At 27.9% G+C, this 115,343-nt stretch carries 110 protein-coding genes, 2 tRNA genes, 1 pseudogene, 2 riboswitches and 3 other annotated features; of the genes and pseudogenes, 19 read left to right on the top strand and 94 right to left on the bottom strand.

What is annotated here, in order from left to right:
- Positions 1-408: 408 nt before the first annotated feature.
- From yhbY to B5D11_RS02335, 24 genes are all read right to left on the bottom strand, one after another.
- Positions 409-699: a ribosome assembly RNA-binding protein YhbY gene (gene yhbY / locus B5D11_RS02450; RefSeq protein ID WP_078681464.1), complete on the bottom strand. Its 291-nt coding sequence runs from the start codon at positions 697-699 to the stop codon at positions 409-411.
- A 20-nt stretch (positions 700-719) separates the two neighbouring features.
- The gene (gene obgE, locus B5D11_RS02445) at positions 720-1,994 is read right to left on the bottom strand and encodes a GTPase ObgE (protein WP_078681463.1); all 1,275 of its coding nucleotides are present in this window, start codon (positions 1,992-1,994) and stop codon (positions 720-722) included.
- A 257-nt stretch (positions 1,995-2,251) separates the two neighbouring features.
- Positions 2,252-2,554, bottom strand: coding sequence for a 50S ribosomal protein L27 (rpmA, locus tag B5D11_RS02440; RefSeq protein ID WP_078681462.1), 303 nt, complete (start codon positions 2,552-2,554; stop codon positions 2,252-2,254).
- Between the two features lie 4 nt (positions 2,555-2,558).
- A complete protein-coding gene (locus B5D11_RS02435) occupies positions 2,559-2,885 on the bottom strand; it encodes a ribosomal-processing cysteine protease Prp (protein ID WP_078681737.1) in 327 nt (108 codons plus the stop codon).
- Positions 2,886-2,889: 4 nt separating this feature from the next.
- Positions 2,890-3,201 carry a 50S ribosomal protein L21 gene (rplU, locus tag B5D11_RS02430; protein ID WP_078681461.1) on the bottom strand — a complete coding sequence of 104 codons (312 nt, stop codon included), beginning with the start codon at positions 3,199-3,201 and terminating at the stop codon, positions 2,890-2,892.
- A 128-nt stretch (positions 3,202-3,329) separates the two neighbouring features.
- Positions 3,330-4,772, bottom strand: coding sequence for an Rne/Rng family ribonuclease (locus tag B5D11_RS02425; protein ID WP_078681460.1), 1,443 nt, complete (start codon positions 4,770-4,772; stop codon positions 3,330-3,332).
- Between the two features lie 81 nt (positions 4,773-4,853).
- Entirely contained in the window at positions 4,854-5,564 is a 711-nt protein-coding gene (locus B5D11_RS02420; RefSeq protein ID WP_180376942.1) for a TIGR03936 family radical SAM-associated protein, read from the bottom strand.
- Positions 5,533-7,392 carry a TIGR03960 family B12-binding radical SAM protein gene (locus tag B5D11_RS02415; RefSeq protein ID WP_078681459.1) on the bottom strand — a complete coding sequence of 620 codons (1,860 nt, stop codon included), beginning with the start codon at positions 7,390-7,392 and terminating at the stop codon, positions 5,533-5,535. Before B5D11_RS02415 ends, B5D11_RS02420 begins: the two co-directional genes overlap by 32 nt.
- 91 nt (positions 7,393-7,483) lie before the next feature.
- Positions 7,484-8,341 carry a M50 family metallopeptidase gene (locus tag B5D11_RS02410; protein WP_078681458.1) on the bottom strand — a complete coding sequence of 286 codons (858 nt, stop codon included), beginning with the start codon at positions 8,339-8,341 and terminating at the stop codon, positions 7,484-7,486.
- Positions 8,342-8,377: 36 nt separating this feature from the next.
- Positions 8,378-9,160, bottom strand: a complete 783-nt coding sequence (locus B5D11_RS02405; RefSeq protein WP_078681457.1) for a M23 family metallopeptidase — start codon at positions 9,158-9,160, stop codon at positions 8,378-8,380.
- Positions 9,161-9,432: 272 nt separating this feature from the next.
- Complete coding sequence (gene mgsA / locus B5D11_RS02400) at positions 9,433-9,804, bottom strand: methylglyoxal synthase (protein ID WP_078681456.1); 372 nt, start codon at positions 9,802-9,804, stop codon at positions 9,433-9,435.
- A 36-nt stretch (positions 9,805-9,840) separates the two neighbouring features.
- A complete protein-coding gene (rodA, locus tag B5D11_RS02395; RefSeq protein ID WP_078681455.1) occupies positions 9,841-10,950 on the bottom strand; it encodes a rod shape-determining protein RodA in 1,110 nt (369 codons plus the stop codon).
- Between the two features lie 86 nt (positions 10,951-11,036).
- Positions 11,037-11,303 carry a cell division topological specificity factor MinE gene (minE, locus tag B5D11_RS02390; protein WP_078681454.1) on the bottom strand — a complete coding sequence of 89 codons (267 nt, stop codon included), beginning with the start codon at positions 11,301-11,303 and terminating at the stop codon, positions 11,037-11,039.
- A 13-nt stretch (positions 11,304-11,316) separates the two neighbouring features.
- Entirely contained in the window at positions 11,317-12,117 is an 801-nt protein-coding gene (gene minD, locus B5D11_RS02385) for a septum site-determining protein MinD (protein WP_078681453.1), read from the bottom strand.
- Between the two features lie 18 nt (positions 12,118-12,135).
- A complete protein-coding gene (gene minC / locus B5D11_RS02380) occupies positions 12,136-12,768 on the bottom strand; it encodes a septum site-determining protein MinC (RefSeq protein ID WP_078681452.1) in 633 nt (210 codons plus the stop codon).
- A gap of 116 nt (positions 12,769-12,884) precedes the next feature.
- The gene (locus B5D11_RS02375) at positions 12,885-15,788 is read right to left on the bottom strand and encodes a penicillin-binding transpeptidase domain-containing protein (RefSeq protein WP_228201961.1); all 2,904 of its coding nucleotides are present in this window, start codon (positions 15,786-15,788) and stop codon (positions 12,885-12,887) included.
- A 19-nt stretch (positions 15,789-15,807) separates the two neighbouring features.
- The gene (gene mreD, locus B5D11_RS02370; protein WP_078681451.1) at positions 15,808-16,305 is read right to left on the bottom strand and encodes a rod shape-determining protein MreD; all 498 of its coding nucleotides are present in this window, start codon (positions 16,303-16,305) and stop codon (positions 15,808-15,810) included.
- Between the two features lie 11 nt (positions 16,306-16,316).
- Positions 16,317-17,159, bottom strand: coding sequence for a rod shape-determining protein MreC (gene mreC, locus B5D11_RS02365; protein WP_078681450.1), 843 nt, complete (start codon positions 17,157-17,159; stop codon positions 16,317-16,319).
- A 3-nt stretch (positions 17,160-17,162) separates the two neighbouring features.
- Positions 17,163-18,170: a rod shape-determining protein gene (locus tag B5D11_RS02360; protein ID WP_078681449.1), complete on the bottom strand. Its 1,008-nt coding sequence runs from the start codon at positions 18,168-18,170 to the stop codon at positions 17,163-17,165.
- A 21-nt stretch (positions 18,171-18,191) separates the two neighbouring features.
- Positions 18,192-18,878: a RadC family protein gene (gene radC, locus B5D11_RS02355; RefSeq protein WP_078681448.1), complete on the bottom strand. Its 687-nt coding sequence runs from the start codon at positions 18,876-18,878 to the stop codon at positions 18,192-18,194.
- A 25-nt stretch (positions 18,879-18,903) separates the two neighbouring features.
- Positions 18,904-19,479 (bottom strand): Maf-like protein, encoded by a 576-nt coding sequence (locus B5D11_RS02350; protein ID WP_078681447.1) that lies wholly within the window; start codon positions 19,477-19,479, stop codon positions 18,904-18,906.
- Between the two features lie 19 nt (positions 19,480-19,498).
- Positions 19,499-19,759 (bottom strand): DUF4321 domain-containing protein, encoded by a 261-nt coding sequence (locus B5D11_RS02345; RefSeq protein ID WP_078681446.1) that lies wholly within the window; start codon positions 19,757-19,759, stop codon positions 19,499-19,501.
- A 274-nt stretch (positions 19,760-20,033) separates the two neighbouring features.
- On the bottom strand, positions 20,034-20,753 hold the full coding sequence (locus tag B5D11_RS02340; protein WP_078681445.1) for a hypothetical protein: 720 nt from the start codon (positions 20,751-20,753) through the stop codon (positions 20,034-20,036).
- 264 nt (positions 20,754-21,017) lie between these two features.
- Positions 21,018-21,524: a GNAT family N-acetyltransferase gene (locus B5D11_RS02335; RefSeq protein ID WP_078681444.1), complete on the bottom strand. Its 507-nt coding sequence runs from the start codon at positions 21,522-21,524 to the stop codon at positions 21,018-21,020.
- Between the two features lie 133 nt (positions 21,525-21,657).
- On the opposite strand from B5D11_RS02335, the gene B5D11_RS02330 reads away from it, so the two are divergent.
- A complete protein-coding gene (locus B5D11_RS02330; RefSeq protein ID WP_164850142.1) occupies positions 21,658-23,052 on the top strand; it encodes a M17 family metallopeptidase in 1,395 nt (464 codons plus the stop codon).
- A 180-nt stretch (positions 23,053-23,232) separates the two neighbouring features.
- Here the strand turns inward: B5D11_RS02330 and B5D11_RS02325 are convergent, their stop codons facing one another.
- From B5D11_RS02325 to polA, 6 genes are all read right to left on the bottom strand, one after another.
- On the bottom strand, positions 23,233-24,390 hold the full coding sequence (locus tag B5D11_RS02325; protein WP_078681442.1) for a DUF4317 family protein: 1,158 nt from the start codon (positions 24,388-24,390) through the stop codon (positions 23,233-23,235).
- A gap of 243 nt (positions 24,391-24,633) precedes the next feature.
- Positions 24,634-25,410, bottom strand: a complete 777-nt coding sequence (locus B5D11_RS02320; protein ID WP_078681441.1) for a L,D-transpeptidase — start codon at positions 25,408-25,410, stop codon at positions 24,634-24,636.
- A gap of 292 nt (positions 25,411-25,702) precedes the next feature.
- Positions 25,703-25,785 (bottom strand) — tRNA-Leu (locus tag B5D11_RS02315).
- Positions 25,786-26,033: 248 nt separating this feature from the next.
- A complete protein-coding gene (locus B5D11_RS02310) occupies positions 26,034-26,597 on the bottom strand; it encodes a lytic transglycosylase domain-containing protein (RefSeq protein WP_078681440.1) in 564 nt (187 codons plus the stop codon).
- Positions 26,598-26,609: 12 nt separating this feature from the next.
- A complete protein-coding gene (coaE, locus tag B5D11_RS02305; RefSeq protein ID WP_078681439.1) occupies positions 26,610-27,203 on the bottom strand; it encodes a dephospho-CoA kinase in 594 nt (197 codons plus the stop codon).
- An 81-nt stretch (positions 27,204-27,284) separates the two neighbouring features.
- A complete protein-coding gene (polA, locus tag B5D11_RS02300; RefSeq protein WP_078681438.1) occupies positions 27,285-29,915 on the bottom strand; it encodes a DNA polymerase I in 2,631 nt (876 codons plus the stop codon).
- A gap of 445 nt (positions 29,916-30,360) precedes the next feature.
- Here polA and B5D11_RS02295 point away from each other — a divergent pair.
- Positions 30,361-30,445 (top strand) — tRNA-Leu (locus tag B5D11_RS02295).
- A gap of 196 nt (positions 30,446-30,641) precedes the next feature.
- On the opposite strand, the gene B5D11_RS02290 is transcribed toward B5D11_RS02295, so the two are convergent.
- From B5D11_RS02290 to B5D11_RS02280, 3 genes are all read right to left on the bottom strand, one after another.
- Positions 30,642-32,684, bottom strand: a complete 2,043-nt coding sequence (locus tag B5D11_RS02290) for a toprim domain-containing protein (RefSeq protein WP_180376941.1) — start codon at positions 32,682-32,684, stop codon at positions 30,642-30,644.
- 182 nt (positions 32,685-32,866) lie between these two features.
- On the bottom strand, positions 32,867-33,112 hold the full coding sequence (locus B5D11_RS02285; protein ID WP_078681436.1) for a hypothetical protein: 246 nt from the start codon (positions 33,110-33,112) through the stop codon (positions 32,867-32,869).
- Between the two features lie 193 nt (positions 33,113-33,305).
- Complete coding sequence (locus B5D11_RS02280; protein WP_078681435.1) at positions 33,306-33,614, bottom strand: hypothetical protein; 309 nt, start codon at positions 33,612-33,614, stop codon at positions 33,306-33,308.
- Positions 33,615-33,870: 256 nt separating this feature from the next.
- Between B5D11_RS02280 and B5D11_RS02275 the strand changes: the two genes are divergently transcribed.
- A complete protein-coding gene (locus tag B5D11_RS02275) occupies positions 33,871-34,104 on the top strand; it encodes a hypothetical protein (protein WP_078681434.1) in 234 nt (77 codons plus the stop codon).
- A gap of 464 nt (positions 34,105-34,568) precedes the next feature.
- On the opposite strand, the gene B5D11_RS02270 is transcribed toward B5D11_RS02275, so the two are convergent.
- The 26 genes from B5D11_RS02270 to B5D11_RS12610 form a co-directional block, all read right to left on the bottom strand.
- The gene (locus B5D11_RS02270) at positions 34,569-34,874 is read right to left on the bottom strand and encodes a hypothetical protein (protein ID WP_078681433.1); all 306 of its coding nucleotides are present in this window, start codon (positions 34,872-34,874) and stop codon (positions 34,569-34,571) included.
- Between the two features lie 52 nt (positions 34,875-34,926).
- A complete protein-coding gene (locus tag B5D11_RS02265; protein WP_078681432.1) occupies positions 34,927-35,715 on the bottom strand; it encodes an N-acetylmuramoyl-L-alanine amidase in 789 nt (262 codons plus the stop codon).
- A 19-nt stretch (positions 35,716-35,734) separates the two neighbouring features.
- A complete protein-coding gene (locus B5D11_RS02260) occupies positions 35,735-36,031 on the bottom strand; it encodes a hypothetical protein (protein WP_078681431.1) in 297 nt (98 codons plus the stop codon).
- 337 nt (positions 36,032-36,368) lie between these two features.
- Positions 36,369-37,466: a phage tail spike protein gene (locus B5D11_RS02255; RefSeq protein ID WP_078681430.1), complete on the bottom strand. Its 1,098-nt coding sequence runs from the start codon at positions 37,464-37,466 to the stop codon at positions 36,369-36,371.
- A gap of 13 nt (positions 37,467-37,479) precedes the next feature.
- On the bottom strand, positions 37,480-41,385 hold the full coding sequence (locus tag B5D11_RS02250; RefSeq protein WP_078681429.1) for a distal tail protein Dit: 3,906 nt from the start codon (positions 41,383-41,385) through the stop codon (positions 37,480-37,482).
- Between the two features lie 177 nt (positions 41,386-41,562).
- Positions 41,563-43,596, bottom strand: a complete 2,034-nt coding sequence (locus B5D11_RS02245; protein WP_078681428.1) for a phage tail tape measure protein — start codon at positions 43,594-43,596, stop codon at positions 41,563-41,565.
- 205 nt (positions 43,597-43,801) lie between these two features.
- Positions 43,802-44,143 carry a hypothetical protein gene (locus tag B5D11_RS02240; protein WP_078681427.1) on the bottom strand — a complete coding sequence of 114 codons (342 nt, stop codon included), beginning with the start codon at positions 44,141-44,143 and terminating at the stop codon, positions 43,802-43,804.
- Positions 44,144-44,169: 26 nt separating this feature from the next.
- Entirely contained in the window at positions 44,170-44,688 is a 519-nt protein-coding gene (locus tag B5D11_RS02235; RefSeq protein ID WP_078681426.1) for a hypothetical protein, read from the bottom strand.
- An 81-nt stretch (positions 44,689-44,769) separates the two neighbouring features.
- Positions 44,770-45,153: a hypothetical protein gene (locus B5D11_RS02230; protein ID WP_078681425.1), complete on the bottom strand. Its 384-nt coding sequence runs from the start codon at positions 45,151-45,153 to the stop codon at positions 44,770-44,772.
- Between the two features lie 15 nt (positions 45,154-45,168).
- On the bottom strand, positions 45,169-45,519 hold the full coding sequence (locus B5D11_RS02225; RefSeq protein WP_078681424.1) for an HK97-gp10 family putative phage morphogenesis protein: 351 nt from the start codon (positions 45,517-45,519) through the stop codon (positions 45,169-45,171).
- A gap of 3 nt (positions 45,520-45,522) precedes the next feature.
- A complete protein-coding gene (locus B5D11_RS02220; RefSeq protein WP_078681423.1) occupies positions 45,523-45,870 on the bottom strand; it encodes a hypothetical protein in 348 nt (115 codons plus the stop codon).
- On the bottom strand, positions 45,871-46,170 hold the full coding sequence (locus B5D11_RS02215; RefSeq protein ID WP_078681422.1) for a hypothetical protein: 300 nt from the start codon (positions 46,168-46,170) through the stop codon (positions 45,871-45,873). It lies immediately after the preceding gene.
- A gap of 180 nt (positions 46,171-46,350) precedes the next feature.
- Positions 46,351-47,199: an SU10 major capsid protein gene (locus B5D11_RS02210; protein WP_078681421.1), complete on the bottom strand. Its 849-nt coding sequence runs from the start codon at positions 47,197-47,199 to the stop codon at positions 46,351-46,353.
- A 28-nt stretch (positions 47,200-47,227) separates the two neighbouring features.
- Positions 47,228-47,683 (bottom strand): hypothetical protein, encoded by a 456-nt coding sequence (locus B5D11_RS02205; protein ID WP_078681420.1) that lies wholly within the window; start codon positions 47,681-47,683, stop codon positions 47,228-47,230.
- Between the two features lie 264 nt (positions 47,684-47,947).
- Positions 47,948-48,766, bottom strand: a complete 819-nt coding sequence (locus tag B5D11_RS02200; protein WP_078681419.1) for a hypothetical protein — start codon at positions 48,764-48,766, stop codon at positions 47,948-47,950.
- 99 nt (positions 48,767-48,865) lie between these two features.
- Positions 48,866-50,227 carry a hypothetical protein gene (locus B5D11_RS02195; RefSeq protein ID WP_078681418.1) on the bottom strand — a complete coding sequence of 454 codons (1,362 nt, stop codon included), beginning with the start codon at positions 50,225-50,227 and terminating at the stop codon, positions 48,866-48,868.
- 1 nt (position 50,228) lies between these two features.
- A complete protein-coding gene (locus B5D11_RS02190) occupies positions 50,229-50,705 on the bottom strand; it encodes a crossover junction endodeoxyribonuclease RuvC (protein WP_078681417.1) in 477 nt (158 codons plus the stop codon).
- Positions 50,706-50,982: 277 nt separating this feature from the next.
- Positions 50,983-52,386: a phage terminase large subunit family protein gene (locus B5D11_RS02185; protein WP_180376940.1), complete on the bottom strand. Its 1,404-nt coding sequence runs from the start codon at positions 52,384-52,386 to the stop codon at positions 50,983-50,985.
- Between the two features lie 40 nt (positions 52,387-52,426).
- Positions 52,427-52,777 carry a hypothetical protein gene (locus B5D11_RS02180; protein ID WP_078681415.1) on the bottom strand — a complete coding sequence of 117 codons (351 nt, stop codon included), beginning with the start codon at positions 52,775-52,777 and terminating at the stop codon, positions 52,427-52,429.
- Positions 52,767-53,381 (bottom strand): Clr5 domain-containing protein, encoded by a 615-nt coding sequence (locus tag B5D11_RS02175; RefSeq protein ID WP_078681414.1) that lies wholly within the window; start codon positions 53,379-53,381, stop codon positions 52,767-52,769. Before B5D11_RS02175 ends, B5D11_RS02180 begins: the two co-directional genes overlap by 11 nt.
- 292 nt (positions 53,382-53,673) lie before the next feature.
- Positions 53,674-53,928, bottom strand: a complete 255-nt coding sequence (locus tag B5D11_RS02170; RefSeq protein ID WP_078681413.1) for a hypothetical protein — start codon at positions 53,926-53,928, stop codon at positions 53,674-53,676.
- A gap of 111 nt (positions 53,929-54,039) precedes the next feature.
- Positions 54,040-54,330 (bottom strand): sigma factor-like helix-turn-helix DNA-binding protein, encoded by a 291-nt coding sequence (locus tag B5D11_RS02165; protein WP_078681412.1) that lies wholly within the window; start codon positions 54,328-54,330, stop codon positions 54,040-54,042.
- Positions 54,327-54,614 carry an RNA polymerase sigma factor gene (locus tag B5D11_RS02160; RefSeq protein ID WP_078681411.1) on the bottom strand — a complete coding sequence of 96 codons (288 nt, stop codon included), beginning with the start codon at positions 54,612-54,614 and terminating at the stop codon, positions 54,327-54,329. Before B5D11_RS02160 ends, B5D11_RS02165 begins: the two co-directional genes overlap by 4 nt.
- A gap of 233 nt (positions 54,615-54,847) precedes the next feature.
- Positions 54,848-55,492, bottom strand: coding sequence for a hypothetical protein (locus B5D11_RS02155; protein ID WP_078681410.1), 645 nt, complete (start codon positions 55,490-55,492; stop codon positions 54,848-54,850).
- 119 nt (positions 55,493-55,611) lie between these two features.
- The gene (locus tag B5D11_RS02150; protein WP_078681409.1) at positions 55,612-56,445 is read right to left on the bottom strand and encodes a hypothetical protein; all 834 of its coding nucleotides are present in this window, start codon (positions 56,443-56,445) and stop codon (positions 55,612-55,614) included.
- A gap of 172 nt (positions 56,446-56,617) precedes the next feature.
- Complete coding sequence (locus B5D11_RS12610) at positions 56,618-56,794, bottom strand: hypothetical protein (protein WP_180376939.1); 177 nt, start codon at positions 56,792-56,794, stop codon at positions 56,618-56,620.
- Between the two features lie 657 nt (positions 56,795-57,451).
- On the opposite strand from B5D11_RS12610, the gene B5D11_RS02145 reads away from it, so the two are divergent.
- On the top strand, positions 57,452-58,012 hold the full coding sequence (locus B5D11_RS02145; protein WP_078681408.1) for a recombinase family protein: 561 nt from the start codon (positions 57,452-57,454) through the stop codon (positions 58,010-58,012).
- 23 nt (positions 58,013-58,035) lie between these two features.
- Here B5D11_RS02145 and B5D11_RS02140 read toward each other — a convergent pair whose 3' ends face one another.
- From B5D11_RS02140 to B5D11_RS02115, 8 genes are all read right to left on the bottom strand, one after another.
- Positions 58,036-59,043 (bottom strand): tyrosine-type recombinase/integrase, encoded by a 1,008-nt coding sequence (locus tag B5D11_RS02140; protein ID WP_180376938.1) that lies wholly within the window; start codon positions 59,041-59,043, stop codon positions 58,036-58,038.
- Between the two features lies 1 nt (position 59,044).
- On the bottom strand, positions 59,045-59,257 hold the full coding sequence (locus tag B5D11_RS02135) for a hypothetical protein (protein ID WP_078681406.1): 213 nt from the start codon (positions 59,255-59,257) through the stop codon (positions 59,045-59,047).
- Positions 59,258-59,746: 489 nt separating this feature from the next.
- Positions 59,747-59,881 (bottom strand): hypothetical protein, encoded by a 135-nt coding sequence (locus B5D11_RS12920; RefSeq protein WP_265936965.1) that lies wholly within the window; start codon positions 59,879-59,881, stop codon positions 59,747-59,749.
- Positions 59,882-59,896: 15 nt separating this feature from the next.
- The gene (locus B5D11_RS12915) at positions 59,897-60,022 is read right to left on the bottom strand and encodes a hypothetical protein (RefSeq protein ID WP_265936966.1); all 126 of its coding nucleotides are present in this window, start codon (positions 60,020-60,022) and stop codon (positions 59,897-59,899) included.
- A gap of 18 nt (positions 60,023-60,040) precedes the next feature.
- Positions 60,041-60,172 (bottom strand): CPC_1213 family protein, encoded by a 132-nt coding sequence (locus B5D11_RS12910; RefSeq protein WP_127836419.1) that lies wholly within the window; start codon positions 60,170-60,172, stop codon positions 60,041-60,043.
- An 87-nt stretch (positions 60,173-60,259) separates the two neighbouring features.
- A complete protein-coding gene (locus B5D11_RS02125) occupies positions 60,260-61,225 on the bottom strand; it encodes an acyl-CoA dehydratase activase (RefSeq protein ID WP_078681405.1) in 966 nt (321 codons plus the stop codon).
- Positions 61,206-62,303 carry a 2-hydroxyglutaryl-CoA dehydratase gene (locus B5D11_RS02120; protein ID WP_078681404.1) on the bottom strand — a complete coding sequence of 366 codons (1,098 nt, stop codon included), beginning with the start codon at positions 62,301-62,303 and terminating at the stop codon, positions 61,206-61,208. The genes B5D11_RS02125 and B5D11_RS02120 overlap by 20 nt, the downstream gene beginning before the upstream one ends.
- Positions 62,275-63,195: an acyl-CoA dehydratase activase-related protein gene (locus B5D11_RS02115; protein ID WP_078681403.1), complete on the bottom strand. Its 921-nt coding sequence runs from the start codon at positions 63,193-63,195 to the stop codon at positions 62,275-62,277. Before B5D11_RS02115 ends, B5D11_RS02120 begins: the two co-directional genes overlap by 29 nt.
- Positions 63,196-63,357: 162 nt before the next feature.
- Positions 63,358-63,563: a binding site (T-box leader), on the top strand.
- A gap of 48 nt (positions 63,564-63,611) precedes the next feature.
- Between B5D11_RS02115 and proS the strand changes: the two genes are divergently transcribed.
- Positions 63,612-65,054 carry a proline--tRNA ligase gene (proS, locus tag B5D11_RS02110; protein ID WP_078681402.1) on the top strand — a complete coding sequence of 481 codons (1,443 nt, stop codon included), beginning with the start codon at positions 63,612-63,614 and terminating at the stop codon, positions 65,052-65,054.
- Between the two features lie 241 nt (positions 65,055-65,295).
- Here the strand turns inward: proS and B5D11_RS02105 are convergent, their stop codons facing one another.
- The 7 genes from B5D11_RS02105 to pflB form a co-directional block, all read right to left on the bottom strand.
- Complete coding sequence (locus B5D11_RS02105) at positions 65,296-65,976, bottom strand: ribonuclease H-like domain-containing protein (RefSeq protein ID WP_078681401.1); 681 nt, start codon at positions 65,974-65,976, stop codon at positions 65,296-65,298.
- A gap of 16 nt (positions 65,977-65,992) precedes the next feature.
- Positions 65,993-66,721, bottom strand: a complete 729-nt coding sequence (locus B5D11_RS02100; protein ID WP_078681400.1) for an HAD-IB family hydrolase — start codon at positions 66,719-66,721, stop codon at positions 65,993-65,995.
- Positions 66,722-66,847: 126 nt separating this feature from the next.
- Positions 66,848-67,696, bottom strand: coding sequence for a MetQ/NlpA family ABC transporter substrate-binding protein (locus B5D11_RS02095; RefSeq protein WP_078681399.1), 849 nt, complete (start codon positions 67,694-67,696; stop codon positions 66,848-66,850).
- Between the two features lie 31 nt (positions 67,697-67,727).
- Entirely contained in the window at positions 67,728-68,384 is a 657-nt protein-coding gene (locus tag B5D11_RS02090; protein ID WP_078681398.1) for a methionine ABC transporter permease, read from the bottom strand.
- Positions 68,374-69,342, bottom strand: a complete 969-nt coding sequence (locus B5D11_RS02085; protein ID WP_078681397.1) for a methionine ABC transporter ATP-binding protein — start codon at positions 69,340-69,342, stop codon at positions 68,374-68,376. Before B5D11_RS02085 ends, B5D11_RS02090 begins: the two co-directional genes overlap by 11 nt.
- Positions 69,343-69,431: 89 nt before the next feature.
- A riboswitch (SAM riboswitch) is annotated at positions 69,432-69,542 on the bottom strand.
- Positions 69,543-69,809: 267 nt separating this feature from the next.
- Positions 69,810-70,535: a pyruvate formate-lyase-activating protein gene (gene pflA, locus B5D11_RS02080; protein ID WP_078681396.1), complete on the bottom strand. Its 726-nt coding sequence runs from the start codon at positions 70,533-70,535 to the stop codon at positions 69,810-69,812.
- A 121-nt stretch (positions 70,536-70,656) separates the two neighbouring features.
- Positions 70,657-72,879: a formate C-acetyltransferase gene (gene pflB / locus B5D11_RS02075; RefSeq protein ID WP_078681395.1), complete on the bottom strand. Its 2,223-nt coding sequence runs from the start codon at positions 72,877-72,879 to the stop codon at positions 70,657-70,659.
- A gap of 348 nt (positions 72,880-73,227) precedes the next feature.
- Here pflB and B5D11_RS02070 point away from each other — a divergent pair, with 348 nt between their 5' ends.
- The 3 genes from B5D11_RS02070 to B5D11_RS02060 are packed head-to-tail and all read left to right on the top strand — an operon-like array spanning position 73,228 to position 75,429.
- Positions 73,228-73,458 (top strand): FeoA family protein, encoded by a 231-nt coding sequence (locus B5D11_RS02070; RefSeq protein WP_078681394.1) that lies wholly within the window; start codon positions 73,228-73,230, stop codon positions 73,456-73,458.
- A gap of 36 nt (positions 73,459-73,494) precedes the next feature.
- Complete coding sequence (gene feoB, locus B5D11_RS02065; RefSeq protein ID WP_078681393.1) at positions 73,495-75,267, top strand: ferrous iron transport protein B; 1,773 nt, start codon at positions 73,495-73,497, stop codon at positions 75,265-75,267.
- A gap of 15 nt (positions 75,268-75,282) precedes the next feature.
- Positions 75,283-75,429: a FeoB-associated Cys-rich membrane protein gene (locus tag B5D11_RS02060; RefSeq protein ID WP_078681392.1), complete on the top strand. Its 147-nt coding sequence runs from the start codon at positions 75,283-75,285 to the stop codon at positions 75,427-75,429.
- Positions 75,430-75,470: 41 nt separating this feature from the next.
- Here B5D11_RS02060 and B5D11_RS02055 read toward each other — a convergent pair whose 3' ends face one another.
- The 5 genes from B5D11_RS02055 to B5D11_RS02035 all read right to left on the bottom strand — a co-directional run bounded on the left by B5D11_RS02055 (position 75,471) and on the right by B5D11_RS02035 (position 82,651).
- Complete coding sequence (locus B5D11_RS02055; RefSeq protein ID WP_078681391.1) at positions 75,471-76,259, bottom strand: ribonuclease H-like domain-containing protein; 789 nt, start codon at positions 76,257-76,259, stop codon at positions 75,471-75,473.
- Between the two features lie 148 nt (positions 76,260-76,407).
- Positions 76,408-78,111 (bottom strand): arginine--tRNA ligase, encoded by a 1,704-nt coding sequence (gene argS, locus B5D11_RS02050; RefSeq protein WP_078681390.1) that lies wholly within the window; start codon positions 78,109-78,111, stop codon positions 76,408-76,410.
- Between the two features lie 60 nt (positions 78,112-78,171).
- Positions 78,172-78,382: a binding site (T-box leader), on the bottom strand.
- Between the two features lie 219 nt (positions 78,383-78,601).
- Positions 78,602-79,369, bottom strand: coding sequence for a MurR/RpiR family transcriptional regulator (locus tag B5D11_RS02045; RefSeq protein WP_078681389.1), 768 nt, complete (start codon positions 79,367-79,369; stop codon positions 78,602-78,604).
- Between the two features lie 308 nt (positions 79,370-79,677).
- A complete protein-coding gene (locus B5D11_RS02040; RefSeq protein ID WP_078681388.1) occupies positions 79,678-81,003 on the bottom strand; it encodes a 6-phospho-alpha-glucosidase in 1,326 nt (441 codons plus the stop codon).
- A gap of 70 nt (positions 81,004-81,073) precedes the next feature.
- Positions 81,074-82,651, bottom strand: a complete 1,578-nt coding sequence (locus tag B5D11_RS02035) for an alpha-glucoside-specific PTS transporter subunit IIBC (protein ID WP_078681387.1) — start codon at positions 82,649-82,651, stop codon at positions 81,074-81,076.
- A 450-nt stretch (positions 82,652-83,101) separates the two neighbouring features.
- Here B5D11_RS02035 and B5D11_RS02030 point away from each other — a divergent pair, with 450 nt between their 5' ends.
- Both B5D11_RS02030 and feoB (B5D11_RS02025) read left to right on the top strand, forming a co-directional pair.
- On the top strand, positions 83,102-83,329 hold the full coding sequence (locus tag B5D11_RS02030; RefSeq protein WP_078681386.1) for a FeoA family protein: 228 nt from the start codon (positions 83,102-83,104) through the stop codon (positions 83,327-83,329).
- A 35-nt stretch (positions 83,330-83,364) separates the two neighbouring features.
- Complete coding sequence (feoB, locus tag B5D11_RS02025) at positions 83,365-85,482, top strand: ferrous iron transport protein B (protein WP_078681385.1); 2,118 nt, start codon at positions 83,365-83,367, stop codon at positions 85,480-85,482.
- Positions 85,483-85,628: 146 nt separating this feature from the next.
- Here feoB (B5D11_RS02025) and B5D11_RS02020 read toward each other — a convergent pair whose 3' ends face one another.
- The 4 genes from B5D11_RS02020 to B5D11_RS02005 form a co-directional block, all read right to left on the bottom strand.
- Positions 85,629-86,342: a polysaccharide deacetylase family protein gene (locus tag B5D11_RS02020; protein ID WP_078681384.1), complete on the bottom strand. Its 714-nt coding sequence runs from the start codon at positions 86,340-86,342 to the stop codon at positions 85,629-85,631.
- A 180-nt stretch (positions 86,343-86,522) separates the two neighbouring features.
- Positions 86,523-88,787, bottom strand: coding sequence for an ABC transporter ATP-binding protein (locus tag B5D11_RS02015; protein ID WP_143327673.1), 2,265 nt, complete (start codon positions 88,785-88,787; stop codon positions 86,523-86,525).
- Between the two features lie 1,073 nt (positions 88,788-89,860).
- Positions 89,861-91,588 (bottom strand): ABC transporter ATP-binding protein, encoded by a 1,728-nt coding sequence (locus B5D11_RS02010; RefSeq protein ID WP_078681383.1) that lies wholly within the window; start codon positions 91,586-91,588, stop codon positions 89,861-89,863.
- Between the two features lie 43 nt (positions 91,589-91,631).
- Complete coding sequence (locus tag B5D11_RS02005; RefSeq protein ID WP_078681382.1) at positions 91,632-92,075, bottom strand: MarR family winged helix-turn-helix transcriptional regulator; 444 nt, start codon at positions 92,073-92,075, stop codon at positions 91,632-91,634.
- Between the two features lie 662 nt (positions 92,076-92,737).
- Positions 92,738-93,002 (top strand) — a binding site (T-box leader).
- A 51-nt stretch (positions 93,003-93,053) separates the two neighbouring features.
- Here B5D11_RS02005 and ilvB point away from each other — a divergent pair.
- The 6 genes from ilvB (at position 93,054) to treR (ending at position 100,316) form a co-directional block, all read left to right on the top strand.
- Positions 93,054-94,730, top strand: coding sequence for a biosynthetic-type acetolactate synthase large subunit (ilvB, locus tag B5D11_RS02000; RefSeq protein ID WP_078681381.1), 1,677 nt, complete (start codon positions 93,054-93,056; stop codon positions 94,728-94,730).
- Positions 94,720-95,037, top strand: coding sequence for an acetolactate synthase small subunit (gene ilvN / locus B5D11_RS01995; RefSeq protein WP_078681380.1), 318 nt, complete (start codon positions 94,720-94,722; stop codon positions 95,035-95,037). The genes ilvB and ilvN overlap by 11 nt, the downstream gene beginning before the upstream one ends.
- A gap of 172 nt (positions 95,038-95,209) precedes the next feature.
- Positions 95,210-96,079, top strand: coding sequence for a fumarylacetoacetate hydrolase family protein (locus B5D11_RS01990; protein WP_078681379.1), 870 nt, complete (start codon positions 95,210-95,212; stop codon positions 96,077-96,079).
- 295 nt (positions 96,080-96,374) lie between these two features.
- Positions 96,375-97,802: a PTS system trehalose-specific EIIBC component gene (gene treP / locus B5D11_RS01985; protein WP_078681378.1), complete on the top strand. Its 1,428-nt coding sequence runs from the start codon at positions 96,375-96,377 to the stop codon at positions 97,800-97,802.
- Positions 97,803-97,901: 99 nt separating this feature from the next.
- Positions 97,902-99,566, top strand: coding sequence for an alpha,alpha-phosphotrehalase (gene treC / locus B5D11_RS01980; RefSeq protein WP_078681377.1), 1,665 nt, complete (start codon positions 97,902-97,904; stop codon positions 99,564-99,566).
- 36 nt (positions 99,567-99,602) lie between these two features.
- Complete coding sequence (gene treR / locus B5D11_RS01975; RefSeq protein ID WP_078681376.1) at positions 99,603-100,316, top strand: trehalose operon repressor; 714 nt, start codon at positions 99,603-99,605, stop codon at positions 100,314-100,316.
- A 93-nt stretch (positions 100,317-100,409) separates the two neighbouring features.
- Here treR and B5D11_RS01970 read toward each other — a convergent pair whose 3' ends face one another.
- From B5D11_RS01970 to B5D11_RS01960, 3 genes are read right to left on the bottom strand one after another with little or no spacing between them, the layout of a single operon-like run.
- Complete coding sequence (locus B5D11_RS01970; RefSeq protein ID WP_078681375.1) at positions 100,410-101,777, bottom strand: SpoVR family protein; 1,368 nt, start codon at positions 101,775-101,777, stop codon at positions 100,410-100,412.
- A gap of 1 nt (position 101,778) precedes the next feature.
- Complete coding sequence (yhbH, locus tag B5D11_RS01965) at positions 101,779-102,945, bottom strand: sporulation protein YhbH (protein ID WP_078681374.1); 1,167 nt, start codon at positions 102,943-102,945, stop codon at positions 101,779-101,781.
- A gap of 4 nt (positions 102,946-102,949) precedes the next feature.
- Positions 102,950-104,872 carry a PrkA family serine protein kinase gene (locus B5D11_RS01960; protein WP_078681373.1) on the bottom strand — a complete coding sequence of 641 codons (1,923 nt, stop codon included), beginning with the start codon at positions 104,870-104,872 and terminating at the stop codon, positions 102,950-102,952.
- A 164-nt stretch (positions 104,873-105,036) separates the two neighbouring features.
- Positions 105,037-105,154, top strand: a riboswitch (SAM riboswitch).
- Between the two features lie 127 nt (positions 105,155-105,281).
- Between B5D11_RS01960 and metA the strand changes: the two genes are divergently transcribed.
- Entirely contained in the window at positions 105,282-106,202 is a 921-nt protein-coding gene (metA, locus tag B5D11_RS01955; protein ID WP_078681733.1) for a homoserine O-acetyltransferase MetA, read from the top strand.
- Between the two features lie 79 nt (positions 106,203-106,281).
- On the opposite strand, the gene B5D11_RS01950 is transcribed toward metA, so the two are convergent.
- The 6 genes from B5D11_RS01950 to B5D11_RS01925 all read right to left on the bottom strand — a co-directional run bounded on the left by B5D11_RS01950 (position 106,282) and on the right by B5D11_RS01925 (position 111,206).
- Entirely contained in the window at positions 106,282-107,736 is a 1,455-nt protein-coding gene (locus tag B5D11_RS01950; protein WP_078681372.1) for an MFS transporter, read from the bottom strand.
- Positions 107,737-107,761: 25 nt separating this feature from the next.
- Positions 107,762-108,166 carry a MerR family transcriptional regulator gene (locus B5D11_RS01945; RefSeq protein ID WP_078681371.1) on the bottom strand — a complete coding sequence of 135 codons (405 nt, stop codon included), beginning with the start codon at positions 108,164-108,166 and terminating at the stop codon, positions 107,762-107,764.
- A gap of 219 nt (positions 108,167-108,385) precedes the next feature.
- On the bottom strand, positions 108,386-108,730 hold the full coding sequence (locus B5D11_RS01940) for a phenylpyruvate tautomerase MIF-related protein (RefSeq protein WP_078681370.1): 345 nt from the start codon (positions 108,728-108,730) through the stop codon (positions 108,386-108,388).
- Positions 108,731-108,825: 95 nt separating this feature from the next.
- Complete coding sequence (locus B5D11_RS01935) at positions 108,826-109,194, bottom strand: MerR family transcriptional regulator (protein WP_078681369.1); 369 nt, start codon at positions 109,192-109,194, stop codon at positions 108,826-108,828.
- 93 nt (positions 109,195-109,287) lie between these two features.
- Complete coding sequence (locus B5D11_RS01930) at positions 109,288-110,250, bottom strand: aldo/keto reductase (protein ID WP_078681368.1); 963 nt, start codon at positions 110,248-110,250, stop codon at positions 109,288-109,290.
- A gap of 443 nt (positions 110,251-110,693) precedes the next feature.
- On the bottom strand, positions 110,694-111,206 hold the full coding sequence (locus B5D11_RS01925) for a GNAT family N-acetyltransferase (protein WP_078681367.1): 513 nt from the start codon (positions 111,204-111,206) through the stop codon (positions 110,694-110,696).
- A 458-nt stretch (positions 111,207-111,664) separates the two neighbouring features.
- Between B5D11_RS01925 and B5D11_RS01920 the strand changes: the two genes are divergently transcribed.
- Positions 111,665-112,327, top strand: a complete 663-nt coding sequence (locus tag B5D11_RS01920; protein ID WP_078681366.1) for a response regulator transcription factor — start codon at positions 111,665-111,667, stop codon at positions 112,325-112,327.
- Between the two features lie 19 nt (positions 112,328-112,346).
- Complete coding sequence (locus tag B5D11_RS01915) at positions 112,347-113,666, top strand: sensor histidine kinase (protein ID WP_078681365.1); 1,320 nt, start codon at positions 112,347-112,349, stop codon at positions 113,664-113,666.
- Between the two features lie 395 nt (positions 113,667-114,061).
- Here the strand turns inward: B5D11_RS01915 and B5D11_RS01910 are convergent, their stop codons facing one another.
- A complete protein-coding gene (locus B5D11_RS01910) occupies positions 114,062-114,553 on the bottom strand; it encodes a hypothetical protein (RefSeq protein WP_078681364.1) in 492 nt (163 codons plus the stop codon).
- A 253-nt stretch (positions 114,554-114,806) separates the two neighbouring features.
- Positions 114,807-115,343 (bottom strand): annotated as a pseudogene (locus tag B5D11_RS01900) (IS3 family transposase); the annotation flags it as partial.

Here is a 115,343-nt window from a genome sequence, read left to right as displayed (position 1 = left end):
GTATATATAATTATAATTTAATCAAAGCACAGTAAGCTATAAAATAACTTTCAACATACAATTTATAAAATTTAAAAATTTGTATTTTAATTGTAAATAAAAGTAAATATTTTATTAAATAATTATAATATTACATAGATATAATATTTTTACTTATAAATAGATGAAACAAAAATATATATATTTTATTAAAATAATAATTCAAACTAAAATGAGTAGCAAATAAATTTTTAGATTTTATAGTAAATCTTTATTTTAATAGATAAAGTTATTATTTTAACAGGAAAATATATTAATATTTAAAACTTTAGTAATATAATTAAATTAATAAAATTAGCATGTATTATATTAATAAGTTTTAATTATTAAATACCCTTAAAACTTTATTTTATACATGCTAATTATTTATTATAAAAGCTCTATTTTAGGTTTTTTCTTAGATTTTCTATAAAGTACTATTTTATTCCCAATTGCTTGAATTCCTTCACAATTTAATTCCTTGCATATTATATCTAAAGCTTCTCTTGCTTCATATCCGCTATTATTTAATATGTTAATTTTAATAAGTTCTCTTGCTTCTAAAGCCTCATCAACTTGATTCAAAAAGCTTTCATCTAATCCTGATTTTCCTATTTGGAAAATAGGATCTAATTTATTTGCGAGAGATCTTAAATAGCTTCTTTGCTTACTTGTTATCATATTTTAAATCCTCCAATAAATTATAATAAAAATTCAAATTCAAAATCATTAAGTCTAACTGTATCTCCATCTTTTATTCCCATTTCTATAAGTTCTTTTAAAATTCCTTTGTTTCTAAGAACTTTATGAAAATATTTTAATGAATCTGGCTCATTTATATTTACACTATTGAGCAGTCTATCCACAAAACTTCCTTCAACAATGTAAACTCCATCTTCTTTTTTTATGTTATAAGTAAATTTTTTATCTTCTTTAACAAACCATTCATCTTCACTTATTTCCAAATTCGTTACTGGTATTGTATCCAAAATTCTTACAGTTTCTTTTAAGAGTTCATCAAGTCCTTTTTTAGTTGCAGCGGATATCTTGAACACATTATTATATCCAAGTTCATTTACCTTTTTCTTGAAATTTTCGAAAACTTCTTCATCGTAAAGCATATCACTCTTATTAGCAGCAATAATTTGAGGTCTATCCCAAAGTTTTATACTATATTTTTTTAATTCTTCATTTATTTTTATAAAATCTTCAAATGGATCTCTGCCCTCAATACCAGAAATATCTACTACATGTATAAGTAATCTTGTTCTTTCTATATGTCTTAAAAAATCAAGCCCTAGGCCTACGCCTTCTGAAGCTCCTTCAATAATACCTGGAATATCTGCTATGACAAAACTTTTAATTCCAGGAACATCAACAACACCTAAATTAGGCTTTAAAGTAGTAAAATGATAATTTGCAATTTTAGGCTTTGCCTTAGATACCACAGAAAGTAATGTTGATTTACCTACATTAGGAAATCCAATAAGCCCTACATCAGCCAAAAGCTTAAGCTCTAATTCTATATATCGTTCTTCTCCTGGCATTCCAGGTTCTGCAAAATTAGGAGCCTGCCTTGTAGAAGTTGCAAATCTAGCATTCCCTCTACCTCCTCTACCTCCCTTAGCTACAACTATACTATCGCCAGGATGAGCTAAATCAGCCATTATTTTATTGCTTTCTACATCTCTAATTATAGTACCAGTTGGAACCTTTATATATAGATTTTCACCATTTTTTCCAAAACAGTTAGAGCCAGAGCCATTGGCTCCTTTTTCAGCTATATACTTTCTTTTATATGTAAAATCTAAAAGAGTAGTCATATTTGACTCAGCTACTAAAATTACATCCCCGCCGTTTCCTCCATCACCACCATCAGGACCTCCAAGAGGAACATATTTTTCTCTTCTAAAAGAAACAGCACCATCTCCTCCATCACCTGATTTTACAAATATTTTAGCTCTATCTATAAACATTTTAATATCACCTCTTTAATTTGTAATAAAAATATATTTAAGCCTAAAGCATCAAGGGTTCAATCCCAAAAATTTTCTACTTTAGCTTATAATAAAAATATATGTAAACACCTATTAGGTTTATTTTTCAAATTCTTTACACTATATTATTAACTAAATTATATTTTTTATAGAAGTTATATTGAATATTTTTTATTAATTAATAATATTTAAGTCCACCATTATAAAAAGCACCCGTAAAGGGTGCTTTGGTATTATTAAGCTTCTTCAACTTCTACTAAATCAACTGGATAAACACTTGCTCTTTTTTTATCTCTACCGCATCTTTCATATTTTACGATGCCATCTATTTTAGCAAATAAAGTATCATCGCTTCCTTTTCCAACATTTAATCCTGGATGAAGCTTTGTTCCTCTTTGTCTAACCAATATATTACCTGCAAGAACGAATTGTCCATCAGCGCATTTAACACCAAGTCTTTTAGATTCACTATCTCTACCGTTTCTTGAGCTTCCTACTCCTTTTTTATGAGCAAATAGCTGAAGGTTCATAACCAACATCGCGCTACACCTCCTCTACTTCAATATTTATATAATCACCGTAACTCATTTCAATACTTTTTAAACCTATAAATAATGTTTCCAATAATATCTGACATTTTTCAATATCTTTATAATCAAGTCCCATAAAATCCATACTTAAAAATCCATCTTCAATGGATAAATAAGGATTTACTTTAACTACTTCCGTAATACCATTAGCTATGGTTAATGAAACTGCAGAAACTGCACTACAAACCATATCATAACCTTCATTTACAGAATTAGCATGACCACTTATTTTAACAGATATTATATTATTAGATCTCTTTTTAAATAACACCTTAATCATAATATTATGCATTAATCTTTTCAACTAAAAGCTTAGTGTAAGGTTGTCTATGACCTTGTTTTCTTCTATAATCTTTTTTTCTCTTATATTTGAAAACTATGATCTTTTTAGCCTTACCTTGACCTAATACTTTTGCAACAACAGAAGCACCTTCAACTACAGGTTTTCCAACTACTAACCCTTCTTCTTTAGAAACTGCAAGAACATTTTTTAATTCTATAGTTTCATCAACTTCACCTGCTAGTTTTTCAACGTAAATAACGTCTCCTTCTTTAACTTGATACTGTTTTCCTCCAGTAGCTATTATTGCGTACATTAAAATACACCTCCTCTATCCAGTCTCGCCATCCCAGGTACACTTAAAAATAAGTGTTTTAAAAAAACCTTACGTGTGCGGTCTACAAAAGCCATTTTAACACATGTATTATTTTTTGTAAAGAATATTTAGCCAAATATCTTGAATTTTTGCATTTTTTCTATCTGTTTTGAAAATATTAAAGGCTCTACTTTAAAATAATCTAAATTATTAACAAAATTTACATATATCGATTTATCTAAACATCCTATATCTTGAATAAATTTATATACGTCTGACATTATATTTTCTTTATATACATTTGAAACTTCAATATATATATCTTTAGTATTTAATTCATAACATTTTTCAAATATTTCATTTTTTATAAGATTAGTTAAAAATAAAAAACTTAATTGTTTTCCTGTTCCGCCACAACATTCGCATTGTTCTTCAATATATTCAAGAATAGATTTGCCCTTTTGCCTTCTGGCAATTTGAACCAAATTTAATTCTGTAAAAGGATAAATTACTGTTTTATTTTTATCTTCTTTAAAAGATTCTGTTAAAATTTCAACAATTTTTCTTTTATCATCTACATTATCCATATCTATAAAATCTATAATAATTATACCACTTAAATTTCTAAGCTTTATTTGTCTTCCTATTTCTAAAGCTGCTTCTATATTTGTACTTAAAGCAGTATCTTTTATTGAACTTTCTTTAATATTTTGAGCCGAATTAACATCTATTACATACATTCCTTCAGTTTTTTCTATAACTATGTTAGCGCCATTTTTTAAATATACTTTTTTATTTCTAAGCTCTAATATTTCTTTTTCAATACCATAATAATTAAATAATGTTTTTCTATTTTTATGAAGCTTTACTAAACAATTTACATCTTCACTAAATTTTAAAAAGTCATTTATAAATTCATAATCTTTTTCATTATCTACTATTATTGTTTCAGTATATTCATCTAATACATCTCTTAATACTTTACTTATTATATCTTGTCCTCTATAAATAAGTTTTAATTTAGAAGAATAGTTAAATTCTTTTGTTATACACTTATATGTTTCATATAAATTTTTAATTTCTTTGTTTATAATATCTATAGAAACTTTTTGAGCATTTGTTCTAATCATAACTCCTAATTCATCAGGCATTTGAATATATTTTTTTATATATTCTTTAAATTCATTATTATAAATTTTCTTAGAAAAACTAAGATTTTTATTTAATGTTTCTAAAACTACATATCTGCCTGGTATAGTAATAGCATTAGTAACTTTAGGACCTTTTTCCCCCGTACTTTCTTTTAGTACTTCCACTAAAATCTCTTGATTTTTTTTAAATTTTAAATTATTAAATTTTTTATCAAGATACATATAACAATTTTTTTCATATCCTATATCTATAAAAGCACATTTTATAGCTGGGACTATATTTTTTATTACACCTTTATATATATCTCCAAAATAAGGCTCTTTAGTTATTTTTTCTATAAAGCATTCTTGCAATCTTTCTTCATTTCTTACAGCTATTCTAATTAGTTTTTCTCGTCTTTCTATAAATATCTGTTTCATAAAAATGCACCTTCTTAAGTTATTTTTTTAATATAATTTAATATAAATTTTAATTATAAATGGAGGATAAAAATCCTCCATCTATTTTATAAAATCTATTAGAGGAATAATTTCGCTCCCTTTTTCTACATATAATTCCTCTCTTTTTATATCTATAAAAGCATTTTTATTTGCATAGCTAGTATTATTTATAATGAATTGAGCTAGCAAATCACTAGAAAGATTTTTTTTACTTCCGCAAGCTATAATGCATATTATTTCGATTCCATTTTCTTTTATTTCATATTTAAAGTTTTTTATAAATTCTTTTATATTTATATTTTTTTCTCCACTTTTACTTTTTTTTAATATTTCCCATTTTTCTTCTTTTAAAAGTTCTTCAATTTCATATTTTAAATTTACTGTATTATCATATTTCATTTTTATTATATATTTTGCAGCATCAATTAAAGCCATGGATTGAGGTATTTTTTTACCATTATTAGTTTCTGGAACTAATTTTACAGCTATAAATTTAATACTTGAAGGTGCATTTTCATTAAGAATTTTTAAAATATAATCTTCGTTTAAAAGATTCTTTAGTTCTATATCCATATATTCTCCAGATGAGTACATTCCTACTGAAAGAGGCTGTGCAATAGACATATTCATATGTGGATTAAATCCTTTAGAATATTCTACTGGAAGCTCTGCTCTCCTTATTATTCTTTGTAATGTTCTCATTAAATCAAGATGAGATATAAACTTAATATCCGCTTCTTTAGTGAATTTTATTAAATATCGCACCTTCAAAACACTTCCCTTCTCTAAAGTTTATATTTATACCACAATTTGCACATCCTAATCGGCAATCTGGTGTTAAACTTGCATTTTTAGCTTTTTCATTTTCATTTATTAAAAATTCTTTTTTAACGCCTATATCTATAAAATCCCAAGGAAGAATTTCTTCATAATTTCTTTCTCTATAAGTATAAAAATCTCCATCTACATTACATTCTTTAAAAGCTTCTTCCCAAATTTCATAATTAAAATATTCAGACCAACCGTCAAATTTTGCACCTTTTTTAAATGCAGTTATTAAAACATCGCAAAGTCTTCTATCCCCTCTTGCAAAAATTGCCTCTAAATTGCTTACTAAAGAATCATGCCAATTATAAGTTACAAATTTTTTATTTATATTGTCTTTTATAGCATTGATTTTTTCTTTAATTGACTCTCTTTTATCTTGAGCTGCCCATTGAAATGGAGTAAAAGGCTTTGGAACAAATATCGATGTACTTACAGTTACTTTAAGTCCTTTATTCCTAATATTTTTAGGAATTTTAAAATATTCATCACAAACTTTATTAGCTAAATCAGCAATCCCAATTACGTCATCTATAGTTTCATAAGGAAGACCTATCATAAAATAAAGTTTTATAGTTGACCATCCAGACTCGAAAGCACTTTTTACAGAGCGTATCAAATCTTCCTCACTTACACCTTTATTAATAACATTTCTCATCTTTTGAGATCCAGCTTCTGGTGCAAAAGTAAGGCCAGTTTTTCTAACCTTTTGTATTTCCTTAATTAAATCAACCGAAAAAGAATCAATTCTTAAAGAAGGCAAAGATATTCCAACATTTTTATCTTTATATTTCATAATCATTGAAGCTACTAAATTTTCTATATCAGAATAATCACAAATACTTAGAGAAGTTAATGAAACTTCTTCATATCCTGTTTTATTTATTAATTCTTCTGTTTGCTTTATTAATTTAGATGTAGTCTTTTCTCTTACTGGTCTATAAATCATTCCTGCTTGACAAAATCTGCAGCCTCTTGTACACCCTCTAAAAGTTTCAAGCATAATTCTATCGTGAACTATTTCTATATATGGCACAATTAACTTATCAGGATAAATACTATCATCTAAATTTGTTATAATTCTCTTTTTTATTTTTTTAGGGATATCCTTATATATTGGTTCAAATTTTTTTATAGTTCCATCTTCATTATAAGATACTTCATAAAAGCTTGGTACGTATATTCCTTCAATTTTAGACACAGCTTTTAAAAATTCTTTTTTGCTTTTACCTTTATAAAGTTTAAAAACATCTAAAATTTCATTAATAATTTCTTCTCCTTCACCTATTACAAAAAAATCAGCAATATCATAAAGAGGTTCAGGATTATACGCACAAGGGCCACCACACATTACAATAGGATATTCTTCACCTCTTTGTGATGCTCTTATAGGTATTTTACCTAAATCTAATATATTTAAAATATTTGTATAACTCATTTCATATTGAAGAGTAAACCCTAAAAAGTCAAAATTTCTTATTGAATCCTTACTTTCAAGCCCATAAATTTCAATATTATTTTCTCTCATAAGTTTTTCCATATCTGGCCATGGAGCAAAAACTCTTTCACAAAATGTATCTTCTCTTTCATTAAGCACATGGTATAATATTTTAGTCCCTAAATGAGACATGCCTACTTCATATACATCTGGAAAGCAAAATGCATATCGTATGTCTACTTTATTTATGTCTTTATTGTAAGAATTAAATTCTCCTCCAATATACCTTGCCGGTTTAGAAACTTTATATAATATATCATCAGTTATTTTATTCATCGAATTTCCTCCTATGTTATATACATAAATTCATTATAAATAAAAACATCTATGATATTTTAACATAAAGATAGATTATTTAATAGCTTATTTAATAAATGTTTTCTTCCCTTATGTTTATAAATTCTTCTATAGTTATATTCCCATGAATTTTTAAACCTTCTATTAATTCTTCTTCATAAATTATATCCATAAATTTCATATCATTATCAAGAACTGTAAATATAATATATTTATTTTTATCTACTATACTTAATGCAGTAATTAAATCGTTTTTATAATTTATAGATAAATTTTTATTTTCTATATATCCTTGTTTTAAAAATTTATACTTTTTTTTTATAATATCACCCATAATAATATAAACTATCCTTTCTTTTTCTTTTTTTGAAGAATATAAAATAAGTAAAGCTATAGCTATAATATTTATATTATTAATATTAAATATTATTAATATTATAGAAATACATAGAAGTATTAAACCTTGTATAATACTTGTTTTAATGGTAATTTCATTTGCCTTTTTATATATAGTTTTTAAACTTAAAATACTGCGAAGTATTCTCCCTCCATCTAAAGGAAATGCAGGTATTAAATTAAAAATACCTAATGTTAAATTTCCCTTATATAACAAAAAACTGTAATTAAATTTATAATTTTTATATAAATAATAAAAAAATATAGCCATAATCAAATTAAATAATGGTGCTGATAAAGATATTATTATGTCTTGTTTAGGAGAAACTTCATCAATTCCCTTTAAAGCTAATCTTGCTCCAATTGGAAGTATTTCTATAGCAAAACCTGAAAATCCTAAAATTAATGAAGTAAAATAATGAACAAATTCATGAAATATAACAATTAAAAAGGCCATTATAATTTGACCTTTAAAACCAATAAGAATAAGAAATATAAAATATGGGAAAAAAAATTTATTTACTTTTATCAAAGCTGCCTCCAATTGAAATTGCTGCTTAAGGGCTATTTATTTTTGAGAAAAATTTATATATTCTTCAGGATTTTTGTTTTCACCCATGTACATAAGTTCAAAATGTAAATGAGGCGATTTAGATTCATTATTACTGCCGCTTTTTCCTATTACAGTACCTTTACTTAATAATTCTTCATTTTTTACTAAAATATCACCTAAAGCTCCATATTTAGTTTCAATACCATTACCATGATCTATTATTATATATTTACCTAAACTTTTATCTTCTCCAATAGATTTAACTTTTCCTTCATAAGGGCATATAATTTCAGAATTATTATTTATGCTTATATCAATTCCCTCGTGAACTTTTTTTTCACCATTTAAATTAGTAATTTCTTCTCCAAATTTTGAAATTATAGATCCTTCTACAGGTAATATAAATTCATTATTTATTTTATTTTTAATAATCTTCTCTCCTGTAAGTTTTGTTTTTATGTTTTCTATCCAATTTATAGATTTTTCTTCTATGCTTTTTAAATTTATTGTTTTAGCAGAAGCTAATACAGAATTATAATTTAAATTTTCATTTACTATTTTTTTTGAATAACTATAAATTTCTTTTGTTTTTGGTGTAACTAAAGTTTTACAGCTAATTACAAAAATAAACAATATAAATACTCCAATGAGTTCTCTTACAAGTCTTTTAAATATATAATTTTTATCAAATTTGAATATGGAACTATCATTTGATTTATAATTATAATAATCCTTTTTTTTCTTTTTATTTATCAAACTACTATAATAACTTTCATATTGTGAATTATAGTTTCCCATTTTAAATTCCTCCGTACTAGTTTTTTTACTACTTATATATATTTTAATAAATAAATTAATATTCCAAAAAAATAATCTGTATAAAAACACATAAATACATTTAACATAAATAAAAAGCCATGTATAAATAGCAAGCTTACCCTATTTATATAAACAGTTTTATTATTTAAACTGTTTATATAAAGAGCATATCGCATTTTTATACATGGCTTTATTTATTAAATAAGTTAGATAAATATTTGTTTTACTGTAACTTACTTGTTATAATATTTTTATTTATGATTAATGAGGGCTTTTAAAAAAATTTCTGCAGATCCTATATTGGTAGCTAAAGGAACATGATGCACATCACAAAGTCTAAGTAAAGCACTTACATCTGGTTCATGAGGCTGAGCAGTCAATGGATCTCTTAAAAATATAACAAAATTAATTTCTCCCTCAGCAATTTTACTTCCAATCTGCTGATCTCCTCCTAATGGTCCTGATAAAAATCTATGAACTTTAAGTCCTGTATTTTCACTTATAATTCTTCCTGTTGTTCCTGTTGCAAAAAGTTCATGTTGATTAAATACATCTTTATATCTTTGGACAAATTCTACCATATCATCTTTTTTCTTATCATGAGCTATTAATGCTATCTTCATAGTTAATTCCCCCTATATTTAAACATATTTTTATATTTAAAAATTAATTTTTTTTCTTCTCATTCCTATATTTAAAACTAAAGCAATAGCTATGAAATTTGTAACCATCGAACTCCCTCCATAACTCATAAGAGGAAGAGTAATTCCCGTTATAGGCATAATTCCTATATTCATTCCAATGTTTTGTAGTATTGAAAATAAAAATGATGAAACAACACCTATACATATTATAGAACCAAATATATCTTTAGATGTACTTGCTATTTTAATAAATCTATATAGTAATATAGCATATAATACAATTAAAGTTATTGCACCAACTAGTCCCCATTCTTCGCCTACAACAGCAAATATAAAATCAGTAAAAGCTTCAGGAATAAATCCTCCAGATATTTGAGTTCCTTTTAAAAATCCTTTACCAAAAATTCCACCAGAACCTACAGCAATAAGAGAGGCTGTAAGTTGAAAAGTTGATCCAAGTTCATCTGCTTCAGGATTTAAAAATGATGTTAATCTAAGTTTCATATATGGAGGAATTATAGAATTCCATGCAATTGCTATAACAATTATAATTCCTAAAAATCCCCATCCTATTACTTTTGTATTTAAACCTGCAGTATAAAATATACCAAGTACTATAAAAAAGCAAACCATAGTCATTCCCATATCTGGTTGAATAACTATTAAAGACATAGGAAGGGCGGCATAAAAACACAGAGAAATAAAGTTTTTTATATTATTAATATTTCCTTCCATATCTTCAAGTTTTTTTGCAAGCATTATTATAATTGCTATTTTAGCAAATTCTGAAGGCTGTATACCTCTATTGCCTATTGCAATCCAAGATCTAGCTCCATTGGTTACCTTACCTAAAGTATCATTTATAATTAATAAAATTATAGAAGCCCAATAAATTATTCCAGCGTAATTCATTAAAAAAGAATAATCAAAAAGCAAAATAAAATATACTAAAATTAAAGCAATAAAAAGCCAGATAAGTTGTAATTTAAAATAATGAAAACCAAATTTTCTAGTAGCGCTATATATATTAATACTTCCAAAAAGTACTATAATAATTGAAATAATTATTATAGTGTAATCCAATTCTTTTAAGAGCTTATTATTTATCTTAAATTTCTCTAACATTAATCTCCCTCCACTAATAAATTATATTATATCAATATATACATAAAAAAGCTATGTATAATATTTAAATTATACATAGCCAATATTTAGATTTTTTTAGTTCTTTTAATAGGTATGCTTGCAACTAAAGCTGGTGAAGAATTATTATTTTCTTCTGTATGCGTCAATTTAATTTCTATATCTGAAGTATCAAATTCCGCATATTTTGCTAAAACATTAAATATTTCACTTTTTATATTTTCTAAAAGTTCTGGTGAAAAATCCGCCCTATCGTGAATTAATATAAGTTGCAATCTCTCCTTTGCAACTTCTTTTGGAGAAGATTTTGATGAAAAAATTTTAAAAATATCCATAACACTCCCCTCCCTATCTTGATTTTAGAAAAAATTTTTTAAGTGAATGTAAAAAGCCGCTTTCTTCGCTATTTAAAGACATAAAAGGAACTTCTTCTCCCATAATTCTTTTAGCTATGTTTTTAAATGCTTGTCCTGAAACAGCTGTATCATCTAATACTATAGGTTCTCCTTTATTAGTTGATACTGTTACATTTTTATCATCAGGTACGACTCCTATAAGTTTAACAGCTAAACACTCTAATATATCATTTATATCAAGCATATCCCCTTTTTTTACCATATCATAATTTATTCTATTTATAATAAGTTCATGTCTTTCTAATCCTTTTGCGTCTAATTTACCAATAACTCTATCTGCATCTCTAACAGAAGTTAATTCTGGATTTACAACTACTATAGCCCTATCTGCCCCTATTATTGCATTCTCAAAACCTTGCTCAATTCCTGCAGGAGAGTCTATCATTACATAATCAAATTCATCCTTAAGCTCTTCTATTAGCTTAAGCATTTTTTTAGGTTCAACATCTGTTTTGTCTCTAGTTTGAGCTGTTGGAAGTAAAAACAAATTACTAAACCTTTTATCTTTTATAAGTGCTGATTTTAATCTACATCTTTCTTCAATAACATCAATTAAAGTATTCACAATTCTATTTTCTAGTCCCATTAAAACATCTAAATTTCTAAGGCCTGTATCTCCATCAACAACAACAACTTTTTTCCCCATACTAGCTAATGCTGTTCCTATATTTGCTGTTGTTGTTGTTTTACCTACTCCACCTTTACCTGAAGTAACCACTATTGATTCTCCCATTAATAAATACCTCCTATTTTATATAAACTTATTAAATAAGTATGGCTCTACAATTATAGTATTATCTTTTATTTTAGCAATCTCTGGATATTGAGGCTTTATGGCATCATCTGGAGAACGAGTCATTATATCAGCAATTTGAAGAATTTCTGGCTGTAACCTAAATGCTGCTATAATTGCCTTATCATTACCTCCAAATCCTGCATGAACATGCCCCTTTAACGAACCAAGAACAACTATATTTCCACCAGCAAAAACTTCTGCTCCTGAATTTACGTCGCCAATAATTACAACATTACCACTATAATTTATACATTGACCACTCCTAACTGTTTTTCTTAAAAATTTAGTACGCCCTTCATATATCCCTGAAAAAAATTTACTGCTTTTTTCTTCTTTATCTTCAAAGATACAATCTTTTATCATAAATTCATCAAATAAAACATCTTTAAGTTTGCTTACTTCTCTTTCACTTATATATTTAAGTTCAGTAGTTATTTTAAGAGTACTGCCTTTATAAAATTTTTTCCCTTTCGATAATTTTTCTATAAGGTATTCAATCATTTCATCAAAATCTTTAAATTTATTCATATTTATAATTGCATGTAATCCATCTTTATTTCCTTTAATAATTATTTTGTCATCTAACATAACAAACCTCCAAGCAAAGGGCATAATTTTATAATTCAACAAATTTTGTTAAAATCCTTCTTTAAAATTAAAAATAAAAAATAAAATTAGACGGTAATGCCGTCTAATTTTATTTTTTATTCAATTTTTTTAGCTATAACGTCAAATTGTGGAGTATATCCCATAGCATCTAATTCTTCTTTAAAATAAGCTTCATACATTGCTCTAGCTACAGGAGCAATATACCCTCCATGACCTCCATCAAATATAAGTACAGCTACGGCAATTTTAGGATTTTCTACTGGAGCAAAACCTACATAAACACCATAAGATGTTCTTCCAACTTCGTCTTGAATATTTTCATTATACGTTGCTGAACCTGTTTTACCAGCAGTAGCTATTGGAAAATTTCTAAACGCTGCTTTTGCCGTACCATCTTCACCTGTAACTGCTTGCATACCTGCTATAACAGCATCAAGTGTAGATTTTTTTACATTGGTTTTTTCTACAATTTCTGGTTTATTTTCTTCTATAATGTTACCATCTGAATCCATTATTTTATCAACTAAATGAAGTTTATATCTATTACCTCCATTAGCTATAGTTGCAACATAATTGACAAGTTGAAGCGGAGTAAAATTACTATTACCTTGTCCAATAGCTGCAATATACATATTAAATGGGAATGTACTTTGTATATATCCATCATATATTGTTACCATTAACATTTCATTGGCAATATTATTTATTTCATCTTTGGATATATTTTTATCTTTATATCTGCTATCTGCTTCTATTAACTTAGTTAAATATTCAGTATAGATTTTTAAAACATAACTGTCTCTTTTATATGCATTATTACCTATTTCTTTATTTAAAAATCCACCTGTTCTTATAATTTCTTTTATTTTTTCTTCAAATTCTTTTTTTAAAAGCAATACCTTTTGAGTATCTCCAGGCTCTTCTTCTATATAAATCGGAGTAAAGTTTTTACCTCCTCTAGTGCTTTTACCAGATTTTAAAACATCTCTAACTACAAAATAATAATTTGTTGCGTAGTTATTACTATTACTCCAGCTATTAAATACCTGCCCAAAATTCTCTCCAATTTCTATACCTGTAGTAGGCTTTATTCCAGAATTTGGTTTGACTCCTAAGCCGAATTTCCAAGCATATTGTGCTAAAATATCATAATTTTTATAGTTAGATAATTTTAACAACCTATCACCAACAGTCATAAAATATGGATTGCTTGATACAGCTAGTGCTTGTGTTAAATTTATATTACCGTATCGTGGAAATTTGTTATATGTTTTTCCATCAACTCCTGTAAATGTTCCATTGTCAAAAATAGTAAAGTTTTTATCAATAGCTCCTGATTCAAGTCCTGCTATAGCAGTCATAGGTTTAAATGTTGAACCTGGAGGTACTAATGCATAAGTTGCATAATTATAAAGATATTTTGGGACAAAATCATATTTATCATATCTTTTATTTGTTTTACTATTTATCGGAAAAAGTTTTTCTATCATAGAATTACTTAATCTTCTGGACTTACCATACGTTACATAATCTGGATCAAAATATTTTTTAAATTTTTCAGTACTAAGCCCACTTGGGTTAGAGAAATCATTTGGATTAAATCCAGGCCTTGAAGCAAGTGCAAGTATTGCACCAGTGTTTACATCTACTGCTACAGCTGCACCTCTTGTAGCATTAGATGTATTAACATCTCCTACTCTCCCTTGTTTTTGTAAATTTAGCATAACTTTATCTAAGGCTGTTTCTGCTGCATATTGAACATTTTTGTCTATAGTAAGCTGTATTGTTTGACCAGGATAAGGCTCTCTTCTTCCAAGTTCTTCTATAACTCTTCCATATCTATTTAACTTTACAATTCTTCCTCCTTTTGAGCCTTTTAATCTATCTTCAAATGCAGCTTCAATACCCTGTATACCTATATAATCAGTATTTACATCATATCCTTTTTCCTCATATTTATCATTATTATTACCTATCTTTGAAATATATCCAATTACAGCTGATGCTAATTCTCCAAATGGATAGCTTCTCATAGGCTGCATTGATATATCAAGTCCAGGTAAGTCATTAAGTTTTTGAGAAAATATAAAAGCAGTTTCTTTCTTGATATTACTTGCAATAACTACAGGTTTATAGCTTGAAAAACTCTGCATTTTTATAGCATCTTTTACTAGTATATATCTTCTTTCAAGTTCAATTTGTTTATCTTTTGAAAGTTTTGTATCTTCTACTTTACATTTTAATAAGAGCTTGTTAAAAATATCTTCTTTTTCATTACTTTTAGTAGTTGTAGAATATTCTTTAAGCATTGTTTTAAGCTCTTCATCAATATTAATTTTATATCTTTCATGTATTTTATTTAATACATCATCTGGACTATCTTTATATCCTTCAATGATATATTTAAATATTCCTTCAGGAGAAACCATATATTGATTAACAAGATAATTAAAAGTTTCTTCAGGAGTAATTTTTAAAAGTTCTTCATTAATTTTATCTTCATCTTCTTCTGTAAGTTCATCTTGACTTTTATCTTTAAAAAGTTCCTTTTGAACCTTCTCATTTAATCCCCTGTCTCTTTTAAATCTAATTTCTGCATTTTTTCTTGCATCTTCATCTTGAGCCTTAAATTCAAATCTAAATGGATTAACTTTTAGTTCAAAATCATCTTTTTGTATTTCATTATTTTCATCTAATATTTTAAATACAATATCCATAGTATCAAAAAAATTTTTATTGCTCTCATCTGTTACTGTAAAAGTAACATTATAACTTTGAACATTAGTAGCAAGTTGAGTTACTCCATCATTTGCAAGTATCTTACCTCTGGGTGCATACTCTTGAAGCTCACTAATAGCCTTAGTATTTGCTTTGTCTTTATATTCATCCGCCTTTACAATTTGAAGAAATACAAGCCTTGACACAATAGATACGAAAATAATTATCATTATTAAGCAAAGCGAAACAAATCTATTAAATTGATTTTTCCTTTTTTTCATATATTCTCCTTTCTAAAATTTAATCATAAAAGCTCCAATTTTTTTTCATATACTCTTTTTGACATAATTTATATACCCATTTATACATAAATATAGAAACAACCATAGAATATAAACTATTATAAAAAATATTATCAATTGATATATTTACTTTTAGTACATATAAAATCAAAAATACAAGTATTCCTTTTGCTAATGTAAGAAAAAAAGAAGATATAATAGGTACAAGACTTTTTTCTTTAAATATAGTTACTCCAATATATCCAGCTACAAAACATATAATCATATTGGTAAAAGCATTTACTCCAAAACCATTGAAAAAATATAAATCTTGTAAAATACCTGAAAAAACGCCTATCCATATACCTTGATAGCTGCCATTTATTATTGAATAAAATATAACAAATAACAATAGAAGACTCGGATAACATCCTTTTATAGCAAAAAAAGGTACTATCGTATTATCCATGATAAAAAATAATAAACATAAAAAAGTTAACACAAAAATCTTTTTCATACTTTCACACCTTAGTATTTAATATCTCTTATTTCTTTAGGCATTACTATTAAAAGTTCTTCTAATTTATTAAAATCTACATATGGTTTTATTATAGCATTTTTCATTATTTTACCTTTATCTTCTTCTATATCAATAACTTCTCCAATCCTTATTCCTTTAGGATAAAAGTTCCCATATCCTGAAGTTAAGACAATATCTCCTTTTTTTATTTGAGAATCTTGTGGCAAATAATATAATTTAGCAAGAAGAGTATTTTCTGAATCAGTATACCCTTTTACAATCCCAGTCTCATTGGTGCTTTCAACTATACCGCTTACAGCTATATTTTCATTAGAAATAGAATTAACTAAAGACCAGTTTGAAGCAGTTTTTGTAACTTGACCTACTAAACCTCTTGATGTTATTACTACCATACCCTTTTTTATATTATCTTTAGTTCCTTTATCTATTATAAATCCATCTAAAAAATTACCTCCACTTTTACCAATTATATTGCATCCTATATAACTATATTCAGAGCGTTGATCTACAAAATTTAATGCCTCTCTTAATCTTTGATTTTCTTTTAAAAGAGAATTATATTCTAAAAGTTTTCTTTCAAGTTCATTATTTTTTTCTCTAAGCTCTTCATTTTCTTTTTTAATAGACGATAATTTAAAAATAGACCCTACTGTTTCTTTTATAGAATTTCCTACCTTATAGATACTTCCTTGTATTAAATTAATAGCACTACCTATACCATTTTCCACTGCAGTTACATTTTCTCTCTTGACGCTTAGCCCAATCAATATTAAAAAGCTAACTGACAGTATAATTATAATTACTGTCAGTTTATTCTTTAAAAGTTTCATATATTATCTTTTTCTACTTACCTTATCAATATGATCTAGGGCTTTTCCAGCACCTAAGCCAACACAGTCAAGAGGTGATTCTGCTATGTGTACAGGCATATGTGTTTCATTATTTATAAGCTTATCTAATCCTTTTAATAGTGCTCCTCCTCCAGCTAACATAATTCCTTTGTCCATAATATCTGCTGCAAGTTCTGGCGGAGTTTTCTCTAAAGTAGTTTTAATTGCATCTATAATAGCTGAAACTGGTTCTTTTAAAGCCTCTCTTACTTCTCCATCAGTAATATCTATAATTTTAGGAAGTCCTGATATTAAATCTCTACCTTTTATTTGCATAGTACTTTCACTTTCTTGAGGATATGCTGATCCTAATTCTATTTTAACAGCTTCAGCCGTTCTTTCTCCAATAGCTAAATTATATTCTTTTTTTATATAATTTATTATTGATTGATCTAATTCATCTCCAGCTACTCTTAATGATTTACTTGTTACTATTCCTCCAAGTGATATTACAGCTACTTCTGTTGTTCCTCCTCCAATGTCAACTATCATACTTCCAGTAGGTTCATTAACAGGTAAATTTGCACCAATAGCAGCTGCCATTGGCTCTTCCATTAATAATACTTCACGAGCCCCTGCTTGTTTTGTAGCTTCATCTATAGCTCTTTTTTCAACTTCTGTTACTCCTGAAGGAAAACATACAACTATTCTAGGACTAGTGAATGCACTTTTAGGACTGACCTTTTCAATAAATTTTTTTAACATTGTTTGAGTAACATCAAAATCTGCAATAACTCCATCTTTTAAAGGTCTTATAGCCTTTATATTTCCCGGAGTTCTTCCTATCATCTGTTTTGCTTCAAGTCCTACAGCTAAAACTTTTTTAGTGTCACAATTTATAGCTACAACAGAAGGTTCTCTAAGAACTATTCCCTTACCTTTAACATAAATAAGAGTATTAGCTGTTCCTAAGTCTATACCCATATCTTTAGATATTCCAAAAAATCCCATAAACGTGTATCTCCTTTCAAATTACAATATACCTTTTTCTTTTAAACTTACGTAAATTCCATCTCCAATTATTATATGATCTAAAAGCTCTATTCCAAGCAACTTTCCACAATCTTTAATTCTATTAGTGAGATTTATATCTTCCCTGCTTGGAGAAGGATCACCAGAAGGATGATTATGACATATAATAATTGAAGCACTACTTTTTTTTATTGCTTCACAAAATACTTCTCTAGGGTGAACAATAGAAGAATTAAGACTCCCTATAGATATATCTTTTACCTTTATGACTATATTTTTTGTATTTAACATTATAACTTTTAAATGTTCCTGCTTTAAATATCTCATTTCATTCATAATATATTCAGCTGCATCTTTAGGCTCAGATATTTTATACTGTTCACCTGAATAAAAGGATCTAAATCTTTTTAAAAGTTCTCCTAATGCCAAAAGTTGAGATGCTTTTGCCTTACCTATTCCTTTTAATGAGAGCAATTCTTCAGCTGAACAATTTAATATTCCATTTAGCCCACCTGTTTCTTTTAAAATTCTAGTACTTAAATTAATAATATTTTCACTAGAACTTCCAGTTCTAAGTATAATGGCTAAGAGCTCAGAATTTGATAGCACTTGTGCTCCATACATTAATAATTTTTCTCTAGGTCTTTCAGTTTCTGGTAAATCCATAATTTTAAGCCTATCTTCCATAATAAAAATATTCTCCTTTTATATATTATAGATTTACCCCCATCTCCAAAAGCATATTATAAAGACAATTTAAAGGAAGTCCTACAACATTATAATAGCAACCATGAATTTTTTCAACAAAAATACTTGCTTTCCCTTGAATACCATAACCACCAGCTTTATCTACCCATTCTAAGCTATCTAAATATTTATTAATTTCATAATCTGAAATATTAGAAAAAAATACATCTGTACAAACAGCTTCGCATTTAATAGTGGATAAAGCTTTATTTATAATAGTTATTCCAGAACAAACTTGATGCATATTACCACTTAAACTTTTTAACATACTGTAAGCTTCTTCCTTATCTTTGGGCTTCCCAAAAATTTTACTTTTATAATAAACAACAGTATCACATGCTATAATTATACTATCTTCTTTAAGATTTTCACTAACCTTTATGGCTTTACCTAAAGATATATCTTTTACATATTCTTTACAATCACCATTATATATAACAGTTTTTTCATCAAAATCACTATTTATAACTGAAAAATCTTTAATAATTTTTTCTAAAAGTTCTTTCCTTCTTGGGGAAGAAGAAGCTAGAACAATATTCACTATATCACTTCCTAAAATTCTAATTATTTCTATATAATATTATTGACAATATTATGCCAAGTATAGACATTAAATTTATATTAAAATTTATGCCTAATGAAATAGTTAATATTTTTAAATCTAATGATAAAGGTTTAGAAGTTCCTATTGAATATATATTTTTTAAAAAATATAATTTTTCAAATCTACTTCCTAGTAAATCCCCCAAAAGACTTCCGCTTATAGCACCTAAAAATATTATAAATGCTAAAAACCCCTTACTTTTATCTAGCCCCCTCATTTATATATCCCTTCCTTATGTTTATATACATTAAATAAACTTATATTTTAATAGTTTTTTAAATATGTACAAACATATTATTTTACATAAAATAAACTATAAACTATATGAAAATTATATAAAAAATATAATTTTCATATAGTTTATAGTTTAACATTTAATAAAAATATACACAAGTATTTAAAGTATTATTTAATAATTATTTAGAATTTTATAATATTTATACTGTTTTTTTAAAATTTTCTAAAACACTTAAATTATTAATAACTTGTTTTTATTTACCATTTAACTTTTTCAAAGTATTATAAATAAATACATAATATTCAGAAACTTTATCCTTGCCTAGTTCATTAGGCATTCCATTTATGTTTGTTTTTATTTCATTTAATATAGTAAAATTTTTACTTTTATTATCAACTTTTTTAGTATTTTCTTCACACCATGCTTTTAAATCATTTGTTTTTATAGATTTAGTATCTTTATTAGAAACTTCATTAAGTATATTTATTTCAGCATTTAAAAGTTCTGCAATAACTTCATCACAAGCATCATTTTTAATTAAGTTTATTTCAAAATTAATCTTAGAATTGTCAATGTTATTTTCATTTAAAATTTTTATAATATTTAAAGCTTTTTCTTCACTATATATACCTAATATAACTCTCGTACCTTTTTCTTCAGTAACAGTAAAAGGTATTCCATAATTACTTAATATATTTTTAGATTGTTGTATATTTTCACTTTGAGAAAATAATCCTCCTTGAATTCCTATAAATTTCAAAGAATTTTTTTCTTCTTTTTCTGTAATAGCATTAGATACATTTGTTGAATTATCTATTTTAAATATTTTTTCATTCAATGACGAATTTTTAAAAATGATTTTAGAAATTAATGTTCCTATTATTAATGCAAAAATCAATGTTGAAATTAATGTTATACCAAAAATAAAATTATTATTTTTTTTTCTTTTTATATCATATCTTGTGTATTTCATTATTATACCTCCGCTTTATTACTTATATAACTTTTATATATTAATAATACTTATAAAAATATTATTTTATGATAAAAATAAATAAAAAATTTATTTTACAGTTAAAGGTATAATAAATAAAATATACTTAATAATATACTTAATTATGATTTTATTTTTAGTAAAAAACTTAAAAATTAAAATAGCTACAAATAAAGTGTCTCATTAAAATTACTAATACTTAAATAAAAACACTATTATTCAAAGCTATTTTTTATGAAATTTTTATGTTTTTAAAATAAACATATCAAAATCATTACCATTTATATTAAAATATCCTTTTGAAATTCTTGAAATTTCAAATCCATTTTTATTCCAAAACTTAAGAGCTTTTATATCCTTTTCACAAGCAACTGTATAAAAACTATAAATTCCAAAACTATTTAAAAAATAATTTTTTATAGAATCAATTATTTTACTTCCAATTCCATTACCTCTGTATTTTTCATCTATAATAAAATTCCAAATCCAAACTTCATTTAAATTTTTAAATTCTATTCTTCCTTTAATAATTCCAATTAAATTGTCATCATTTGTTATTTTTAAAAAGAATTCATTTTCACTAACATAATATTCTAAAAATCTTTCATACAATTCATTAAAATCAATTGGTTTTGTGTTGTTTAAATAACTTAAGTTTTGATTATTAATCCAATCTTTTATATATAATATATCTTGACGTTCAATATTTGAAATAACCATATTATCCATGTTTATATTTATATCAAACATAAATTCACCTCTTAAATTTTATATTCTACATAAAATTTTAAATTCCTCTAACATTGATTTTTTTATGAAAAATAATATTATTTTTCATAAAAATTTTATGAAAATATGTTATTATTTAAATGGAGGTGCAATTATGATTGGCATAAATAACATTAAATTATATTCAAATCTTTTAGTTTTTAAATTTAAAAATTATAACTTAGAATACCCTGATGAAATAAAGGAAATATTGAATTTTTCTACTATTTGTGGAGAATTTAAGGAATTCGAAATGCTAAACACATTAGGGAAAACATCTTATAAAAAAATTTTCATTATAGGACTTGGTTCAACTGAAGAATTTAATTCAATAAGACTTTTAAAATCTCTAGGATATGCTATTAAAAATATCAAAAATTTAATTGAAGAATTAGATATTTTGGATAATTTAAATGAAGACTTTGGTTATATAATAGGACAAAGCATTGAATTAGCTTTATATAAATTTAAGGGCATAAAAAAAATTGAAGATAAAATTAAATTACAAAAGATAAATATTATATCTCAATATAAAGATTCTATTAATAAAGGTCTTATAGTAGGAAATTCAGTAAACTATGTACGTCAACTTGTAAATTTACCTTCAAATTATATAACACCAAAATATATAGCACAACAAGCTGAAAATATAGCTAAAGAAGAAAATTTAGATGTAAAGATAATTGATAAATACATGCTTGAACAAATGGGTATGAATTCAATACTTTATGTAGGTAAAGGTAGTGTACAAAGTCCAAGACTTATTATACTTCAATATTTTGGGGATATTAACAATAAAGAAATTACTGCTATTGTAGGTAAAGGCGTTACTTTTGATAGTGGAGGAATATCTTTAAAGCCTGGAAAAGGTATGGAAAATATGATATCTGATATGGCTGGGGCAGCATCTGTTTTAGGTATTATGAAAGCTATAGGAAAGTTAAAACCTAAAAAAAATATCATTGCATTAGCACCTGTTGTTGAAAATATGCCTTCAGGTAATGCATATAAACCTGGAGATGTAATAACTACATATAGTTCAAAAACAGTAGAAATAATATCTACAGACGCTGAAGGAAGATTAATACTTTGTGATGCTATTTCTTATGCTAAAGAATTAGGTGCATCAAATATTATAGACATTGCTACATTAACAGGTTCTTGTGCTAATTTTCTAGGAGAAATTAATATAGGACTTTTAAGTAATTCTGATGAACTTGCAGAAAAAATAATTTCCTGTGGAAAAGAAGTTGGAGAAAATTTTTGGCGACTTCCTAATAATCCAGAATATCTAGATCAGCTAAAAACTGATAGCGCAGATTTAAAAAATACTGGAACTTCTTGTGGTGCAATAGTTGCAGGTCTTTTCCTTCAAAGTTTTGCCGAAGATGTTAATTTTGCTCATTTGGATATTGCAGGATGTTCAAATTTATCTACTGGATCAGATTTTTTGGAAAATGGAGCAACAGGAATTCCTACAAGAACTTTAATAGAATATTTAACTAAATAAAATATTTTTATTTATAAAATGTTTTATAAAACTATAACATTATTGTGATTAAAGTGAACTTTATATAATTCTAAGTTAAAAGTCATGCCTAAAAAAGTGTTTACTAATTTATGCATGACTTTTGAATTTATTTAAAATAACTTATACATTTACTAAAACTACATTTATAGCAAAATATATTTATATATTATCTTCTGTTGCAAGTTTAAAACCTTCAACCAACACATCATCATTAAGTTCAATAAGAAGACATCTCTCTCCATTTGTTCCTTTTACTTGTTTTATACTACTTAAATTTTTAGGATTTACACTTATTGATATATCTTCGTTCCACACTTTTAATGATTTTGATTTAAAATTAGGAACTATATTCTTAGCAGAAAATTTATAATCTTTCCCACAACTTTCGTCAAAAACTTTATCTAAAACTTCAACATCTTTAGCTCCAATATCTTTCAAAATATTTTTAATATCATTTAACCCTATATTAATTTCTTCATCTTCATCAGAAAAATTTTCCATATCAGTTATCCTTGAATATATATCTTCAATAACTTCTGTTTTTATACTTTCACCAACTACAGTTTTTACTATATCTATAAAACAATTTTTTTCTTCCTCTGCAGTTAATTTCATGCTACAATTTAGAACATTTTCTATAAATTTATAATTTAATTCTTTTGGCTTAGAATTATAAAATAAAATTTTATTTATATCAGAATATCCATTGTCAAATGAAGGAAACATAAATCCCTCAATAGGATTATTAAAGTTTATAACAGTATCTAATATATTGCTTGCTTTAAACTCTTTTTCTTCAAAATTAAAAACTACAGTTTTTTTAAAAGGTTCAACTTTATTAATACTTTCCATAATAAAAGGAAGAGACTGAACTATATCATCTTCTCCATCTATTTCAGTTTTATTTTTATTATTGCTAGGTTTCCAATATTCTCCTTTTACAAAAGTAATAACTATATCTGAATCGTATATATAGTTTTTTAAAATTTTATCTATAATTTTATTTGCATATTCTATGTAAAAATTTTTATCTTGACTTTTTAACATATTATTTAAAATCAATTGTGTTTCATTAGGGTTATCTTTAAATTCTAGCTCAAATAATTTTGTATCTAAATTCCCTCCAAGTATCTTTTTAAAGTTATTAAAATAAAAATCTTGCATTTCACTATCTAGCATTTGAAAATGATTTAAATTATTATAAATTATTGCTCCATTATCTTTCTTTAAATATACCGAATAAATTTCGTTAATATTTAATATAGCACTATCTGCCTTAAGCTCTTTCTTCATTCTATTTAATTCTTTTTTATTCATTAGTATTCCCCCATATTAAAAGCTTGTCTAATTAATTATTATACAATGATTAACCTACAATAAGCTGTAAATTAATTCCCACTATACAATTTATAGAGTTCCTAAATTTCTATTATATCTATATATAATGGTCAACATTTAATAAAAAGACTTTTGGTAAGCTAATCATACAATAATTTTAAAATTAATTAATATATTTATTTACTTTTTATTTATAAATTTTTTAGAAATTTATAAATTACGTTAATAAGCATAAGGAATATAAACTTTAGTTCCCTTAGGAATATTGTAATAAATCCAACGTGCATCAGGTATTCCCAATCTAATACAACCATGAGATGAAGGCTGTCCTAAATTAGGATTTGTAACTTTATGATTTTTATCCATAGGAACTGTATGAAATAAATAATTACCATAAAATTGTGTATAAGTTTCAGCACCTTCTTTATATTTTTCATTAAAAAACCATTTGCCTTTTGATTTAACTGTATATTGTCCTGTTACTGTTGGATGTTTTGATAATCCTCCAGAACATATAAACGATTTAGTTAATTTCCATTTATTCTTGCTACCTTGAAATATATATGTAGTTTGAGGTCTTGATTTTAAATCCACATATATTAAATACTTAGTGCTAGAAGACAAATTCTTATTATTAACTATTTGTTCAGGTGTATTTTTCGAAACATCAGATTTTTTTATAGTTGTTGCATTATTTTTCTTTACTACTTTTTCAGTCTGTTTTTGCTCCTCTGTTTTTAAATTTTGCTTAAGTTTAGTTTCTGATTCTTGTTCATCCTCTAATTCTTTTTTTATGTTATCTTCTTCTATTTTGGGATTTTCTTTTTCTTCTTGCTGTTCTTTTGCTAGTGATTTATCATTTAATTTATTAGCATCTGAGCTTTGTTTAATCTCTGTATTTAAATTAGCTGTTGCTATATTGTTAATAGACTTAGTATCACAATTTGTCAATAAGATTGCAGCAGCAATTAAAAATAATATTTTTATTTTTTTGTACATATTGTTACTAATCTCTCCTTTAGTTATTAAATAAAAAAAGTTATATTATAGTGATATTAACAATAATTTTAATAAATATATTTACATTTATTTTATATATTTACACTTTTCTTACAGAATACCTATACTTTTCTTAATACCTACAAAATTTACATTAACATAAATTTATAATTTCATCAATATATGTAAATAAAAAAAGTTCATACGTTTAGTTAAAAATAACTAAAAATCGTATGAACTACTTTAACATTAGAAGCTAAAAAAGTCCCTAAAATATAAAATATTAATAAAATGGTGCGAGAGACGGGACTTGAACCCGTACGGTCTCCCACACGCCCCTCAAACGTGCGCGTCTGCCGATTCCGCCACTCTCGCATATTTTGCTAGATTTATGCACGTGTATTTTAATAACTCTCGAACATGTTGACTATATCTTTTACACGTATAATTATATACAGTTTCCAATGCTTTTGCAAGTATTTTTTAAAATTATAAGAGAGATTTTTTATATCTCTCTTATCTAAATAGACTTAAGTATTTGTTTATTATAATTAAAAAACTGTAATAATTTGTATTAAATACTTTTACTATATTAGAAAAAATATTAATATTATACTGAACTTTTATCCTTTTTCCAAAGATTTATATAAAAATTTATATATATTATAATTTACCTTAACCTTCTTTATGTATTCATCTGTTTCTTTAAATGGTATATAATAAAGATTTTTACCATCTTTAGAATGGTCACTGCTTGAAAGCCACTTTTGCACATTACCTCTTCCACCATTATAGGCTGCTAAAACTAAATTTATGTCTCCATTAAATTCTTTTTTTAGATTATCTATATACCAACATCCCATTTTTATATTAAATTCTGGATCTAAAAGCATATTTTCTTCATAATCCTGTATACCCATTTCTTTTGCAGCCCATTGTGCAGTTGAAGGTGTAATTTGCATTAATCCATACGCATCTTTATTAGATTTTGCATCTGGTTTAAAATTGCTTTCAGTTTTAATTACTGCAGCTACCAAATAAGGACTTAAAGAATATTCTTTAGAATATTTTATTATGTGGTTGGCAAACTTTAATGGGAAAAAAAGTTTAGCTAAATAATATAAATTTATAAAAATAAGAATAACTATTAACGCACTAAAAGAACGCATAATAACTTTGAACTTCATTTCTTATACCCTCTATGTCAAAATTTTTTTTAATACTTCTTCAACCTGTTCTTTTGTGTGTATTAAGGTTTTTGTATTATCTATAATAAAATCTACATAATTTTTCTTTTTATCTAAAGGCATTTGCATTTTTATTCTATCTTTTATGAGATCTTCACTTAATAAATCTCTATATTTCACTCGTTTTATCTGTGTATTTTCATCTACCCATACCAATATATTATAATCCATATATTTATGCAAACCCACTTCAATTAAAGTTGGAGCATCAACTATACATAGTTTAGCCCCTTTTTTATTATATTGTTCAATTTGATCAAATATTTCTTTTTTAATATAAGGTAATGTTATATCTTCTAACTTTTGCTTAAGAGATTGCTCTTTAAAAACATAATTCCCTAATTCTCTTCTTTTTAAATTCCCTTTTTCATCAAAAAATTTTTCTCCAAATTGAATTTTTATATTATAAAGTGTTTCTGGATACTTAAAAAGTATATCTCTGGCAATTATATCTGCATCTATTATAGGATACCCATATCCTTTTAAAATATTAGATACAGTACTTTTCCCACTTCCTATGCCTCCAGTCAATCCAATCTTAATCATATTATCACCACAACTTTAATTAAAATTAATATTTAAATGATTAAATTTGTTTAAATAACTAACAAAATATTAATATATTAATTATTTAGCTTCATACCAATTTTTACCTATATTTATATCTACCTCTAAAGGAACTTTTAGTTCTAAAACTTTTTCCATTTCATTTTTTACTATATTTTTAACTTTTTCTAATTCATCTTTATATACATTAATTATAAGTTCATCATGAACCTGAAGTATTAATGTACTCTTTAAGTGCTGCTTTTTTAGTTCATTATAAACATTAACCATCGCAAGCTTTATAATATCTGCAGCACTACCCTGTATAGGAGTATTCATTGCTAATCTTTCGCCTAAAGCTCTAACTACTTTATTAGAAGATTTTATTTCAGGTATATATCGTCTTCTATTTAAAATAGTAGTAACAAAAGATTTTTCTTTTGCTAAATTAATTATATCTTCCATATATTTTTTTACATTAGGATATCTTTCAAAATAGGTATCTATATAAGTTTTAGCTTCTTTTTTAGTTATTTTAAGATCTTTAGCCAAACTAAATTCACCTATTCCATACACAATACCAAAATTTACAGCTTTGGCTCTACTTCTCATAATTGGAGTAACTTCTTCTATCGGAACTTTAAATACTTCAGAAGCAGTTTTAGTATGTATATCATTATGATTAATAAACGCATCTATAAGATTTTCATCATTAGCTATATGAGCAAGTACTCTTAATTCTATTTGAGAATAATCTGCTGATAATATTAAACACTCATCATTATTTGGAACAAATACCTTTCTTATCTCTTTCCCAAGTTCATATTTTATAGGTATATTTTGTAAATTAGGTTCAGTACTAGATAATCTACCTGTTGTTGTTACTGTTTGATTAAAACTTGAATGTATTTTTCCATCTTCGTCTATAACATTTTTTAATCCTTCTACATATGTAGAATATAATTTTGTAAGCTGTCTATAATATACTATTTTATCTATTATAGGATGCTTATCAGATAATTCTTCCAATACTTCAGCATTTGTTGAATACCCAGTTTTTGTTTTTTTGATAACAGGAAGATCTAATTTTTCAAATAAAATTTTACCAAGCTGCTTTGGCGAATTTATATTAAATTCTTCTCCTGCTAAATCATATATCTCTTTTTGAACTAAATTTATTTCATTTTTAAACTTTTCTCCAAGTTCATCAAGTATTGCACTTTCAACTTTAAATCCTTCAGCTTCCATAGAAGCTAATATTTCAGTTAATGGTTGTTCAACTTCATAAAGAAGTTTTTCCATATTATACTCTGTTATCTTAGAAGAAAGTATTTCTTTTAATTCTTCAAGATACGATGTCATTTTTATTTTAAGCTCATCACCATTTTCTTTAATATCTGTTTTTAAATATTCTTGTATAAGAGTTAAAAGTTCATATTCCCCTTTTGATGAATCAATTAAGTAAGCTGCTATTTTCACATCAAAAATAAAGCCTTTTATATTTATTCCTAATTTATTAAATGATATATATGAAATTTTATTATCATAACTAATTTTGTGTATATCTTCATTTTCAAATATCATCTTTAAAAAATATATTGTATTTTTTTCATCTATTTGAAGAAGTTTATTTATCATTATTATATAATTTTTATTTTGAGATTTCATATATATTTTATCTATTTCCATTTTTGAATATATATTAGGATTTAAAATATCAATAGTAAAATATATATTTTCTTTTATATATTCAATTATACTTTTTAACTTTTCTATACTATCTATGTATTCAAACTCTATTTTGTTTTTATCATATAAATCTAAATCTTTCATTTCATAATTTCCCTTTGGAAGTTTATCAATTAAAGATTTAAATTGAAGCTTGAAAAACATTTTCTTAATTCCTTCAATATCAAAATTATCTTTTGATTTAATTGAATCTAAGTTTATCTCAATTGGGACATTTGTCATTATAGTTGCAAGTTTTTTACTAAAAATTGCTTGTTCACTATATTCCATTAAATTTTGTCTTATTTTATTCCCGCTAATATTATCTATATTTTCTAAAACATTTTCTATACTTTTATATTGCGAAATAAGCTTAAAAGCAGTTTTTTCACCAATACCAGGTACTCCTGGTATGTTATCAGAAGCATCTCCCATAAGGCCTTTAACATCTATGTACTCTTTTGGAGTTACTCCAAATTCTTGTATCATTCTATTTTTGTCATATATTTCTTTTTCACTCATGCCTTTTTTGGTAATTACTACTTTTATATTATCTGTTGCAAGTTGAAGAGCATCTCTATCTCCAGTTACTATATAAACTTCTATTCCTTTACTTTCAGCAAATACAGCTAAAGTACCTATTAAATCATCTGCCTCAAATCCGTCTATTTCAAAAATATCTATAGCTAAAAGATTAAGTAATTCTTTAAGAACAGGAAATTGTTCATTAAGTTCCTCTGGCATCTTCTTTCTTCCAGCCTTATAATCTTTAAAATTTTCATGCCTAAATGTAGGTGCTTTTCTATCAAAAGTACAAACTATATAATCTGGCTTTATTTCTTCTTTCATCTTAAATAACATATTCATAAATCCATAAAGAGCATTTGTATGCAGTCCCTCACTATTTGTAAGCATTGGAAGAGCGTAAAATGCTCTATTCATTAAACTATTTCCATCTAAAATTAGTAATTTTTCTTTTGTCACAATAATCCTCTCCCAAATTTTTATTATAAACATAAAGTCATTTGTTTATAATAATTTATATATTATAAAGTGAATAATACTTTATATTATAATAAAAATAATTTTCTAAATATAATATTATTTAATATAAAACATAAAAACTAAATATAAATATAGTAATATATTTACTCTTTATAAAAATTTTGTCTTACATCTTAAATAAATTTTATCTTACATCCAACATTTTACCATTAAATTAACTATAAACAAAGCTTTTAAATATTTTAATTTTTTAAATTCCTTTTCTATTGCATTTTTTTTTAAACTATGTTAGTATTATTTATGTAATTTTTGCCGATGTGGCGGAACGGCAGACGCACTCGACTCAAAATCCCACTTATTGGTAACTGCTGATAAATGTATAAATAATGTATAAAGATTGTTTAATTATTTTCTAATATTTTATGCCGCTGTGATGGAATGGCAGACTTGGCTGACTCAAAATCAGTTGCCCACCGGGCGTGTCGGTTCGAATCCGACCAGCGGCACCATCAAAAATCTTATCTTTATTTATTCATTTTTAATGAATAAATATGCTTCATATAAAGTCTCAAAAATCGTTAATCTGATGCGGTTTTTTGGGGCTATTTTGTTATATCTTTTAAAAAATCTGATGCATTATCTATTATATCATCAAAATTGTTTAGATAAAAGAGGAAACCTACCTAAAAAGGTAGGTTAAACTATTTAAAACGGGATATAATTATCATTCGCGGCATCATCTACAACTGCTTGTTTTCTGAATCTCGCTAACAACATCTCTCTTGCTTTTATTTTTGCCTCCACTTTTGCAACTATTAGTAAAATATTGTAAGGTAATTCTCCGTATCTTCTCATAAATTCTTTAAACCATTCTTCTTTACCATTTTCCTGCAAACTTGCTACTTCTGCATCTATATCTATTACAAAACTACCAGCTTCTTTTTCCGCAAGTTTAATTAATGTGGCGAACCAATCTGCTGTTCTTTCCGCATTGATGTCGAAGGTGATTTCTTCTGGTTGCTCTACTAATTGTTCTGCGTTAGAGATAGTATCATTCTCTTTTTTCCATTCTTCTGCTTGTGCAGTCCAAAAATCTTTAGCTTCATTATTTTTTATTTCTATTCTCGCTTCTTTTAACTCATCTAATCCTTTTATTTCTTCATCTATATCAAATCCTCTTTCCTTACATCTCTTTACATAGTCTTTTATCGTTAAATTAGTATAAACAAGAGGTATAATAAGCTGCATTTTAGCCGTATGCATATCTCTCCAGTACATATCCCCTGCATCTTTATATTTATCATTCACATAGTTTCCAAATACGATATTTGTAAATCCTGCTTTTTTTAGTTTTTTGTAAGCTCTTATATTTCCCTTTGCTCCCTCAACATCGTTGTCGTATACAAGGACTATTTCTATATCCTTTTTTAGTAATGTGCTATTAAAATACTTCTTTATAAGTTCTACTTGCTTATCCTTTAATGCACATCCAAAACTTGCTACTACTGCAACACCTTTAATATTTTGGCTTGCTATTCTTAAAGCATCTTTTTCTCCCTCAACAATTACCAACTTATCAATTTCCCAAGGATTTTCTACATATTTATATAATAAATATAAGGTATCATCTGTTTTTGTGTCTTTTAGATTTATTTTTAATTTCTTTACTAACTCATTCTTTTGCTTACTGAACCATTCATCTTCCTTTACAATTTCTAATATATCTTCTTCTTTATCTCTTATCTTTCCTTTTGCTATAAATTTACCTGTCCTTCTTCCTTTTAAACCAATTATATTACCTCTATCATCCTTAATTGCATATATACAGCAACCTCGAAACACATTACTCCAATATTTAGCATCTTTATCCTGTAGTTCTGACATATTAAAATCTCTATAATATACATCAAATCCTAAATCTTCTTTTTTAAATTTTTTGCGGAATAGATACCAGTTATCTTTTGTGCATTCTTCCAAAATTTGTTCCGCTAACCATCCAGCCTTTTCTCTTTTTAATTCTTCTTCCTTCTGTCTTTCTTCTCTTGCTTTTTTTACTTCTACATCATTCCTCACATTTTTTGTTAGGTCTACTTTACCGTGTGAGTACAGAACAGAATAAATAAAGCTTACTGCATCTATCCCATTTAGTAATTTTACATAATGTAATTCGTTTAATAATTTTATTATAGTACCTTTCTCTTCGCATTTTATACAATTATAGTATGGAATACTGCCATTATCTATTATCCAGTCCACGTGTCTTGTATTTCGACAATCTTCTTTATCACACAATGGACATTTTGTTTGATATATTTTACCTACAGATTTATCATGATAGTCATTTAGATTTTGTACTGCTCCGATAGCTTTTAACACACGCATTAATTTATCTATAGTCCAACCGTTATTGTCTATTATCGCCTTTTTCCAGTCTATTATATCCTTATCATCTTCTTTATCCCAAGCATCTATGACTTCTTTTCTTAATCTCCACTTCAGGTCAGTTGCTTTGGATAGAGCAGTGTTAACAACGTTATCTATTTTATCTTCCTGAATATTTTTAGGAAGGTTTTTAAAATCCAATTTTTCTGCGATTTGTTTCCATAAATCGTAATTTAGTTTTACATATTTATATGCCCAACTATTGCTACCTTTTGTATAGTAGTTATAGTTTTTTAGGTTTTTAAAATCAAAATCGCTTTGAAGTAGTTCTGCTACCGCACTATTTACAATAGAGTTAAAATCCAATTTATCTCCGTTAAAGATAGTATTATATTTGTTTATTATCTTATTGTAAGTTTCAATTTGATCTTTAAATATTCTCATACGTACCACGCTCCCTTTTATGTTATATTTTAATCTGACTGGTCAGGTCAGATATGTACTGCATTACTGCTATGAGCTGTGGTTTATGTATAAGAGGCTTTAAATTAAGCCTCTTGTAAAAAATCTGCAAAATACTGTAATAATATGTCTGTTGCTACTGGATTATAAGCTTGCACATTAGTCAATATATCTATCATCATACAATCATCCATATCTCGCATTGACATATCATCATACACCGCAAACCATGCCCCTCGTGCTGTCACATAGTATTTTGTACCATTATCATCAGTAATAATTAACGTTGCTTTATCAGTATCATAGATTTTATCATTTATAATTCGTTTCATATCGCACCACTCCTTTTTGTTTTTAAAATTGAGTTATTTCTAACTCTATGTATTGGCGGTAGAGTAACCGCCTTTCTTTATCCTGTATACATAGTAGTAAATGATTTTCTGTAAAATCAAGTATTTCTACAAAATTTTTTGAAATATTTTTCTTGAGATTATAATAGCACTATCGTACAGACAAAGTCTAATTTTACTCTATATATCCACCTTGTTTTAAGTAGGTGTAAATAACCATTCTTAAAAATTTACTTGGTTTTACATTTTCTTTTTGCACAAGCTCTGTTATACGCTCATATTCCTTATCATTTAAAGTTATAACTATCTTTTTAGCTCCATCTGTGCTGAATGTATAATCATCTTCCAATTGCTCCGGCATTTTATTATATATAATATTTAGAACTATTTTTGTTGCAGGTGTCTTCCTCCCCTTGGCAATATCAAATAGTGCAGCATGACAAGTTGGAGTAACAAGTGTCCAGATTCCATTTTCTTTTTTCATATCGCATCACCTCTGTTTTCTTTATCTTTATATATATACTAAAAAAAGATGAAATATAAAGTCAAGTTTTTCTTGCAATATTTTTTGCATAAAAATTGACTCGAAATTACTCGAATGGTATAATATAGATATAAAATATAGTAGAAAAAAAGAATAAAAAACTATCAACAACGGAGTAAAATGTGCTGTTAAACCTATGTGTAAGACAGCTAGTAAAAATAGATAATCCTATGGATAAGAAATGGAGATGATGTATATGATAAAAACTATGGATAAGACAACGTGCAGAGGTAGAATAGTAGATACTAAATTGGTACAATGTAGAGATGGCTTCATGTACCATATAAATAGAGTAAGAGAGGGAGTTATAGATACCGTAAATTTAAGCTATGCAACAAAGGGCGGAGTAAAAACAGTAAGCAAAAAGATACCATCAGTTTTAGGTTGGATAGGACAGGCAGTATTGGAATTTGCTATCCCGTTAGTATAGTCGGAGGTCGAAAGACCTCTTTTTATTTTTTAAGAAGGTCAACGTGATGTTGATGAAGATAAAAAGATGGATTTAAGAATGTTTAGATTTAAGAATAGATAAAAATAATGCGAATTATACAAATAGCCAAAAACATGATTTATTGACTAAAATACGTTATCAAAGATGATTATATTAAAATAACTTTACATTAATCTGTTTTCCTCTAAATAGGTAATATATCTATTATTATCTTCTAAAGACTGTATGGTTTTAAAAACGCATTTGGTTTTTAGAGGATGTTTTTAAGATTAGTTCGTATTAATAGAAACTAATAGGAATTAATAACAATTAATTAGTATTAGTGGAAATTAATACTAAATTATTTATCTCCTTTAGCAACAGTGATAATCACCTACATATCTTTATTTAAGTATAGTATATTTTTATGCAAAAAAATAAATCCGCCCATTAAGGGCGGAGTATTATTCATCTCTTTTATTTATATTTACTTTTACTGCTTTTACAGTAAAGTCATAAGTCCCAGTGCTTGTAAAAGCAACAAGAATAGCATTAATAATCATTAAATACAAGTTTGATATTAAAAATGTTTTTGTAACCACATTTGTTGCGACAATATTTATAAGTGCAATTATAAAAACAAAATATTTTGTAGGTATTGATTTTATAAAAGGAAGTTCTTTAAAGAATTGAACCATTAACATTGTAACAATAACGGTCCCCATATAACTTGCGATAAATTCCCAAGTTATAAAATTATCTAATACCATATATACCACCTTCTCTTTTTTTTTATATTGAGAGAGATAAAGAGAAGATTTACTATTGAGTTATGAAACAAGAGTATCCTAGACTTTTTAATCTGTTAGCCATTGCATCAGCATTAGCTCTTACACTATAAGCACCGCATTGCACTTTATAAAGATTACCTATCTGTTTAACAAAACAATCTATTCCTTTTGCTTTAAGCTCTGCTTGTAATTTATCTGCGTTAGATTTTATAGAATAAGCACCAACCTGAACTCTGTAAAGTGTTCCATTGTTTGCTGGAGCATCAATATCCCTAAATGTTACACCAAAATATCTGCATATAGCTTTTGCTATAGCTTTTGCCTCATTTTTTTGCTTTGCGTCTGTATTAAATTTATTTACATCTCCACTGTCTATATATCCAAATTCCGAAATTACTGCTGGCATAGATGTCTCTCTAATAACACAGTAATAATCTCCATTACTACCTTTTCGAGACATAACGCCAGCCCCGTGTGGAATTTGTCCAATATTTTTATATTCTTCCGCTAAAATTTTTGCAAATACAGTACCATTTCCATAATAAATTGAATGGTATACTTCAAAGCCTTTACCTCCGCCAGCATTGTGATGGATACTAATAAATAAGTCTGCTCCCCATCTATTTGCATCTATACATCTCTGCATTAAATCTACAGTATTATCTGCTGTTCTGCAAGCCTTATAAGTAATACCAGACGCTTGTAAATACTTCATTACATATAATCCAACATTTAGATTAATATTTTTTTCTTGCAGACCATTCCCGCAAGCTCCGCTGTCGCTACCGCCATGCCCAAGGTCTAAATAAACTTTTGCCATAAAGCATCACCTCCATTTGTTATTTACCAAAAAATTTAAGACCAACTGTTATTAATGCCACAATTATCCCTCCAAGAACACTCCATAATAATTGTGTTGGTCGTTGGTCTCTTTGTTCAATTTTTTCAGCTATTTTTTCAATAGATTTTTCTATCCTTACAATAGATGCACAGATAGAGTCTATTTTTTCTCTGCTAACTGCATTCTCTGTCTCTATTTTATTTACTTTACTTTCTAATTCTGATACATCTTGCTCGAGTTTTTCAAGTTTATTTGTTAGATTATTTATATATATACATTCTTTGCAGTTTTCCATATGCACCACCTCGCTGTCGTTTTTTTGAGAGATAAAGCAACAATAAGGTTTAATTAGTATAATGTAAAAGAGACTATGCAACTACTTTTAAATAATAAGTAAAAAGAGTTTTAAGACTACTTCTAACGGAGCAGATTGTGTTGTTAAGCCATGCAATAGATTGCAAGGTAATGCAACAAATACTTTGCCGTCATAAGTAGTAATAATAAGACTCTTTTTTTATTACAGTCAAGAGCAGTAATATTATTGTTCTTATCTCTTAATAACTCTATCTACTTATCATAGTAGATGATTTTTTCAAAACCGGACATTTTAAATATTAACAGTTTGTAAACAATTAAGAAGTTATACTTCTTTTGATTTTACTTATATCTTTAACTGCACTTTGTAAAAACTCTACGAGCTGTATTTGTTTTTCTCCTAACACAATCTGTGGATTTTTCCATGGATAAAACGGATTATATGTTAATTCAACAACTTTTTGCTGTATTTTATTTGTAGAAAAATAAGGATTGTATATATTAATTGTATCAGCTACATTAAATATCTCATTAATCTGCATATTAGTGTTAACCTGTATAAAATTAGTTTCTATTTCATAACTTAAAACAGGTTGTTTATACTTATTTAACTCTTCTTTTGTTTTTCTTAATAGCTCATGTTTATTTTCTAATTCTGTTTCCTCAAAAACTCCAAAATTCCCATTCAATATAAATCCATCTTCTACATAATCTTTACTATTATTTATAGTAGTAAAGCTTGTATTATCTTTTCCTTTCCCAATAACTCTTTTTACTACCTTGTTCTTATCTATTTTCTGCTTTATATTTTTAAAATTAAGTCCGTAGACATAATTTACATCTACTGTCTTACCAATAGATTTATAAAAATTTATTTGCCCATCATCACTTATGATAAGGTATCTGTTAAATATTTTTTGTAAATCATCCAAAACTTCTAGTAATGGCTGTTCTGTGTATTCCTTTTCTTCCGCAATCCCAATACTTGCATCCTGTTCTACAATTCCAATATTATTTCTGAAATCAAAAAATCCGTCTCTGAATAAGACGGATAATAAAGCACTCTTAAGAGTAGTTCCTGCTGTCAATTTTAGCCTTACATACTTATTATTATACATAGCATAATTAGTGCTTTCTGCTTCTATTGTTTCTACAAATTTCGTGGCTTTCATTTCTCTTTCTATTGTATTAATTTTATATTTTCTCTGCTTTTGTAATCTCTCATCAAATAATTCTACATATTCTGCATCTATGATTGTATCTTGTTGAAAGAAGGGGGGAAGGTCTTTAACAACTGTTATATTTAAAAAAGAGTGGTTTCCCACTCTTTCTTGTATCTGCGCATCTTTTATAGCTCCTGCTATAAAGAGTATTTTATTGTTACTATCTTTAAATACAGCACTTTTAATATCCATAAAGACCACCTCCCTAAAATGTCCTTGCTGTCCAGTCTAATTTCACCGAAACCGCAACTGGCTCTTGAGTATTTTCATTTAATCCACTATCATCCACATATCTCAAATACATCTTGTCTGTGCTTAATATCTGCTTATCTAATCTATTGTAAATATAGATAAATACATCATCGAGAATATTTATCTTTGTTCCGTTTTCTTTAGTTACATAGGCTTGATATTTTTCAGTATCAATTACTATTTTTTCAGTATTTAGAATAGTAGCATCTAATTTGAAGAATAAAGTACCGTCTGCCTTGTAAATACGTGGATTACGGATATAAACAGGTTTTATTACACTATGTTCTTCGGGCGGCTTAACAGTAAAGGTATAGTTATCTTCCCATGCTGTCATATTGCTATCCCAGTTACTTACTTCTTCTACCTGAATACAGGCAAATTCAGCATATGCTCCATCTCCTACATAATCAAGTTTAGTAACTCCAATACTTACAACACAACTTACAGCACCTACAGGGGCTTGATTATTTCCAGAACCTTTTATATGGTATCTTCCCCATGTATCTGTTGATTGTATCAAGTTAGGTTCTTCTATGAATTCTGAAATAACTACGCCATTAGTATCTATATAAGATGTTTTAATCTTGATTGTATGAGCTATTATATCTAAATCATTAACTACATTCTTGGCTCTACAATATAATGATAGAGCATAGTATCTATTCTCATTAACAGCAAACGGTTTATTCTTTAACCATATTGCAACGTTATCGTCAATTTCATCATTAAAATTAAAGCGTACTGCTGGTCTCTCTATACCTCCAACCACAGTAGCTTTTGTTAAGCTTATTGTTGTATTTGCTATGCCTGTAGGACTATCTATTACTTTATCCCATCCATTAGGTAGGTTTTCCCCAGCTGTAGCTCCAAAGGTTGGATTATACAATAAGTTTTTACTTGCAACTAAATATTCAGTTTCCCAATTATCATCCTCCCAATATGTTGCCATGCTATTTTCCTCATATTGTATAGCTCCAATTTTTATAACTGCAGGGGAGGTTAGTGCAAATCCTTTTTTCTCTACTTCTATCCTTATTTCAATGCTTGTCGCATCAGCTTTTGTAGTAAGAGTGTGGCTATACAATGACCATGCCGTAGTAAGTGTAAGTTCTTTAGTTTTGGCATCTATGATAGCACTATTAGCGTTTTTCTGGATTATAGTTAATTTAGCTTTTAGAGTAGTTGTGTCTCCATTTTCTTTTAAATAAGCAGATAGAGTATATGTTGTATTAGGTTTTACTTTTTGGATGCTTTGTGAAAGGTATGCAGAGTAGGTGTTTGTTGAATTATCCCCACAAGTAACCTCCACAACACCATAGCCTAAACTTTTACCACTCAAGTCCTTTGGTAAATCTGCTACGGTGTATTGTTTAGTAATCATTCCTGCCGAATTATCTGTCCAGCCCCATCTGTCCATTCTTCCGTCATTACTAAATTTGAATCCAGCGTTATCTATTAAATTTTTTCTAGCTCGTGTTTCCAAACTATATAATGTGCCGTTCTCTGTAAAATCGGATAATGGGAATATCTCAAGCTGTGGTAGAGCAAATTCCATAACTAAAGTATCTGTTTCGCGAGTAGTATTTACAGCCTCAAAAAATACAATGACTTTTTTATCTTCTGCTTTTAAGTTTTCTGTAAAGTATTCTCTTGACCAATCTGTGTAATCCTGTGGAGTTCTTAACACAACTCTCTTAAAGACTTCGTTATTATCTAATATTATTAATCCAAATTTTCCTCTATTATCTCTCAAATAAGCAGATAATACATAATCCTTATCTAGCGTATCTAATCCAATTACATCGCTATAAACATATCTGTATCGGCTCTCAAACTCTGCATAGTAAGGAGCAAGGTTAAATGTTATAGCATTGTGTGGTATTTGCATTAGTTTTTGCTCTGTAAAAGATACAGTAATTGTATTTTGGTTTTGTGCAGGTACAGGTAGCTTATGTTCCGGCTCAAAATAGTCATTAGATTTAGTTGGCATATCTGTTACTACTTTAGTGTCCTCAATTTGTATTGGATTACCTTGTATCGCCTTGTTAATAACTGTATATTCCCAAGCAACTGGATCCGCAAAATCTGTGTGTCCTCCATTTGTATCAATTGCTGGATAATCAGTAGAAGTTAATGCTGTTTTATCTATTCCGTACATTGTGCAAACATCTGCAATACAAGGCTCTACAGAGTTGATATTATTTTTTTGATAAACTGCTGTGATTTTACCATCGCTAGTTTTAACAAATACTACATAAACATATCTATAAATTCCTAAAAAAATCATATATGGCATATAACGTACAATAACACTAGTAATATCTTCGGCAGGGATATTAGTTACCTCTTTGCTCTGAATTACATTATTTACAACGCTCCAGTACTGTTCATATAATGGAATATTAACAATCAATGGATTATAAGTGTTACTTGCTTCTTTGTAAGAGTAGACATTCCCTGTAAAAATCATCATGTTTTTGTTTAGTAAGTCAGTTCCATTGGCAAAAGTCAATCCAAAATGATTAAGCACTCCCTTATAGTAGGTACTCCATTTATTTATAAAGAACTCAAAATCCTCAAAAGGAGCATTAGCAATGCTTATAGCTACTATTTTGAAAAAACGTCTATAAACCAGCACATTATTTACAACAATATCTGTAGTAATAGTTGTATCTGTTGTATATTTTCTAATACCAAATTCTTTTATTGTTATATTCCCGGATTTTAAATCATTAACTTTTAGATTGTTATTTATAATCTTCCATTTCTTTTCTATTATTTCATTCTGGAAGAAATTCGTATCAGCTTTCCCTTTTAGATATTCAGTACCTTTTGTTAAATTCTGGTGTACCAAATAATCTGTCCAGCTTGGTGCTTGGATTTTGTTAGCCAGTAGAGTTTTGAATACATAATTTACATCTGTTGCTATTTTACTATCTGTATATTCTGCCTGTGCTGTCCAATCTGTGTTATAAACTGTTTCCGTTGTGGTGTATACCTCATAGTTATTGATAAAATAATGATAAGACCTTACTAAATATCCGTTTGTATCAGCAGCATAAGTTATCTTTATCTTAAATTCTTCTGCCAAATAAATCCCGTTTTTAATTTTATTTATGAAGTCCACCTGTGTATCTGAATAAACAGGATATTCTTTTACATATCCAAACTCTCTATAAAACTCTTCTTCGCTATTATATTCTTGTGATACATTCCATTTTACAGCATCTCCATTACTATTTAGTTGGAAGCGTGGATTAGGAATTACGTTTTTAGAATCGTCTTTTAAATCCCAAAAATCTGGAGCTTTTACTTCTAAATTACCTCCAATTTCAAGATGAAATGGAGCATCTGCATCTGTTTTTGTTTCTATTAACATTTCTATACCATCTGTTCCATTGCCTGTAAAAGTTACAGAAGTGCCTAATTTATATGCGTAAGGATGTGCATTAAGGCTAATGGTAAAATAAGATAAGTCTTTGTGTTTTGTTAAATCTTGTTGCATAGTGTTATTTACTTTAACCATGTAGTAAACATCTGGTCTATCTCCAAAAATCATTTTCTGAAATCCGTTTTTTGGATTTAATAATCTTGCTATTTCAGCTACTTTTGCTATTCTATTATCTATACTATCTGCTCTAACAACTACATCTAGTTCTATAACTGCATTTTCGTATTCTGTTCCAAAATCATATAATCCATCTTGCCCTAACATTTTTTCTTGATTTTCTTCTATATTTGCAAAAACAGGTATTCTTTTAGCTTCTATGATGACATCGTTTTGCCAACTATTCCATTGTGTTCCATTACTTAATTCTATTATAAAGGCACTGTTTTGCCATGCTGGTCTTATTTCCATTATGCATCACCTCACGTTTTTTAAAATTTCAAATAAAAAATAAAAGAGATATGTAACTATTCTCAACGGAAGAAAATTATGAGCTATGTTTTTCTGCATAAAAAAAGAGATGATTAAATCTCCCTGATTGTGTTCCGTTATGTATAGTCCCGCTCTGCGGGACTTTTTTTGCTACAACTACCAAGCAAACAATCCACGGCGTATATCTCTTTGTGTTTGTGTATTAAATTTGTTGTAGTCGTAGTTATTACTGATATTATTTTTGTTATTTACAGTAACATTAGTGGTTTTACTGCTTTCTTTACTATTTCCGCCAACTACATTGCCAACAAAAGGTATATTTATTTGTGGTAAACTAAAACTATTTTTAAAGTTATTCCACTTTTCCAAAATTCTTTGTATCCATTCTGCGATTGCTCTGAAAGGAGCTATTACTTTTTCCTTTAAATTTTCTACTGTTCCTACAAAACTCTCCCATGCTTCTTTTGTAGCTTTTATATTTTTCTTAATTACCTTTTCTACAAGATAAGCGAATGGATTAAGTGTCCATACCAACTTTTCTCCCCAGGATGCATTTTTGAAATCTGTTGCAACTGTATTTACAAGATTTTTAGCACCTGTTTTTATATGTCCAAATATATTGCTAAAACTACCTTTAATCTTATCCCAGTTTTTGATGATTAGTAATGGTAAACCGACAAAAGGCATAATAACCGTAAGAATTTCTGGTATATGTGTTTTTGTTACTGATTTTACACCGCCCCATAACTTTTTAAAGAAACCACTTATAGGTTTCCAAAACTTAATTACAAGGAATGCCGCAAGCCCAATTCCAGCAATTGCTAAACCAACAGGATTCGTGAGAAGAGGGATTATTTTCAAAGCTCCACCTACTCCAGATATTGCTGTACTTAATGTCTTAAATGTTGTAACTAAAGTCATCACTTTACCTGATATAGATAAAGCTCCTCCTAAAGTTGTTAAACCTATTGCAAGTCCTGTAATTGTTTTAACTATTCCTTCCTTTTTACTATCTGATAGTTTATCCCACCATCCATTTACTTTCTTAACAACTTGTGTTATTTTCTCTAAAACCTTATTTATTGTTGGTAGTAAAAACTTCCCAAATTCTTCAGCAAAATTACTTATATTATTTCTTAATATTTGCATTTGCATAGCAACATTTTTTTGATTCAATTCTGATTGTTTATTACTTTCTCCATTACTTTGTTGTAACGCTGTAATATTTTGTTTTATCGTTTCTACATTAGTTTGCATCATCTTATCAAAACTCTTTAGATGTTCTTTTCCAGCAAGATATAACGCAACTTGGTTCTTTTGCTCATCATTCAATTTCGTATATTTTTTCTGCATTTCTTCTAAAATTTTTATAAAATCTTTCTGTTTGCCATTCTCATATGCGTCTATACCTAACATATCAAGTGCCTTTTGTTGCTTTTTACCACCTGCATACACATTTGTCATTACGGAACTTATACCTGTTCCAGCACTACTTCCTTTTAAACCTTTATCAGCAAGTGTTCCTAATAGAGCTGTTGTTTGTTCTATGGACATTCCGTACTTTGCAGATGTAGAGGCAACATATTTCATAGCTTCTTGATAATCTGAAAATCCTAAAGCTGTCTCATTCATAGCTTTTGTAATTACATCCCCGTAGTGTTTTGCTTCTTCGGTATTTTTGCCCCAAACTCGTGTGTAAGATACTATGGCCTCTGCAACTTCTGCCGGGGCTTTTTCTCCAATTGCTATTGTTGTATCTATCATAGACTTTCCTATTTTATTAATGTCTGCTCCACTTAAACCGAGTCTTAATAAATCTTGCGACATTTTTATATTATCTATTTTGCTAAAAGGGGAGTTTAGAGCTGCTTCTTTAGCAAATTTTTCTACACCTTTAATATCTGCCTCCATCTTATTTTTATCTTCGCTGTAAGCGAGGGATTTAACTATAGCCATTTCTTTCTCTACATCTATTGCTTTTTTCACACTGTATCCAACAGCAGTAGTTATTATTGCTCCAGCCCCCATTAATCCTTTACCAATTCCGGAAGCTATCTGTGTGCCTAAATCAATACCAATTTTTCCTGCTTGTATTTCTCCAGTTATTTTTTTAAGACTGTTAGTGAGAGAATCAGTTTTTGCAACTATGTTTATTACACCAGTTCCAATTATAAATTTTTCTATATTCATTTTTCCCTCACCTCCTTTTACAATGGTCTGAATAATTTCATCGCATCATCTTCATCATTGTTATTATTTTCTGTATTAAGCCAATCGCTTAAGATTTTTACATTTAGTTGTAGAGCCGAAAGTGGCATATTATAAGCTGTTTTGTAGTCCACATTTCCAACCTTAACCAAAAACAGAACGGAAGAAAGGTATGCCTCTCTTCCGCTTATTTCTCTATTACTGTTTCTGTTTTTTTTAAATCTTCTTTGCTTTCCTCTGCATTATCCTGTATAGCTTCAAATATTTCCATTTTAACTGTAAAAGATAATTTATTGTAAACATCTTCAGGAACATTATTAGCTTTGCATAATACTAAATTCATCATTTCGTTTATTAACTGCATCTGCTCTTTTGTTCCTTCTTTAGTTTCTTGTATTTTATCAGCTATATCAAACATTTCGTCTGCATACTTTCCATAAACCTCTTTAATTATATATTCCTTACCACCTAAATTTAAGGAAAGAAGAGGTTTTCTATATTGATCTTCAGTTATAACTAATCTTTTCATGTGGCATCACTCCTTCGTTTCACATATTAAGCGTGTATGTCTTCATAGTACATACCTGGTTTACCTTCTGCGTCATTCTCATCTGCATAAACAGTATATTCAATTGGTAATTCTAACTGTTTATCGTTATAATCTAACTCCAATTTTCCACTAAAAATGCATGGATAAAATACATATCTTAACTTTTCATCATTTCCGTTTTTCATCTTTTCCTCCACAATAATTAAATATTGTTCGTTAGTATTTGTTAAAACGTATTTTTCTGCTCCTGCTTCTCCGGTTTTTGTAAATAATCCTGTACTTGCTATACTATCTTTATTTAGCTCTGCCATTTTACTTGTTACTTTTACTGTTTCTATCTCGGCTCTTCCAAAAATCTTCCCGGAAAATCCGTACGGTTTGAAATCTGTAACTTTTACATCGCCTTCTATTTTTAATCCACCTTCTAGTATTCCAATGCTTTTAGCGTTTGTAATATCTGTAGTAATATTTCCAGTGTATTTTGTAATTTTAATATCTGCATAAACAAATTTTACTTTTGCCATCTTACATCACCTCGTTTTTTTTAAATTCTTTGGATAAAAAAAATACCGCTTTGAAGCGGTACTATAACTAACGGAACACGATTAATTGTTGTCCGTTGCAAATAGTATCCTAATTTCTATTTGTCCATTTACTCTATATAGCTTCGTATCAACTTCTTTACCAAAGTCACTAAAGCTAATGTTATCTACTATAATAATGTTTGTTGTATTTGTATATTGCCATCGTCTTAAAGCAAGATAAATTTCGTTTTCGGCATCTGCTACATCTTGCATATTTTTAGCCCAAATGTCTATATAAACACTACCTTTAATAGTGTCTGTATTATATCCTTCATATATTTTTAATTTTGTATAGTAAGTTATAGTCTTGTCTACTATTTTAGTATCTGTATCCCAGTATTTTAGTTTAAAACTAGGACAAATATTTTGCACTGTGTCTAGGAGAGGTTTTATATACTGCAACATCCTAACCACCTCCTATTATTTAACGCTCTTTATAAAAGCCTTTTGTAATCTATCTTGTAATTCTTCCATACCTTTTTCTATGGCAGGTCTTAAATATGGTTGTGGTCTTTGTTTGCTTGTACCAAATTCTACGCAATCCCAATAATCCTCTAATTTATCTGTATTAAGATTTATTCCAATTTCATCTGCATCTCTTGTAACTTTAAAATCTATACTGTTTTTTAAATTTCCGGTATCTACAGGCACTCTATCTTCTGCCTCCTCCTGCATATCATCTCTCATTTCCTCAAATTCTTCTGCTAAATTATCTATAAAATTTTCTGCTAATTTCTCTAAATTTCTTATTAATTCATCATTCACATCCATCTCTTAAACCACCTCCTTTAGATAGAGTAAAAGGTAGTCTTTTTTATCAAAAATGTTAATTACTTCGTAGATTACATCTACATTTTTAAGCACATCTCCAATCTTCACACTCGCAGTAGGAGAGGCGTATCCAAGTGTGTATTTAATTACATAAATTCCAGCTTCGGAATTTTGCTTTCCTTCTGTATTTACTGTTTTTGTTTTTTCTTGTATGTCCACATCTATTGTCCCGATTTTAACTTCATTTTCTGCATCGAAATACAAATCATTATTTGTAGATACATTTTTTCTATATATATCAAATTGCTTAAATTCATCTTCAAAGAAGAGGTTATACATATCCTTAAACATCTAAATCACCTCTATCTCCTGGGGAACTACAAAAAATGCAACTTTAGGCTGTTCTTCAGCTTGTCTTTTACGGTAATACTGTGCAAGTTCGAGTAGAGTAGTCTTACTCATAGATATTTCGCCTCTTGCATAGCTTTTTACTAATCCTTCCGGCTGTAATGCCATTATCTCCAAAGCTTTTGCTGTAGCTCCATTTATGCTATTATCCTCATCGGTTAAAAAGCTCTGTATTTCATCGTCTGTGAATATCTCTGCATTTTTATCACTTATATTCAATCTAACTTTTTGTATATCTGTCATTTTTGCATCACCGCCTTTAAATAAAAATAAACAATAGACAGCTAGAGTAGGGGAGTGGGGAGTGATGCCTTTGGTGCTGTCTATTGCTTATGTATTGATTATGTATTGATTATGAATTGATTATAAAACGACTACGATTTATGTATATAAAAGAAGCGGGAGTTTTCTCCCGCTTTAAAATTAGGCTGTGGTTAAGTTTATGCTTACAAAATTCTTTGGATTTCTTAAAAGAACTGTTGCTTCCATATCTACCATGTAATCCACAACTCTACCAGTTCTCGCTAATTCTAATTGTCTTAATTGATTAAGTAGGTAGAACTCTAAATATTTTGGATTTCCAAGAACTAATGTGTTATCTGGGATAGCCTCATCTGTAACTATTTCCAACTTTTGTCCATTTACGATTATGATATTAGTATCTAAATTAACCATATCGGAGTTTTGTTGACTTGTTTGAGTTGCTTTTACAACATCTGCTAAATAGGATACTGTATCATATCCACCAAAAACAGTTGTTACAATACCTGCTTTACTTGCTTTAAGAACTGCATCAACAAAATCTTGCTTTGCGAAATTAGCTTTTGCTTTACTTATCTTATTTGCAGTTGGTATTTGTCTTAAAATACTATCCATAGCTCTTGGATCTATATCTTTTCTAGTCCCATTCCATAAATGATAATTAAAATCCTGCTTTAATTCTAGCACTGCATCCTCAATTTCTTTAGCAAGTCTTACTTTTTCGAGAGCTGTTTCGGTATCGGTTAAGCTTACATACTTTGTAATTATTTCGCAAGTATTACTTACTGTACCTCTAACACTCTTCCTAGCTTTACCATCTGCAATTCTGTCTGCTTCTGTAGCAGTAGCCGCACTTGGAGCATTAATTTCTCTCGTTCCTTGTACAACAATTACATCTTTTGCTTGGAATACGCCATTCTTAATAACAATATCTAATGTCCTTGTTAAATTTCCGCCTATAACAGGCAAAAATTCTGTTATAATTCGTTCGTTTCTTATTACATCTGCCATTGTTTACCACCTCATTTGCTATATATTTTTATGATAATTTTAAAGCTAATGCTTCGGTTATTTTGCCTTCCTTTATTAATTGCTGGATTTTATCTTCTGTAGTTGATTTTGTAGTATCAGTTTTGAAAAATACTGCATTATCCTTTTGCTGTCCACCAGCAAGTTCTGTAAATTTAGTAACCTTTTTTACAATATCTTCTTCCTTTGTATCTGCTGTAATATTCAATAGCTCACATAAATCATTATCTAATTTATGTTTCTGCTTTAAATTTTCAAATTTTAGTTGTTTCTTTTCTTCCTGTTCATTTTTAAGCATCTTTTCTATTTCGCCAATTTTGGATACCTTCTCAATTAAAGCATCTAAATCAGCTTTCTTAATAGATACAACCTCTTCATTTTTATCTTCTATTTTAGTCTCTTCTGTAGAGGTTTTATTTTCCTTTGTATCTTTTTCTATATTTGTATCTTTGTTTTCTAAATCCATTTTGGCATCACCTCGTTTTATACAATCTTAATAATAATCTGTTCTTTATCTCTCTCAACTACATATACAATTTTAGATGCGGTTTTGTTCATTTTTTATAGTGTTTTTTTGCAAAAAAAGAAAAACGACCTAGCTGCTCGGCAAAGCGACTAGACCGCAAGAACGAAGTCGAATAATCTTCCTCAAAAAACTCTGCTACTTTTATTGTATTATATTAAGTATAAAAAATACCACCTATCGGTACTATTATTAACGGAGTAGTATTTAAAGGTTTTTACGCCTTTGTTGTCGCCATTTCTCCGCTCTTTTCCATTGTTTTGTTTTTTCTTTATCTGCAAAAATTGGCTCTAAACCTCTTATTGTCTCGCCAAGACTATTATTTAGTTTTTTAGCCACATATAATAAATTTTTAGTTGTAATCTTATCTATATTTAATTCATTAGTAATTCTCTGTATCTCTACACATGTTGTTAATAATAGTTCCTCTGCTTCTTTTTCTGTTATATCTTTTATCCTTTTCTTTTTATTCATATTAAAAATATTAACAGCAATTTGTGTTAATGTATCTGCTTCTTCAATCTTTTCTTTTATTTCCCCATTTTCTTGTTTAGATAATTTTGGCTCCGGTAATAAACCAGCCAGTTGTAACATTCGATAATGTATATAATTTCCAAAATCTATTTTCCCAGTTATTGAACTATAATGCAACTGTGCATCTCTAACTACAACGCCGCCATAATTAATAACAGTATAAAATTTTTCAAGCTCTTCGTAACAACTCTGTCTTATATCAGATATTTTAGAAAGAATGCTGCTAGCGGTTCTCCAGGGGAAAAATCTTTTTATTTCATCTGCCATGGCTGTACAACTATAACACTCTACAGTATATTTAAATACTAACCTCTTAAATTGCTCATTTTCCTCTTCTGTCCACTTATCTCCTTTTTTGCTATAAAATACTTTGTTTGGCTTATTTAAATATTCAATATATGGCTGTATTTTAGCCTTTATACCTTCCGGTATCCAATCTGGTTTTGTAGACTGTTTCTTTTGTTGTTTATTAAAATTAATTACTTTTGCCATCAAAAATCTCCTTCTTCCTCTTATATAATCTTATAATACATAAATTATTTTAACAAAATCAATCAATTAGTTTCAATAAACTATGTAAAAAAGGAGCGGTTATTTATCCGCTCCAAAAACACTCTTCACTTTATCTACTATTTTCTTCACAAAGCCTTTTTTCTCTGCTGTCTTATCCATAGTTTTAGAAGAGGCGGTATTAGATGTTTCTCCGTTAGGAGTAGTTTCTTTTGTTTCTGTTTTATTTTCCATTCCACTCCATTCTATTCCAAGCATCTGTCTTGCCATATCTTCTGTTATCAAGCCCATTTCTAGCTCTTGTCTTACTTCTTCGATAACATCTGCCCTTGAAAAATCAATCACTTCTGCGAATTTAATCTCTGTAAAATTTTCCGTTGTTGCAGGTATCTTTCCCCAGCTTACTAATACCTTATATATATCACTATTAACCATATTTAATCCGCGCTGTATGTTTTCCCTTGCACAAGTTATTTTATTTATTAAATCTGTTAAGATTGTTGCAAGGGCTTTACCAGACAGATTTTTGTCTGCAATTTTCCCTAAAAGTAGCTCTGGTAAAGTCTGTTCTATTTGTGATTGTATCCTGTCTAAAAAAGCTAGCCCATCTTCTACGTTTTCTAAACCACCACCAACAACATCTACCTTACCATTACTTGTTGTTACGACTATTTTTAGTCCATCCATAATATTCTTTGCATACTGTCCTGCCATTTGTGCTACTTGTTTATCCGTAAAACTGTCTCCAGTACCAATATGCAAATATGGATTCATTAACATTAGTCCAACATGATTAATAACATTTGTAAAAGAGTTCATGGAGTCCTGTTGGTCAATTATTTCATCAAATGTGTTCGCGCCAAACTTCTCCCCCATGTCCTGAAACATAAAGTGGTAAATCGGTATAAATCCGTATTTATTTTCTTTTTCTTCTATTAGTTCATCATCTACATATTTTTGTATCACTGTAGAGGTATATACTTCTTTAATGCTTGTGGTATTGCCTTTTATATCTTTCTGTAAATAACTATAAGTTACTTGTAGCATATTACCATCTGCGTCTTTCGTAAAGTCTGTGTTTTGGCTTTGTAACACTTTAAGATTAATTAATTGTTTTTCTTCATCTATCTCCATTTTAATGTAGCTATTCCCATATACGGCTAAAAACCTTGCAAATAAATCTTTTCTAAAACTTTTATATATTGCATTAAGTATTTCTGTATACCTAACATCATCTCCAACTATTTTCATACCTTTCATTAGTAAAGCTACATCTGTATTTACAGTTTTGGTTACAAAATTATAGAAATTTCTTAATTTATATCTCTTATTATCCATTTGCAGGTATAAAGTATTGCTATTCCTGTAATAATTCCACTGTTTATTATAATCTATTTTTTTATCTGTGCTTACACTTATTAATTCATTAATTTGTTCCATCATGTTACACCACCTCGCTTTGTTTTAAGACATAAGAAAAACCGATTGCTATTGCATCGGTTATGTGGTCTGCTAAATTATCTGTTATATTAAATTTTTCTTTTATTTTATCTGCTACCTCTTCCTTTTTAGCTCTCCCATTTCCCGTTATAATTTTCTTAACGGAAGAGGGCTGTAATTTTACAGGTTCTATGTGTAAGACTTCCCAGGCAGTCATTGTTATAATTCCTATAGCCATACTTACATAACTGTAGCCTCTTGCTTCTCGTGGATTCCAGAACGTTCCTTCAACACAGATTGCATCAGGTTTTTCTTTCTCAAATATTTCCTTCAAAAATTTTTCAATATTTAATAGTTTTTCTCCAGCAGAGAGTTTCTTTTTATTTTCCAATATCTTATAGTATTTTAAATCTGTATTATAAAAGACACTAACCGCTAAATTGTTAGTGCCTACATCTATACCAATTGTTGTCTTATCCATAGTTGCACCACCACCTTAAAATATTTTTATTAACAAATTGTTTACAATTAAAATGTCCGGTTTTTGAAAAAGTAGGCGCTATAATAAGTAGAGAGAGTAATTAAGAGATGAAAAAACAATAATATTACTGCTTTATGCTGTAATATTAAAAAAGAGTCTTATTACTACTTCTAACGGCAAAGTATTTAGTTGATTACCTTACAATAGATTGCATGGCTTAACAACACAATCTGCTCCGTTGTAAGTAGTCTTAAAACTCTTTTACTCTTTTTTAACACTAATATCTTGCAAATCCAACACAGAAGCTACTACCTTCTTGTGCTTTTTTATAGGCTCTAACCGCAAGAGACATAGCCATAACAGCATCCCCATGTCCATCTCCGCTTCTTTCTATTACAATCTGTGCTTTTCCATTTTTTGCTTGTTTTAAACGGACACTTGACATTTGTAATATAATATCTTGGTCTTCTACCAATTTAAACTGTTCTTTTTGCAGCATTGTTTTAATAGTTGCAAAGTCTTCTGCCTTACTTTTTTGCGTTGTCGTATGTCTTTCTACCACACCTGCAAATTCTTCTTCTAAATCTTCTGCTAAATTATTTCCAACTCCGTTTTCTTCAATAATCAATTTTTCTGGATTTACAGTTCTTAAAAACTCTTCTAAAAATCTTTTCTGCTCTTTAAATCTAGCCTTCAACTCTTTTTTGTAGACCGGGATTAAAACTCCATTATAATCCACTAATACAAATAGAGCGGAGCGGTCTGTCCCCTCTGCAGAAGCAACGTCATATCCTGCATAGACAGGATAATCACCATATTTTTCTGCTATTTCTTCAAATGTCTCGCAGTATTCATAATCATTTTCAAAGTATTTTTCAATATCATTACCAAAGTAACATCCAATAGAAGAGGAAAACATAGCTTCAAACTCTTGCTGAAAGCTCTGTAAAGACATTCCTTTAAATATATCCAATAATTTTTCATTTCCATATTTCTTAACTCTTTGTTCTGTCGAAAGGATAGGAGCAATCCTTCTTGCCTCTTCCATTAATCCTTCTTTTACTAATCCACTAAAATTCCACCAGCAAATTTTATATCTTCTAAAATTTCTATATTGCTTTCTGTCCCTCCAAACTTGCCAAAACCTTCCTTTTTCTGTAAAAGGAGTAGAGATAAGAAACATTCCGCTTCCAGCTTTAGCTCTTGTCCAAAGCCCATTTAAACTTGTGTATATTGGTTCATCATAACTGCCATAAAATGCAAATTCATCAAGTAGCATAATAAGGAAGCGGTTTGAATCTGAACCTCTTACATGGTTTTTTCCTTGCGAAATAATCTCACTGCCATTCTCAAATTGCAGGCTTGTACGATTATCTACTACAATTTTCTGCCTAAACGCTTCCGGAATTAATTTATATAAATCCTTTATTCTCTTAATTTTATCTGCAGAGTCGGATTGTTTATAAGATACAAAAATAGCGGTTACATCTCCACGTATGTGACACATAATAAGTGCATATAAACAAACAAGCCAGCTTAAGCCGACTTGTCTACTTTTGTTTACTATTAATCTGTTTGAATAATATCTGCTAAAATTTAAAAATAACTCAAGCTGGTAATCTTCAAGCTCAATCCCCATCAATGATAACCAAAAGAGCGGATCTGCTATTATATAATTCATGGAGAGGGCTTGTTGCTGTGCAATAATGTATTTTGCTGTCTTACTCATCAGCCTCACCTTCTTTTATCTGTTGTTCCCATTCTTCTTTAACTTTTTGTAATACCTCTAAATTCTTTTTTCTGTATTCCTCATACTGTGCAATTATCTGTTCTTCGCTTATTACCACCTCACGCTTTTCGTGCAAAAGTATTAATCTGCCGTCTAAATTTAGATATACAACTGTACCAATCAACGCTCTTACTAATAGCCCAAAAATATTTAATTTAGTTTCATAATCCCAATTATCTGTTATTAATATTAATTTTTTATCGGATGGTAAACCGTAAAAGTCGTTGTATGCAATTAATGTATCATCATTTTCAAAACAAAATTTCTTAATATTATTTTTCATAGTTATCACCACCTTCTTTTACTTCTACATCATTCTGCTCTTCTTCCGTTACTTCATATGTTTCAATCTTATTTATAATTTCTGCATTCTTTTTCCTATATTCTTCATATGCAGCGATTATTTGTGTCTCATTAACTTTTGTACTTTTTCCATTATCCGCTATTAAATCTTTATAAAGTTTTAAGTATTCTCTTAATTCCCCAGTGTAGTTACGGATAATATCACTTTCTGTTCTACCGCTAACCTTCATCTTTTCCATTACCTTTTTATGGAAATTTATATTTATTACATATAAATAGCTTATAATCTCATACACCATATCCGCTATCTGTATCTTTTTCTGTAATACCTCTTGTCTTAATTTTTCACTCTGCTTATCTTTCTGCTCTTTTTTTTCTGCTTTCCTTAAACAAATTCTGAAATGTCTCAATAATGATTGTGCTGTTATCACATATCCATATTGCTCCTTCAAGTATTTAGCTATAAACGGAGCGGATTTACCTTGTTTTAGATACATTTCCTCTATTTCTGCCCTATATTCGCAAGAGCAAGTCTTACATCTTTCTCTTTTCTTTTCTGCTTTTTTATCTGCTGTCTTATCCATAGACATCGCCCCCTTTTCTTGGCTGAATTAGTTGTTTATCTAAAGTTGTTTTCTGCTTTACTATCTGTTGTAAAAAAAAGAAGAGGCTTTCGAGCCTCTTTAACTATTTTTGACGGATAAATATTTGTTGTTGTCCGTTATGTATATTAGCACCGTCAGCGGTGCTTTATATTTGTAGTCTTTTTTGCACTTGTAGATATTTACCAAAAGTCTACTTTTACCACTTGTCTACATTTAGTACAAATATAATTACTATCTTTGCAATAAAAAACACCGCAGGAGCGGTGTAGTATTACATACGATTATGATAATAAGCCCATTCTAGTGCTGTTACTAATTTATCGTAAATTTCGCAAACTAAATATTTATCATTGTTTTGTGGTAAAAAAATGTCTATATTATTGTCTTTTTTGCGAATACGACAAAAAATATCGGTTATCTCACTTACATTTCTGTGCATTTTGATTTTAAATTCTTCCCCAAAATCTGTTATTATATCTAATTCATCGTCTTTTTTATCTAAAATTTCAAAACCAGGTCTGTACATTCTGCATCACTCCTTTTTGTTTTGATATGTATGCCACCAAGTTTTCAAGGTGGCGAGGAAAGAGAGGCTTTTTGAATAAAAGCGCCTAATAAAATATATCTTATCCATAGTTTACATACAATAATTAACTATCTTATCTAACGCACTATTACTTAATTTACTTACTGTTCCAATGCTCTTATCCATGATTTTTGCTGTTTCTCTCACCGTATATCCTCTTACATATAAGTTATACAGTACACTTTTTTCTGCAGATGTTAATGTTTTTATCGCATTTTCAACATCTATCTTATCTAAAATAATTTCTGTATTTTTTTCTATTATCGCAGCATCATAAAAATCGTCTAATAAGCTTAAAACATATATTATAAGCCGTTTTTGATAGTATTGTTGCTCATTCATACCGCAACACCGCCAAACGTTAAGTAATCTATTATTTCCTCATCTACATATACAATTTTGTCTCTATTTTTGTTCATTTTTCTTAATGCATTAATCACAGCATATCTTATTTGCAGATAAGTATTATTACTATTTTGCAATCTATTAAATAACTCTATTGCGACATCTTGCCATATATCATCAACGTCATTTTTTGTATATCTATATATCTCTCTATAGATTAATGCTTTATGTTTTAAGATTAATTCCCATTTTTCTTTATCAGTTAAATTATTATTATACATAGCCCCACCTCCCACAAAAAAACAAAAAAATAAAAAGAGCATAAGCTCTAACTATGTAAAAATATATGTATTGGGCATAAAGCCCGTCTAAAAAGGGGATGGTATGTAACACGGAGGTGACCAAGCCTCCGCAAAAAAAAAGGAGTGGGATGAAGAATATTTAATATTTAATAATATTTACAATTATATAGTAATAAATCTTAATCATAGATGTCAAGTTTTTCTGCGAAGAATTATGCGATATTTTTTAAAATTTGTGGTGTTTTGACATGACTTTTTAGTAGTCCCCATTGTTGTATATCCATACTATACAAATCCCATACATTATGCAACCACAGTATCCATTTTTTACCGCCGTTTTGTTGTGTCTGCTCTATTATCTTATAATTTTTCTTTTCTACCGCCCAAATTTTATTATTACATATAAGCTCGTACCAATTACTACCATACTCGTGTTTAAGTATGTTTATTATATTTTGTCTATACAACTGCCAGTCAAACCAATAAAAATATTCCACGTGTTTTTCATCATATTTAGATACAAGTCCTATTACATAATATTTAACTTTTTCCGGTATGTGGAAAAAATGTCCTAATTTATCCCCAGTAAGACCTGTTAGCTCCGCAGCCATTAACTCATTTTGGTAAAATTTGTCTTTAATCCATACGCCCTCTACGTTTTTTAATTTTTGACATTTAAGCTCTGCGAAAGCTTGTCCATCTAATTCCAGGTCCCAATTAACCTTACCTTGTGTTATATCAGTATTAATGCCATATTTATTAAATAATTCTTGTGCCAGTTGTGGCTCCCAATACGTTTTTGCCATGTATAAATCCTTATCAAAATCATCATTACATATTTTATTTTGTTGTTTCATTACGCACCACCTCCAATTTTACCTTCCCATGCTATTGTTGCCGGGAGGTTATGTAGGGAGGAGGTATGGGATAGTGTTATCCCGTTATATGTAGTCCGCCAAGAATGGCGGTTATTATATTAAAGATAAGGCTCTATTTTTTCTTTCCAAATTGCTCTAAACTCTTTTAATAATTTTTCTTCTCTTCGCCTAACAGTCCTTGCGTTTACATTATTTATTCTTGCAATTCTTTCTTGTGTCAATTTTTCTAATTCATATTTGTCATATTTCGCATCTGCCATGATGTGATTTAAAAATATAGTTGTATCTAACTTATCTTTGTCTATTAAAAAACTATCTATTGTATTATTTATCAGTTTAGTGAGTTCTTTTTTTTCTAAAGCAAGCTCTATGGAGCTTTCGTTATTGTTACCATTTATCGTTTCAGCTAATACTTCGTAATCCATACATATCACCTTCTTTTGGTATATTTTGCGCCCAATATCATCATACTCATATTTATTTGATATATTTAGTGTTTTATAAATATCATTTGTTGCAGCATTTCTTATCATTTTTGCTAATATCTTCTTAACGCTATTAAGATCTTTATTATAGATGCCTACTTTATTAAAGTAATCAACATAGCTCTTTTCTTGCTCCCTTATACGCTTTGCTACTTTGTATAGAGCAAATACAATACAATTCTCAACATCATTCATTTCATCCAGAGACCAATACATATACTTTTGCTTTCCTCGCTTATTTTCATCCTTCACATAAATTGGATAACTAACTATGTGTTTTAAGTCTGCTAACAAAAATGCAACTAATCTTTTTACTGCATAACTGCTTCTGTTTATTTTTATCAAATCCTTTTTTACTTGTTCCCAGCTTTTGTATTCTACTGTTATTCCAGTAGCCATTCTCTCCAAAATACTATCTATTTTGTCTGTATCTAAATTTCTATCCATTCTGCATCACTCCTTTGTTATAGCTACCGACTGGTCATGTCGGCTATGTACATATCTGATGTTTGGAGTGATTTTTTTTATATGTAAAAAGAGAGGTTATCATACCTCTCTCTTGACGACTTCTTTACTTGCTTATATTTTACAAAATTTGTATTATAAAAGTCTAGTTTTACTACTTGTTCCAATCCACAAAATTATTATTACATACATTATTTAGTAATAACTCATTTTCCTTTTCTTGCCTTGCTTTTGCTCTTTTACGAAATAACATATTGAATATCGCATAAGCTATTTTACCTCCAAATTTTTCTCTATCGTCAAGATATATAGATTTTTTATTATTTAACATATAACCAACTCCTTCGTTCTTCTTGTAAATCCTTTATTTATCTTATGTATACATATTAATAAATGATTTTTTGAGAATTCAAGTTTTTTTGCAAAGATTTTATAATATTTTAGTAAAAAGTTTTCGACATATTAGTGTCGAATATTGTTATAAAGTTTTTTAAAATATTTATGTTATTTTGTTAAATAAAATGTCCGGTTTTAAAGAAAGTAGCTACTATAATAAGTAGATAGAGAAAATAAGAGATTGCTGATAATAGATTGTGTAAGAGATAAAAAAAAACAATAATATTACTGCTTTGTGCTGTGATATAAAAAAAAGAGTCTTTTATTACTATTTCGAACGCCAAAACATTTGTTGCATTACCTTGCAGTCGAGGGCGTGGCTTAACAACACAATCTGCTCCGTTAAGAATAGTTACTAAAACTCTTTTACTCCTTTATTTAGTTATAAGTAGTTTTTTAAAAACTCTTTTTGTTCTCATTATATTAAATTACATAGTCTTAAAAACGACCGTTTACAAGACTTTTTTTATTACATATAAAACCACGGAAAATAAATATAAAAGTAGTATCAAAACTCGTCTCAAAAACAAAGATTCATAATTGGCGCCATGCAACGTTTTTGATACTATATAATCATAGGAGGCGATGTTAGATGATATTTGGATATGCAAGAGTAAGCACGGATAACCAGAATTTAAATAGACAATTAGACCAGTTAAAAGAAGCTGGAGCTGAAAAAATATATAAAGAAAAAATTACAGGAACTAAAAAGGATAGACCAGAACTAACAAAACTTTTAGATTATGCTAGAGAAGGGGACACAATAATAATTACAGACCTTACAAGAATAAGCAGGAGTACAAAGGACTTAATATCTTTGGTAGAGGAACTTGGAAATAGAGGAATAAATATAAAAAGTCTAAAAGAAAGTTGGCTAGATACTACAACAGCACAAGGAAAGCTGATGTTTACGATTATGGCAGGATTGAGCCAATTTGAAAGAGACCTTATAAGTGAGAGGACTAAAGAAGGGCTAAAGAGTGCAAGAGCAAGAGGTAAAAAAGGCGGTAGACCAAAAAAATCCGACAAAGACATTGAAAGAGCGATTAAATTATATAATAGTAAACAATACACTATAAAAGAAATAACGGAAATGACAAATATAAGTAAACCAACTCTATATCGTTACATAGATAAGCAGAGGACATTATAATCCTCTGCACTAATATTTTGTAGCTATTTTTTTACTCTAATAGCCTTTCTACCTGTCTGCTTAAAACTAATTACACTATCCAGCGGACTAAATTCCGCAAATTTTGATTTTATATCATCATTTAGTAGATTAACGTAGCGTCTAGTCATTTCTAGTGTATTATGTCCTAATAGCTTTTGCAGAGTAAGCAAGTCACCACCATTCCTAACAAACATAACCGCAAAAGTATGCCTAAAATCATGCGGACTGCATCTATACGATAACGCTTCTTTTCCAAGTCTTTCTTGGCAGTAGAATTTAATGCGGTCCTGGATAGTCCTTTTTTTTAGTGGTTCACCATAAGAATTGCAAAAAAGAGAGTCTTGCGGTTCTCCACCTCTTATTTTAAGATATTCTTGTAATATTTTTCCTAAACTTAATGATAAAGGTATTATATACTGCTCCCTGTTTTTAGTATGGTTAAGCCTTATTTCATTATTTATAAAATCTATATCTTCGATTTTTATAGCCCTGAAGGTTGCAAGTCTTACGCCTGTCCCTAAAAGAAAGTTAATCATTACATAATCCCGATACTGTGCAAAACTTAATTCGTTTATGTTTTTTGGCTTTGCTACAAGTTTTGCTACCTGCTCTGCGGTAAAGGTCTTGATTATAGTCTTGTCTTGTTTGAGTAGTTTTACTTTTACCTTTCCTTCAATATATCCCATATCTTTCAGATAATTAAAAAAGGTACGAATTGCTCGTAATCTTATATTAGCACTACTTATTTGTAATTTCCTATTGTGCATATATACTATATATCTCTGTAAGTCTTCTGTATTAAAATCGTCTGGGGATTCTATTTTCGCATTTACTACAAAATCCCTGTAGAAATATAGTTCTATATGTTCTTGATACCACTCAATGGTTCTGGGGCGTAGATTTTTAGCTCTACAATGATTAAGAAAACTCTCAATAGCTAGTCCCCAATCTTGTCCTACCTTGCTACTACTGATTTTTTCATCTTTTAAATCACTAATTATTTTCTTCAAATTATATCTCTCCTGCAATTATCTCGTATACAGCTTTGTCTATCAAACCATATCTCTCTAATACAGAAGCGACATTAACTCCGAAATCGGCAGCATCATTAATGTTTTGGGCAGTGGATACTATCTCTTGCAAAATCTCATTTGCAGAAATAGCGTAAACAAAGTCATCTCCTAAATCTTTCTTCGTTATAAATAGTTCTTTTAATTTTTCCATAATTTTTCTCCTTTTTCTCTATTTACACCAGATTTTCCCTGCCCCAAAAAAATCCTAATTATTAATCAAAACTTTCCTCCTTCCTTTTCTTATTTTTATCAAAATTTATTCTGTCTTTTCTTTTAATATTAGTCTGATGTGTGCTATTTAAAATTACGATGGTCTGCCGAAGTTTTTAATGGAAAACACAAACAGCAGATAATCAAAACCTCTATTTTCCTTACTTTTCTGCGGAACGGCAGACGCACTCGACTCAAAATCGAGCGGGAAACCATGTGGGTTCAAATCCCACCATCGGCACCATAAATATTATAAAATAAAGACTAGCGATGCTAGTCTTTATTTTATAATATTTAATAAGTTTCATTAAGTGTTCTTCTGCGTGGTCCTTTTTCTTCTTTTTCTTCTCTAATATCAACTCTATTGGGTTCTTTATTCTTTGCTTTATGCTTATTTTTTTCTTTAGTCAATTTTAAACTCTCCTTTATTTTATATTATAGGCTTCCCATTAAAATCTTCAAATGTAGATGGATTTTTTTTATTGTTAAGTCTTCCCTTTGGTCTATCTAATTCATTTTTCTTGTTTTCTTTATTATTTGCTTTACTGTTTTTCTTATTAGTCATAGTATATACACCTCTTTATTCTATTCCATTAATTAATCCTTGTGTTTTATGCTTTTTCATTTCATCTTCATGAATAAGCTCTGGTTTCGATGGCTTTTTATTTTCCTTCTTAGTGGATTTTTTAGTTTCCCTATGTGTCATGATTATTCACCTCTTTATTTAATGTTTTTTCCCTGGATCATCAAATACTGCTCTAGAACTTTCAGCTTGAGGATCATGTTTTATATTTTTCTTTTTAAATCTCCCGTCTTCTTTTTTATTATTAAAAGTAACTTTCATTTTATTTTGCATATTTAACTCCCCTTTCATTTATTAGATTTTCCAGTAAAAAAGCTTTTATTCTTAATAAATTATTACATTTTAATAAAACTATATATTTTAAGCTCCTAAGTTCTCTGTTTTAGAAGAGTATCTCCCGCATCTATCTCCAAAACATCCAATAGTAAAATTATCTTCTTTAATTTCAGCTACCTCGCACCTATTAGGGCAAAATTCACATTCAAAACTTATAGTCTTAAAATCTCTATCTGCAATATTAAATCCTCTAAAATTAGATCTCCCTTTTTTATATACAGCATCTTTAGCAATTATAGCTGCACCTATTGCTCCCATCATGTTATAATGTTTAGGTACAATTACTTCAAAACCTAAATTTGACTCAAAAGCAGCTTTCATACCTTTATTAGCTGCAACTCCTCCTTGAAAAAATACTTTTTCTTTTATATCTTTACCTTTTCCAACATTATTTAAATAATTTCTTACTAATGCTTCACACAATCCTCTTATTATATCTGATGCATTATATCCAAGCTGTTGTTTATGTATCATATCAGATTCCGCAAACACTGCACATCTGCCTGCAATTCTAACAGGATTTTGTGACATAAGCGCATATTCACCAAAATGTTCTATAGGTATATCCAATCTTTCAGCTTGCCTGTCTAAAAAAGAACCTGTTCCTGCTGCACATACTGTATTCATAGCAAAATCAGTAACTACTCCATTATTTAGTATTATAATTTTTGAGTCTTGTCCTCCAATTTCAATTATAGTTTTTACATCTTTATCCATAGAAAGTGCTGCTACTGCATGAGCAGTTATTTCGTTTTTAACTGCATCTCCACCAATAAGAGATGAACAAATATGTCTTCCACTTCCAGTAGTACCAACTCCTAATATATCCTTATCACTAAATTTATTTTTCAAAATTTTAAATCCTTCCTGTATAGCATTAATTGGTCTACCTTTTGTTTTTAAATAAATTTTTTCTACTACATTCATATTTTCATCTAAAACTACTAAATCCGTACTAACGGAACCAACATCAACTCCCAAATAATACATTATCTTTTCTCCTTTCAAGTAAATCTAAAAAAGCTTCAATTCTTGTATCAAACCCAGCTTCACCTGTCATTTCATCTACTACTAAAGTCATTATAGGAAAATCTTCATTTTTTGATATACTTGGTAAAATTGCTTTTGATACAATTTCCGGCATACATCCTACAGGGAATATTTGAATTGCTCCATGAAAATTATCTTTTTTAGAAAGTACAGCTTCACCTATACATTCTTGTGCATGCCCTCCAATGCCTAAACTTAAATATTCCCTGCTTGCTTTTTTTATATTTAATGAATTAATTTTAAGTGGTTTAAGAATTGTATCTTTTAACCACCAGCTTGGTGATAATCTTCTTTTGCTGCATACTCCATAATCCATTAATTTATCTTCAATATATAAATTAGAAAAAGGTTCTATGATAGTATATATCTCTCCAATTATAGCTACTTTTATTGGATTTTTATTTTTGTCTATATTTATCTTATCTAATTTAGCTTTATATTTTTTTAATATTAACAAAGTATCTAAACTGTTTTTAGAGTTTAATGCATCTTTTTTACAATTGTTTAAAATTTTTTTACATTCCCCTCTATTTAATTCATAACCTGCTAGATAATGGGCTTTATCTTCTATTTCATCTATTAAATTTATAATTTTATATGCATTATATAAAGCTTTTAATTTTTCTGATTTAGATTTTTTACTAATTTCTCCTATTTTATTTATCCTATTTAAAAGCTCTTTTAATCCTATATCTTTAGGAGAATCTATAACAATAAAATCTAAATCATAACCCAATTTTTTTAATAAATTAATCTGCATTTCACAATATTCTCCAAATCTGCAAGGACCACAGCTTCCTGTTATTATTATAGTGTCTGCTCCCATTTCTATACTTTGTATGTAATTGCCTATCATAATTTTAAAAGGAAGACAAATCTCTTCTGGTGAGTAATAAGATCCTATTTCAAGAGCCTTTTTATTACTCATAGGTGGAATGACATAATCTATGCCTAAATCATCAAATAATGATTTTGCTGCAATATATACGTTACCCAAGTGTGGAAATGTAATTTTCATATTGAATTCTCCTTTCAAGCATATCTTTATAAGCTTCTAATCTAGTATCAACTCCTGCTTCTCCAGTATGTTCATCTACTTTTAAAACTAACATTGGAAACGCACCTATTCTATCTTTTATAAGCTCTAAAATAACTGAATCTATTCCACATGCAAAAGAAGATATATATACTATTCCATTAATTTTGTTATTTTTAGATAAATATGAAGCAACACCATATGAATTTCTTGCAAAAGTCCAAAATGGCTTTTTATATAACTTTTTTATTTCTTTATCTATAAATTGATTTTCTATATTTTCTTCAGTAATAACTCCTATACCTAATCTATTAAGTTTCTTTACTACATTCATATTTATAAAATCGTCATATACATTATATGGATGGCCTAATAAAGCTACATTAATATCATAACCTTCATCTTTAATTCCTATTTTAAAGTCATTTTGAATTTTTAAAGCATATTCATAAGCTTTTTTTATTTTATTATTATCTTTTGTAATCATTTTTCCAGCTTTTTTAGCAAAATTAAATAATTCCTCTTTGTTAAAAGCATATATAGGGGTATCAATTATTTTAGGTAAATTAGATATACTGTTTATTACCATCTCGGGTAGTCCGCAAAACTTAGGACATATATATTCGCCTTCTCTAATTTGCATTATACGTGGTATTAATAAAATATCACATTTATCTTTAAGTTCAGCTACATGACCGTGAAAAATTTTAATAGGAAGGCAGGCTTCATCTACACAATATTTAACTCCTTCATTTAAAATATTTTTATTTGTATCATCTGATGTTATAATTTCTGCATCTAAACTCTTAAAAAAACTATAAAAAAAAGGATAATATTTACAATATAAAAGACCTTTTGGTATACCAACTCTCATAACTACCTCCAAAATAATTTCTATATTTATTAAATGTTTCCATATTTCCAAATAATATACCGATATAAATAAAATATTTGTATATTATAAAAATTTAGTTTACAAATTATTATTGACAGGATATATCTTTTGCTTTATGATATTTTTGGTATATAATTATATAATTAAACTATGAAGAGGAATAGTAAAAATAAAGGCTTTTACAGAGAGGAAGTTATATGGTGTGAGACTTCTAAAGCTATATTTTGAACCCGCCTTAGAGTTCTGCAATATATAAAAATTGCAGCGGATTCTACCGTTATAGAATTTAAGTTGGATGTTTTTACATCAATTAGGGTGGTACCGCCGATACAGCCTCGGTCCCTTTTGGGATTGAAGGCTTTTATTTTTAAAAATTTAGGAAGGAGAATATAACTATGGCTAAAGAAAATGGAAAAAAGTTAGTTGAAGCAATAACTTCTATGGATGAAGATTTTGCTAAATGGTATACAGATGTAGTAAAAAAAGCAGAACTTGTAGATTATGCAAGTGTCAGAGGATGTATGGTTATACGTCCTTATGGTTATGCTATATGGGAAAATATACAAAAAACTTTGGATTCTATGTTTAAAGAAACTGGCCATGAAAATGTATATATGCCAATGTTTATCCCAGAATCGCTTCTTCAAAAAGAAGCTGATCATGTAGAAGGTTTTGCTCCTGAAGTTGCTTGGGTAACACATGGAGGAAATCAAGAGTTAACAGAAAGGCTTTGTGTTCGTCCAACTTCTGAAACATTATTTTGTGATCATTATTCAAAAATAATAGAATCTTACAAAGACTTGCCAAAATTATATAATCAATGGTGTTCAGTTGTAAGATGGGAAAAAACTACAAGACCATTTCTTCGTACATTAGAATTTTTATGGCAAGAAGGTCATACTGCTCATGCTACAGCAGAAGAAGCTCAAGAAGAAACTATTAAAATGTTAAATATTTATGCCAAATTTTGTGAAGAATATTTAGCTATACCTGTAATTAAAGGACAAAAGACTGATAAAGAAAAATTTGCTGGTGCAGAAGCTACTTATACTATAGAAAGTTTAATGCATGATGGTAAGGCTCTTCAATGTGGTACATCACACAATTTTGGTAATGGTTTTGCAAAAGCTTTTAATATTCAATACACTGATAAAAATGGAAAACTTCAATATGTTCATCAAACTTCTTGGGGAATAACCACGCGACTTATAGGTGCTATTATAATGGTTCATGGAGATGATAGCGGTCTTGTTTTACCTCCAAAGATTGCTCCAACTCAAATAATAATAGTTCCTATAGCTATGCACAAACCTGGTGTTTTAGATAAAGCTAACGAACTTAAAAACAGACTTTCTAAAATTGCAAGAGTTAAAATGGATGATAGTGATAAAATGCCTGGCTGGAAATTTAGTGAATATGAAATGAAAGGAATTCCTCTTCGTATTGAAATTGGTCCAAAGGATATAGAAAATAATCAAGTAGTTTTAGTAAGAAGAGATAATAGAGAAAAAATAATTATTTCTCTTGACGAATTAGAAACTAAAATTCCTGTAGTACTTGAAGATATTCAAAAATCCCTTTTTGAAAAAGCAAAAGAATCTCAAAAATCAAAAACAAATACAGCTACTAATTTAGAAGAGTTTAAAAATATTTTAGATAAAAATTCAGGATTTATTAAAGCTATGTGGTGCGGAGATAGAGCTTGTGAAGATAAAATTAAAGAGGAAACTTCTGCTACTTCAAGATGCATTCCTTTTGAGCAGGAACATATAGATGATACATGTGTATGTTGTAAAAAGCCTGCTAAAAAATTGGTTTATTGGGGAAAGGCATATTAATTTAAATTAATATATGTTAAAAAATACATAAATGCTTTAAATAAATTAAATAAGTTAAAACCATGCATAAAAATCTTTTTTGTGCATGGTTTTAACTTATAAATCTAATTGAAGATCCATATTTTTAGAAAGTTCTTCAACAGCATTTAGCCTAAATTCAATTCTATCTTTATTTACTAAAGGTTGTTCTATCCATTTTTATATAATTGCATAAATATTTATTTTTATTAAAATACATAATTTAATCTTCTATAACTTTGTTATTTTCTTTTTCACACATAATAAATTTATCCCAATTAATATATATTTGAAAAAGACTTACCACATCTTGCTGATTATAAAGTAATATTTTTTCCTTCTTTTTTTCAGGCATTCTATTTATATAATCTTTATCTTTTATAATTTTATTAAAAGTTTTAGCTAAATTAGCTCCGCTTATAAGTTCACTAGATCTTATTATTTCAAAATTTTTTTCAAGTGTTTTAAGACCTATTGAAGTTTTTTTAGCTTTTTCATACTCCTTTTGTAAATCTATACTTATAAAATAATCTTCCACTTTAAAATTAAATTTATATTTTTGAAATAAATAATTTATAACAGTAAAATCATTATTTCCAGAAAATGTAACAATATATTTTTTATTATAGTTTTTAATCATATTATTAAAATAATTTTTAGCTAAAATTAATATATCATAAGAATCATTGTTGTTTTCTATCATATATTGTGTTACATTTAATGTTTTTCCATTTTCATCATAATAAGAGCAGCCAAAAACTCCAATACATATAGGTTTTTTATACACATAATGTTCTAAATCAAAAAATAAAGCATCTTTATATAAATCTTTCTTATTATTAAAGTTTAATGAAAATTCACAATCAAATTTATCAATATATATTTTATTTTCTCTAGTAATCACCAATAACCACTCTTTTCTAAAACTGAATTAAATCTGGAGTTAATTTATAAATCATATCTTTCCTTTCTACTACAATTATAGCTTTTTTACTAATTTCCTCGTGTTCTTTTACCTTTTTAACAAGTTCTTTTGTAGGATTTACACAAATTGGAAACCCTACAAGCTCAAACATAGAAAAATCCCCTGCTGTATCTCCATAAGCATAGCTTTTTTCAAGGTCTATATTATATTTGTCCATAAACTCCATTATAGCTTTTTTCTTACTTCTACTATCCCACATAGGTACAACTTCACCTGTATACATATTATTTTCGTCAAGCTTATATAAAGCTCCTTTATAATCATCAAAACCATATTTAAGTGCCATCTCTTTTACAAGTTCTATAGGACTTCCTGATATAGTTATAAGCATATGTCCTTGCTCTTTATGCCACTTAATTCTATCTCTAGTAAAAGTATATACTCTATCTCCTTTTTGCTTTACTACATTTTTAGCTATAAATTCTACCTGAGATTTATGAAGACCTTTTATTGCTTCAATGTATATATCTGCCATTTTTAATAGATAATTATCATAATTACCTTGTCTTTTATCATATTTTTGATATTCTGGTCTTACTTCATTATACCATCTTTTTTCCTCTATTATTTCATATTTTACTAGTTTTTTAAATATTTCCGCAATAAGCCCTTCCCTATATAAGGTACCATCAATATCAAAAAATGCTCCAATATTTTTATTCATATTAATCCTCCATTATACCCTTTATTAATATAATATTATAAAAGTTAATATAATGCTATTATTTTTATACAATAAGTATACCCAATTTATATATAAAATAAAAAAGTAGACAGTAAAGTCTACTTTCTAAAATGCAGGAATAACACTGCCTTTATATTTATCTTCTATAAATTTTTTAACTTCTGGTGAAGTAAGAGCTTTAGATAAAGCTTGAATATATGGCTTGTCTTTATCTTCTTTTCTTACTGCAAGTATATTATTATATGGATTATCCTTTGTAGATTCTATTATATGCTTTCCTTCAGAATTTACAATAGAATCAGTATTTGGAGTTAATCCTGAGGACATTGCATAGTTAGAATTAATAACAGCGGCATCAAAGTCAACAAGACTTCTTGGAATTTGTGCTGCATCAACTTCTTTTATTTGAATATTTTTAGTATTTGAAGCTTTATCTATATCAAGCTTTGTAACTAATTCTCCTTCTTTAAGTTTAAATAATCCTTGTGATTCAAGAAGTCTTAAAGCTCTAGCTTCATTTGTTGAGTCATTAGGAACAGCTATAACAGCTCCATCTTTTAATTCATCTAAACTTTTTATTTTCTTTGAATACAAAGCTATTGGTTCTAAATGTACTTTAACTGTATATGTTAAATCTAAATTTTTCTCTTTAATCATATTGTTTAGATAAGGTTCATGTTGGAAATAGTTTGCATCTAGTTCTCCATCAGCAAGAGCAGTATTTGGAAGAACATAATCTGTATATTCTATTATTTCAAGCTTATATCCTTGTTTTTCTAATAATGGTTTAACAGCACCTTCTAATATTTCTTTATGAGGTACTGCAGTTGCACCAACTTTTATTACTTTTTTATCTTCTACTTTAGTTTCTTTAGATGTATCCTTTTGCGTAGAACATCCTGATAATCCAGATATTAATAGTGCTGATAAAATAATACTTAATATTTTTTTCATATAAAAACCTCCTAATTTTATTAATTTATTTTTATTTAGATAATTTTTTATAAGCATAATTGCCTAAGCTTTGAAATACTTGTACAACTATTATAAGTATAATAATTGTATAAATCATTATATCGGTTTTAAACCTTAAATATCCATATTTATATGCTATATCTCCAAGGCCACCTGCTCCAATAGTTCCAGCCATGGCAGAATAACCAATAACACTTATAACTGTTAAAGTTATTCCTAAAATTATAGATGGGAGTGCTTCTTTTAACATTACTTTAAATATTATTTGAAAATTATTTGCTCCAATAGATTTTGCAGCTTCAATTATTCCTGGATCTACTTCTTTTAAAGCAGATTCTATAACCCTTGCTGCAAAAGGCGCCGCACCTATAGTTAATGGTACAATTGCTGCATTTATTCCTATAGATGTTCCAACTAAAAATCTTGTTAATGGAATTACAGCTATCATAAGTATAACAAATGGAAAAGATCTTAATAAATTTATTATTAAATCTAATATTTTATATACAGCTTTATTAGGACTTAATCCTTTATCATCAGTAATAACTAATATTATAGCTGGTATAAATCCTATAATTACAGCAAGCAAAGTTGATATAATTACCATATAGAGTGTTTCACCAAGACCTCTTAAAAGTATTTCTAAAATTAATTCTTTAATTGTCATTTTTTATGACCTCCCAGCTGATTTCATGTTTTTTTAAATATTCGAATATTCTATCTTCGTATTTATCATCTGTATTTATAACAAGACTTCCTAATACATCTTCTTTAAATTTTTCAAGTTTGCCCCAAACTATAGAAAAATCGATATTTAGTTCTCTTGCCATGGAGGTTATAATAGTTCTTTCACTTAATTCTTTTGGGAAAAATATTTTTATATTTGATCCTTTTTTAGGCAATACTTCTTCTTCTCCCATTAAGTCCTTTAATTCATCACTAGGTTTTAAAAACAGTTCATCTACTTTTCCTATTGCCTTAATTTCGCCTCCTTCCATAAGTGCTACCCTATCACAAACTTCTTTTACAACTTCCATTTGATGTGTTACTATAACAATAGTTATATTAAGTTTTTTATTTATATCTTTTAAAAGCTGTAATATAGATTTAGTAGTTTTAGGATCTAAAGCAGATGTAGCTTCATCACACAAAAGTATTTTAGGCTCTAAAGAAAGAGCTCTTGCAATAGCAACTCTTTGCTTTTGTCCTCCACTTAATTCTCTAGGATAGCTTTCCATTTTATCATAAAGCCCAACCAAATTGAGTAGATTTTTTACTTTTTCTTCTATTTCATTTTTTTCTACTCCCCAAATTTTAAGCGGAAGTGCAACATTATCATAAACATTAGATCTATTTAAAAGATTAAAATTTTGGAATATCATTCCAAGCTCTTTTCTATGTTCTCTAAGTTTTGATGAAGTTAAGTTTTTTACTTCTTTCCCCATAACAGTAATACTTCCTTCATCATAACTTTCAAGACCATTTAAACATCTTAAAAGAGTTGATTTTCCTGCACCGCTATGTCCTACTATTCCGAATATTTCTCCTTGATTAACGCTCAAACTTATTGATTTTAAAACTTTTGTATTTGCAAAACTTTTAGAAACTTTATATACATTTATCATCCATTTTCCTCCATTTCATATGTACTAACTTTTTAAAATTAAAATAAAAAAACCCGAGGGAACCTCGGGTCAGCATTATATCCCTTATTTCCTCATCTTTCAGTATTGCAAAAGCAATACTGCAGGAATTGGCACCATTGTATTAAAATACCGGTTGCCGGGCTTCATAGGGCCAGTCCCTCCACCTCTCTTGATAAGATTAATAAATTCTATTTACTTGTTTTAACATATAAAATAGGACCTTATCTTTGCATTGATTTAATTATAATAACATTTATTGTATATGTCAATATTAAAACTACAATAAATTATAATTTTTTACTTTCTCTATCTGCTAAAAATCTGCTAAAAAATTTATTTAAAATCTTATTTAACAAATTATAAAAGCAGATAATAATGCAGTTTTACCAGTAATATTTATATATACAGGTTTAATTAAAAAATAAAAAACTATTTGAAAATTTTTTCTAATTGTCAGCTTTTTCTCTATCTATAAGAATTTTTTCTAACTCTTTTACTTTTTCTTTATCCATAGGTTCTACATTTTCTAATCTATACTTAATGCCTAATTTTTTATATTTTTCTACTCCTAATGTATGGTAAGGCAATAATTCTATCTTTTCAACATTATTAATAGATTTTATTATTTCTTTTAATTTTTCTATATGTTCTTCTGAGTCAGTTATCCCAGGAACCACTACATGTCTAACCCATACTTTTACATTAGTTTTATTAAGTGATTCTAAAAATTTATCAAATCCAGATTTACTACTACCTGTAAGTTTTCTATAACCATTATCATCTATATGTTTTATATCTAATAATACTAAATCTGTATATTTTAATATTTCATCATATTCACCAAACCCATATCCTGCAGTATCTATCGCTGTATTAATACCTTGTTCTTTACATAATTTTAGCATTTCAAGTAAAAACTCTGGTTGAAGCAGGGGCTCACCTCCAGAAAAGGTAACACCACCTCCAGAACGTTCAAAATATGGCCTATATCTCATAATTTTCTTTAAAAGTTCTTCAGATGTTATTTCAGTTCCACCATCTAAATTCCAAGTGTCTGGATTATGACAATAAGCACATCTTAATTTGCATCCTTGTAAAAATACAACTGTTCTAACTCCAGGTCCATCTACCAAACCCATACTTTCTATTGAATGTACCTTTCCTTTTAGCATAAAATCCCCTCCTTTGTATAAATCTAAAATAAACCAATCTAATTAATTTTTCAAGTAAAAAAATATTTAATATATTAATCTTAAAGCTCCTCTAAACCTAAGGTTTAGAGGAGCACTGCAATTACATTTTTTCATGAAATGTTCTTTTTATTACTTCCTTTTGTTGTGCTTTAGTTAATCTATTAAAATTAACAGCATATCCAGATACTCTTATTGTTAATGTTGGATATTTTTCTGGATGTTCCATAGCATCCATTAATGTTTCTCTATTTAGTACATTTACATTTAAATGATGAGCATCTTGAGCAAAATATCCATCAAGTAATGCTACAAGATTATTTATTCTAGAATCATTGTCTTTTCCTAATGCATCTGGAAGTATAGAAAATGTATTGGATACCCCATCTTGACAAGATTCATATGGAATTTTTGCAACTGAATTAAGTGAAGCAAGGGCACCTTCTATATCTCTACCATGCATTGGATTAGCTCCAGGTGCAAATGGTTCTCCTGCTTTTCTTCCATCAGGTGTTGCTCCAGTTTTCTTACCATAAACAACATTTGAAGTTATAGTTAATATAGATAATGTATGCTCAGCATCTCTATAAGTTGGATATTTTTTTAATTCATTTGAAAATTTTTCAACTAATTCTACAGCTATTTTATCAGCTCTATCATCGTCATTTCCATATTTAGGGAAATCGCCTTCAATTTCAAAATCAACAGTTATTCCATTTTCTCTTATTGGTCTAACTTTTGCATATTTTATAGCACTTAATGAATCTACAGCAACTGAAAGTCCAGCTATACCAAAAGCCATAAGTCTTTCTACCTTTGTATCATGTAATGCCATTTGTGCTGCTTCATAGGCATATTTATCATGCATAAAATGAATTACATTCATTGTATTTACATATAATTCACTTACATATTCAAGAACTTTATTATAATTTTCTAATACTTTATTGTAGTCTAACACTTCATCAGTTATTGGTTCAAGTCCTGGAACAATTTTCAATCCTAGCTTTTCATCAACTCCGCCATTTATTGCAAGAAGTAATGACTTAGCTAAATTGCATCTAGCTCCAAAAAACTGCATTTGCTTTCCAACTTTCATAGCTGATACACAACAAGCTATAGCATAATCATCACCATATATTGGTCTCATAACATCATCATTTTCATATTGAATTGAATCAGTAGCTATTGACATCTCAGCACAGAATTTTTTAAAGTTTTCAGGTAAATTTTGTGACCAAAGTACTGTCATATTTGGTTCTGGTGCTGTTCCAAGGTTTATTAAAGTGTGTAAATATCTATAAGAAGTTTTTGTAACAAGAGGTCTTCCATCAATACCTACACCGCCTATAGATTCAGTAACCCAAGTTGGATCCCCAGCAAATAATTCATTGTATTCAGGTGTTCTTAAATGTCTAGCAATTCTTAACTTAATTATAAATTGATCTACTATTTCCTGTGCTTCTTCTTCTGTTATTATTCCGTTTTGTAAATCTCTTTCTATATATATATCTAAGAATGTACTTGTTCTTCCAAGAGACATTGCAGCACCGTTATTTTCTTTTATAGCTGCTAAATATCCAAAATAAAGCCATTGAGCTGCTTCTTTTGCATTTTTAGCTGGCTCTGATATATCAAAGCCATAAGAAGCTGCCATATTCTTAATTTTCTCTAATGCTCTTATTTGTTCAGTAACTTCTTCTCTTAATCTTATTAATTCATCAAGCATTGTTCCTTTAAGATTCTTAAGATCTTTTTTCTTTTCTTCTATTAATCTATCTATTCCATAAAGTGTAATTCTTCTATAATCTCCTATTATTCTTCCTCTTCCATAAGCATCTGGAAGTCCAGTTAAAATTGATGCTTTTCTTGCAGCTCTCATTTCTTCTGTATAAGCGTCGAAAACACCTTGATTGTGAGTTTTCCTATATTTTGTAAAAATTTCATGCATCTTTTCATCTACTTTATATCCATAAGAATTTAAAGCACCTTCAGCCATTCTTATTCCGCCCCATGGATTTGTTATCCTTTTTAATGGTGCATCTGTTTGAAGACCTACTATAACTTCATTATCTTTATCTATATATCCAGGTTCATAGGCATCTATCCCTGATATAGTTTTTGTATCTACATCTAATATTCCTTTTTTAATTTCCTCTAATATTAACTTGCTGCATTTATCCCAAACTTTTTTAGTTTTATCTGTTGGTCCAACTAAAAAGCTTTTATCTCCTTCATAAACTGTATAATTTTTTTGAATGAAATCTCTTACATCTATTTCATTCATCCAATTGCCTTCTTTAAACCCTTCCCATTGCTTAAACATATTGCTTCACTCCTTATATCGTTTCTTTGTGATACTATTATACATCTTTTTTTAATCTGTATCAATAGTTTTTTTGTTATTTTATCTAGTTTTTTAAAATATTATATAACAGTTTTAATATCTGTTATATTTTATATCCCCTTTCTGTAATAATATAACTATATCATTTTTTTATAAAATTTAAAAGTAAAATAAATTTAAAAGTAAAATAAATTTATATCTTTATTTATATATGTTTTGAAATTTTAAATTTAAATATTAATAATTTTAAAATAAATTATTGACATATATATTATAAAATGCTATTCTTTAGTTGAGAATAATTTTCATTAAGAGAGGGTGATATCAATGAGCATTTATGATTTAAAACCTGGTCAAATAGGATATATAAGTAATATTTCTGGAAATGATAAACTTGCTAAAAGACTTCTCGCTCTTGGAGCAATCGAAGGTACAGAAATAAAAGTAAAAAAAGCTGCTCCTCTTGGCGATCCAATAATTATAAATTTTAGGGGATTTGATTTAGCTATTAGAAAAAAAGATGCAAAAAATATAAAAATAAAAAATATAAAAATGTAATTTAAATATTTTTAATAATTAAAAGGAGTGGTTGTTATGATTACTGCAGCTTTGCTTGGAAACCCTAATGTAGGTAAAACTACTCTATTTAACTTACTTACTGGTTCTAATCAACATGTTGGTAATTGGCCTGGAGTTACAGTTGAAAAAAAAGAAGGTTATTTAGATAAAAATATTAAAATAGTAGACTTGCCTGGAATTTATGCTATGGATACTTATTCAAATGAAGAAAAAGTTGCAAAAGATTTTTTAAAAAATGGAAATGTAGATTTAATAATTAATATAGTAGATGCTTCAAATTTAAATAGAAATTTATATTTAACAATGCAATTAAAAGAATTTAATAAACCAATTGTATTAGTTTTAAATATGATAGATTCTGCTAAAGCAAAAGGAATTAAAATAGATTATTCTAAACTTTCAAAACAATTAGGAGTCACCGTTATTCCTATTATAGCTTCAAAAGGTAAAGGGATAAATGAACTTAAAGCCTTGCTTAAAAGTTCTGATTTTTTTAACGTTCCTATTGAGAATAATTATCATTTTAATAATGAAAAAGAAACTTATGAATATATAGATACCATTCTCTCTAATTCCATTACTTATACAAAAAAAACTATAAAAACAAAAACAGAAAAAATTGATGAAATTGTAATAAATAAAATTTTAGCCTACCCTATTTTTATAATAATCTTATTTTTTATTTTTCAATTTACTTTTAGTTGGGTAGGGCAACCTCTTGCTGATTTATTAGATAAATTATTAAATGATTATTTAGTACCTCAATTAGAAATTTTATTAAATAACAGTAGTCCATGGTTTAAATCTTTACTTATTGATGGTGTAATAGGAGGAGTTGGCTCTGTTATAGTTTTTCTACCTGTAATATTGGCATTGTTTTTATGCATATCCTTTTTAGAAGATAGCGGATATATGGCAAGAGTTGCTTTCATTATGGATAAAATAATAAAAAAAATGGGATTATCAGGTAAAGCTTTTATTCCTCTTATTATAGGATTTGGATGTTCCGTTCCAGGAGTTATGTCTGCAAGAACTTTAGAGAGTGAAAAAGATAGAAAACTTACAGCACTTATAGTTCCATTAATGTCTTGCAATGCAAGGCTTCCTGTTTATTTAGTTTTTGCTAATATATTTTTTAAAGGTCATGAAGCATTAGTAATAGGTTCTTTATATGCTCTTGGAATAATTATAGCTTTTATAATAGGCATAATATTTAAAAATACAATATTTAAAAAAGATGATGAACCTTTCATAATAGAACTTCCAGAATATAAGATGCCAGAAATAAAAAGTTTATTAATTCATACTTGGGAAAAAGGAAAAGGATTTTTAAAAAAAGCTGGAACTATAATATTCTCAATATCTGTAATTGTTTGGTTATTATCTAATTTTAATTTTAAAGGTATGACTGATATGGACACTAGCTTTATGGCCTACATAGGAAGACTTATAAGTCCAATATTTAAACCTTTAGGGTTTGCTTCTTGGCAAAATTCTGTATCTTTATTAGCTGGGATTATGGCTAAAGAAGTAGTTATAGGTACAATGGGGGTTATTTACGGTGGAGATTTATCACAAATGCTTCCTATTGTTTTTACTAAAATTTCAGCTTTTAGTTTTCTAGTGTTTGTATTACTATATACTCCTTGTATTTCTTTAATTGCTACAATGAAAAAAGAATATGGAACAAAAATGGCTTTGTTCTCAGTAACTTATCAATTTATTTTAGCTTGGATAGTATCATTTTTAGTATTTAATCTAGGTAATTTTTTAATTAAATTCTTATAAAGGAGTTAATGTATAATGGAAATAATTATAACAATTTTACTTTTAGCCCTAGCTATATTTATATTTTATAAAAATTTTAAAAAAAGCACTAAAGGAGAATGCAATTGTGGGAGTTGTTCATCAAGCTGCCCTATGTATAATAAAGAAAAAAATAAAAAGTAGGATTAAATCCTGCTTTTTATTAATAACTAATGTTAGCCATACTATTTAGCCATACTATTTAATTCAAAACTATCTGTATTACCTTTTAAAATAGCATTTATTATTTTTGATGCTGCCTTTTTAGATATTTTATCTATTTCAAAAGATATATCTATTTCATTTTTCTTTATTAAACTTTTTAAAAATCTCATCTGCTTTTCTGTAATACAATCTTCCCTAATCAAATTTTTACTATTTTCAACTTTATACACAAGATTAAAAATTTTAGGTAAATTTAAAACATCTTCATAATTATGAAGCATTATCAAATCTTTTAAATTATCATTTTTACTTTCTAGATATTTATAATATAAATCTACGCTCATACTTCCATCAATTTTATCTTCCCTATTAATTCCTAAAAATTTTTCAACAGTTTTTAAGTTACATCTTTCTAATCCCAGTTGTTTATAATAAGGTCTAATTAATCTATATAAATCTATATGTTCTTTAGGAATATCGAAATAAATATTATTCTTTTCCATTCTTTTTATTATAAATGGTTCGTCAAAAGCTAATCCATTATAAGAACACCATTTTTCAAATAATGCTAAATCATTTTTAAGAGCACATAATATTTCTACTTCATCAGTAAGTTCTTCTGCATAATATTGTTTTATATAAAACTCTCCATACTCATTAAAATATCCTAAAGATATAAGAATAATATAATCTTTATCTTTATCAAAACCCGTAGTTTCTATATCAAAATACGCTATATTATGCATATCATATTTATTAATTATAGATTTTTCTATTTTTATTTCATTTGTATATTCTTTTATAAACATTGCTTCCTCCTTCTATCAGGACTTTAAATGTCAGATCAATTGTCACATAAAATATTTTTAAAATAATTATACACTAAAATCAATAATTTTAAAATAAAAAAGATCCAATAGAGTTAATATTAACAAAACCCTATTAGACCTTTTTATTTTACATTTCTTCAACCACGTCTAATCCTATAAGCCATAAACCATTTTTAATCACTTGACAAGTTGCTTTAACTAAATTAAGTCTTCCATTCTTAACATCTTCATCTTTAGCATTTAATATACCGTGAGCATTATAAAATTTATTGAATGCTTTAGAAATTTCAATTATATGTCTTGTTATTATTGAAGGTTCTAATTTATCTAATGCTAAAAGTATAGCATCTTGAAATCTTGATATAAGCTTAACCAATTCAAATTCTTCGGAAGAATTTATTTTATCATAATTTACATATTTTATATCACTGCTAATTTCCCCTGCTTTTCTTAAAATACTCTTTCCTCTTGCATAAGTATATTGTACATATGGTCCAGTTTCTCCTTCAAAATTAAGCATTTCTTTCCAATCAAAAATTATTTCTCTTTCTCTGTTATTTTTAAGATAAGTAAATATTACCGCACCTATTCCTATTTTTTTAGCTGTTTCTTCTTTATTTTTAAGATTTGGATTTTTTTCATTTATTATTTCTAATGTTTTTGAAACAGCTTCATTTAGTAAATCATCAAGAAATATTACATCTCCCTTTCTTGTAGAAAGCTTTTTATCAGCAAATTTTACAAGTCCAAATCCTACATGAATTAAATTATCAGCCCACTTATGTCCCATAAGCTTTAATGTTGTAAATACTTGTTTAAAATGTAAAGATTGATCAGAACCAACTACATAAATACATTTATCAAAATCGTAAGTTTTTTTTCTATAAATTGCAGCAGCTAAATCCCTTGTAGCATAAATGCTTGCTCCATCTGCTTTTTTTATTATACAAGGCGGCATATTATAATCATCAAGCATAACTACTTTTGCGCCATTACTCTCTTTTAAAAGCCCTTTTTCTTCTATTTCTTTTACTACATCATCCATTTTATCCGTATAAAAACTTTCACCTGCATAAGAATCGAATTTAACATCTAAAGTTTCATAAAGCTTTGCAAATTCTTTCAAGCTTAAATCTTTAAATCTATTCCATAAAGCAACTTCTTCCTCGCATCCATCTTCTAACTTTTTAAAATACATTCTTCCCTCATCTTCAAGAGAAGGATCCTTTTCTGCTTCATCATGAAATTTTACATATATTCTTAAAAGTTCTTTTATAGGCTCTTTTTCAAGTTTTTCTTCATCTGCCCAGCCTTTTTTATAAGCAGCTATAAGTTTCCCAAATTGAGTTCCCCAATCTCCTAAATGATTTATTCCTATAGGGTTATATCCTTCAAAACCAAAAGCTCTATATAATGAATTTCCTATAACAGTAGTAAATAAATGACCTACATGAAATGGTTTTGCTATATTAGGCGAAGAATATTCTACTATAATATTTTTACCTTCTCCAATTTTAGAAGAACCATATTTATCTCCTTCTTTTAATACCTTTTCTATAGTTTCCTTTATAAATAAAGATTTATCCATAAAGAAATTAAGATAAGGTCCAAGATTTTCTATCTTTTCAAAGTATTCTTTATTTATTTTATTTTTTAAATCTTCTGCTATCATTTGAGGAGATTTCCTTAAAACTTTAGAAAGCTGAAAACAAGGGAACGCGAAATCTCCCATCTCTGGTCTTGGTGGAATTTCAATAAGTTTTTCTATTACATCAATCTCTAAATCTACACATTCTTTAATTCTTTCTGCAACTAACGCTTTATAATTCATATAATCATCTCCATCTATTATTTAATTTTAAATAATAAAAATTAAACCCATCTCTAAAAATATAGAGACGGGTATTATTACCGTGGTACCACTCTAGTTGATATGAAAAACATATCCACTTAAAACTTTAACGCAGTTAACGGCTTACCCTACTAAAAATTCAAGCAGCTTCTTAGAGGCTCTCTTCCTTTTTTATATTCTGCAAAGCTTCCACCATCCTCTGCTCTCTATAAGAAATTTAAAAAAGTACTCTTCTCATCAACGAATTTTTATATAAAATATTTACAACATATTATACTGTCTTATGCAAATTATGTCAATATTATATTAATTCACATTTTAATTCTTTAATATTGATTTATGATAATTTCTTAATATATCATAATTAATTATATACCAAATACAATATTTTAGTATGATAATCCACATTTTAATTTTAAATATTTACAATAATTTTTACTTATATAAATTTTTTAATATAATATTGTTATTAATCGATTAATTTTTCTTGCTTTTGCTGATAAGTAATATAATGTCTAAACAGTACTTCATTTAAAACAAAAAAAAATGAAAAAGTTTCAGATGTAATCCCATTAGGAAGATTTATAGTTGATGTCGTTACATATAAATTATGCTTTGTCATACTTGAAAGCTTATTATTACTAAATTTTGTAATAGATATAATTTCTACTCCTCTTATTGATAACTCATTTACACACTTATAAAGAGAAGTTGTATTTCCTGATAAAGAAATAACAATAACTATATCTTTCTCTGTTATACTAGGAGTTATTATTTCAAATTCAGTATATCCTTCAATTATGTGAAAATATTTATGTGCCGCTAAAAATGTTCTCTTTAATTCTTGTGCAACAGTTAACTGCGCTGTTCCTGTTCCATATACAAAAACCCTCTCAGCATTATATATTAACTTACATATCTCTTCAAAATCTTTTTCTTTAATAAACTTTATATTTTCATTTAAATCTGAATATAATTTTTCCATATAATCACTTTCATTATAATTGTTTTCTTCTTCCTGCCACTTTAAATATACTCTAAATTCACTATATCCTTTAAATCCTAATTTTTGTACAAAGCGAAGAATTGTTGTTCTTGATACATTACATTTTTTCGCAATTTCATTAATACCTAAATCACAACATTTTTTCTTATTATTTAAAATATACTTTAATATATATAAATCATTTTCATTTAATTTGTTATAATTGTTATTTACCAATTCTTCTAATTTCATAATATATTTTCTCCCCTTCTCATTTACTTTATTTATACATTATACTAGAATATTACAGTAAATAACAATTATCTTTAGTTATAAAATATCAAGTTACAAAGTTAATGTAAACATATAATAAAAAATAATATTCTTTTATAAAATATATTATTTTATTTTTCTATATTATATATAGTTTTTATATTGGATATCTAAAAATAAAACTGAACAGTATAATTAACCTGTTCAGTTTTATTTAAATTTTACTTTATAAATTTATATCTTATCAAATAAAGCCTTAAAACAATCAAATTTATTTAAATATTATATTACTTTAATTCAGGCCAGTATTCTTTGTTTACCTCAATTAAATCATCTAAAATTTTCTTAGCAATATATGCACTAGGAACAGTTTTTGATAATGTAATAGCTTGCCATAATTTTTGATAAGATTTTTCTATCCATGCTTCTACTACTAATTTTTCAACAGACACTTGTTGTTCCATTAAACCTTTTTGAAATTGTGGAATTTTGCCTATTCTAAGTGGTTCTGGGCCATTACTACCTACTATACAAGGTATTTCAACCATTGCTGTTGAATCAAAATTTTCTATTGCTCCATTATTTTCAACGATTAACAACATTCTTTCTTGTGTATTATAAGCAATTGCACGTGCTAAATCAACAATATAAGAAGCATGTTCATCAATATGAAGTTCACATCCTTTTGTTGATTGATTTTCTATTATTTTTCTGCATTCACCAAATACAAATTTTTCACGTCCATCCATTACTTCATTTGCACGAGTATATTCTTTATTTGAATGCTGAACTACATAATCTGGAAATAAATAATATTTTAAATATGTGTTTGGTAAAGTTTCTGGATCTACTGCATATACATCTTTAGCTTTAGCAAATGTATCATCCCAGCTTGGATCAGTGTGTTGATTATCTCCATTTGAAACTACATACCCATATTTAGAAACATGTTCTTTTAATTTAGGCATTAAATCATTACCTTCTCTGTCTCTTATATCTGACCACCATCCAAAATGATTAAGACCATAGTATCTTACTATCATTTCTTTTCTTGATTTTATGCCTAATATTTCTGCCATCCTTGTTTCTATTCCTATTGGCATATCACAAATATTTAATATTTTTGATTTTGGACGTAGCCTTCTTGTAGCTTCAGCTACAATTGCTGCTGGATTTGAATAATTTAGCATCCAAGCATTTGGTGAATATTTTTCCATATAATCTATTATTTCAATTATAGGCCCTATGGAACGCATTCCATATGCAATTCCTCCTGGTCCACAGGTTTCTTGACCTACAACATTGTATTTTAATGGAATTTTTTCATCTAATTCACGCATTGCATATTTACCTACACGTATATGTGCCATAACAAAATCAACATCTGTAAATGCTTCTTCTGGATTTGTAGTTGCTAAAAATTCAATTTCTGGAGCTTTTTCTTTTAAAATTATTTCACAAGCTTTTGCAACAACATCCTGTCTTTCTTGGTCATTATCATAAAACTTAATTTTACGAATAGGAAATTTATTTAGATTATCTAATAGCATTAAAACAATGCCTGGTGTAAATGTACTTCCTCCTCCTGCTATAACTATAGAAAATTTTTTCATAAAAAGTCCCTCCTAAAAGCTTTTATTTTATATATCATTCGCAATTAGTAATATACGAATGTCAAATAATCTAATTATTTACAAGTAAACTTTCAAATTCTTCTCTTACTTGAGGAACGGATAACCCTACTATAACTTGAATAGCTTTTCCGTTTCTCACTACTCCATGAGCACCAGCTTCGCGAAATACCTTATCACTTGCTAATTTACTTTCATCTTTTACAGTTACACGAAGACGAGTTGCACAATTGGTAACATCTTCAATATTTTCTTTTCCACCTAAAGCTTCTAAAAATTTAGCTGCTTTACTTTGCTTATTTTCTTTAACAGATGTAATTTCTGCTTGTTTTGCTTTATAATCTGCCTTTGTGTAAAGTTTTGTTTCTTCTTCATCTTGTTCACGTCCTGGAGTTGCAAAATTAAATTTTAAAATTAAGAAGCGAAATACAAAGAAATAAATTGCAGTAAAGCAAAGTCCTATAACTATCTGTGTTAAATAAGTGCCTGGATGGTATTTAAATAATGGTAGCCAATTTTGCGCAGCCCATTCAATTATTCCTCCTCCAAAATTACCTACCACTCCAAAAGCAAATAATGTGGCCGCTAAAGTTGCTGCTAAAACTGCATGCACAGCAAATAATGCTGGTGCTATAAATAAAAATGTAAATTCAAGTGGTTCTGTAATACCAGCTACAATAGCTGTCAATGTGGCTGGTATTAAAAGCCCTGCAACGACTTTCTTTTTTTCTGGCTTAGCAGTTGAATATATCGCTAATGCAATTCCTGTACATCCAAAAATTTTTGATGATCCATGTAAAGCAAATCCTCCTGCAGGGAACATTTCTTTTAAAGAATGTGCTGTTGTTGCAAAATCAGCTAAATGATTTGGCCAATAAGCAGCTATACCATTTTCTACTACTGCTGGTCCAAAAATAAATGGTCCATAAATAAAATGATGTAATCCTGTTGGAATTAAAATACGTTCTAAAAATGTATATAACCATACCCCAAAAACACCAGATGAACTTAAAAATCCTTGTAATGCTCCTATAGCATTTTGAATTTTAGGCCATATTAAACACATTAAAAATGCAGTAGGAATCATTACAATAAATCCAATAATTACAACAAAAGATGAACCTTGAAAAATTCCTAAATAATCAGGTAATTTTGTTTCAAAATGCTTATTGTGAATATAAACAGCTATAGCTGCAATTAAAATTGCTCCAATCATTCCAGTGTCAAGAGTTTTAATTCCAGCAATCATTGTTAAACCGCTTGTCCCACCAACTTGTGTATCAAAGTTAACACCAAAATTTACTCCCCATAAAGTAAGTATAGCGCTAATAAAGTAATTAAATGTTAAATATATCACTAAAGATTCTAAACATGCACGTGCTTGTGCTTTTTTAGCTAAAGCTATAGGCAATCCTACCACAAATAAAAGAGGAAGTTGTCTAAAAGTAGTCCATGCACCTTCTTGAATTACAAACCAAAATTTATACCATAATCCATTAGGATTAGCTAGTGACCCCATAATATCTTGATTCATAAATAAAATAGATATACCAACAGTTATTCCAGAAAAAGCGAATAATAAAACTGGTACAAACATAGCAGCACCAAAACGCTGAATTTTTTGCATCATAATACTTCTCACCCCTTAAAACTTTTTAAAATAATATAATCTAATATGAATTATAAATACTTAAATATAAATAATTTATTTGTGTTTATTTTGTATAATTTTATGAAAGTACTTTCATTGGTTTTATGATATCAAAGCTAGTAAACATTTACAAGATATTTGCCTCTTTCAGTTCTTAATCTCCTTAAATGTGATTCTTCACTTTTTAAGAGAATTTTCACAAATTTAGTTGTATATATTGACATTTCATTTTATAAAAAGAATCTTTTATAGAATTTAAAAGCTTATTTTTTATATGAAATTTTTATTTTATATTGTTTAATTAATGAACTTTCAAATACATTTTTACATATTATAATATTAGCTTGATTAAAACAATTATATAAATTTATAAACCTTAAAGTTAAAATATTAATAATATATTTATAAAAAATTATAGGAGGTAATTATATGTTAAGTCTTAATGATGCAGCTGTAGGAAGTTATGTTTCAATTGAAAATTTATCTTCAACTGGAATGTTAAGAGAAAGAATGCTTGCACTTGGTCTAACAAAAGGTTCTAAAGTAGAAGTTGTTAGAAGAGGACCTTCTGGTGATCCAACAATTTATAATATTCGTGGAGCTATGATAGCTCTTAGAAAAGAGGAAGCTTCATTAATAATTATTAATAATAAATAATCTTAAATATTCAATAATATTTTGGGAGGTTCATAATGGGGTTAACATTCCAATCTACCAAAAACGCTGCATTAACGGATATATTTAAAATTGATAAAAAAGATGGAGAATATATTATTGCTCTTGCAGGCAATCCAAATACAGGGAAAAGTACAGTTTTTAATGAATTAACTGGACTTAAACAACATACAGGTAATTGGCCTGGTAAAACAGTAGTAAACGCAAGAGGAGAGTTTAAATATAAAGGTAAAAATAACATATTAGTGGATCTTCCTGGTACCTATTCTTTATTTGCTTCTTCTTCTGAGGAAGAAGTTGCAAGAGATTTTTTATGCTTTGGTAATTCTGATGCTGTAATAATAGTTACCGATGCTACCTGTCTTGAAAGGAATTTAAATATCGTTTATCAAGTTATGGAGCTTACAAATAATATAATACTTTGCATTAATCTTATAGATGAAGCTAAAAAGAAAAATATAATAATAGATAAACATGGGATAGAAGAAGAATTAGGTATTCCAGTAGTTCTATGTGCTGCAAAAAGTAAAATAGGTATAAAAGAGCTTAAAGAAACTGTATATAAAGTTACTACAGGTCAAATTATACCAAGTCCCAAAATTATAAAATATCAAGATTATATAGAAGAAAAAGTTAATTTAATAAAACCAATTATTGAAGAAAATATTCATGATATAAATTCTAGATGGATTACTTTAAGACTTATTGATGGAGATACAAAATTTATAAAATCTATTTTAAATAATATAAACAATGAATCACTTGAAAAATTATTAAAAATAAAAGATATATCTATATCAGATGAGTATAAAAAAAATATTAGAGATGATATATCAGAATCAATATATAAAAAGGCTGAAAATATAAAAAATAAATATGTAAAAGAAAATTCAACAAAAATAAATAGAGATAGACTAATTGATAATTATATAACATCAAGAATTTTTGGAATACCATTAATGCTTTTAACTTTAGCATTAATATTTTGGATTACTATTGTTGGAGCAAATTTACCTTCTGAAATATTATCAAATTTTTTCTTTAAAATTGAAAACAAACTAACATTATGGCTTTTAAATATAAATGCTCCAAATTGGATTCATGGGATTTTAGTTCTTGGAATTTATAGAACTTTATCTTGGGTTATATCTGTGATGCTGCCTCCAATGGCAATATTCTTTCCTATTTTTACAATACTTGAAGATTTAGGATATCTGCCAAGAGTTGCATTTAACCTTGATCATTTATTTAAAAAAGCTTGTGCTCATGGTAAACAATGTTTAACAATGTGTATGGGCTTTGGATGTAATGCAGCTGGAATAACAGCATGCAGAATAATTGAATCTCCTAGAGAAAAACTTATAGCAATTTTAACAAATAACTTTGTTCCATGTAACGGAAGGTTTCCTACTTTAATTGTAATATCTACAATTTTTCTTGCTTCAAAAGGCAGTACAAATTCCGGTATTTTACCAGTTTTGTCTGTTACAAGTTTAGTTATTTTAGGTATAGCTATAACATTATTAGTATCATACACTTTATCTAAGACTATATTAAAGGGAATACCTTCTACTTTTACATTAGAACTTCCTCCTTATAGAGTACCCCAAATAGGGAGAGTTTTATATACATCTATAATTGACAGAACAATATTTGTTCTTTGGAGAGCAATAATAGTTGCAATTCCAGCTGGTGCTATAACTTGGATACTTGGAAATATATATATTGGAAATTTAAGTATTATAAATCATATATCTATTTTTCTTAATCCAATTGGGAAATTAATTGGATTAGATGGATTTATATTAATGGCTTTTATACTTGGACTTCCTGCAAATGAAATTGTTTTACCTATACTGCTCATGGCTTATTTATCAACAGGTTCCATGGTTGAATTTAAAAGTATAGATACTCTTAGAAAAATATTAATTGATAATGGATGGACTTATCTTACAGCATTAAATTTTATGTTATTTAGCTTACTTCATTGGCCTTGTGCTACCACTCTTTTAACTATAAAAAAAGAAACTGGTAGTTTAAAATGGACAATACTTTCAGCAATTATACCAACAATAATAGCATTTTGTGTATGCTTTATAACTACTGTAATATTTAAAGTATTAGGTTTAGGCTAAAAATACAGTAAATAATCAGCTTCTAATATTAATGCTTAATTTAATATTAGAAGCTGATTATTTATATATAAATATAACATTTTTATATATAAAATCAAAATCACTTATAATACTATTATTATATTAATATAATACTTTTAAATGTTTTATTTAAAATAATACTCTGGAGTATTTTCATCTATAATTTTAAACTCATATCCTTTATTTTTATAAAATTTTATAATTTCAGGTAATGCTCTACAAGTATTTTTATGCATATAATCACAATGCATAAGTAAAATTATAGGATTTTCAACATCTTTAATTTTAGTTGCTTGTTTAAATATTTGATTTGGAGACATTTTGGGATTTATTCCATCTTTAGAATCTATATTCCAATCATATATTTTAAAATTATTACTATGAATTAATTTCAAATTTTCTTTGTTTAATCTATTCCTGCTTCCTCCTGGAAATCTTAATATAACAGGTTTTACTCCTATAACTTCATTAATTTTTTTCTGAGTTAATAACATTTCTTCAATAAAATATTTATTTCTAGAATATATTTTTTTTATATTATGAGTATAGCTATGTAATCCTATTCCATGGCCTTCATTATTTATTCTTTTTACAATATCCTCATTTCCTTCAATTTGATTTCCTATAAGAAAAAAAGTAGCCTTAACATCATATTTATTTAAAACATCTAATACATCTTCTGTGATATTGCTTGGGCCATCATCAAATGTTAAATATATTATTTTATTTTCACTTTGATTATTATCCATTTTCCCTAATACATTATAACTATAAATATTTGTAAAAAAGCAAATTAACAAAATAGAAATTGTAATAATTTTAAATAAAAATTTTTTCATCATAACCCCTCCTTTTTTACACTTCATTCAATATTTTGTATCCAATAAAATTTTATATACGAAATAAATAATAAAACATTTGGGGTTAAATGGAATTTTAAACATAAAAATAGAGAGTACTTTTCAGCACTCTCTCTAAAGTTAATATTTTTATTTTTAAAAATGCATATTATTAATATTTTAAATAGCCTCATCTTCTAAATTTGCACCTAAAAATTGACTATTATAAAGATCTGCATAAAATCCACCTTTTTTCATTAATTCTTCATGATTGCCCATTTCGATAATTCTTCCTTTATTCATTACCAAAATATTTTCCGCATCACGTATAGTAGAAAGTCTATGAGCAATTACAAAACTTGTTCTACCCTTCATTAAATTAGCCATAGCCTTTTGAATTAATGCTTCTGTTCTAGTATCAACACTGCTTGTAGCTTCATCAAGAATTAAAATCTTAGGATCTGCAAGTATTGCACGAGCAATAGTTAAAAGTTGTTTTTGTCCTTGTGAAATATTAGTTCCTTCTTCATTAACAACTGTATCATAACCTTGAGGTAAAGTCCTTATAAAGTGATCTGCATGTGCTGCCTTTGCGGCATTTACAATCTCTTCCATTGTAGCTCCTTCTTTTCCATAAGCTATATTATCCTTAATTGTTCCATTATATAGCCATGTATCTTGAAGAACCATACCAAACATTTTACGTAATTCACTGCGTTTTATATCTCTTATATCAACGCCATCAATTTTTATTCTACCTGAATTTATTTCATAAAAACGCATTAAAAGATTAACAAGAGTTGTTTTTCCTGCCCCTGTAGGTCCAACAATAGCAACCATACTTCCAGGTTTTACTTCTAAATTCATATCTTCTATAAGAGGTACATCTTCTACATATCTAAAATCTACATGTTCAAAAGTAACTTCTCCTATTGGATTTTCTATTACTATTGCATCTTCTTTATCTGGAATTTCTTCTTCTTCATCTAATATTTCAAATACACGTTCAGCACAAGCTATTGTTGATTGAATTATATTTGCTATATTAGCTGTTTGAACAATTGGCATAGTAAAAGATCTTGAATATTGTATAAATGCAAGTATATCTCCTAATCCAAGTAAACTTTTAGTTATCCAAATACCTCCAACTATACTAATACCTACATAACCTATATTACTTATAAAATTCATAAGTGGAAACATTATACCAGATACAAATTGTGCTTTCCATGCTGCATTTTTAAGTCTATTATTTATAGATTCAAATTCTTCTATTGAATCTTTTTCGTGACAAAATGCTTTAACTATTTTATGACCTGTATACATCTCTTCCACATGCCCGCTAATTAATCCAATTTCTTTTTGCTGAACTGCAAAATATTTTTGAGATTTCTTTGCAATAAGCATAGTAGCTATAATATATAAAGGTAATGTTGCCATTACTATTAATGTTAATGAAGGACTTATTGTAATCATCATTATAATATATCCAATAATAGTAATAACAGCTGTAATTATTTGTGTTAAACTTTGCTGTAATGTAGTAGCTATAGTATCAACATCGTTAGTAACACGGCTTAATATATCACCATGAGCATTCATATCAAAATATCTAAGTGGTAATTTTGCAAGTTTTGCATCTACTTCTCTTCTTAAATCACGAACAGTTTTTTGTGAAACTCCTGACATTACAATACCCATAGTTAAATTACAAAGTGCACTAATTAAATATATACCTATTAATATAAGAACAATATTACCAATATAATGAAAATCGTATTCTCCATTAGTTTCCCTTATTGCATCAATTACTGAATTTATTTGATCATCAGTAAAGTTTACATTTTCTTTAGGATCTGTTGGAGCATTTTCCATAGTATTTTTCATTTCCTTGCCTAAATCCAAAATCTTTTTAGATACATCTGCCTTTTGATTTGCATCTGTTAATGTATCTAACTTTGGAAGTGCAAGAAACTCTTGTAATGATTTTATGCTTTTAGAATCTATTTTTGAATCAGTATTATTAGAAACAGTATCTATATCTGGCATTTTACTGAATATATCAAGCATTTGATTTACAACTTTTGTTTTTTCATTAGCATCAGTTATTGTATTTATCATAGGCAACTTAAGTAATTCTTTAACGCTATTAAGTTGTTCTGTATTCATAATATCGTTTGATTTATTACTCTCTATATTGGGCATCTTATTTAATATATCAACCATTTTAATCACAGTTGAATTTTTTTCTTTTGAATCTTTAATAGAACTTATATCTGGCAAAGCTAATAAGTCTTGAATAGTTTGTAAATCTGATTTATTTATTTTAATATCAGAATTTCCACTGCTGCCTATACTAGATATATCAGGCATACTCTTAAATATATCGATAAGTTGAACTAAAGTATTCTTTTTCTGTACTGGATCTTTAATATTATTAATCATAGGAAGCTTTAATAATTTTTGCACGGCATCTGTAGTCTTTTTATCTGCATTAGCACTAACATTGGAAGATTTTGAAGTAAAATCTTTCATTGTTGAAATTTTAGAATACACTTTGTTCATTGTTGCTGTATCAAGCTGCATAGAACTTTTTGCTTGGCTACTGCTTCCAGGTAAATTTTTTGAAATATCCATGAATTTTTTAATTACATTAACTCTTTCGTTCCCACTTTTAACAGTACTAAGCATTGGAAGGTTTAATAATTCTTTCATAGTAGATAAAGATTTCTTATCTATTTTATTGTTTTCAGGCATACTTTGAAGTATATCAATAAATTGAATAGTAGTTTTTACTCTTGTTGTTCTATCTTTAGTTGCATCAATCATAGGAAGCTTTAATAATTTTTGAAATGCTTCCATTGTTTTAGCATCTGGCATATTAACATCTTGTTTTGGTACTTCAACTCCATTTTGGGCAGCTTGCTGCATCTGCTGTTGCATTTGCTGCATTTGCTGCATCTGCTGATTAATTTGAGATACCATGCTCTTTTGTACAGAAGCCATTTGTTCTGTTATTTTATCAACAGCAGTTTTTTGTCCATTTAATACTCCTTGATATACTTGTACCGCCATAGCTTCATAAATTTCATCTACAGCTTTAACTTGAGCATCACCCATTTTAGTAGTTATTTCATCTACTGCTTTCTTTTGCCCATCAGCCATTTTATTATTAATTTCGTTTATAGCTTCTTCTTGAACATCTCCCATTTTGTCTTTCATTTGATCTAATGCTTCATTTTGACCTTTTGATAATTCTGATAGCATTTTACGAGCCATATAAGCATTTTGAAGTTTATTCATTGCTTTACTTGTTATTTTAGGAGCTGATATTGCAAATGTAGTACTCATTATTGCAAATATAACAACAATAATTAAATTAATTTTATGAGGTTTTAGATATCCAACAAGTCTTTTAAAACTTCCTTTAAAGTCTTTGGGCTTTTCTACTGGTCTTCCAAATCCACCTCTACCAACGCCGCCTCTTCTTCTCACAGGTCTTTTGCTTTTATTATCACTCATGCTATCTCCTCCTTTGAAAGCTGTGAGGCTACAATTTCACGATATACATCACAATTATCTAATAATTCTTTGTGAGTTCCCATTCCCACAATAGAACCTTCGTCTAAAACTATAATTTTATCAGCATCCATAATAGTTCCAACTCTTTGAGCAACAATAATTACAGTTGATTCTTTTGTTTCATTTTTTAATGCAGCTCTAAGTTTCGCATCTGTCTTAAAATCCAAAGCTGAAAAACTATCATCAAAAACATATATTTCAGCTTTTTTAACTAATGCACGAGCTATAGATAGACGCTGTTTTTGACCTCCAGATAAATTGGTACCACCTTGAGCAATTTCATGCTCATATCCTCCATCCATTGTTTCTATAAAATCAGCAGCTTGTGCAACTTCAGCTGCATGTTTAACTTCTTCATCTGTTGCGTTTTTATTCCCAAATCTAATATTTTCAGCTATTGTTCCTGAAAATAAAACTGCCTTTTGAGGTACAAAACCTATTTTGTTTCTAAGATCTTCTTGAGAAATTTCTCTAACATCTACACCATCTACTAAAACACTTCCACTATCTACATCATAAAATCTTGGAATTAAATTTACTAATGTAGATTTACCAGACCCTGTACTACCTATAATAGCAACAACCTCTCCTGGATTTGCTGTAAAAGAAATATTTTTAATAGCTGGTTCTTCAGCACCTTGATAACTAAATGTTACATTTTTAAATTCAACATATCCCTTGCGGTCAAAATTATTTTTAGTTTCTTTTGCATCTGTTATTTCTGGTACAGTATCAAGTACTTCGTTAATTCTTGCTGCTGCAGCTTGTGCACGTGGAACCATAATATACATCATAGCAAACATAAGCATTGACATCATAATTTGCATAGCATATTGAGTAAATGCAGCAAGAGCACCTAAATCCATATCGCCTTCACTTATACGAATTCCACCAAACCAAAGAATTGCTAAAGAAGTAAAATTCATAATAAGCATTATAGAAGGCATCATAAATGCCATTATTTTATTAACTTTAATATAATTGCTTGTAAGATCTACGTTAGCTTCATCAAAACGCTTGCTTTCTTTTTCTACTGTATTAAAAGCACGAATAACTCTTATACCTGTAAGTTTTTCATGTAATACTAAATTAATTTTATCGATTTTTACTTGCACCTGTTTAAAAAGAGGAATTAATTTTGATGCTATTAATCCTATAGTTATTATAAGAACTGGTATTGAAACAGCAAAAACTAATGTAAGAGGTTTATCTTTTTTTAATGCCATAGTAATACCACCAATAGCCATAATTGGTGCACTAATCATCATACGCATTATTATAACAGTAACTGTTTGAATTTGTGTAATATCATTAGTTGTTCTAGTAATAAGAGTTGATGTACCAAATTTATCAAATTCATGTAGTGAAAAACTTTCAACTTTTCTAAATACCTTGCTTCTTAATGTTGCTCCAAGATTTGATGAAACTTTTCCTGAGAAAAAACTTGCCAAAATTGAACAAATAACTATTCCTAAAGCAACCAATAACATCGTTCCACCAATTTGCATAATTTTATTTGTATCTCCCTGCATAACTCCATCATTAATTATATCTGACATCAAAGTTGGAAGATAAAGATCTCCTATCGCTTGTAAAGCCACAAGTATAAATACAGCTATTACCATAGCAGCATATGGCTTTAAAAATTTATATAGCCTAATCACTATTAACCATCTCCTATCATTTAAAATAAATTTAATTAGCTATCTAATTTCTTTTATTTGCTTTTATTAAATTATCTCTTATCTGCATAAGTAGCCTTCTTAATAAAATTTTCTCATCTTCTGTTAAGTTGCAAAAACACTCTTCTGTCAATACTTTCATAGTACTTTTTAATTTTTCACAAGTTTCTCTGCCTTTTTTAGTAAGATAAACTCTTAATATTCTTTGATCTTTATCATCCTGTTTTCTTATTATAAGTTCTGATTTTTCCATTCTTTTCAACATCACAGTCATTGTCGCAGGACGAATTATTAACTTTTCTGCAAGTTCTCTTTGGCTTTGACCATCTTTGCAATAAAGTGCAAAAAGCAACGGTGGCTGCCCTGGATAAATTCCTAGTTTTTCTAGTAAATTGTGAGAACGGGCAAAATGGAGTTTTATTATTTCAGCAAATATATGGTATAAGCTATCTCTATTGTAATCATTCATCATATGCCTCCTTTGTTTATCACTATCTCAACAATATTACTTAGTTATCTAACATTGTTTATGTTATCACTTAGCCGTCTAATAGTCAATATGATTTTTTTCATTTTTATAAGTGTAATCCTTGTCATTTATTTAAAATTATAAAAAATTATATACATATTTTAAAATTATTATTCATATATTATTTTATTTCATTAATTATACGTGAATTAAATAAAAATTATTATAAGTAACTATTAATTCTTTTATTCTATTATTTTATTTATATATACTTTAAGGTAAAAACTAAATATAATCTAATAAAACTCCTCTACTATTATATTAAAATTTTTAAAATCTTCTATCAACTAGAAACATCTCTTATAATATATATAAGAAAATTTTTTAGTTTTTTATATTTCCCTGTCTTTAGCAACCTATCTTATAACATATATAGTAAAAAAACTAATTATCTCTGTTTTCTTGGTTATGTATATATATCTTCTCTTATAACTATAGCAGAAAGACTTATTATAGCTAATCATATAACAGCACAAACATTAAATATTTTTTATAATTTTATTTATAATTATTTATTTTTTACATATAATTAAAATAAAATTATAAAAAGCTATTGACTATAAAAGATTTATGTTGTAAAATTTCTAAAAATAGAATTTTCAGAAAAAATCTTGATGAGGAGGAGTATATATATATTCCAAAGTTTAGAGAGGGAAGGCTGGTGAAAATTCCCCTTAGGAAATATATAGAAGGTAGCCTCGGAGTTGTTAAATGAAATCAATATATAATAAAAATATATTGAAAGTAGAGTTAACCGTAGTTCCACCGTTAAATGGAAAATAGCATTTATTTTATTTGTGCTATGTTTGAGTGTGTATTTCTATACGAATCTAGGTGGTACCGCGGAGTTAACCCTTCGTCCTTGTTAGGATGAAGGGTTTTTATTAACAAAATAATCTAAATAAAGGGGGCATTTTTATGAAATATAGTGGAGCAGCTATAACTATTAAATTATTAGAAAGGCAAGGAATTAAAAATATTATAGGAATTCCAGGAGGTTCAAATTTACCTCTTTATGATGCTTTATACCAAAGTAGTATAAATCATATATTGGCTAGACATGAACAAGGGGCAGCCTTTATAGCTCAAGGTATGGCTAGATCTACTGGTGAAGTTTCTGTATGTTTTGCAACTTCAGGACCTGGGGCAACAAATTTACTTACTGCAATTGCAGACGCAAAACTTGATTCTGTTCCAATAATTTCGATAACAGGTCAGGTTTCCCATTCTTCAATAGGCACTGATGCTTTTCAAGAAGTTGATACTTATGGACTTACAATACCAATAACAAAACATAATTTTTTAGTAAGATCTGTAGAAGAATTATTTTATGTAATTCCTGAAGCTTTTAAAATAGCTAAAGAAGGCAGGCCAGGTCCTGTTAATATTGATATTCCTAAAGATATACAATTAGAAGAAATTGAATTTGATGAATGGCCAAAACCCTATAAATATGAAAAAATAAAAAAACCTGTTCCAGATAAATTTATTAAGAAAGCAGCAGAAATGATAAATAATTCTGAAAAACCTATTTTATATATTGGAGGAGGTATTATAAGCAGTAATGCTTCAGAAGCTGTTAGTATGCTTGCTTGTAAAAACAATATTCCAGTAACTTCAACATTAATGGCACTTGGCTCATTTAATCATAATGATTTATATTTAGGAATGCTTGGTATGCATGGAGCACCTTATACTAATTTTTTAATGCATGAAGCAGATTTAATTATAGCTCTTGGTGTTCGATTCGATGATAGAGCTATAGGAAATACTGAAAAATTTTGTCCTAACGCAAAAATAATTCATATTGACATTGATGAATCTGAAATAAATAAAATAAAACAATCTCATTTATATATAAATGGAGATATAGATTATTCTTTAAAGGATATTTTATCTTATGTTGAAAATAATCCTAGAACAAAATGGCTCGAAAGAATTAAAGAAACAAAAGCTAAGCATCCTTTTGTTATGCCTAGTAAAGATGAATATATGCATCCTATAAATATCATAAAATATGTAAGTAGTATAGTTTCAAAAGATTCTATAATTACTACAGATGTAGGAGAACACCAAATGTGGGTTGCTCAAGTATATCCTTTTAAATATCCACGTAACCTATTAACTTCAGGAGGACTTGGCACTATGGGTTTTGGACTGCCAGCAGCAATAGGTGCAGCTCTTGCAAATCCAGACAAAGAAGTTATATGCTTTAGCGGAGATGGTTCTATACTTATGAATATTCAAGAACTAGCTACTTTAGCTGATTTAAATCTTAATGTAAAGATACTTATTTTAAATAATGGTCATTTAGGACTTGTAAGGCAGCAGCAACAAATGTTTTATAAAGAACATTATATAGCTTCAAAATTTATAACTAATCCAGATTTTGCAGTTATAAGCAGAGGTTTTGGTGTTAAAGCTTATGACCTTAGCAAAGAAAATGAGCCTTTAAAACTACTCGCAGAAGCTTTAATAAAACCAGGTCCTACTTTAATAAATATACCTATAAAAGGAAATGAAAATGTACTTCCAATTGTACCTCCTGGTGCAGGAAATACTGAAATGATAGGCGGTGAATATTATGGTAACTAATGATCTTTGTATTATAGAGTTAATAGTAAATAATCATCCGGGAGTTATGACCCATATTACAGGTTTATTTGCAAGAAGAGCTTTTAACCTTGAAGGTATATTATGTGGAAGAATCGGCGATGGAACTAAAAGTAAAATGTATTTACTTATAAATAACGATGATTCTAAAGAACAAATCATAAAACAGCTAAAAAAACTTTATGATGTTTTAGAAGTTAATGTATTAAATTATTCTCTTAATAATAATATTTTTGATAATATAGATAAAATTTTAAAATTAGATATAGATATCAAAAATGAAAACTAAGTATAATTAAGTATAATATAGTAAAATAATAATCCAATCAAAAGCATATTTTATTTTATGCAGCAATATTTAGAAGTAAAGGCTGTTGTAAAGAGGATTATTATTTTACTAGAATTTATTCTTTAAAATTTTATATCTATAATTAAAATTTTATTTAAAAGGAGATTTTATTGTGAAATTTATTTCTTATTATTATAATAATAAAGAAAATGTTGGAATATTAACTGAAAACGGAATAATACATCTTGAAAAATATAATTCAATGATTGATTTGATTGAAAATTTTAATGAAGAAATTTTAAAAAAATTTGAAAACATTATTTATAAAAATGATTATAATTATATTCCATTAGAAAAAGTAAAATTACTTGCCCCTATTCCTCATCCTAAAAGACATATTTTATGTCTTGGCAAAAATTATGAAGATCATGCAAAAGAATTAATGACAACTAAAATATCAGACACATTTATACCAAATGCACCAATATATTTTACTAAATCTAATGGATCTGTTATAGGTGATAATGATTGTATTAAATTTTATAAAAATGTTACAAGTCAAGTAGATTATGAAGCAGAATTAGCTATAGTTATAGGAAAAGAAGGTATAAACATAAACAAAGAAGATGCAGAAGATTATATATTTGGATACACTATAGTTAATGATGTATCTGCTAGAGATCTTCAAGTTAAGCATAATCAATGGTTTAAAGCAAAAAGTTTAGATACATTCTGCCCTATAGGTCCCTCAATAGTTCATAAAAGTAAAATCCCTTTCCCAGTAGAACTTGATATTACATGTAAAGTAAATGGAGAAATAAGACAAAATTCAAACACAAAGAATTTAATTTTTGATATTCCTTATATAATAAGCGATTTATCAAAAGGGTTTACTTTAAAACCTGGTGATATAATTTGTACAGGGACTCCAAGTGGTGTTGGTCTAAGCTTTGATCCCCCTAAGCTTTTAAAAGATGGAGATATTGTTGAATGTTATATTGAAAAAATAGGCACTTTAATTAATACTGTAAAATCTATATAAAAATATTAAAAGTTTAAAAAAGAATTTGTTTTAATTTTGTAATTAAAACAAATTCTTTTTTATTATAGATATCAACATTAAAACAAATGAAAACTAAATATATTCTAATAAAAATAATAAATTTTTACTTAAAAGCACAAAAGATGTTGATATTTATCAAAAAATGTTGTGAAATCGTATTGACGAACCTATACGTAAAGGTTTATAATTAAAACAAAGGTACCTTTACGTATAGGTTTGATTGCTAAATTATTAATGTTAAAATAATTAAATTATTAATTAGGAGGATTTCAATATGTCTAAGTTTTTTAATGATGCTCAACAATTATTGGAATATGTTGGTGGTAAAGAAAATATTGCTGCAGTATCCCATTGTGCAACACGTATGCGTTTTGTATTAAAAGATAACAAAAAAGCAGATGTCAAAAAAATTGAAAGTATAAAATCTGTAAAAGGAACTTTTACCCAAGCGGGTCAATTTCAAGTTATAATAGGCAATGAAGTATCTGTATTTTATAATGATTTTATAGAAATATCTGGTATAGATGGCGTTAGTAAAGAAGCTGCAAAGGTTGCAGCTAAAAGTAATATGAATTTTATCCAAAGATTACTTGCTAATTTAGCAGAAATATTTACACCTCTTATTCCCGCTCTCGTAGTTGGAGGTTTAATATTAGGATTTCGTAATATAATTGGAGATATCAAATTATTTGAAGGAGGAACAAAAACTTTAACGCAAATATCACAGTTTTGGGCTGGAGTTCATTCTTTCTTATGGTTAATTGGTGAAGCTATATTTTTCTTTTTACCAGTTGGAATAACATGGTCAATTTCTAAAAAAATGGGCACAACTCAAATATTAGGTATTATTTTAGGTATTACATTAGTTTCTCCTCAATTATTAAATGCTTATGCCGTTGCTAGTACACCTGTTGATAAAATTCCAGTTTGGGATTTTGGATTTGCAAAAGTTCAAATGATAGGTTATCAAGCACAAGTTATACCAGCAATTTTAGCAGGATTTCTTTTATCAATATTAGAAAAAAATGTTCGTAAAATTGTACCTGAATATATATCAATGATAGTAGTTCCATTTTTATCATTAGTTCCAACTGTATTAATAGCACATATTGTTTTAGGACCATTAGGTTGGGCAATAGGTAAAGGAATATCTTCTATTGTATACTCAAGTTTAACATCATCATTTGGATGGTTATTTGCTGCTTTATTTGGATTTACTTATGCACCACTTGTAATTACAGGACTACATCATATGACAAATGCTATAGACCTACAATTAATGGGACAACTGGGGGGCACTAACTTATGGCCAATGATTGCTTTATCAAATATTGCTCAAGGTTCTGCAGTTTTAGCTATGATATTTATTAATAGACATGATGAAGAAGAAAAACAAGTATCTATTCCTGCTGCAATTTCCTGTTACCTAGGTGTTACAGAGCCAGCTATGTTTGGTATAAATTTAAAATATATTTATCCATTCTTAGCTGCTATGATTGGTTCTTCAATTGCATCTGTTATTTCAGTAGCTTCAGGTGTTATGGCTAATTCAATTGGAGTTGGTGGATTGCCAGGTATATTGTCTATAAAACCACAGCATATGTTTGTTTTTGCTATTGCAATGTTAGTAGCAATTGTTATTCCATTTGTATTAACTAATATCTTTTCTAAGACAAAATTAGCAAAGAAAAAAGATATGTAAATAATTATTTATTAATAAAATTAAAATATAGGAAGGATTTTTATTATCCTTCCTTTTCTTCAATATATTTAATTAAATTTAATTAAAGGAGCAATGGTCATGAAAGATTTTAGAAAAAGTGTAATATATCAAATATACCCTAAATCATTTAACGATTCTAATGGTGATGGATTTGGTGATTTAAAAGGTGTAACCAATAAACTTGATTATTTAAAAACATTAGGAGTAGATTATATATGGCTAACTCCATTTTATGTTTCTCCTCAAAAGGATAATGGCTATGATGTTTCTGATTATTACAAAATCGATAGACGTTTTGGAACAATGCAAGACTTTGAAGAAATGGTATGTAAAGCTAATGAATATGGTATAGATGTTATGCTTGATATGGTATTTAATCATACTTCAACAGAACATGAATGGTTTAAAAAAGCTATAAATGGAAATGAAAAATATAAAAATTATTATATATTCAAAGAACCTAAAAATGGTAAAGAACCAACAAACTGGTTATCAAAATTTGGCGGATCTGCCTGGGAATATGTAAAAGAATTTAATGAATATTATCTTCATCTATTTGATGTTACTCAAGCAGATCTTAACTGGAAAAATAAAAATTTAAAAAAAGAAATTTTTGATGTAGTTAACTTTTGGATTAACAAAGGAGTTAAAGGATTCCGTTTTGATGTTATAAATTTAATTTCTAAACCAGATAAATATGAAGATGATTTACAAGGCGATGGACGCCGTTTTTATACAGATGGTCCACACATTCATCAATACTTAAAAGAATTAAATAAAGAAACTTTTGGTAAATATAAAGATATTATTACAGTTGGTGAAATGTCATCAACAACAATAGATAACTGTATTAAATATTCAAACCCAAATGAAAAAGAATTATCAATGGTATTTAATTTTCATCACTTAAAAGTTGATTATAAAAATGGAGATAAATGGACATTAATGGATTTTGATTTTAAAAAATTAAAAGAAATTTTCGATTACTGGCAAGTTGGAATGCAAGAAGGAAATGGCTGGAACGCTGTATTTTGGTGTAATCATGATCAACCTCGCATTGTATCTCGTTTTGGAGATGATAAAAAGTATCGGGTTGAATCAGCAAAAATGCTTGCAACTGCAATACACATGTTAAGAGGAACACCTTATATTTATCAAGGTGAAGAAATTGGAATGACAAATCCATATTTTGATAAAATTGATTTATATAAAGATGTAGAATCAATTAATTACTATAATATTTTAAAAAAGCAAGGAATAAATGAAGAAAATATAATAAAAATTTTACAACAAAAATCACGTGATAACTCTCGTACTCCTATGCAGTGGAATGATGATAATAACGCTGGCTTCACTACTGGAACCCCATGGATATCAGTAAGTCAAAATTATAAAGAAATTAATGTAAAAAAAGCTTTAAATGATAAAAATTCAATATTTTATCACTATCAGAAATTAATTAAATTAAGAAAAGATTATGATATTATTTCTCACGGTAATTTTGAACTAATACTAAAAGAACATGATAAAATATTTTCATATATTAGAACATATAAAAATGAAAAATTGTTAGTAATAAATAATTTTTATGGAACTGAAACTACTTTTAAACTTCCTTCTTATATAAATTTTGATGAATATAAAAGTAAAATTTTAATTTCTAATTATGAAGATTCTTCTATTGACTTTAAAGAAATAAAGTTAAGACCTTATGAATCAATTGTATATCACCTTGAGAGATAACATAATAAATGATACAATATCTTTGGTGATGACTATATGAATAGAAAATATTTAACTATTTATAATGAAATTGTTAATGAAATAAAAAGCGGTAAAATTGAATCAAAAACAAAGCTTCCTTCTGAAAGTGAATTAATGGCATATTATAATGTTTCTAAAGATACAGTAAGAAAAGCCTTAAACTTGTTAGAAATAAATGGATATATCCAAAAAATAAATGGAGTTGGTTCTTTTGTATTAGATTTTAATAAATTTGACTTTCCTGTTTCAGGATTAGTAAGTTTTAAGGAACTATCTTTAAAACTTGGTATAAAATCAAATACAATTGTAGAAGAATTAGAATTAATTAAACCTGATAAATATTTAATGAAACATCTAGATGTATCTAAAGATGATGATGTTTGGAAAGTTGTAAGAGTAAGAGAAATAGAAAATAAAAAAATTATTTTAGATAAAGATTTTTTAAACAAAAAATATGTACCTTTATTAACTAAAGATATTTGTAAAAACTCAATATATGAATACATCGAAAATGATTTAGGTCTTAAAATCAGCTTTGCAAAAAAAGAAATTACAATGCAACAAGCTTCAAAAGAAGATAAAAAATATTTAGACTTAGAAAATTATGATATGATTGTAGTTGTAAAAAATTATACTTATTTAGATAATGCAGATTTATTTCAATATACTGAATCTAGACACAGACCAGACAAATTTAGGTTTGTAGATTTTGCTAGAAGAATTTATTAAATTATTAAATATAAAAATAGTAATGGGAATATCCAAAAATGAGATATTCCCATATTAGATAATATTTTATTTAAACATATTTTTACTTAAAATTTAAGCCATAAATGTTACTTTATCTCCATTACAATTTAATTTTATATTATTTCCATTAATTTTAGTTAAAAGATTTACATTATGTCCCCACAATTTTTGAATATATTTTAATGTAGCTTCTGCATAAGTTAAATTTAGTTCTCTTCCGTCAAATACATGTTCAATTGTTAATGTTCTATCTTTAATATTCATATCAATTATCTTCATAACGGGAACTGATCCCATACCACAACTTGAGCTAAGTACATTTCTAATTTCAATAAAGCCTTTTTCGTCAGAAACCTCTTCAATAACATAATCGTTGCCTTTTTTTACATACTCAAATAAATTCATTTCTTCACTTAGTTCTTCAGTAAGATATCTTCTTAAAAATGATGAATCTCTTTCAAGTTCTCTAACTTCAAATATTTTATCTCTTCCATATCTTTTTTCAATATCTTGAAATATTTTAAATCCTAAATAATAAGGATTCAATCCTCCTGGCCAAGGTGTAATTACATCATTATGTCTTTTTATAAATTCAAGATAAAATGAATCTGAAAGTTGAAGGTTTTTTAATATATTGTAATGCCAATAACTAGCCCAGCCTTCATTCATTATTTTTGTTTCTATCTGAGGAATAAAATATAAAGTTTCTTCCCTTACTATTTCAAGTATATTTTTTTCCCATTCCTCAAGATTTCCATATTGCATTATAAAATACAATATATCATCTTCAGGTTCTAAAGGAACCTTATTTATATCAGGTTCTTCAGGTTTTACATAAGGCTTAAGAATATCTCTTTTTTCACATTTCTTCTTATAGTCATCTATAATTCTTTTAGCAATTTCATCATTACTTATTTTCTTTTCTCCTGGTACCCTTGAAATTTGAAGCTTTATAGAATGAGCAGCATCTAATACTCTTTCAACATTAGTATATCCTATACTAGGATCATTTATATAACTTCTTATTTTATCAGCATGACTTTTAAACATTTCAATAGTATAATCAGCATAAGTTCCTTCTTTAAAAAGCCTATTGTTTTTAAAAAAATCATTATGACCATAAACATGAGCAATAGTTAAAATTTGAAGCAATAATGTATTATCTTTCATTAAATATGCTAAGCAAGGGTTGGAATTTATAACCATTTCATATGGAAGCCCTGTAAGATTATATTTATACATTGTTCTATTTCTTTCGTATGATTTTCCAAAGCTCCAATGAGGATACCTTGAAGGCATACCAACATAAGCCTCATAAGCTAACATATCATTATAATTAATAATTTCAAATTCTTGTTCATAAAAATCAAGTCCCATATTTTTAGCTAATGCTTCTATTTTTTCATTCCACTTTTCTAAATCTTTAATAGTATATTCCATTTTAGCCCTCCTTTATTTCTTTTTTTAAAATACCTTTGAGGGCATTCCATAAATCTTCCTTTTTTTTAATTGATACTGAAATAAATTTTTTATTATCTATTTCTTTAGAAAATCTATCTTTAAGATTTGCTGAATAAAAACTAGGCATAATTTCTGCATAAGCAACCATATTACATAAATCCGTTAATTGCTTTGCAACCTTTATTGCTTTTTCATTATCTTCTGTCCAATTATCTCCATCACTAACATTAAAAGTATATATATTCCAAAAGTTCGGATTGTATCTTTCTTCAATAATTTCTAAAGCCTTTATATACCCACTTGATATATAAGTTCCTCCAGACTCAACCTTATGAAAAAACTCGTTTTCATTAACCTCCTTTGCTGTAGTAGAATGACTTATAAATACAATTTCCACATTAGTATACTTCATTCTTATAAATCTTGATAATACAAAGAAAAATGATCGAGCTAAATATTTTTTAGTACTATCCATAGATCCAGAGGTATCCATTATACAAAATATTACTGCATTAAATTCTTTCTTTTTTGTCTTTTTCATTCTGTTGTATCTTAAATCATCTTCTTTAAATGGGAATCTTTCTATTTTTTCTTCTATTCCTGCTTCTTTAAGTGCCCTTTTTTTCCCTTGTTCCCTTTTAATTTTTTCAATTACAGTTCTTTTTTTAGCAAGTCTTGGATTTATACCATGCTTTTGATAACCGGATCTTTTAGTTGCATTTTCTGATAAAATTTCAGAAAATTTCTTTTTATCAAGGTCAGGTAAATCTAAATCTTCCATAAGATAATTTAAAACATCATCTATCGAAATTTCAGTTTCATATATATCTTCTCCTTCTTCATTACCTGCTCTACCGCTGCCTTTTCCCTCACCGCTTTTATCACTTCCTATTTTATCCCCTCTTTTTTCAGTTCCATCTCCACTTCCAACTCCTGGAGCATTTTTACCATAAATAAATTGATATTCCTTAATTCCTCTAACAGGTATTTTTATTTTTTTATTTTTCCCCTCACCTATAATGCTTTCTTCAGATAATATATCCCCCAAATTATCTCTAATAGATTTCTCAATAAGCTCTCTATGTCGTCTCCTATCTTCTATGGATCTATCATGATCTACTGGACTATATTCCTTAAAAATAGCCATAATATCAATCCTTCCATAGGTTATTAGCTGCATACTTTAATATAACATCACAGCAATGCTCACAATATCCATTTTCCTTCATTTCTTCTACCATAATATTATATTTTGATTCTTGTTCTTTATCTCTCACTCTAGACTTTGTTATTATTCTTGATAAATCTTTAACTGAAGCCATAAGTTTCTTTTCAATAGCTTCCTTAAGAGGTTCATAAGAAGTATAATCTATCTTTCCTCCCTTTCTTACAACATAAAACATATATGAAGTTACATCAGTTCTAAATCCCTTTGCAGAACTTTCTGCTATACCTATTTGTTCTTCTATAGATCTCATAAATTTTTCGTCTGGTTGAAGTTCTTCTCCTGTTGATTTATCTTTAAGCTTTGTTTTATTTACATAAGCTTCAGCATTATCGATATAGTTATTAAATAAACTTTCTGCCTGTTCTTTAAAACTAATTATAAAAGCTTTAGTAATTTCTTTTTCCAATGTTTTATTGTATTCTTTTCTAATAGTATCTTGTACAAATGTTAAATATTTCTTTTTTTCATCCTCTGCTATATCAAGTTCTTTAACTGATTTTATAATACTTTCCATAATACTAAGAGGATTTATACAATTATGCTCTGAATTTGATAAAGCATTATCTATAGCTTTAATAACAAATCTTGTTGAAATACCACTCATGCCCTCTCTCATACCAGCTTCTTCTCTAAGTTCTTCTATATCTATCTTTTTAGTAGTTCCCTTTTCTACTATTTCATCACCATTATAAATCTTTAACTTTGTCATAGGATCAACTTTAGCAGAAGGTGTAAGTCTTGAAAGTACAGCAAACATAGCTGCAGTTTCTATAGTATGTGGCGCTATATGTGCCTTAAAATTACTCTTTTTAAGTATCTTTTCATATATTTTTATTTCTTCATTTAATTCTAAACAATAAGGAACTTCTATTTTAACGATTCTATCTAAAATAGCCTCATTTGTATGATCTGACTTAAATTTATTCCATTCAGCTTCGTTTGAATGAGCTAAAATAACTCCATCAAAATATATCATTGAACCTTTCCCTGGAGATGGTATAGATTTTTCTTGAGTAGCAGTTATTATAGTATGCAAATACTCTACATCATTTTTGAACACCTCTATAAATTCAACCATACCTCTATTACCTACATTAAAAGCACCATTTAATGAAAAAATACGTGGATCATCCTCTGGATACATATCCATTTTAGATATATCTATAGAGCCTGTAAGTATAGAAGTATCTTGATTATTAGGATCAACAGGAGGAACAACTCCTATTCCTTTTCTTGATCTTATAGAAAATGTATTTTTTACTACAGGAACTTTTTCAAATTGTCCATCATATTCATTAAGCAATCTATATCTGCATACAGGACACAAATCTCCTTCTATCTGAACCCCTAAAATTTCCTCAAACTCCTTTCTTAAATGTTTTGGAATTAAATGTAGTGGTTCTTCTGACATAGGGCAACCTTTAATCGAATATATAGGTGGTGCAGATTCTAATGCCTTTTTTAAAGCTTCTACAATAGAAGATTTACCAGCACCTACAGGTCCTACAAGATATAATACCTGTCTTGACTCCTCACCTTTCATAGATGCAGCATGAAAATAATTTACTAGCTTCATAATTACTTTATCTATTCCAAAAAAATCATCTTTAAAAAAATTATAGCGTTTTATTGTTTCATTGCCATATATCTTTCTAATTCTTTGATTTTCTTCAGGCTTTAGTATTTCAAAGCCTTTTTCCATAATAATGTCATACATTCTTTTATGTGCAAGTTTTGCTACATCAGGGTTTTCTTTGACTATCTCAAGATAGTCAAGCATGGTACCTTCAAATTTATTTTTCTTTTGTTGCTCTCTATCATTATTTATTAATTCCTTAAAATCCATATATGGTACCTCCAAAAATTATGTTTAATATATTTTATTTTTCAATGACGGTATTTTATGACTTTAATTTCATAAATTAAAATAAAAATTTAAAATGTATTACTATTGACAATTTCACCTCTATAATGTAAGATGTTTTCATCTGAATATTTATTAATTTAATGTTCTTATCTAGAGAAGCGGAGGGACTGGCCCTATGAAGCTCGACAACCGGCATTATACTTATAATGCATCGGTGTCAATTCCTGCAGAATAAATTATATTTATTCTGAAAGATAGGAAATCAGCAAATAATGAAAATTATATTTTCAAGGTTGGTTTTCCTGTCTTAGAAAGCTAACCTTTATTTTTTTTACTTTTTTATGTTTAATGTGGTTACAAAAGCAAACAGAATTGAGAGGTGATTACTATTCCTATAAAAATAAAAGACGATTTACCAGCTGCTGAAATTTTATATAATGAAAATATATTTGTAATGCCTGAAAGCAAGGCTTTTCATCAAGATATTCGTCCTTTAAAAATAGCTATTTTAAATCTTATGCCTACTAAAATTACCACAGAAGTTCAACTTTTAAGACTTATTGCTAATACTTCTTTACAAATTGAGGTTGAATTATTACATCCTAAAAGTCATATTTCTAAAAATACTTCAGAAGAATATTTAATGACATTTTATAAAACATTTGATGAAATAAAAGATCAAAAATTTGATGGATTAATCATTACAGGTGCTCCTGTCGAACAAATGCCTTTTGAAGAGGTTAATTATTGGGATGAATTAAAAGATATAATGGACTGGAGTATACATAATGTATATTCTACATTCCATATATGTTGGGGTGCTCAGGCTGGATTATATCATCATTATAATATTCCAAAATATGCTCTTAAAGAAAAAATGTTTGGTATATTCGAGCATAAGATTTTAAAGGAAAATATACCATTACTTAGAGGCTTTGATGATAAATTTTTTGCGCCACACTCTAGGCATACTGAAGTAAGAAAAGAAGATATTGAGAAAATTCCTGAATTATCTATATTGTCAGAATCTGACGAAGCTGGCGTATATATAGTTGCAAATAAAAATGGAAGACAAATTTTTGTTACAGGTCATTCAGAATACGATCCTTTAACATTAAAAGCAGAATATGATCGCGATATTGCTAAAGGCCTTAATATAAAAGTTCCTAAAAATTATTTTCCAGATGATAATCCATTAAACAAGCCAGTAGTTAAATGGAGAAGTCATGCTAATTTATTATTCTCAAATTGGCTTAATTATTATGTTTATCAAAATACACCTTATGATTTAAGTAAGCTTAATAATTAAATAATTTAAAATAAAAAAGCAGCAGTTTAAATAGACTTTTATTAAACTGGTGCTTTTTTATTTTAAATTATATTGTATACTATTGTGCTTTTTCTAATTCTTCTTCTAATTCTTCTTCCCAATCTGGTTCTTTACCTCTTAAATAAGAAATTACAGCTGCTATAATGCTAAAAATAAAAGATATTGTAAATGCAGTTCTAAGTCCTAATACAAATTGATCGACTGCAATACCTTTAGAACCTACCTGTGTACCTACAAACAATGCCTGCATTGCTTCTTGTGATATACTTGAAGATACTATAGCCATTGAAATTGCTATACTTAATACATTACCTGCATTATTAGCCATTGTTCTTAATCCTGCTGCTATACCTCTTTTATCAGCTGGTACCATACCCATTATTGAGCTTGTATTTGGAGAAAAAAACATTCCTGATCCAAATCCCATTATAAGCATCCAAATTATAATTTCAAATGTTGATGTATTTTCTGTTATAAACATCATACCTAAAAGACCTACCGCAGAAATAAGCAAACCTAATGAACTTAAAATTCTCGCACCATATTTATCTGATAAATATCCACTAATTGGAGATACAATCATCATAGATACAGCTAATGGAGCTAATAACATTCCAGCTACAATAGGATCAATCCCCTTAACTCCTTGAAAGAAAAAAATTAATAAAAATGTAACTGCTCCTCTTGCTATTCCATTTAAAAGATTACTAGTATATGCAAAAGCTAATACTCTAGTTTTTAAAAGCCTTAAATCGAGCATTGGCTCATCTGTATTGTTTTCTATATATACAAATAACACCAATAATATTATAGAAACTATTATAAGGCTTATTACAGTTATATTAACCCATCCAATAAATCCTCCAAAACTTAAAGCAACTAATAATGCCAACATACCAAAAGAAAAAGTCAGCGTACCTTTAAAATCAAATTTATGCTTTTTAGAAATTGTAGCAGTTTCTTTTAATTGAAAAGCAGCCCATAGTGTTCCTATAATTCCTATTGGAATATTTATATAAAATATACTTCTCCATCCAATGCTTATTAGAAATCCACCTAAAATTGGCCCAATAATAGAAGCTATACTTATAATCATACTATTAATACCTAAGGCTTTTCCAAGTTCTTTTTTAGGGAAGGCATCTGCAACTATAGCTGTACTATTTGCAACCATTAAAGATCCACCTATAGCTTGAATCATTCTAAATATTAATAGCTGTATTCCTGTTTTTGATATTGAACATAAAAATGAAGCAAATGTAAATAAAGCAAAACCACTCACATAAAGCTTTTTTCTCCCAAACATATCTGCTATTCTACCTATTGAAGGTACTAATATAGTCATAGCTAGCATGTACCCCATAAGAATCCATGTAACAATTCCCATGCTTGCATTTAAATCTTTCATAATAACAGGAAGTGCAATCATTAATGTACTTCCGCTTAACACAGAAAAAAGTGCACCTATCGTAGTACACGAAAGTGCAACCCACTTATAATTATCTTTTTTCATCTTATTACCTCCATTTTTGTATAATTTATTTATTATAATTGATTGTTAAAAGTTTTTCTAAAATTTCTATATATTTATTTTTCACTTTTTTCAACGTTTCTTCTTTTTCTTCAATAATCTTTAATTGTCCTTCAATTTTTTTTATAGAGTCTTCTATAAAATCATGATCATATTTTTCACCTTTAAAAATACTTTTTATATCAAGTTCAAGCTCAAATATATCTTTAACTTCATTAAGAGAAAAACCAAGTTTACCTTTTAAATCCTTAATCCTCAATATATTTTCTATATCTTCATCAGTATAAAGTCTATAAAAAGACTTAGTCCTAATAGGTTTTATAAGTTCAATATCTTCATAATAACGTATGGCTCTTTTAGTAAGACCTGTTTTGGCTGCTACCTCTTCAATTTGATAATATTTATTATCCATATTCATTCCTCCTTTTATCATTATAACATTTACGTCAATGTTATAGTTTTCCCATGGTAAAGTATTTTTGACAAAATAAGAAGAAAAATTAGCTATTTTTTAATTCTTTCTTATGATTTCTACTAAAAACTTATATTACAAAATAGACGGTTGGCAATTATTACATTTTACAAAAATCAGTTATAATTGCAACCGTCTTAAATTTAAAATAAATAATTATTAAAGAAGTTCTCCATTCCATGCCCAATCTTTTATTTCTTCAAAAGTTATGTATATGCTTTCTTTGGGAATATTAAGTGTTTCTTTAAAAAGACTGCTTATTAAATCTGCAACCTTATTTTTATATTTTTTTTCAGCACTTCCAAGTATTTTAACTTCAACAAAAGCTGCATATTCCATCTTTTGTCCTTTAAAGTATATGTTTTTATCATCATCAAAACTAACCATTAACCATTCTTCAGTTTTACCTGGAAACTCTTTTATAATTTCTCCCATTTTAGATTTTAATAAGTCTTTTTCCCTATCAGAAAGTTTAACTGTTACTTTTGAATTTATAAATGGCATATCAATCATCCTTTCTTAAAATTTTATAAAGATATTTTACCATAATAAAAATATTCTATAACTATTTACAATAATAATTAATTATCAAACCTTTTTTACTTTTTTTCTTTTTCAATTACTATTTTTTCATATCTTGCAATTTTATAATTCAAACGTTCCAATGTTTTTTTCATATCCTCTATTTTGGCTATAAGTTTTTTACGCTGTTCATTTAAAAGTTCTTTTCTTGCCTCAATTGTTTCATCACCTTTTTGAAACAGATTAACATATTCAATCAAGGCTTCAATAGGAAGTCCTGCACCTCTCATACATTTTATAAATTCTATCCATTTGCAGTCTTCTTCTTTATAATCTCTAATTCCACTTTTATTGCGATTTACAGGTGGAATTAGACCAATACGTTCATAATAACGAAGTGTATCTTGTGAAATATCAAATTTCACACTTACTTCTGAAATCGTCATTGGATTTACCTCCTTACATTATTTAAATCTATTATACTCTTCATAAGGTAACCTCTCAAGACAATCATTAAAACCTTTATCTAAAATCAAATGTTATATTGCACCGACTATTTTATGTGGAACATACAGTTCTTCAAGGTAATCTATGTCTTCATTAGTAAGCTTTACATTTAACGCTCCAACAGCATCATCAAAATACTTTGCCTTTGTTGCTCCGATAATTGGAGCAGTCACTCCCTTGTAAAGCAGCCATGCAAGAGAAATTTGAGTCATTGTCACTCCATACTTTTTAGCAAGTTCATGTACCCGAAGCACTATAGGATAATCAGTTTCTTGTGTACTATCGTATTTGGAAATTGCTGTTTTATCTGTCTGACTACGCTTCGTATCAGCCTTCCACTCAAGACGGGAAAGCCTACCAGCAGCAAGAGGGCTGTATGGAGTAAGTGCTACATTTTGCTGCTTACAAATTGGAATCAGTTCTCGCTCATCCTCACGATAAAGCAGATTATAGTGGTTCTGCATAGAACTAAAAGGCGTAAAGCCGTTTCGCTCAGCTACAATCTGCATATTATGAAACTGATAACCATACATTGCAGAAGCACCAAGTGCTCTCACTTTACCAGCCTTAACAAGACTATCTAAAGCCTCCATAGTCTCCTCAATAGGAGTATTGTAATCGAAACGGTGAATAATGTAAAGATCAACATAATCTGTACCCAGTCTTTTGAGTGAGCCATCAATTTCACGCAATATAGCTTTTTTTGAGAGCTTACCCTCATTGAAATAAACCTTAGTAGCAATAACTACCTTATCCCTGGCAACATTGTTTTTAATTGCTCGGCCTAAATACTCTTCGCTAGTACCGGCTGAATAGGTATTAGCTGTATCAAAGAAATTGATACCTAAATCAAGAGCATGTTTGACAATCTTCTCACTCTCTTCAGCACTCAATGTCCATGCGTGAAAATTACTTCTAGGATCACCAAAGCTCATACACCCTACACAAAGACGTGAAACTTGAATGTTTGAATTTCCTAATCTTGAATATTCCATTTTATTTTCTCCTCATATTTTAAAAAATATTATTTTTAACCTATTTGAAAATTTATTTCTCTGATTCATTCACACTAATGCTTCTTCTAGAAAAACATTTTTGCAATTCTCCTTTCTTTTTTACTTTATTATTACTTTACCCCATAGAGTTCACTCTAAGTCAATAGTTTTTTCTAAAAAATTTGAAAAGTGAAAGCATTCTTATTATTCTTTATAATGAAGATATATTAAAAAACATTGTATCATCAATACAAAAGGTAAAAATTTATAAATCAAGCAAAAATTATAAGCCACCCAAACGGGTGGCTTACCATCTTGCCATTAAACTATAATCTTCTTTTATAAGAGGCTATGTTTTTTGTATTTTTTAATAATAACTTCAAAATTTAATTAAGTTGTTTCAACCAATGTCATTGCTAAACTTTGGATAGCTAAAATAACTCCTATTCTTCTAAAGGCATTTTAGGCCCTATTAAGTTTAATTGATAAAAATCAAGATCTAGCCATTTACCAAATTTAAAGCCCGCTTTTTTTATTGTACCAGAATACTTAAATCCTATTTTTTCATGCATTTTTATACTAGTTTTATTCGACGAGTCAATTGCAGCAACAAGTGTTGCATATTCTTTTTCATTAGCAATTTCTATTATCTTTTTCATTAATTTTGTTGCAATCCCTTGATTTCTATAATCCTTATGAACATATACAGAATGCTCTATTGTATATTTATATGCTGGCCATTCCCTAAATGGACCAAATGTAGCAAATCCAGCAACCATACCATTTTCTTCAAATACTAACAACGGATATCCATTTTGTTTCTTTTTTTCATACCATTGTTTTTTCTCCTCAAGAGTCTGAATCTTATACGCATAAATTGCTGTTGTATTTAATATAGCGTCATTATAAATATCTAAAATACTTTTTAAATCTTTTTCACTTGCTTCTCTTATCATTTTTTCTCCTTTTACAATAAATTTTTTCCTATATTTTATTTTAGAATATTATTATACAAAACGTGAAATTAATTTTATTAATTAATTTTTTTATATTATATCATGAGCAAATATTTATTGTCTAATTTATTGTAATCTATCCAATATAAGTGACTTTACATATGTAAAAAATGTCCATATGATAATGCAGTTGCTGAAGCAACATATAAAATTATAAAAACTGAATTTGCATTTAATAGAGTTTTTAAAAGTCTTGAATAACTTAAAAGAGAGCTTAGAAGTTATGTATTAATTAATGCAGAGATTTTTTAACACTTACAAAATTGTAAATAATATACATAATAAATTATTTAATAAAAGATTTCACAAATTCATCACATTTAAAATAATCTTTAGTCAAATATATAAATTAGAATTATAATATTAGTATACTATTAAATAATAAGGCAGGTTTTGTTATGAATAAAAAAATACTAATTGTTGAAGATGAAATTAAGCTTTCTGAAGTAATGACTTTATATTTAAGAAAAGAAAATTATGATGTAGTTTGTGTTTCTGATGGTAAAATTGCTGAAGATATACTAACTAATGAAATCTTTGATTTAATAATTCTTGATATTATGCTTCCAGGTAAAGATGGTTGGGCACTACTTAGAAAAATTAAGTCCATAGGTAATACTCCTGTTATTTTAACTACTGCAAGAGGAGAGGAAGATGATAGAATCTTTGGTTTAGAATTAGGTGCTGATGACTACATGGTTAAACCAATCAGCATGAGAGAACTAGTTTTACGTGTTAATTTAAGAATGAAAACTAAAGCTAGCGAACGAAAATCTCTAAGTTTTGGAGATTTAACCATCCTAGAAGAAAGTAGAGAAGTTCTGGAAAATAATGAACCTATTTATCTGACTCCAAAAGAATTCGATCTTCTGCTATTCTTAAGTAAAAATACGTCACAGGTTTTTAATAGAGAACAGCTATTAAGTACAGTTTGGGGATATGATTTTATGGGCGATTCTCGAACTGTTGATACTCATATAAAAAAGCTTAGAGAAAAAATAAAGTTTTGTGAAACTCACCTTCAAACCGTTTGGGGAGTTGGATACAAACTAGTACCTTAGCACCTTGAAAGGAGCATTTATGGATAAAATAACATTAAAACTAACAAAATATTTTATGATTATAATTACTTCAATTGTTGCCATAAGCCTTATTGCAAGCAGTATTTTTCTATCTAAATATTATCTAAAACAGCAGTATGACAGTTTAGAGTCCTCTGCTAAAGATATATATGATTCTTTAAGCATTAATGGTCAAATTAATAATACAAATATAAGTGCAATATTAATAGATGGCAATAATATAACATCTTTAACTCATGGCAAAATGGGTATGATGCCGTTTTTACGTTTTGCATCTGAAAATAGCTTTAAAACAAAAGGTGTTTTTCAAAATGGTATGGGAGCTGAGTTTTTGTACTATAAACTACAAACTGATATGGGAGACATTGTAGTTTTTCAAAACAACAAATATTCTTCAGATTACTTAAAAGTAGTTTATATTGTTCTATTCTTTATATTCATATTATCAATTTTAATATCAGTTCCTTTAATTTCTTTTGTAGGCAGAAAATTTACAAAACCTATACTAAAATTACAAAAGGTAGCTTCTTCAATTGCTAAGGGTGACTTTGATGTAGACTGTAGCGTTAAAACTAATGATGAAATTGAGACATTATCTAATAATCTTAGTCAAATGGCTGCTGATTTAAAAAAGAAATACCAGCTTCAAAGGGATTTTATTGCAAATGTATCTCATGACTTTAAAACTCCTTTAAGTGTAATTAGGAGCTATAGCGAAGCTGTATCAGATGGAATAGTTGATGAAAAAGATACAAAAAAATATGCTGATGAGATTATAAAAGAAGTAGATAGACTGAATTCTCTAGTGATGGATTTGCTGCAGCTGTCAAAACTTCAAGATGGTGCTTACTCCCTATCTAAAGAGTTTATTGATTTATCTAATCTTGTACAAAATTGCATTAATCAATTTAATCCTATAATTAATAAAAAGAATTTATGCTTTGATATTTCTATTGACCCTGTAGAAATCTATGCAGATAGAAAGTATCTTCAGAGAGTATTATACAATTTTATTGACAATGCAATTAAATTTAGCTCTAAAAATAACAAAATAGAAATCTATACATCTTATGCAAATGAATCCCTAAAGCTGTCTGTAAAAGATTATGGATTAGGTATAGAACAGCACCTATTAAATGATATCTGGGATAAGTATTATAAAAATTCACAAAGCGGTGGCATGGGGTTAGGTCTTCCAATCTGTAGAGAGATTTTAAAAGCACATGGTTTTGATTATGGGGCACAAAGCTCTGCTGCAGAGGGTACTGAATTCTATTTTATTGTACCAAGAGATAATGTGCATACCTTAAAAGTTTAATATACAGTCAGTTTTATGATTATTAACTCCACATTAAAAATAGCATATATATCCTAATAAATTTTCTACTATTTCTACTATTAATGTAAGCATCAAAAAATCTCCGTATTCATTTTTGATTTATTATTTGATAAAATAACCATTCCACATAAATAGTAGATATATATTCCTATATTCTTGATTATAAAATTTACTTTTAAAAGATTTTATAGGTTTCATTGTATCTTCTCCTACGAAAGATATTTTAAAACAACTAAATATATTGTTCTGTTAAAAAAAATAATATATCTATCTATAATACAAAAACACCTCATTTGTTTAAAAATCATCAACTGTAAAAAGAGGATTGTCATATGACATCCTCTTTCTCAAACTTGTTAATATTACGTATGAATTTATTTGTTTGCTGTAACGAAGCAACCTCTTCCTTGAGCATTACCCATCATTCCACGGCCTTGTCCTCTTCCTAATCCTTGCCCAAAGTTTCCAGTGCAATTTTGTATATTAGTATTTAGATTAGCTTTTAAATTTTCTCCCTCTTCCTTAGTAATCCTACCTTTAGACACAGCATCATCTATTGCTTTTGATCTTTCTTCAAGTAAATAAGCTTTTAATTCATCCTGAGTCATTCCTTTTTCAGTTGCTAGATCATAAAGAGTTTTACCTGAATTTATAGAATTTGTAATATCTGTATCAGATAGGCCTAGTTTACTTTTAAGAATATTAGCTATATAGTCGTGCCCTCTCATAGATGTTATTCTTCCTAGCCCTAATCTTTGTGCAGTTGCCCCTGAAGCTGTAGTATCTGCAGATGCAGCATATGCAGTTGCCCCCATCCCTATTGCCATAGTAAGTGCTAAGGCAGTTATAATATTTCTTTTTTTCATTCTCAATTCACCTCATTTATTGTAGTTACCATCTCTGTGGTACATCTCTATCATATCCAAATATTTTGTTTAAATCTTGAGGTAATTGTGATAAAATTGCAAAATATTTAATTATGGCTATCGTAAGCGTCAAATTTTACACACATTTTTTTAATATAATTTTATTAAAAAATGATTATTATCGATAGAAGATCTAATTACTAATCTTTTGGATTGTCAACACTTTTTTGTACAATTTTTATTCGGTCATTTTTTATAATCTATATTCTACAGGGGTCATGTAATTTAATGAACTATGAATACGTTTATTGTTATACCATAGTACATAACTTCTAAGCTATTTTTTAAGTTCTTCCAAGCTTTTAAAAACTCTATTAAATGCAAATTCTGTTTTTATAATTTTATACCCAGCTTCAGCAACTGCATTATCATAAGGGCATCCTTTTTTGCTTAAGGAACGCTGTATCTTAAAAGCTTCTATAACTTCGTCTATTATCTTATTTTTAAATTCATTGCCCCTGTCAGTATGGAATATTTTTACTTTACTTAAATTTATATTAGTACTCATAAACGCTTCATAAACTAATTCAGCATCTTTTTTAGGGCCTGCTGAATAACCTACGATTTCTCTATTAAAGAGGTTGATTAATAGGCATATGTAATGCCATTTACCAGCCACATTAACATATGTAAGATCACTTACTACTATTTCTAGATCACTTCTATTATCAAATTCTCTATTTACTATATTATCTACCTTTTCCTCATTACAACTGGCTTTGTGCACCTT

Origin of the sequence: Clostridium sp. USBA 49 (genome assembly GCF_900167505.1) — a bacterium.
GTDB lineage: Bacteria > Bacillota > Clostridia > Clostridiales > Clostridiaceae > Clostridium_AT > Clostridium_AT prolinivorans.
The sequence above is the reverse complement of the archived record's forward strand: the minus strand, read 5'-3'. Positions and strand labels throughout refer to the sequence as shown.

Excerpts from the sequence above, each read along its gene's own strand:
- yhbY (WP_078681464.1), bottom strand. The coding sequence starts at position 699 with ATGATAACAAGTAAGCAAAGAAGCTATTTAAGATCTCTCGCAAATAAA.
- obgE (WP_078681463.1), bottom strand. The coding sequence starts at position 1,994 with ATGTTTATAGATAGAGCTAAAATATTTGTAAAATCAGGTGATGGAGGA.
- rpmA (WP_078681462.1), bottom strand. The coding sequence starts at position 2,554 with ATGTTGGTTATGAACCTTCAGCTATTTGCTCATAAAAAAGGAGTAGGA.
- B5D11_RS02435 (WP_078681737.1), bottom strand. The coding sequence starts at position 2,885 with ATGATTAAGGTGTTATTTAAAAAGAGATCTAATAATATAATATCTGTT.
- rplU (WP_078681461.1), bottom strand. The coding sequence starts at position 3,201 with ATGTACGCAATAATAGCTACTGGAGGAAAACAGTATCAAGTTAAAGAA.
- B5D11_RS02425 (WP_078681460.1), bottom strand. The coding sequence starts at position 4,772 with ATGAAACAGATATTTATAGAAAGACGAGAAAAACTAATTAGAATAGCT.
- B5D11_RS02415 (WP_078681459.1), bottom strand. The coding sequence starts at position 7,392 with ATGAATAAAATAACTGATGATATATTATATAAAGTTTCTAAACCGGCA.
- B5D11_RS02405 (WP_078681457.1), bottom strand. The coding sequence starts at position 9,160 with ATGGGAAACTATAATTCACAATATGAAAGTTATTATAGTAGTTTGATA.
- mgsA (WP_078681456.1), bottom strand. The coding sequence starts at position 9,804 with ATGAAGATAGCATTAATAGCTCATGATAAGAAAAAAGATGATATGGTA.
- rodA (WP_078681455.1), bottom strand. The coding sequence starts at position 10,950 with ATGTTAGAGAAATTTAAGATAAATAATAAGCTCTTAAAAGAATTGGAT.
- minE (WP_078681454.1), bottom strand. The coding sequence starts at position 11,303 with ATGGATATTTTTAAAATTTTTTCATCAAAATCTTCTCCAAAAGAAGTT.
- minD (WP_078681453.1), bottom strand. The coding sequence starts at position 12,117 with ATGGGAGAATCAATAGTGGTTACTTCAGGTAAAGGTGGAGTAGGTAAA.
- minC (WP_078681452.1), bottom strand. The coding sequence starts at position 12,768 with ATGTTAGATGACAAAATAATTATTAAAGGAAATAAAGATGGATTACAT.
- B5D11_RS02375 (WP_228201961.1), bottom strand. The coding sequence starts at position 15,788 with ATGAAAAAAAGGAAAAATCAATTTAATAGATTTGTTTCGCTTTGCTTA.
- mreD (WP_078681451.1), bottom strand. The coding sequence starts at position 16,305 with ATGAAAAAGATTTTTGTGTTAACTTTTTTATGTTTATTATTTTTTATC.
- mreC (WP_078681450.1), bottom strand. The coding sequence starts at position 17,159 with ATGAAACTTTTAAAGAATAAACTGACAGTAATTATAATTATACTGTCA.
- B5D11_RS02360 (WP_078681449.1), bottom strand. The coding sequence starts at position 18,170 with ATGGGATTTTTTGGAATATCTAAAGATATGGGTATAGACTTAGGAACA.
- radC (WP_078681448.1), bottom strand. The coding sequence starts at position 18,878 with ATGGAAGATAGGCTTAAAATTATGGATTTACCAGAAACTGAAAGACCT.
- B5D11_RS02345 (WP_078681446.1), bottom strand. The coding sequence starts at position 19,759 with ATGAGGGGGCTAGATAAAAGTAAGGGGTTTTTAGCATTTATAATATTT.
- B5D11_RS02340 (WP_078681445.1), bottom strand. The coding sequence starts at position 20,753 with ATGAAATACACAAGATATGATATAAAAAGAAAAAAAAATAATAATTTT.
- B5D11_RS02335 (WP_078681444.1), bottom strand. The coding sequence starts at position 21,524 with ATGTTTGATATAAATATAAACATGGATAATATGGTTATTTCAAATATT.
- B5D11_RS02330 (WP_164850142.1), top strand. The coding sequence starts at position 21,658 with ATGATTGGCATAAATAACATTAAATTATATTCAAATCTTTTAGTTTTT.
- B5D11_RS02325 (WP_078681442.1), bottom strand. The coding sequence starts at position 24,390 with ATGAATAAAAAAGAATTAAATAGAATGAAGAAAGAGCTTAAGGCAGAT.
- B5D11_RS02320 (WP_078681441.1), bottom strand. The coding sequence starts at position 25,410 with ATGTACAAAAAAATAAAAATATTATTTTTAATTGCTGCTGCAATCTTA.
- B5D11_RS02310 (WP_078681440.1), bottom strand. The coding sequence starts at position 26,597 with ATGAAGTTCAAAGTTATTATGCGTTCTTTTAGTGCGTTAATAGTTATT.
- coaE (WP_078681439.1), bottom strand. The coding sequence starts at position 27,203 with ATGATTAAGATTGGATTGACTGGAGGCATAGGAAGTGGGAAAAGTACT.
- B5D11_RS02285 (WP_078681436.1), bottom strand. The coding sequence starts at position 33,112 with ATGAAACGAATTATAAATGATAAAATCTATGATACTGATAAAGCAACG.
- B5D11_RS02280 (WP_078681435.1), bottom strand. The coding sequence starts at position 33,614 with ATGAAAAAAGAAAATGGAATCTGGACACTTGTTACTCCAACTTGTCAT.
- B5D11_RS02275 (WP_078681434.1), top strand. The coding sequence starts at position 33,871 with ATGATAAAAACTATGGATAAGACAACGTGCAGAGGTAGAATAGTAGAT.
- B5D11_RS02270 (WP_078681433.1), bottom strand. The coding sequence starts at position 34,874 with ATGGTATTAGATAATTTTATAACTTGGGAATTTATCGCAAGTTATATG.
- B5D11_RS02265 (WP_078681432.1), bottom strand. The coding sequence starts at position 35,715 with ATGGCAAAAGTTTATTTAGACCTTGGGCATGGCGGTAGCGACAGCGGA.
- B5D11_RS02260 (WP_078681431.1), bottom strand. The coding sequence starts at position 36,031 with ATGGAAAACTGCAAAGAATGTATATATATAAATAATCTAACAAATAAA.
- B5D11_RS02255 (WP_078681430.1), bottom strand. The coding sequence starts at position 37,466 with ATGGATATTAAAAGTGCTGTATTTAAAGATAGTAACAATAAAATACTC.
- B5D11_RS02250 (WP_078681429.1), bottom strand. The coding sequence starts at position 41,385 with ATGGAAATAAGACCAGCATGGCAAAACAGTGCCTTTATAATAGAATTA.
- B5D11_RS02245 (WP_078681428.1), bottom strand. The coding sequence starts at position 43,596 with ATGAATATAGAAAAATTTATAATTGGAACTGGTGTAATAAACATAGTT.
- B5D11_RS02240 (WP_078681427.1), bottom strand. The coding sequence starts at position 44,143 with ATGAAAAGATTAGTTATAACTGAAGATCAATATAGAAAACCTCTTCTT.
- B5D11_RS02235 (WP_078681426.1), bottom strand. The coding sequence starts at position 44,688 with ATGGCAAAAGTAAAATTTGTTTATGCAGATATTAAAATTACAAAATAC.
- B5D11_RS02230 (WP_078681425.1), bottom strand. The coding sequence starts at position 45,153 with ATGTTGCAGTATATAAAACCTCTCCTAGACACAGTGCAAAATATTTGT.
- B5D11_RS02225 (WP_078681424.1), bottom strand. The coding sequence starts at position 45,519 with ATGGATGTGAATGATGAATTAATAAGAAATTTAGAGAAATTAGCAGAA.
- B5D11_RS02220 (WP_078681423.1), bottom strand. The coding sequence starts at position 45,870 with ATGTTTAAGGATATGTATAACCTCTTCTTTGAAGATGAATTTAAGCAA.
- B5D11_RS02215 (WP_078681422.1), bottom strand. The coding sequence starts at position 46,170 with ATGACAGATATACAAAAAGTTAGATTGAATATAAGTGATAAAAATGCA.
- B5D11_RS02210 (WP_078681421.1), bottom strand. The coding sequence starts at position 47,199 with ATGGCAGATGTAATAAGAAACGAACGAATTATAACAGAATTTTTGCCT.
- B5D11_RS02205 (WP_078681420.1), bottom strand. The coding sequence starts at position 47,683 with ATGGATTTAGAAAACAAAGATACAAATATAGAAAAAGATACAAAGGAA.
- B5D11_RS02200 (WP_078681419.1), bottom strand. The coding sequence starts at position 48,766 with ATGGCAAAAGTAATTAATTTTAATAAACAACAAAAGAAACAGTCTACA.
- B5D11_RS02195 (WP_078681418.1), bottom strand. The coding sequence starts at position 50,227 with ATGATGGAACAAATTAATGAATTAATAAGTGTAAGCACAGATAAAAAA.
- B5D11_RS02190 (WP_078681417.1), bottom strand. The coding sequence starts at position 50,705 with ATGGATAAGACAACAATTGGTATAGATGTAGGCACTAACAATTTAGCG.
- B5D11_RS02185 (WP_180376940.1), bottom strand. The coding sequence starts at position 52,386 with ATGAATTATATAATAGCAGATCCGCTCTTTTGGTTATCATTGATGGGG.
- B5D11_RS02180 (WP_078681415.1), bottom strand. The coding sequence starts at position 52,777 with ATGAAAAATAATATTAAGAAATTTTGTTTTGAAAATGATGATACATTA.
- B5D11_RS02175 (WP_078681414.1), bottom strand. The coding sequence starts at position 53,381 with ATGGATAAGACAGCAGATAAAAAAGCAGAAAAGAAAAGAGAAAGATGT.
- B5D11_RS02170 (WP_078681413.1), bottom strand. The coding sequence starts at position 53,928 with ATGTACAGACCTGGTTTTGAAATTTTAGATAAAAAAGACGATGAATTA.
- B5D11_RS02165 (WP_078681412.1), bottom strand. The coding sequence starts at position 54,330 with ATGAATGAGCAACAATACTATCAAAAACGGCTTATAATATATGTTTTA.
- B5D11_RS02160 (WP_078681411.1), bottom strand. The coding sequence starts at position 54,614 with ATGTATAATAATAATTTAACTGATAAAGAAAAATGGGAATTAATCTTA.
- B5D11_RS02155 (WP_078681410.1), bottom strand. The coding sequence starts at position 55,492 with ATGAAACAACAAAATAAAATATGTAATGATGATTTTGATAAGGATTTA.
- B5D11_RS02150 (WP_078681409.1), bottom strand. The coding sequence starts at position 56,445 with ATGGATAGAAATTTAGATACAGACAAAATAGATAGTATTTTGGAGAGA.
- B5D11_RS12610 (WP_180376939.1), bottom strand. The coding sequence starts at position 56,794 with ATGTTAAATAATAAAAAATCTATATATCTTGACGATAGAGAAAAATTT.
- B5D11_RS02145 (WP_078681408.1), top strand. The coding sequence starts at position 57,452 with ATGATATTTGGATATGCAAGAGTAAGCACGGATAACCAGAATTTAAAT.
- B5D11_RS02135 (WP_078681406.1), bottom strand. The coding sequence starts at position 59,257 with ATGGAAAAATTAAAAGAACTATTTATAACGAAGAAAGATTTAGGAGAT.
- B5D11_RS12920 (WP_265936965.1), bottom strand. The coding sequence starts at position 59,881 with ATGACTAATAAGAAAAACAGTAAAGCAAATAATAAAGAAAACAAGAAA.
- B5D11_RS12915 (WP_265936966.1), bottom strand. The coding sequence starts at position 60,022 with ATGACACATAGGGAAACTAAAAAATCCACTAAGAAGGAAAATAAAAAG.
- B5D11_RS12910 (WP_127836419.1), bottom strand. The coding sequence starts at position 60,172 with ATGCAAAATAAAATGAAAGTTACTTTTAATAATAAAAAAGAAGACGGG.
- B5D11_RS02125 (WP_078681405.1), bottom strand. The coding sequence starts at position 61,225 with ATGTATTATTTGGGAGTTGATGTTGGTTCCGTTAGTACGGATTTAGTA.
- B5D11_RS02120 (WP_078681404.1), bottom strand. The coding sequence starts at position 62,303 with ATGAAAATTACATTTCCACACTTGGGTAACGTATATATTGCAGCAAAA.
- B5D11_RS02115 (WP_078681403.1), bottom strand. The coding sequence starts at position 63,195 with ATGAGAGTTGGTATACCAAAAGGTCTTTTATATTGTAAATATTATCCT.
- proS (WP_078681402.1), top strand. The coding sequence starts at position 63,612 with ATGGCTAAAGAAAATGGAAAAAAGTTAGTTGAAGCAATAACTTCTATG.
- B5D11_RS02100 (WP_078681400.1), bottom strand. The coding sequence starts at position 66,721 with ATGAATAAAAATATTGGAGCATTTTTTGATATTGATGGTACCTTATAT.
- B5D11_RS02095 (WP_078681399.1), bottom strand. The coding sequence starts at position 67,696 with ATGAAAAAAATATTAAGTATTATTTTATCAGCACTATTAATATCTGGA.
- B5D11_RS02090 (WP_078681398.1), bottom strand. The coding sequence starts at position 68,384 with ATGACAATTAAAGAATTAATTTTAGAAATACTTTTAAGAGGTCTTGGT.
- B5D11_RS02085 (WP_078681397.1), bottom strand. The coding sequence starts at position 69,342 with ATGATAAATGTATATAAAGTTTCTAAAAGTTTTGCAAATACAAAAGTT.
- pflA (WP_078681396.1), bottom strand. The coding sequence starts at position 70,535 with ATGCTAAAAGGAAAGGTACATTCAATAGAAAGTATGGGTTTGGTAGAT.
- pflB (WP_078681395.1), bottom strand. The coding sequence starts at position 72,879 with ATGTTTAAGCAATGGGAAGGGTTTAAAGAAGGCAATTGGATGAATGAA.
- B5D11_RS02070 (WP_078681394.1), top strand. The coding sequence starts at position 73,228 with ATGAGCATTTATGATTTAAAACCTGGTCAAATAGGATATATAAGTAAT.
- feoB (WP_078681393.1), top strand. The coding sequence starts at position 73,495 with ATGATTACTGCAGCTTTGCTTGGAAACCCTAATGTAGGTAAAACTACT.
- B5D11_RS02060 (WP_078681392.1), top strand. The coding sequence starts at position 75,283 with ATGGAAATAATTATAACAATTTTACTTTTAGCCCTAGCTATATTTATA.
- B5D11_RS02055 (WP_078681391.1), bottom strand. The coding sequence starts at position 76,259 with ATGTTTATAAAAGAATATACAAATGAAATAAAAATAGAAAAATCTATA.
- argS (WP_078681390.1), bottom strand. The coding sequence starts at position 78,111 with ATGAATTATAAAGCGTTAGTTGCAGAAAGAATTAAAGAATGTGTAGAT.
- B5D11_RS02045 (WP_078681389.1), bottom strand. The coding sequence starts at position 79,369 with ATGAAATTAGAAGAATTGGTAAATAACAATTATAACAAATTAAATGAA.
- B5D11_RS02040 (WP_078681388.1), bottom strand. The coding sequence starts at position 81,003 with ATGAAAAAATTTTCTATAGTTATAGCAGGAGGAGGAAGTACATTTACA.
- B5D11_RS02035 (WP_078681387.1), bottom strand. The coding sequence starts at position 82,651 with ATGATGCAAAAAATTCAGCGTTTTGGTGCTGCTATGTTTGTACCAGTT.
- B5D11_RS02030 (WP_078681386.1), top strand. The coding sequence starts at position 83,102 with ATGTTAAGTCTTAATGATGCAGCTGTAGGAAGTTATGTTTCAATTGAA.
- feoB (WP_078681385.1), top strand. The coding sequence starts at position 83,365 with ATGGGGTTAACATTCCAATCTACCAAAAACGCTGCATTAACGGATATA.
- B5D11_RS02020 (WP_078681384.1), bottom strand. The coding sequence starts at position 86,342 with ATGAAAAAATTTTTATTTAAAATTATTACAATTTCTATTTTGTTAATT.
- B5D11_RS02015 (WP_143327673.1), bottom strand. The coding sequence starts at position 88,787 with ATGATTAATAATATTAAAGATCCAGTACAGAAAAAGAATACTTTAGTT.
- B5D11_RS02005 (WP_078681382.1), bottom strand. The coding sequence starts at position 92,075 with ATGAATGATTACAATAGAGATAGCTTATACCATATATTTGCTGAAATA.
- ilvB (WP_078681381.1), top strand. The coding sequence starts at position 93,054 with ATGAAATATAGTGGAGCAGCTATAACTATTAAATTATTAGAAAGGCAA.
- ilvN (WP_078681380.1), top strand. The coding sequence starts at position 94,720 with ATGGTAACTAATGATCTTTGTATTATAGAGTTAATAGTAAATAATCAT.
- treP (WP_078681378.1), top strand. The coding sequence starts at position 96,375 with ATGTCTAAGTTTTTTAATGATGCTCAACAATTATTGGAATATGTTGGT.
- treC (WP_078681377.1), top strand. The coding sequence starts at position 97,902 with ATGAAAGATTTTAGAAAAAGTGTAATATATCAAATATACCCTAAATCA.
- treR (WP_078681376.1), top strand. The coding sequence starts at position 99,603 with ATGAATAGAAAATATTTAACTATTTATAATGAAATTGTTAATGAAATA.
- B5D11_RS01970 (WP_078681375.1), bottom strand. The coding sequence starts at position 101,777 with ATGGAATATACTATTAAAGATTTAGAAAAGTGGAATGAAAAAATAGAA.
- yhbH (WP_078681374.1), bottom strand. The coding sequence starts at position 102,945 with ATGGCTATTTTTAAGGAATATAGTCCAGTAGATCATGATAGATCCATA.
- B5D11_RS01960 (WP_078681373.1), bottom strand. The coding sequence starts at position 104,872 with ATGGATTTTAAGGAATTAATAAATAATGATAGAGAGCAACAAAAGAAA.
- B5D11_RS01950 (WP_078681372.1), bottom strand. The coding sequence starts at position 107,736 with ATGAAAAAAGATAATTATAAGTGGGTTGCACTTTCGTGTACTACGATA.
- B5D11_RS01945 (WP_078681371.1), bottom strand. The coding sequence starts at position 108,166 with ATGGATAATAAATATTATCAAATTGAAGAGGTAGCAGCCAAAACAGGT.
- B5D11_RS01940 (WP_078681370.1), bottom strand. The coding sequence starts at position 108,730 with ATGCCATTTATAAATTCAAAAGTAACAGTTAAACTTTCTGATAGGGAA.
- B5D11_RS01935 (WP_078681369.1), bottom strand. The coding sequence starts at position 109,194 with ATGACGATTTCAGAAGTAAGTGTGAAATTTGATATTTCACAAGATACA.
- B5D11_RS01930 (WP_078681368.1), bottom strand. The coding sequence starts at position 110,250 with ATGGAATATTCAAGATTAGGAAATTCAAACATTCAAGTTTCACGTCTT.
- B5D11_RS01925 (WP_078681367.1), bottom strand. The coding sequence starts at position 111,206 with ATGATAAGAGAAGCAAGTGAAAAAGATTTAAAAAGTATTTTAGATATT.
- B5D11_RS01920 (WP_078681366.1), top strand. The coding sequence starts at position 111,665 with ATGAATAAAAAAATACTAATTGTTGAAGATGAAATTAAGCTTTCTGAA.
- B5D11_RS01915 (WP_078681365.1), top strand. The coding sequence starts at position 112,347 with ATGGATAAAATAACATTAAAACTAACAAAATATTTTATGATTATAATT.
- B5D11_RS01910 (WP_078681364.1), bottom strand. The coding sequence starts at position 114,553 with ATGAAAAAAAGAAATATTATAACTGCCTTAGCACTTACTATGGCAATA.